We start from the raw sequence: 115,343 nt of genomic DNA on the forward strand, positions 1-115,343 counted from the left end.
TCGACGGCGTTAGTTTGAAACCCATCATCGAAGGCGGATCGATTGATGAACGTCCACTTTACTGGCACTATCCACACTACGGAAATCAAGGCGGAGAACCCAACGCGATCATACAGCTTCAGCGTTGGAAACTGATTCACTACTTCGAAGACGGTCGGAACGAGCTTTACGATTTGGACAACGACGCCGGCGAAACAAGTGATCTATCCCTGTCCAATCCTGCCAAGACCCAACAGTTGTGGCAGCAGCTGGATCAATGGCTTACCGAAGTCGGTGCTAAACGCCCTGAACCCGATCCTCGATACGATCCAAAACAAACGCAAGAATATTATCGACGCATACAAACTGCCAATAAACAAAGGCTTGAGGACTTCCACCAACGGATTTTGAAGGCGAATTGGCAACCAAACGCGGAATGGTGGGGTAGTTTTCAAACAGTCGACTGATCTTTAAGTATCATGCAGTTGGTCTTGACAGCTGGTTGAATGAATCGATAGCTGTCGTGAGATAACAAAGTGAGTGCCGACTGATACACACGCGAAACGATTTTTCATGGCGTTGATGTGTCCTCGGCAGCCCGTTGTTCTTCCGGAGGCTTTGCCGATGACGTCAACTGGGGACGCAAATCCAGACAACACGGATCGGGATGAAGATTCTCGACCAAGTTCGTCAACCATCGAAAGATTCTTTCGTGGTGTTAGCGAGTTTATCTTTCATACGAAACTAGGTGTGGTCGACGTTCAGTTGGTCGACTACGTCAGTGACTTGATGCTTCGGTTCGTCAGGGCCGATTCTCTTTATTCGCTCCGTCAAAACGATGGGATGCGAACAAAACATTTGCTTCAGATGGTTTCCCAAGCGGAACGTCGAATCGGACTCGCAAAGCGTGAGGTTTACCGTCATGTCGGTGATTTCACTTTGTTTTGGTCCGGCATGTATCCCGAGAGTCTGCAGGGAGCCAAGAATCATGACGATGTTCGTGATCGGTTTCTGGACTACTGTCGACAAGGGAAGCGAGCCTACGCGATAGCAGCGCAGATCGAAGGCGGCGTCGATCGCCCGCCCTGTGAAGTTATTCACCGGATGAGCGAACACTTCGAGATGTGTGCGTACGGGCTTCGCGAAATCCGCCGTCACTGGGAAGAGGACTGTGATGGTCCAGGTGGCCTGCTGACCTGGTAGGCGTTTAGCGGGCTATCGCCTTTAGGATTAGCCGTATGGCGTTAGCCACGGTTTGAGTGCAATAACCGGGGCTAACGCCCGTCGGCTGATGACCCGAACCCGCTCGATTTTAGGATTAGCCGTATGGCGTTCGCCACGGTTTCAGTGCAATAACCGGGGCTAACGTGCGTCGGCTAGTGACCCGAACCCGTATTTTCATACGGAACGAAGCACTAGCCAACCACGTACCACAGGATCGTCAGGAAGTGTGCCATAGCGGCTGACATTACGATCAGGTGCCAGACCGAATGCATGTATCGCACTCGGTGGTCTTGCAGAAGCACCGCTACGCCAATGCTGTAGAGAACACCTCCGATCATCATCCCATAGCCAACTTCGGTAGGCACATGGGAGTACAACGGAATCGCAGGTAGCCAGCCGAGAAGCAGGTAGCCAATCGTCGCAACGTTGTTGATTCGATGACGCGCGAAAAGCTTTGTTGTGATGCCGGTAAAAGCCGCAACCCAAATCGCGATCAACAGTGGCGTTGAGGTTTCTGGCGGTGCATGGCGAAAAATGATCGGCGTGTAGGTTCCTGAAATCATCGCGTAAATCATTGCCTGATCCCAAGCACGCAATCGATCCAAAAGCGGTTGGCGAAAGATCACGTGTGACAACGTTGATGACGTAAACGTGGCGACAACAGAGGCCGTGTAGGCGGCGCATGCGATCGCCAATCCGGTTGATTGTGCAGATGCTTTCCAGACCAAAAGGGTTCCCAATACGCATGCACCCAACGCGGCCAGGCCGTGTGTTAACGCGTTCGCCCATTCTTCGCCGTGGCGGATGGGGGCGTCTCCGTGTTGTGACGCGTTTTCTGCCAACCTGTTTACTATCTGTGTCGCGCATCAAGGATATCCACCCTGGGCAACTTATCCACAGATTAAGGTGGTCATCTGGTACGTCGCTAAGATACCATCGACCGCATTTTTAGGAAGGCGCCGTCACAAGCTGGACCGATCGTTCTGGTGAATCTATCCGCACATCAACTTGGGTGGCACCAAGACCAATCAAGTCAGCTACAGACGCAGTAGTTCAGCAGCAAGCTTATTGGCAGAGAAGTCAATCAATCGCGAAGGCGAGCGCAGCAGACTTTCTGCGGAGTGCTCATAGGGATCGAATGTGCTAAGGAACTGCTTTCTGGTCGGTGTGTGTCCCAAGTCATGATGCCGCGACGCCGAAGCGAGCGCGATCGACTGGTGGGTGCTTACCATCAAGAATCGTAATTCCAGCTTCATGGGACGGTAGGAATCAATGTTCGCGATTTCACAGTAGATCACCGTGTCGGCGGAATAGCGAGTTCCCATTTCGACCAATTGGCGTTCATCAAATCGACCGGTCTGCATCGGAGAATGTTGCAGGCACATACGGTGGTCTGATTCGACAACTTCGACGGTGGATTGACGTCGCAGATGGGTCGCCAATTGGTGCATCAGTTCGGTCTGCTCGCGAAGGCGATCTTGTCGGTCCAGGCAGGTAACGATCAACACCCGGTTCGGACGCAATTGCCCCAACAGCGAAGACCGTCTCGTTGGAGTCGGTGCATTTGGAACTGGCGATTTAGTTTGGCAGGCTCCGGTGGGACAGTTCGTCGGTCGCCCACACTTTTCACATGCGATTGCGCTAGCGACTGAGATTAGCAATGAAAACAAGAGGCCCATCAATGGGCGTAATCGTCCTTCCATGACTCGCCTTTCGAGGTTGCCTACTGTTTGTCGGTGGAAAGTTCACGAACCAGAACTTCGTCCAGTTCCTCACGAATCGATTCCAGCATGCGATCGGTTTCACGAAGATAGCGATTGTATTTCGATTCAGCTTCGGCGAGTTTTCGTTCGAGCTGGCGATTTTCATGCGTCAGTCGATCCATCTCATCCTGAGCGGACGCGACCGCTTCGGTCGAGTTTTGCAGTAGCGACTGTGTCGAAGTGAGTTTTTCACGAAGGCGTTCGCCTTCTGCGAGGCTGGTCGCGAGCTTGGCTTTCAGATCACCGTTTTCTTCGATCAAACGTAACGCATGCTGGGTCGCCGTCAGTGGTTCTTCACCAAGGATGGTTCCCCGGGCCGTTGGGGTTCGCGGATTGCCCACCATCATGGCGCCGGTAATCGGCTGGGTGCGGATCGGTGGTGGGACCGGAAGCGTGTTGTTCGGGTAGGCGCTATTGCGATCGTTCGACGAAGACGTCATTCCATAGGGGCCGATGCCGTCTGATGATAGAGCGTCCTGTTGGTACTGAACCGCAGTGGCCGGAGTTTCCTTTAGGTAAGGCTCCATCGAAGCGGTTTGAACTTTGCTCGAATCATCGCCCGAGATGATCGCCTGAGCCGTCTCATTCGAACGTCGATGGCTGATAGAACGACTAAGCCCACCGGGTTCGGGTTTCATGTATTGTGAATACGCAGACGTCGATTCACGGTAAACAGGTGGTTCGTCGCTTAGCCCGGGAACCGGTGCGACGTGCACGTCGCTTTGCAGCGGCAACGCGCTAGCGTCCCAGGGCTCTTGGGCTTGTGACTGTGTCGAAACATAGTCACCACCGGTTTGTGCAACTGAATCGTGCGGGCCTTGTGCATCGAGAGGCAGCGGAGCTTGCTTTTCATCGCTGCCGAATGCCGATTTGATTTTGTCTTTGACGCTTTGTTGAAAACGTTCCAGTCGCGCCAATGCGCTCGCACGAGTACGGGGAGCATGATCGCGTTCTTGCGCACTCGCGGACGAACCGATTGTGATCGCGCTAGCGATGATAAGCAGCTGCAGAAGGCGTCGCTTTGTGTTCAAACGCAATTCGGATACAGGATTCAACTGCATCGGCGTGCGGCGATGATGTAGTTTTCTTGTATTCACGATCACTCTGATTGGTCATAGCCACAGATCACTGTAATCTCTTCACCACAGGTGCAGGAGATCACGATGGATTCGATTCGGTCACCTTGTTTGATGACACGAACTTCGGGTTCACGGCGACATGCTTCGGGGGCGTGTTTGGCAACAGGTGGATTGCTAACGCTGTCGATGCGTGTGTTGGGAACACCGGCGCGTGCCATTGGGCCGACCGGTCGAACACGCCGTGGTTGTTCATTGACAGCTAACTTGTCTTCCACCGAATCGCCTCCCTTAATTTAAACTTGCCCGAAGCGAGCAAGCGTGAGACGCGAGACTCACTCAAACCCATCGCCGCTCCGATCTCTGCCAGGTTCAATTCTTCACTGAAATACAGAGTCAGGACCAAGCGTTCTTTGTCTGGCAATTGTTCAATCAAATCACCGATCAACTCTGCTAGTTCTTCTCTTTCGGCCAGATCTTCCGCAGAATCGATTTTGGTCCGCCAAGTTTTGTGAACAACATCTGACAGATCCTCCCAGTTATCTGGCTTGACGAAACGCATCGCTTCTAAGCATTCCACCACTTCGCTGACCGTTAGCCCTGATCGCTTCGAAATCTCTTCAGGACTGATCGGTGGCTCCATGGTTTCGCAGATGCGTTTAACCACATTAACCATGCGCATGACGCGCGGCGACAGCGGATTCAGTTTGCGCATCTCGTCAACGATCGCACCGCGGATGCGTGGGTAAGCGAACGTTCGAAAGGCAACACCTTGTGAGCTATCGAAGCTGTTGGCCGCTTGAACCAATCCCAAAACACCCGCCGAGTGAAGATTCTCTCGGTGGTCACGATCGCGCACGACGAAAGTCATGGTGCTTAGGATGCGACCGACATAGTCGATGTTATCCAGCACCAATTGATCGCGTGCGGATTGCGATGAGCGTTTATAGGTTGAATCAAGGGTGGCTTTCATCACTATCCACGATCAGTTTTGTAGCCGGAATCGGCTAAGCGGATGACACCGACGCCGAGCGAAACGACCGTCCCGAGTATTAACGAGGAAACGGTAGCACGCGTCAGGATGGTGAAGGCTTCCAATCGCAGGAAGACTCCGATCAGCGTGACGGCAATGGCCGTCAACAGTCCAGCTAACATGCCGAACGGAAACGCTTGTTGTTGCCGCATTTCCTTTCGCCGTGTCATACGACGGTTACTCATCAATTACCCTCCGTGCCGGAATCGGCGCCATTCATTCCAAGAATTTGCGGTTCACCCGAACCGCGGCCACCGATGATGTCTTCGTAGCGGATCATCCCTTCAGACTCGATTCGAAGGTCTTGAGGGATTTCGCTATAGGCGATGATGCTGACTTCGGCCAACGATCGAAAGATGGTCCGATGCAGTGGATATCGGATTGAGGAATCGACGAGAACTGCCGCGGTCTGATTCTTCAATCGCGAGGCTTCCCATTTCGATTGAATGTCCATGATCAGCCGCTCCAATTGGTCTGGTCGCAGTAAGATCGACTCCGCATTCGCGCTCTCGCGGAAGTGATGTTCTAGGCGTGGTTCAAGGATGATGACTCGAACGTTTCCGTTGGCATCGCGAAAGCGATCACAGATGATGTGTCCGATGTTCCCGCGGATCTTTTCTGTCAATTGAACGGGATCCTTAATTTGATGGCCAAACTGGACCGCCGACTCGACAATCTTTTCCAATGCCGTGATCGAGATTCGCTCCCGCAGCAGATGGATGAGCACTTGATGTAGGGTTGCCGGTCGGACCGTATCGGGCTTAATTTCGTCGACCGTTGTCGGTGCGATTTCCTTAAGCTTCTCTAGCATGGATTGCAGGTCTTGGCGACTTAAAAGCTCGTGCGCATGTTTGCGAAGGCACTCGCTTAGATGAGTGATCAATACCGTCGGGGCATCGACGACGGTGAACCCTAGGACTTCAGCACGTCGTCGCGACGTTTCGGAAATCCATTTCGCGGGCAAGTCAAACGCAGGGTCTCGGATCGGTTCGCCTTCTAATTCGGCATTAATGTTTCCCGGATTGATCGCTAGGAAATCGTTGACGTGCAACTTTCCGCGAGCGATTTCACGCCCGCAAATTAGGAATCGATACTCGTTCACGCCGATCTGGAGGTTGTCCCTAATGCGAGCTGCCGGAACCCAGAAGCCGTGTTCCATCGCGACGTCTTCTCGCAAAGTCGAAATCCGTTCGGCGATCCCTTTGCCGTGCTTGGGCTCTGCCAGGGAAATCAATCCGGCACCGATTTCGATAATCACCCTTTCAGGCTGAATGAACTTTTGAAGCCCACGTTCCTCTGGCGGTGGCGGTGCTTCGGTTGGACCGGTATCCGGTTTGGATTCAGCTTCCTGCCGCTCGGCCTTTTGTTTTGCGAGATACACAAACGCAAAGATGACGATCGCCAAAAAGATAAACGGCAGCTTGGGAAAGCCCGGTGTGATCGCGATGCATAGCAAGATCACCGGGCCCAGATATAGTGAGCGATATGCCCCGGAAACCTGTTGGTTGATTTCGTCACCGAGACTGGACTCCGACGCGCTTTTGGTCACCAGAATACCGGCGCTGGTGGCGATGATCAGTGCAGGGATCTGCGAAACCAAGCCGTCACCGATCGTTAAGATCGAATAGACTTGCAACGCATCCGTGATCGCCTGGCCATTGCTGACGCCAAGCACCACGCCGCCTAGGATGTTGACGACCATGATGATCAGGCCGGCGATCGCATCTCCGCGGACGTACTTACTGGCACCATCCATCGCCCCGTAAAACTCGGCCTCTTGTGTCAGGCCTTTACGACGGGTTCGAGCTTCGTTCTCGTCGATCGCGCCACTGTTCAGCTCGGCATCGATCGCCATTTGCTTACCGGGCATCGCGTCCAACGTGAATCTCGCGTTGACTTCGGAGATCCGCGTCGCACCTTTGGTGATCACGATGAACTGAATCGTGACCAGGATCAGGAAGATCACGATCCCGACGACAAGGTTCCCGCCGACGACAAAGTCACCAAAGGTTAGAACGATCTTTCCGGCGTTGCCATCAAGCAGAATCAAGCGGGTGGTTGCGACGTTCAGTGACAAACGCAACAGCGTTAGCAGCAACAACAAAGACGGAAACGATGCAAGGTCCAGCGGCTTCTTTGCGCCCAAGGTGACCAGCAGGAGCAATACCGCCGAAGCGATGTTGCACGCCAAGAACATGTCCAACAAGAACGTTGGCAGAGGGATGATCAATACGACCAGCATTAGCAAGAATGAGGCCGAGAGCCACAACTCACTTCGCTGCAAGAATCCGAAATTGGAGTCCGTGTCTTTCATCTATCCCTAGTTGTTATTCATCGTTGAACCGTCGGGCGGTAAACGAAACCTGCCGTTAGATTGTTGGGTGCTGCGGGAGGCCGTCAGGCAAAGCTCGCTACGAGGGCTCGTGAGATCAATTGCCATCCGTCAACAAGGACAAACAGAAGCAGCTTGCAAGGCGTCGAAACGACGACCGGAGGCATCATCATCATTCCAAGTGCCATCAAGATGGTGGAGATCACCAAATCGATCAGCAGGAACGGAATGTAGATGCAGAAGCCCATGATGAAGGCCGTTTTCAGTTCGCTGATGATGAATGCCGGCACGGCGACTTTCATCGGTGTGTCGATACGTTGCGAGGGTGGCGGTGTATCAGAGAGTTCAAAGAACAACGCCAAGTCACTTGTGCGAGTGTTCGTCATCATGAATTCTTTCAACGGCTCTGACGCAGCCTGCCAAGCATCGATGTAACCGAACGTTGGCGGTTCGCCTTCTTCTTGATTCGCTTGCGCTTCCATCAAGGGGATGACCGCGTCCTGATGGATTTTCTCGAAAGTCGGTGCCATGACGAAAAGCGTCAAGAACAAGCTCAGTCCCATCATGACTTGGTTCGGCGGAATTTCTTGAGTCGAAAGAGCACGACGAACGAATGACAGGACGATGATGATTCGAGTGAATGCGGTCACGCTGACAAGCATCGCGACGGCAAAGCTGAGCATACCCAGCAACGCCGCGACTTGTAGCGGTGGTGCAAGATCGGAAAACATCTCCGGTGATCCGGCGATCGGTTCCGCGGCGGCTTGGGATAGTAGAAGGAAATCCATTTCCATGCTCGATACGATCAGGCGGCGCTGCTTCCTTTGGCCAACAGCATCTTAATTAGGTTTTCGTCGATCTCTTTACTTGATGTCTGATCGAGCGTGGGGGCTGCGGCTTGTTTGCGGCGTTCGGCGCGGCTGAGTTTGATCGTTGGTTGTGCGATGGGTTCTTCGATTTCGTTGGCGACATCATAGGCGTCCGTTTCATCCATCGCGTCTTCGAAACTTCCGGGCAGGACATTGACCGATTTAATTCCGCTCGGATCGACAGCCACTAGGACGCGGCTATTCATGCCGTCAACAAGATAGAGGTTCACGCCTCGTGAGACTTCGAGAACCTGATGGATCTTTAGCTTGCCTTGGCTTCGCAGTTGGTCGACCGGGTTTGCGAATTTTCCTTTCTGGATCAGGCGATAGACCAAGATCCCTGCGATCGCCAATGCCAAGACGAAGCAAAGGTTGATCGCGATCTTCTTGATCATTTCCGTCGCGTTGGCGTTCGCCGTTGATGATCCCGCTGCCTGCTTTTCGCGCTCGATAAAAGAATCGTAGTGAGACTGGGTGTTTCGCTGCGCAAGTTCTCGATTTGCCTGCAGGGGCTCTGTCACAACTTGCGAGGGAGTGACGTCTTCGTAGCTTGCCCGGCGAACCGTCATCGGACGTGGGCGTAGTGTGACCGCCTGTTCCCTCTCATCGCGTAGTGGTCCGCCGTATGAAGACTGATTCGACAAGACGCTTTCGCGGCCGGACATCCGGTCATCATCGATCGGACGCAGACCGTTGGTCGCAAGACCTCGGTTGTTTGGCGAGGCACTTTGCGAAGGATTGAAGCTGCGACCCAAATCTTCACGCGATTGCGACGAACGGGTCGTGTTCGGGTCGGTGGAAAGCTGGTCGATGATCCCTTCAAACCGACGCGTTTGCGATTGGCGAGTTTGATATTCCTGAGACCGAAGGTTCGACGAGCTATAACCTTGCTGTGCGTATGCCGATCCGGCAGTCTGAATACCGGTTGCGGTAACAGCGCAAAACAGCAGTGTTTTAAACACGCGTCTTCGATGTTCGGTCCAAGTTGAAGGCATCTTTCCATCCATGATTATGCCGCAGGTTGCTTTTCTTAATTCGAATAGATCTGCTTGATCCGAATTGCAAATTGGTCGTCGACTACGACGACTTCGCCGTTTCCCATTGGCACTCCCTGAGCAACAATTTCGACCGGCGCGCTGATGGCCCGGTTTAGTTCAATCACCGATCCTTCCGCCAGGGCGATTAGTTCTTCGATCGTTAATTGTGTCCGTCCGAGTTCAGCCGTCAGCGTCACGTGAACGCTACCAAATCGTGATAGGTCCAGGTTCCCATTTCCTTTGGGAGGATTGGGTTCTAGCTGCTGAAACTCGGGAATATCATCTTCGGTAGCGGTTGCCGTTGCCGCGTCGCCTTCTTCAGCAGCGGCTTGTGCTTCGTCGTCCACATCGTCGTTTGGCTGTTCTCCCTCACTCATCCTTTGTCTCCTTCCTTGTGTTTAACCATTCTTGGTTTGCGAGACTTGAACCGCTTGCATATTGCCCAAGCGGCCTGGCCAGCATTCGAACGATGGTGCACCATCGACCGTGGAGGTCATCGGTGCGTCAATCCTTTGATCAAGGACAATCAGTTGTCCAGGTTTGATGTCTTTTAGGTCCTTCATCGAAATCTTTGCCGATCCCAGAAGCGTGATGACTTCGACGGGCATCTGCGCGATCATTTCCTTAGAAGGCGATTTTGGTGGCGCCTTTCGTCGGTTGTCGACGGTGTCTTCGAACAGCTTCGAGATCTTTTGTTTTGGAAGCAGCCAATGGACATCAGCGACGACCGATTTGCATTCGATCTTCAGCGTGACCTTCGTCATTAGGTCCTTTGCGCGATAGAGGCGAAGCTTACGAGGGTCCTTTTCGAGATGGCTCGTTTGGACCGTCATGTCTTCATTGCCCATCCATCCTTGGCCCAGGCAAGCCGCCATGGTGTCGAGGAACCATTGAACGAGGTCTGCTTCGATTGCGCCAAGTTCGACAGGCTCCTCTGGTTCTGACTGCTCGCCCTCGGTTTCTTCCGGAGGGTCGATGCAGATCAGTTCGCCGACAAGCTTTCGGAACTGCGCACCGCTGGAGTACCAGAGTGTTGGCAGGTCTTCACGCAAGTAGGCGACGCTACACCAATCCGTTCTTGGCGTTGCATCCAAGATCGACTCGAACGAATCGGTCGAGACTGGGCCGAGCCCGAGCTTTGCCCCAAAGCCCGTAGCTTGAACCCACTCGTCCGAAAAGAACGATGTCGACTTGGATAGCCAAGTTCGGATCGCGGTAGCTGTGTCATCCAGGCCCGCGATTTCGCGAAAGTCGAAAGCGCGGAGGGTCATTGAACCTTGAAATCTTGAAAGAGAACGTCCTGGATTCTTTCAATGCCATCGGTGAACAGCATTTCGTTAAATTTGTCGTGGATCTCGCGGCGCAGTAAGTTGTGCCCCAGCTTTCCACGAACGTCTTCCAGCTTCTTGTCGCGTAGGTGCGCAATCAGCCAGTTCTTTAGGACAACGTTGTTGTCTTCGACAAGTTTGTCGATCGCGTCTTTTTGCGATGCGGCAACTTGAAGTGAGAACGTGCACGTGAGGTATCGCGAGTAGCGACTGTCGTTCAAGTTCACCACGACTTCGTCGAAGTCCACGAATCCCAATTTGTCATCGGGTTCGGGGATATCCATGCGGTTTTCATCCGGCGCCGGCTGGCTGGCGGTGGATTGGTTGGAAGGGAGGACAAACAAGGGAACGGCGATGCCGGTCCCGGCACCCATCACGAAGATGAGTCCCCAGACGATGATCTTGCCTAGCCCGCCTTTTTTCTTCTCGTCTGCACCTGAGTCGTTTTCGTCTGCCATGGATCAATTGTTGGATTGGGAGGTCGATCGGCATTCTTGCTGGAAAGTATTGGTTGCGGAGGGGCCGCGTGCAGGTTGACGTGACCGACTTATCTTTCCAGATCGTTAAAGGTTATCGACGCCGCACAACGTTCAATCCAATTCGGAGCGATCAAAGGCGGGCCATTGAGGGCGAACCCTTACCGGCATGGGCATCAGTTATCAGACCGGCGGTGGGAACTTCAATGCGTTAAACACACCCACCGGCAAAAGGCAGCTGCCAGTCGCCGCGCAGGTGGGCTCAACACAGCAAAAACTTGGCCTTCTCGGCAACCTCTGCCGGGCGAAGTTCCCGCCGATGTCCGTTAACCCTCCGTCGTTCTTGCTCAACCGGACCCGATAAACTCACCGTTGGAAGCGGAATATTCGACACAGTTTATGACAGCGGTCAGGTTCTCAGCGGCTGGGGCAGCAGCCGTTTGAGTTCCCTTTGCCGGATTCAACGTTTACCACGGAAGGTTCAATGATCAACGGTCTCTATAGCGGCGCCGCGGCGATGCAGATGCTCGCAAAGCATCAAGAGCTGATCAGCAGCAACCTGATGCACGTCAACAGCAGCGGCCACCGTCGGGTACAGCCCGCAGTTCGCCAGCGGTTCGGTGACGGATCGCCCGAGCTGACGATCGACCGCGGCCCCGAGGTCGACAAAGTCACCACGGATTTTCGACCAGGTCGGCTCGTCGATACCAATCGCCCCCTGGACATCGCAATTTCTGGAAATGGGTTCTTCTCGTTCCAAAATGGCGATCAAGAAATCTTGACTCGAAATGGCCGTCTGTTTCGTGACGCCGAAAGCGGTGAGCTGGTCAACGAAGATGGCTATCCCATCCAGGGAGAGAACGGCGCAATTGTCGTTGACCCAAACATTGCCGAACAGAGCATCGGTATCGCTAGCGACGGAACCGTTTCCGCCAACGGAAATGTGCTTGGGAAGATCCAAGCGGTCGCATTTGATAACAACGAAACGTTGATCCCTTTCGGCGCGATCGCGTTCACGCGAGGCGTTGATACCGTGGAGAGCGAGGCTCCGGCGAAGATCGTTCAGAACCGACATGAGCTGTCCAACGTTCAGCCGGTTTTCGAATTGATCTCGCTGATCGTCAACACCCGCCAGCATGAAGCCGTTCAGAAGGCAACCAGTTCGCTGGCTGATTCACTTCAAGAATACATTCGTTCATAGGCAGGCCGGATCCGTTTGACGGTCGCCCTCCCGCTTCGAACGAATCCGATTCTGTCTTATTCGCATTTGTCCTTTACCCGTAGCAACCCAGGCCAATGTTAAAAGCTTTTTACTCCAGCGCGACTGGTATGCGCGCCCAAGAGGTGATGATTGACAACACGGCCAATAACTTGGCGAATGTCAATACAACCGGGTTTAAGCGTAAGCACATCAATTTCGCCGATTTGATCTACGACACAAACAGCCCACCCGGGGCGGCCGGTGCGAACGGAATCATCAAGCCGATCGGTTTGCAAATCGGTAGCGGTGTTCGTGCCGTGGGCACAACAACGATGTTTTCGCAGGGGACGCCGCAGGAAACCGGGATCGATACGCACATGGCGATCGAAGGCGAAGGGTTCTTCAAAGTAACACAGGGTGCAAATATCGCTTACACGCGTGACGGATCATTCGTTCGTGATGACCAAGGGCAGTTGGTCACCGCGGACGGATACATTCTGGATCCTGCGGTGACGATCCCACCTGAAGCGACGCAGTTGTCGATCTCGGCTGGAGGCGTTGTTAGCTATCAGGTCAACGGAGTTTCCACCACCGGGCCGACGATTCAGTTGGCTCGTTTTCCCAATCCCGCCGGCCTTCAGAACATCGGAAACAACCTTTACACCGAGACCCCCGCGAGCGGTGCCGAGGTCCTTGGGTTGCCAGGCGTCACCGGCAATGGATTGGTGCGACAGAACTACGTTGAAGGTTCAAACGTCGAAGTTGTCTCGGAACTCGTGTCCTTGATCACAGCCCAACGCGCCTACGAAATCAACTCGCGTGCCATTCGAGCCGGTGACGAGATGCTCTCCTCGGCAAGTGACCTCGTTCGATAGGTTTCTATAGTTCAATGAATGAACGAATCTCCAATTCGAAAATCCCATCAGCTATCAAGCGGATGTTTCGGCAAATACGTTTGCCGATACTCGCTTCGGTGGTCGTTGCGATGGGGATGGCCATGATGGTCACCAACGTCCAGGCGGAACGGGTAACCCTGCGAGTCAAAGAGGGACAAAGCGGCGTGACCGATCGGACGGTGCACATCGGTGACATCGCGACGCTCGAAGGTGGCTCGACAACGGATCGCCGTTTGATGTCGCAATTGGATCTCGATTCGGTCGTCGACGGACAACCCTGTTTGATTTCACAGCGACAGATCAATACACGGTTATTGCTCGCTGGCTTTTCACGGCAGGATTTTCAGATCATTGGGCCGGCTGTGGCTCAGGCGATTTCGACTTCGCCGGATCATCAATCCAAGATGATCACGAATATCCTTGCGGCCCAATTGGGCAGTCAGTTTGGGATTGATGCCAAGCGAATCAGCATTCGACTGGACAATGCCACACAGGTCGATTCGTTTATCAACCAATTCGATATTTCCAGTGACGCGATCAAGTTGGCACCACGCAACGACTTTCCGATCGGGCGTACCCGTTTGCAGATGCAGTGCGCTCAGAAGAGCTCCACACAAAGTCGACTTCCGCACCAAGTCTGGCTGGACGTGACTGTCGGTTTGTCGATGCGTGTGGCGGTTGCCAGCGAACCTGTAACACGTGGCGCGACGATCACCGATCAAATGATTCAGGTGGTCGAGCGCACCATCAGCTCACGCGCTGATTATGTCGACGCGGATTCCGTCGCCGGAAAGACGGCCAGTCGCTACGTTCCGCCGGGGACAATTCTGCTGGCAAGTCATTTGATCGCATCCCGGCAAAGTTCAACGCCGGTTGTCAAACGCAATGATGTGATCGATGTCGTCATTCGCGCCGGAGCGGGAGAGATCCGTCTTAAGAACGCCCGTGCGATGGAACCGGGGCACCCCGGGGATACGATCGAAATCCTCAACCCCAAATCCGGAAAACGATTCAATGCGGAAGTGGTCAGTGCAAACTTGGCCACGATCGCCCCGACCGGGCAAAGGAGGCTAGTTCGATGATCCAGATTCGATTGACAATATTTACTTGGGTTTTGACATGGATGGTGGCGACCGTTCTGTGGTGCCAACATTCACCCGCACAAAGCCTGTTTGAAAGACGAAGTGCGAACCAGATAGACCAATACCGAGACTACGTCGCGAGACAACGCGGCGACACCTTGACGGTCATGGTGGCCGAAAGCACCGATGTCGAAAACCGCGACGAACGCGTCATGGACAAGCAGGGGCAATCAAGTTCGTCGCAAGGATTTGATTACGCGTTCGGAGGCGATGTCGGTACCAGTACCGGTGACGCGTTCTTGGGAACGAACTCCGCAAACCAACGGGGCTTCAGTGGTGACGCGGAGTTCCGAAGTGCGCGAGCGATCAGTGATCAATTCGGTGTCACCGTTGTCGACGTACTACCCAACGGCAACCTCGTCCTCGAAGGCTTTCGATCGGTCAGCGTGCAGGGTGATGTGCGTCGTATGAGATTGACCGGTGTGGTTCGTCAATACGACATTCTGCCAGGCAATATGGTTCCCTCGAACAAGGTTGCCGACCTGCGGTTGACGCTTGATGCCGAAGGCGCCGAGCAAGCATTCACAAGCCAGGGATGGCTGAGCTCTCGCATCAATCGCTTGTGGCCATTCTAAGGAGCATTCAAGCCGTGACTTTTCCACGCACGGGGTTTGGAACCGACGTGACATTGCACAATCGTCCGACACGAGTCGTCTTGTTGTGGCTTGCGCTGCTAGCGTTAGTGCTGGGACAATGCTCGACATTGTATGCGCAAGGATTGCCGGCACTTCCGCCAGGCGCGGGCGCCGTACAGCCGTTGCCTGGGCCTGCAGCTAATCCACCTGTTGGGATGCAACCGGATCCGGCATCGGCTTTGCCGCCTTTGCCACCCGCTTCGCCGCGTTTTGATCCCTCGGTGCGAATCAAGGATATCACGTTTATCGAAGGCGACCGTGTAAACCATCTCTCTGGCGAGGGTTTGGTTTTCGGGCTCAGCGGTACGGGAGGCAAGTCGCTACAAACGCGTCAAATGGCGACGAACTTCTATCTGCGAAAGGGACTTCGTGTTAACACCGTTGATACGAAAAACATGTCTGCGGTGGTGGTGTCTGGAAAGGTCCCCGCGTTCGCGCGGAAGGGCGAGACAATCTTGGTCACCGTTTCGGTGGGTGACGACGCATCAAGTTTGCGTGGTGGGACGTTGAACCAAACCGCGCTGCGTGGGATCGATGACGAGATCTACGCGATCGCGCAAGGCCCCATCATCGGTGGCGGTATCAGTGCGCAAGGCGCGGCGGCTTCGGTTCAAGTCAACCATCCGACCGTCGGTGTTTGCGAAGCGATCGTTGAACGCGAAATCCCCTGCACCAGCATCGTCAACAACGGTCAGATTCGAATCGTCCTTCGGAATAAGTCCTATTCGACCGCGACAGAGATCACCAATGCGCTCAATCGTGTCTTTCCCGGCTATGCACGTGCAACCGATAGTGGAACGGTCGATGTATTCATTCCGCCATCGTTCAGTGATTCAGTCACGCAGTTCGTTTCGATCATCGGCAATCTACGCGTGACCCCGGATACGCCCGCGCGAGTTGTCATCAATCAAAAGACCGGTTCGGTGGTGTTTGGACATCACGTCAAGATCGCACCGGTCTTGTTCGCGAGTGAAAATATCGTCATCGCGACGAATGAAACGGCTGTCGCGTCACAGCCGAATCCCTTGGCCGGTGGAGATACCACTGTGTTGCCGAGAACCGGAATCGACGTCTTTGAAAGCGGCGGACGCTACAACGTTTTGCCAGCGGGTATGACGGTGGGTGATCTTGCGACGGCGCTAAACACGCTGGCTGTCTCTCCAACGACGTTAATCAACATCATGACTTCGCTACGGAATCATGGTGCGTTAAAAGCTGAACTGGTCATCGAATAGCTCTGGAAGGGAAAACCAATGGATGGGATTTCATCAAGCATGGCGATGTCGGCTCCGACCGGAATGTCTGCGATTGGAAACGGCGTGACCGCTTCGGCAGAAAACATCCAGGAGATCGGCCAGGAATTCGAAAGCGTGTTCGTTTCGATGCTGCTGAAAGAGATGAGAAACTCGCTTGACGAAGGATTCTTTGGCGGCGAGGCGAGCGACTCATTCGGAGGGATGTTCGACATGTTCATTGGCCAACACCTATCAAAGTCCAATGCTTTGGGTGTCGGGCAGATGTTGGCCGAACAATACAACAGCCAACAGGACGGCAAACCCTTAGTTGGGGAAAGCCTGTCAAAGGTTTCCTAACTTATCAGTCGTATATTTACTAACAACGAGGGTCCGGTTTTGGACTCAGCCCATACCCGACGGAATCACAATGAGGCTGCAAACGGAAAACTACGACGCGTTGCTTGAGTCACACCTCGAGCTGGAAGAACGTATCGCAGACACGCTCGAAACGTTGAACGAGGCGATGGCGTCCATGATCGACGGTACGGGTGTCCATGGTCCATCGACCGATGGTCTCGATCGCGTCGCCCCGTTGATCGAACAACTGAAGGAACGGTCCGAACTAAGCCGGCAGTCCCGCGAACAGTTGCTCGACGGACTCGCAGATGAAGTCGTAGGTGAACAGAAGCGAAAAATCGGTTTGCGTCAACTAATCCGACACGCGTCGGAAACCAAAGCTGCTCAACTGGACGAACGACGGAAAGTAGTCAGCGACCGAATCGTCGAAGCACGCCATAGTTTGACTGCGACGCAAGCCGTCATCTTTTACTCGATGGATTTTCACCGTCGATATTTGATGGGTGTGCTGCAATGTGGTGATGACCAGCAAGGTTATCAAGCGGATGGGCAATCGATGAAACTGCCAACCGAAAAGATCTTCGGAAGGAATTGCTAAGCATGCCAAATTTCAACATCGGTTTATCGGCTCTCCGTAGCAGCCAGTTCGCACTGCAGGTGGTGTCCAACAATGTCGGCAATGCGAACACCGAAGGCTACCACCGCCGCCGCGTCGAGATGGCGACCGTTCCGCCAAACTTGATTGCCGGTCACCGAATCGGCAATGGCGTTGATATCTCTTACATCCGTCGTATCGAAGACAAGGTTACCGAGACAACGTTGACGAATGTGATTTCGGATGTCACCTTCGTCGATGAGTCTTTGGTCATCGAGCGTAAAATTGAATCGTCGTTGCTTTCGGGCGATAGCGAACTTGGGCAGGTTTTGGACGTCTTTCTTTCCGAGTTCAAAAATCTATCGTCCAGTCCCAACGAGCCGACACAGCGTGAAGTTGTTCTCAAGTCGGCGCAACAATTTGCACAGGCGATTGCCAGCACGAAGGAAGAGCTGAACAGCTTAAGGCAAACCGTTCGTTTGCAGGTGACACACGAAGCGGAAAACATCAATCGTGAATTTGAGCATCTTAGCGATGTCAGCCTCGCGATCGCTGGATTCAAAGCCCGTGGGATTGAACACAACAATGAACTTGATGACCGTGACGCTCTGTTGAACCGTCTCGCTGCCGCCATCGGTGTTGAACGACGAGAGCAAAGCGACGGGACGTTGAACCTAGTCATCGGTCGTCACTCGATTCAGCAAGGGAACTTTGCCAATGAGCTGACCGTTGGCGATTCCGTCGATCCACTTGAAGTTTACTTGGACGGACGTGAAACGCCGTTGACGGTCGAAAATGGGCGATTGGGTGCGCTGTTGAATGCGTACAACGAAACGATTCCCGCAGTTGAAGAAAAGCTGGATCAGCTGGCCAATCAATTGATCAACACGATCAACCAAATTCATGCTACCGGTGTCGGGCCTGCCGGCGGGTTTCAGAACCTCGTCGGAAACACGCGAATCGATTCTGCCTCCGATCCGCTCTCTGGCGAGATCAACTATGCGGACATTCGTTCCGGAGACCTGACGATCGCCTTGACGGATGCGAACGGAAATCGTGAGCTGCAAACAATCAGCATCGATCCTAGTGTCGATAGTTTGGACGATGTCGCGGCAAGAATCTCTGGTTTGACCGGACTGAACGCTTCGGTCAACACCTCGACAAATCAAATCCAGATCACCAGCGCATCCGGATTCAAATTTGATTTTGCAGGCGGCATTGATACTCAGCCCGATTTGTCGTTGGTCACCGGGACTAGTACGGCCGAATTGTCTGGCACCTATACCGGCGATACGAACGAAACCTATACGTTTCGCATCGAAGGTACCGGAACGGTCGGGCAAACGAGCGGACTGTTCGTCAACGTTTTCGATTCGGGCGGCGGTTTGGTCGAAAAGTACAACGTTGGCGAAGGTTACGAAGCGGGCTCCGAAATCGAATTGCCCAACGGTGCGAGAGTGACGTTTGAGGCCGGCACGTTGAACAACGCTGATGAGTTTTCGTCAACATTCATCGGTGAGCCAGATCAAACGAATTTCCTCTCCGCGATGCAGCTCAATTCGTTCTTCTTCGGGTTTGATGGGAACACGATGAAGGTCGATGATCAGCTGTTGCTTGACCCTCGGCGTTTGGCATCAGGTAAAACGGGCGAGCCATCGGACACTTCCAATCTGCCTAATTTCATCGCGGTGCATGGCGCACCGCTAATGCCCGGCGATCGGACCTTTTCCGAATTTACAGACGAAATCGCTACCGAGCTTGGATTCGATATCCAAACCAACGAGAAGCTGTCCGACAGTTTGGGAGCGTACAAGCTGCGTCTTGAGCAAGAACGTGACTCCAAATCAGCTGTCGACCTCAACGAAGAACTGGTCTATCTGCAGCAATATCAAAAGTCCTACGAAGCCGCGGTGAGAATCATTCAAGCGACTGACAATATTCTCAACGAGCTCTTTTCGATCCTAAGGTAAGTCGATGAATAGTCGTGTCACCACAGCAGCCTTCACCCGGAACGCGATTCATTTTTCGTCGTTGCACAATTCGCGGCTGCTGTCATCTCAAAAGCAAATTACGTCAGGGCTTCGATTTCAGAATGCGTCGGAAGAACCGATTGACTATCGTCGCATCCGTGCATTCAAAACCGAATATGTCAAACTGCAAACGGATAAGCAGTCTATCGAACTGGCAACTTCGACTTTGAACGCCTCTGTTGCCCAATTGCAAGATGCGGGTGAGCTGGTTAGCTATGCCAAAACGCTTGTGCAACGTGGGATCCAGGCACTTGATGACGACGAAAAGCTTTCTTTGTCGACCGAGATCGACGCTTTACTGGAACAAGCGAAAGCGATTGGCTTGACGAAGTTCAACGGGAACTACCTGTATGGCGGGACCCGTTCGGTCGATCCTCCTTTCCAATTTGACAAGCCGATCTATGAAAATGGCTTGCCTCAATCGACATACAACGGGACGTCTCAGCGCAGCCAAACCTTCATTGGTGAATCGATTTCGATCGACACGTTCTATTCGGGAAAGGAAATCTTTGGCGCTTCCGGTCGACAATCCACGCTGTTGGTGGGGACAACTGGCGCCACACTTGGTGGCGGAACGGATACCGTCGTCGGTCGTGCGACTTTAGAAGTCCGCCACACCAGTACGAGTTACTTCGGTTTATCCGGGATCGCGACGGGTGTCAGTTCCGCGACGGGCGATACTGTCATCGGGAATATTGGTGTTCACGAAGTCACGGTCGATGACACAAGCGGTACCGGCGCATTCGGCACCATCTCGCTCAATGGCGGTGATCCGATCCCGTTTACCAATGCGGATACCAATTTGGAAGTCAAAGGTCGTGATGGCCAAGTCATCTATGTCGACACCACCAATATCACCGCGGGCTTTTCTGGTACCGTCAATTTACAAGGGACCGGCACGCTTAGCATTGATGAAGGTGCGACGACGGTTCCGGTCGGTTTTGCCAGTCAACAAGTGTTGACGGACTCCGCGACAGGACGAACGGTCACGATCGATTCGACGTCGATCAGTTCAGCCGGGGACGACAGTCTGGAGTTCCCTGGAACGTCGGACCTGTTTCAAATTCTAAGTGCGACCGCGGATGACCTTCGCAACGAGCGTGGGCTATCCAACGCCGCTGCTTCGGCCGCCCTAGACCGGCGTTGGACCGAACTGGATCTTGCGGCCAGTCAAATCTATGACGCGATGGGCCAGCAAAGTACCTCGCTGAAAACCATGCAGACAATGGAGTCACGGGTCGATGATTTGATGCTTTCGACCGAGACATCGATCGCCGAAGTCCAAGGCACGGACTTTCCCGATGCCGTTATCAAAATGCAAAACGCGCAAACGTTACTTCAATACACGTATGCCGTGACAGCGAATATTTCATCGCTGGGGCTGCTTGAGTTCTTGGGCTAATGACTGGTTAGCTTCGCACCGATGAAGGTCGGTCCGACGAGATAAGCAAAGGCTCTGATGATTTTGTGTATGATGGTTCTATCGCAAATTCGCAATGGAACCGATCCACGAAAGGCATCATCCAATGGTCAAGTCGATTGAAGGTCCGGAATTGAACCGGCGAAAGGCCATCGGGCTTGTTGGCAGTGCGATTGCCAAGGGCGCTGCCGCTAGCGGCGTCATTGCTGGATTGGATTTCGCAAGCGGAGTCCGTGTGCTATCGGCAGACGATAAGGTCACTAGCAAGTCGGCTGCACGTTCCGTCAATGCCAGCACTTTCAACGCCAGTATTGTAAATCCGCTTGGACGTGTCCCTTTGTCGTTCATCATCGATGATTCGACGTGCTTGGTGAACATGGGACATTTCTGTATGCCTCAGTTTGCCGAAGCTTGGCCTGATCGGCAAATCTATCATCAGCAGTGGCAGCAATGGCCTCGGGAAATCCCGGACTCTTTCGTTCGCCAGTTCGGTGAATGGTGTGCCGAACATTCTGTAAAAGGCAAGTACAGCATCGTGCCTTACCCAGCATGCGTCGGTTGGGTCGACCGTTTCATTCCCGGTTGGTCGAAAAAGCAATTGGATGATTCGGTCAAGCTTGTTCGCGAATTGATGATGCCCAACTGGGACATCCACCCAGAAATGATCACGCACACTCGAGTGATCGATCTTGCGACCGGTCGCCCGATGGAGTCCGCGAATTCGGCAACGATGGAAAACAGTTATCCACAAACCGATGTCAGCGTCGACTACTTGGCATCGTACTTGGCTTATGCATTGCGAATTTTGAAGCGCTGTGGATTGTCGTGCGAAGGCATCACAACGCCTGGTGGTTTCGGCAATCGAGTCAAAGCCAAGTTGCCGATCGCGGTTCACCAAGCGGTACGTGACGTTTTCGGATCCGAGTTGCCACACTATTTTAAGTATGTCCGCGAAGGCGACGAGTCCACGATTCCGTCACTTGAGTACGCTGACGACACCCAGTCTGTTGATCGATTAACCGTGAATGTTCCAGCTGGCACAGGCGATTGGTTTGGCAGCTGGGAAGGTAATAAGAAAAGTGATCCTGACCGTTATTGTAATGAAGATGCGACGAGCGGCAGGATGGTCGAATTGATCAAGCGTGGTGAACCCGCTGTGATGCTTTGCCACTGGCCGGGCATGTATTGCAACGGAGATCTATCCGGATTTCACGCATTTCAGCGGGTCGTCGAATCGATTCACCGCCGCTTTGCTGATCAAACACTTTGGATGAAGTGTAGTGAGATTGGACGCTACTATGCCGCAAAAGAACTCGCAACATTACGTCTCGTCGATGAGACGACTTTACAGATCGATTCGCCGTTGGCATGCCCTGCGTTAACGATCGAACTTAACAGCTCGCAACAGCCAATCCCGACGACATTTGAAGGAGCAGGCAAGACGATCAAGCTGACTTCCTGCTCAAAACGAAGTCAGCTTCAACCGGGAAGCTTCCATCGTGATGCCAACAAGACGTTGATCTGTCTGGATATACCCAAGGGCACCAGCGAAGTGAGATTTATATCTAACGAGTAGTCGCCTGCGTGCTCGTCTCAATCATCAGGCGGCTGACGATGTATCCCATTAACAGTCCTCGGAAAGTCCAAAGTACCGTTCTGATCCAGTTGCTGCTGACAAGCCGGTTGTAGTCACCTTCGCTGTATTGCGACGACAGCCGTTCGTGACACGGCACTTGAATTAGAAACGTTGACAGCCAAATACCGAACACAGCTGCCAGACCAACTGCCAAAACCCAGCGAGGAATCCCTGTGGGTGTGAAATAAACCAGCAGGCAAGCTGTTACCAATTCGACCAACATCGGAGGAATAACGATCGGCGACATGCCGCGGCAATGTGCTTGTTCGTATTGAATAAATTGATCCGATCCGACTTGGTTAAACAGTTTGTAGTGCACTAGCTGAACCATCCAGATCAGGCCGACCATGTACCAAGTCGCAAGCAGATTCAGCAGCAGAATCAAACTTGTCTTCATCGATCGGACTCCATTCGATCAACTCCCAGGCAATACCGCAGTGCATCGTCAGCATGTTCGAAGCGGAACCGGTACCCGGACTCGATAAGTTTTTTGGGAATCGCTTTGGTGCTCGATAGCAGAAGTGCGTCTGCCATCTCACCTAAGGCTAATCGCAACACAAAGGCTGGGGCGGGAACCAATGCGGGACGAGAAATCACTTGCCCTAAGGTCTTTGCGAACTCACGATTGCGAAGTGGATGTGGCGTCGAAAAATTGATCGATCCAGCAAGGCTTTCGGTACAGATGGCGTGGTAGATACCGCCGACGACATCATCAAGTGATATCCAGCTCCACCACTGCTGGCCGCTTCCCAAATGGCCGCCCATCATTTTCGCAGGCAGCAACATCTGTTGCAGTGCACCACCACGTGGGTCGAGCACAATTCCCAGCCTGGTGTTGCAGACTCGGATCCCGGCATCGGCGGCAGGTTGGCAAGCGGCTTCCCACTCCCTCGCAACGGAAGCCAGGAAGTCTTCGCCGGCAACACTTGATTCGGTTAACGTTTCTTCGTCGCGATCTCCATAGAAACCTGTGGCCGACGCGCAAACGAGTACTTTCGGCGGTGAACTTAGTTGGGCCAATAGATTGGCCAGCTGTGTTGTTAGTTCCACACGGCTATCGCGAATCTCTTGCTTTACTTTTTCGTTCCAGTGTCCCGACGCGATTGACTTGCCGGCCAGATGCACAACCGCATCAAAACCATTGAGCTTCTCTGCTTCGCTACCTTGGCCCCAGGGGGCGATCGCATCAGGGGATCCTTGTGCTTTTTCAGCGGTCCGTTCCAAACGGACGACGTCGTGTCCGATCAGTCTTAGGAAATTGCTGAGTCGCTTTCCGACCAGACCCGACGCACCGGAGATCGCGATTTTCATTTTCGGGACATCATGTCGCCGGGCCAATTCAAGGTCATCAATTGTGACGCGGTGACGATAGGCGAACATCGATTCGAGTTGGTGCTTGGCGAACGAAGCACCGAAGGTCTGCCCCGCTTTCCCAAACGGCAACTCGTACTGTACCTTGTCTCGAAGGGTGCAGTGATTGTCCGTCAAGTGATCAAATTCATGGCGATGCTCCCAGGCAGCGAAAGGCCCCGACTGCTGCACATCGACAAAAAGCCTTGGCGGTTCATAGGTGGTGTGTTGAGCGATCCAACGAATCGACTTGGGGCCGATCTTCGTTTTCAAAACCACAATGCTTCCGGGAGTCAGACTTCCGTCGCTACTTTCAACTTTCACATCCTGCCACGGAGGAATCAAGTGCTCCAAAGCCCCCTTCCGTTCATGGTAAGCGAACGCATCCGAAGCACTGACGGGTAACGATGATGAAGCGACGAAGTGTTGCACGGACGAGTCTTGTAAGCTTGAAAGGTGATGCATCTGATTCGGCACGGAAGTGCGATTTGGCAACGGGATTCTACCCTTTGGCCAACGGCATCCCGAATGTCTGCCGAAAAACGCCTGTAAACAGGGCACGTCATCGTGCCAAGACGGAACAGAAAGCGTCGCCCACTCAACCATGAAATCGTTGGATGGATAACAAAATCCCGACAGCTTTCTAAACCGCATCAGGTGCTTGTGAGATCACATCGGGCCATGATGAATTCGGGCCTTGAAGAAAGGGAGCAATTTCACGACCTTGGTATTGAGTCGTCCAACAATGGTGTGGTCGACAAGGCAGTAGAGGACCGAGGATGTCCCGCGTGTCAGTTTTGCACTGCGCTGGAATGCAGTCCACAGAATCGCAGCAATGAATCGCTTGGGTGCATGAGCGTTAGCGGTCAGCCCAACCGCTACGACAACAAAGATCGATCCACTTGCGATCGATCAGTAAGGCAGCTCTCGATCGAGTTGTAGTTGCGATCCATCGGGTCCGATTCAGAATCACTGCGGTTCCAATTCGGCCAAGTTTGACTTGCCAGCCATTGCACGCAGTTTTTCCATGGCACGCCGTTCCAATTGACGAACGCGTTCCTTGGAAACTCCAAGACGGTTTGCAAGAGACTGCAACGTGTGAACCTTGCGATGGGCACCAAGTGAAAATCTCGCACGGATAATCAGCTTTTCACGGCGATCGAGATCGTCCAGCATGACCGAGAGGCGGCTGCGTAGTTCGTGCCAGCGTTTCTCGCTAATCGCGGACTCACGTCCCTCATCGGTAAGATCAAGATCAAGGTCTTGAAGCCCACCGACTGTCTTCTGACGCTCTTGCTGCTTCACAACGACGGTTCTGTATGAGTTTCGCCGAATAACCTGCGTCGCGTAGGTGCTGAATCGAAAGCCTCTGTCAAAGTCAAACTTTTCGACCGCACGGATCAAGGCAACAATGCCGTCGCTCAGAAGATCGTCAAAGTTGTTGTTGGGATTTACAAACTTCTTCACGATCGAGAACACCAGCCGTAGATTGGCTTCAACGATTCGGTCGCGATGCCATTCGGCGAGAGCGATCAGGCGGTCGATTAGCTCCATTCGCACTCGCGATGGACGCTGTGGATTGAGGTGACTGCGATGTACCTCAGCCTGCTGCAACAGATAGTTCATCCGTTGGAACAGCATGCGTTCTTGTTCGGGGTTCAACAGCGGTGCCTCACAAAGTCGCCCGAGGTGGATCGGCATATCGATACCACTGCGGCGGACCGCTGCTATTCCCAGTTCTGCTTTGCGAGGGGCCAAATCTATCGGGCTGTCAAAAACGTCTTTGCCCAGAAGCGGATCGCTGAACTCAGGATTGGAGATAAACCCGAGTTCCTCTCGCAGCCGCTTTTTAATCGCGGACTTCAGTTGTTCGGGCGATAGATCTGCGTACGAACGCAGCAGCGGTTCGACTTCGCGGTTCGCCTGCTCCAGCTCGCTACAGCGAATCCAGGCGGGCTCGCGTGCACGCAGTTTTTTCGATGCGGACTTGCTCGGAGCGGCTTGTTGGTCTGGGCAGAGAGTTGAATTCGGGGACATCAGGGATCCTTAAGCTCGTTCCGGAAGACGATCAATTCGTTCAAAACGTTCATAACGGTATATGCGTCTGACCGTTCTTGGACAATGGGCGGCAACCGCATTTATTGATAAATTTCTCTTCCGTGGATCGATCCGCCGCGATGCCAGCGGAAATATCGTGTCTATACTGTTTTTTTCCGATTCATCCGCAGATCGTTCACCCGAGCAGGCTGCACTGATGAACCGGTCACTTGGTTTTTAGGTCGATCAGGATTTTGCCGGCTAATGTGGTTGAAAGGACCGTTAATCGCAGTGTTCAGGGGGTGGGGCCAAATTTTTGGCGATTTGTAACTTGGCGGTATGAACGTTTTCGCTAGTATCTGACGGGGCAATGAACGATTCGGACACAAAACGTTCATTCGTCCTATCGTTCCGCTTTTGTCATCACTCCGCTACGAAGTTTGCCTCTGCCGTGGGCTCCAATCGCGTTCAATTTTCGCCGAAGGAAGTTGCTCAGTCCCTTCGTGTCAGCGAATCATCCGTCAAACGATGGTGTGATAAGGGAGCGATCCCGACGATGCGGACTGTCGGCGGACACCGCCGCATTACACTGACTGCACTACGCGAATTTTTGCGTTCAACCAGCCGGACGCTCGTCGACCCTGACGTTCTTGGGATCGACGAAACGGAGTTGACACTCGCATCCCCGCCCGCTGCCCGCCGGCCTTCGATTCCAGGTGAGGGTCGGGAGCCGACGCAGCAGGAATTTCGGGCTGCCCTTGCGTGTGGCGACGAGACAAAGTGTATGCAGCTTCTTGCCAATCGCATTTCGCAAGGCTGGGGGCGAGCCGAAGCCGCGGAGGATTTGATTACCGATGCGATGCGTGGGATTGGGGACGCTTGGAATTGCGGCGATATTTCGATCTACCAAGAGAGACGCAGCTGCACCATTTGCCATCGACTGATCCAGCGTTTGCGTGAAGGCCTGCCGGAGGTCACCTCCGATGCTTGCGTCGCGATCGGTGCCTCGCCGGCATCAGATCCCTACCAGTTACCGACCGCGATGGTCGAGTTAGCACTGCTCGAAAACGGCTGGAACGCAGTTAATCTGGGCAACAATTTACCTTCGGATGCATTGATCCAAGCGGTTCAGGATTACCAACCTACATTGGTTTGGTTGAGCGTCACGTCGGTGAATGATTCCGTCGAGTTTGTTCGTGAAGAAAATCAATTGGCGAACGCTTTGGGTGACAACACATCGCTAATTGTCGGCGGTCGAGCTTTGGACGACGAGCTTCGCCCCAAATTGCGTTACACTGCGTATTGCGACAGTCTTCGACATCTTGTCGAACTGGCATCGGTTCTTCGCCGCTAGCAGCTGTTATTAGCTGCTAGGAGAATGGCGATCTAGCTGTCCCGTTCCTGCGCACCACCATTCTGGACGATCGTCCTGCTCCATCGATGATCCGCATTACAAGGTGCGGCGTGCGCGGCAGCGATCTTATTCGAAGAGCCGTCTGTGTTCGTTGTATCTTTACGGCACGAAGATGCTAGCACGTGTTGCCTGGTGTCGTGCATTCGAGGCCGTCATTCTGGTGAAATCGGAGTCGATAGATTTAAGGGGATGCTATCACCCATAGCTTCGAACAATTCAAAACTCTTCTTGCTGGAAAGTTAAAGTTTGTCCTACGATTGGCCGGACGTGACGGATGTCCGCTGACAAAAAGCTCGTTTCGATTGCCAGAAACTGCCTTCAGCGTTGACATTCAAACGCCGGTCACCCTACGTTTGTAGGCAAGCCACTTCGGTGGTTGGAACTTCCTTCTCTAGATAAAATCCGGTCTGCGATGAACCGTTTTGATGCATCCGTACTTGGGGGCGCCAATGACCAGGATTTCGCGGAGGGTCAGGCTTCGCTGGATGAGTTTGGCTTTGCCGATCAGATAGCAGGCGATTGTGAACTCGGCGGCCAGAGCGGTCAGTGTGACGAAACTGGCAAAGCTTGGGTAAGTCCACCACAATCACAAACATTCTTTGTACCGCTTCACTATGAAGCGAACTACCAGTACCCGTTGATCGTTTGGTTGCACAGTGACGGATTCAATGAGAATCAGGTCAGTCATGTGATGCCCCACATCAGCACACGAAACTATTTGGCGACTGGAATTCGAGCTCCTCGCGCTGAAGACGCGTCGGGACATCGTTTCGCTTGGGGATCCAGTGATGCGGTTGTCGAACAGGTGCGGCACAGTGTCATTGCCGCAGTCACTCAAGCACGCAAGAAGTACAACGTGCACGCCGGACGAATCGTGCTTGCCGGTTATCGCGAAGGCGGCACCATGGCGACGCGAATGGCGCTTAGCTATCCAAGTTTATTTGCGGCAGCTATTTCGCTAGGTGGTCAGTTTGAGCTACCCGATTGCACCAAGGCAGAGTTTCAACATCTAAAAAAACAGCGAGTTGCAATGCTTTGGCAACACGCGGTGCAAAGAAGCGAGTATTGTCACGATCAAATGGCGAAGCAAATTCATGCCGCCGCGTCGATCGATGCCCAACTCGAGGTGCGTCAGTATGTCGACGATGACGAAATGAACACAGCCGTTTTGTCTGATTTGGACCGATGGGTCATGGACCATGTGGTTTGCTCCTCGCCGATCGGTAAAATAAACCACTGGGATACGAGTCCGGTTTCATTCTCGGACAACTAAACAACCAGACACAGCCCCTGTGACACCTGATGGCCGAAGAAGAAGCTTTGCAATCTGTTGAAAACGCCAGCAAGACGGCCAAGATCTTAATTGTCGATGATGATGTCGAGATCATCGAAAGTGTGCGGTACGCGCTCGAGCACGAAGGCTACCAAGTCGTCGTTGCTCGTGATGGCAATCAAGGGCTCGCGCTCGCCGAAAAGGAATCGCCTGACTTGATTATCTTGGACATGATGATGCCCAAGCGAAGCGGGTTCCTTGTTCTTGAAAAGCTTCGACGGATGAACGAAGCGATGGTCCCGGTCATCATGATTACCGGAAACGAAGGCAGTCGCCACAAAGCTTATGCAGAGCTGCTAGGCGTGAGCGACTACATTCGCAAGCCCTTCCAGATGGATAAGCTGTTGCGTGCGGTCGATACGCAGCTGACATCATCATGAATCGCGGGATCTTATTGACGGCTGCCGTGACCGGTGCGTTGGGAGTCATCATTGGTGCTTTCGGGGCACACGGACTCGAAGACTTTATTGCGGGGTATTCCCAAGAGCCCGAGCACATTGCAAAACGCCTTGCGCAGTTTGATACCGGTGCTCGCTACCACTTGGTTCATGCCGTCGCACTGGTCGCACTCGCTTCGCTCCCTGTCGCTCGCGCCACACGTGTCGCCGCGGTGCTTTTCGTCGCAGGCGTCATCCTGTTCAGTGGTAGTCTTTACGTGCTCGTGTTAACGGATACCAGCTGGCTCGGAGCGATCACACCACTCGGCGGATTGGCTTGGATTTTTGCCTGGGCGAGTTTGATGTTCATCAAGCCAGTCGCGCAGGCTTCTTCGAAAGGTTGACAGTCGGTTCGCGGCACTGTCTCGGAATCAGTCAACGGAAACTTCGATACGGTCCCCGTTTTTTCGAACCGGAAAGGTTCGTTGCAGTGGTTGCCGGTTGACCGTTTGGATGCCTGTTTCCAATTCGTACTGCCAGCCATGCCAGGGGCAAGTGACACAGGGCTTGCCTTGATCTGTCAGCGAGCATTCGCCTTTGGCGATCGGACCGCCTTGGTGAGCGCAAAGTCCGTCGAGTGCAAAGTATCGGTCGTCGACTTGGAATATTGCGATCACGTTCGGGCCAACGATGACCTCCTTGGCTTTTCCGGGAGCGATTTCGTCGATCGAGGCAACATCGATCCAACTTGATTCGTCGTTATCATTCATTGGCGAAGCAGGGGCAGCGGATTAATCGAATGGTTTCGCAGTCGTATTAGGAAACCGATTCGGTACAGGTTCCGGGATGGCACGTGATTCATCGGACGGTCTGAATCCTACCGAACGCAATCCTTGAGAATGCAGTGATCGGTGGTCCTTCGAAAGATTACCTGGCGATTGCCAGCCTGGGTAGCAAGTGCGACGTTCGATACAATGAAGGTCAGTTTAAACTGTCTCCCTTTTTCGCTTGACCGTCATGCTGGGGCTGCAACGTTGCCAGCGACCTGTATTGTGTTGCCTGGCTGTATTGCGGTTTCGTCACGTTTTTACCGTGACGTCATCAATACAGTTTGGGGCTGGCATCATCAGGATTTGCGTCAGATGTAATTTTTCTGACGCAAGATCTTTTCCAGCTGTGGGGCCTAGCTTGAACGGGGCCGATGAATACTAGATGGAGTTTGAAAGTGAAGTGTCACGTCCGAAATAGAGTCTTCCCGCTCGTCTTCCTTGGCTGTCTGTTTATGACGCCGCTTCTGGGACAAGACGAGAGCACCACCTCATCAACGCCGGTTGCCAAAAGCGACACGGCCGACCAATCGCTAATGAAAGTCACTGAAATCGAAGGCATTTCGGAATACAAGTTGGACAACGGTGTCCGCGTCTTGCTCTTTCCCGATGACAGTAAAGAAGTCGTCACGGTAAACATGACCGTCTTTGTCGGCTCACGTCATGAAGGATACGGCGAAGCCGGTATGGCTCACCTGTTGGAGCACATGCTTTTCAAAGGCACGCCTGACAATCCGAACATTCCCAAGGTGCTGCAAGATCGTGGGGCTCGGTTCAACGGCACGACATGGGTCGACCGCACGAATTACTACGAAACGTTGCCCGCTTCGGAAGACAACTTAAAGTTTGCGTTGCAGCTTGAAGCGGATCGACTGCTCAATAGCTTCATTCGTGGCGAAGACCTCGAGAGCGAAATGACAGTCGTTCGCAACGAATTTGAGCGCGGCGAAAACTCTCCGTTTCGAATCCTAATGCAGCGGATGCAGTCGGTTTCTTTCGATTGGCACAACTATGGCAAGTCAACGATCGGCAACCGAAGCGACATTGAACGCGTGCCTGTTGTCAACTTGAGGAACTTTTATCGCAAGTATTATCGCCCCGACAACATCCTGCTGATTGTTGCCGGCAAATTTGATACCGCGTCAGCGACGGAACTGATCACCGAAACGTTTGGCAAGTTGGAGTCTCCTGAAACGCCGATCGATCCGACCTACACCACCGAACCGGCTCAGGACGGTGAACGAACTGTCGTTCTGCGCCGTGTAGGCGATATCCAGCTCGTCGGGACCGCTTACCACATTCCTTCGGGTAGTCACCCGGAATTCGCCGCCGCCAAGGCATTGTCAATCGTGTTGGGGGATGAACCGAGCGGACGTCTCTATCAGGGGTTGGTAGAAACGGACATTGCCAGCAGCGTATACGCATTAGCGTATGCGTTTGCCGAACCCGGTGTTTTGATGACGCTAACCGAAGTCCCACCGGAAGATTCGATCGAAGCAGCCCGCTCAAAGCTGATCTCGATTTTGGAAGAAGAGTTCGCGCAAAACCCGATCACCGAACAGGAAGTGGAACGAGCGAAGCAACAGATTCTCAAGCAACGAGAGTTGGAAGCGGCCGATACAGACCGTTTGGCGATCTCGCTTAGCGAGTGGGCGGCACAAGGCGATTGGCGATTGTATTTCTTGTTCCGTGACTTGGTCGAAGAGCTGACCGCAGAGCAAGTTCAACAGTTCACCCAGAAGTACCTGGTTCGCAACAATCGCACCGTTGGGCTATTTATTCCGAGCGAAAAGTCGGATCGTGTTTTGATCCCCGAGTCACCCAACTTGGTCGCCCGACTCGAAGGCTACAAAGGCCGTGAAGTCATTCAACAAGGCGAGCAGTTCGATCCGTCTCCTGAAAACATCGAGCAACGGACGCAGCGTGGAAAGCTGGACAATGGCATCGACTACGCTTTATTGCCAAAGCAAACACGTGGTGGCGCTGTTAATGTCGTTTTGACATTGCGATTTGGCACGGCCGATAAAATGATCGACCGAATCGGCGCGATCGAGCTGATGGGAATCATGATGGCTCGCGGGACCGACAAGCTCGATTACCAGGCGCTACAAGATGAGCTGACGCGTTTGCGAGCCGAGCTTTCGATCAACACTGTTCCAGGCCTGTTGAAAGTTACCCTGAAAACGAAACGCGAGTTTTTGCCAGAGGTGATCGATCTGATGGGGAATATCCTGCGATCGCCTCGCTTTGACGGAAACGAATTGGAAGTGCTACGCCGTCAGCTGATCACTAATCTTCAGCAAAGTAGCACGATGCCCGAGTCGATCGCACCACGCGACGTCCGACGCCGGCTTTCGCCTTACGAAAAAAGCGATATTCGCTACGTTCAAACGATCGAAGAAGAGATTTCGATGTATGAGAACGTTTCAATCGACGAGATCAAAACCGCATACCAGGAATTGATCGGTGGTAGTCGTGGTGAGCTAGCTGCTGTTGGCGACTTCGATGTTGATCAACTAAAAGACCAGGTCACCGGCATCTTGAACGATTGGCAATCCGAGGTTCCCTATGTTCGTATCGACCGTCCGGCAAATGTCGATGCCGATGGTGGCTTGGATAGTTTTAACACGCCCGACAAAGCCAACGCGTTCTTCTTTTCGCAGGCACAATTGGAGCTGGCCGACAGCTCGCCAGATTATGCCAACTTGGTCTTAGGGAATTACATCCTCGGCGGAGGAGGCTTGAGCAGTCGTCTTGCCGATCGAGTCCGGCAGCAAGAAGGTCTGTCGTATGGCGTACGAAGCGGACTGACGTCTCGTCCCAAAGACGAGCGTGTCGATTTCACGATCTACGCGATCACCAACCCTGAAAACAAAGATCGTTTGATCGAGGTTATTCAAGAAGAGGTCGATCGGCTTCGAAAAGAAGGCGTCACTGCTGATGAGCTGGAAAAGGCCAAGCAAGCCTATTTGCAAGCTGCTCGGGTACGTCGAACGAATGACGGTGCGTTGATTGGTGAGTTGCTCGAAACGATGTTCATGGACCGAACCATGCAATATGCCGCTCAACACGCCGAGCAAATCGAAGCGGCAACGGTTGATTCTGTCAATGCGGCCCTGCAAAAGTATGTCCACTGGGACCGCTTGGTACGGGCCATCGCCGGCGAGTTTGAAAAGGTTGCTCAATAGTCAGTGCATCAATCGCAACGTCTGTTGAGCGACTAAGACGGTAGCTGATGTCCATGCAGTGTCATCCTCCCGGCCACGGGAGGATGACTGGCTCGGCAAACTTTTGGCCGACTAGATCAAAAGCGTCGCTAACAAGAAAGCGGCCAAGCCGATCGGATAGACGATCCCAACGTTTGCCATGTTGGAACCTGTCAAATTATCCAAGGCTTCTTGCGTATCATCTAGTTTGTGCAGCGTCCCTTCGCGTTTCGCTGTCGCATAGACGGCGAAGAACGTGACCATTTCTGGAATGCTGGTCACGAAGCCAAGGACCCAGCCGGCAACGATCGGGTGAATCCCCAATTCACGAACAACCTGTGCGGTGGCATCACCAAGGAACATTCCCGCGATCCCGATCGCGATCAGCGCGGTGCAGGCGATGATGATTCCGAGAGGTAAATTGCCGACCGCTTCTTCGCTGGGAAGGTCATCCTTGCTGGGCGGATTGATCTTGCGGTCAACGAATTGATAAACCGCAAAGAAGCAGAACAAAATCGGTACCAAGTACCATTGCGTGTCCAAGCCCAATTGCATCAGCACGATCGGGACCGCAATCGCCAACGCGGCGAACGCGATTTCGTCAATGAAGCGTCGATTTGCTAGATCGCCAAATTGCCGATAGGTCGCTACCGCAGCAAACATTAACACGCAATTGATGATGTTCGAGCTGGCGATATTCCAAAGTCCCGCCTCCCAGACACCGGAAAGGCCAGCGGCAACCAAGCACACCATTTCGGGGACAGACGTCGCGAAACCGGTTAGCTTTCCGCGCGCCTTGACACTCCAGTGCATCGCACTGGCGACATGGTCGATGCCGCGCAGCAAACCATATTTAACAAACAGAATGATCGCAGCCGCAGATGCGATCATAATCAGGGCGTGCATTGTTTTGTCCCAGTATTCCGGCATGGTGATTCGGGTGATACTTAGCGGTTGGTCCTCTAGGTCAGCCTAGTACACCATCAACCTTTGTCGCCCCTGACTCCGTGAAGCTAGCGTTCTTTCCAAAGGGGATTGCGAAGCAGAAAGCGACTTCTTGAGAGATCGAACCTAAATATCAACACGTCGCTAGCTAGTTCGACGTTGAGTCGGCAACCGCGATCGAACGCAGACGCATTGGGCGATCGAGTTCTTCAGTCGGCGCCGAGACCAGGACCGAGATTGTGGCTTGATCGGAAATCTCAGTCGCATCGACAAAGCCGCTGTGAAATTGATTGTCGATTTGGAGCATCCAGTGAAGGCGATTGTGATCCTCTGTGTCTCGTCCCACCGTCAATAAAACGTCGTCGCTCTCTGTTTTTAACTTCGAAACGGACGAGGGTTTGGCATCCTGCTCGCGGTCTTTGGCAAAGACTTCGATGCCATCGCTATAGGGACGGATTCCGATTTCCACTCCATCGATCGCTAAGCCAAACGAACAACGGTTCTTTGACCCCGATGGTAACGACGATTCAATAATGACGGATTGACCGAGCGCAAGCTTTTGTCGTTGATCAACTAGTACGACTTTCTTTTTGTCAGCCTGAGATTTAATCACCAACGACTGATCAGCGACCTCAAAGACACCATCGTTGTTTTCAAATTCGAATCGCTTTTCCAAAGCTGTCGGAAACTCATCGACTGGAACTGCGTTCTGAGGCCAAGTTTCCGAGTCGGCATTGTTGTCTACTTTGCTGATTTGGATTCCGCCAAGTGGACGAAAGCCATCAGGCGAAGCCTTCATTTGGCTGGCGGCTTCTGAGGACTGAGCTTCAATATCGTTTAGGATATCGCCGAACTTGCTGCCAAGCCCCGAACCCAAGCCGCTTCCTTGCTCGCGTCGAGCCACGATCGGGCTTTTGCGATTTCGTGGCGCAGCGGACGATGAGGGGGCCGCCATCGCAGGGGCCTTTCGCCGAACGTTTGATTCGTTTGGCGATTCGGTGCTTTCACTTTCGGATGGTTCCGCCGCACTGGGTTCGGTAGCGATCGAATCGTTTTTCGCAGAATCGACTTGTCGGACATCGGCAGCGCGACGTCCTCCAGGGTCACGGTTAACCCAGTAGATGATTCCGACGATCGCCAACAACAGCGACGCGCTGATCGCATGGATGTGCCATTGGCTTTGTTTTCGTCTGCGGTAAACCGTTGTTGCGCTCGGTTCAGGACTGGAGTTGTGCTCGGCGGCAGGTTCGCTGGATGTTGGCTGTGATGCGGGCTGAGACGCAGCCGCTTTTAATTGGTCATCGTACGCGGTTCGCTGATCTTCGGATAACAATGTCCGTTTTGCGACCGCAACTTGGCTGAGCAATTGCTGAACTGTTTTTCTTTCCGGTCCTGCGGCGAGTTGGTGCAGATACGCACCTCGCTCTTTCGCGGCAGCTTCGATGCGCTCGGGATCACTTTCGAAGTCGTCGATACCTAACAGGGCGTAGTGATTAGGCGGAAGTCGATCGGACGGGATGTCGAGCCATTCTTGGTAGTAGCGTTGAAGATCCGTAGGACTGGACATGCGAAGAGCGTCAAGCGAGAAAAGGAAATCAGTTCAGGGTGAAGCCGTCAACAGCCGCCTAATCAATTCATGCGTCGTCGGTCACTGGGGAACTAGTTATAGCACCGCTCGGGATTGATTGTTCGGTCACGGTGGTGATTTGGCGTCAAACATCGCCCTGTAGAGTGGTGCGTGTGCAGGCCCTGCGGCGTGATTGGATTAGTCAATCGCAAGCCGCAGTTGGCGATGCAGTGTTGGAGCCGAAGGAAACTCGAGCGAGGCTCCCGCCAGCCGCAGCGGACTAGAAGACACGAAACCGTGGCTAGCGCCAAAACGGCTCAGGTGTGATGAACTGAGCCGTGTTCGCGCTAGCGACGGTTTTGTGATCGTTTAGCTTGTTCAGCCGGCAGAGACGCACACACGTAACCGCACGCTGGCGCGTGGCGGCTGATGGATCAATTGAATTGAGCCGTATTCGCGCTAGCGACGGTTATGTGATTGTTTAACCTTTTCAGCGGGCAGAGACGCACACACCTAACCGCACGCTGGCGCGTGGCGGCTGATGGATCAATTGAACTGAGCCGCGATCGCGCTAGCGACGGTTATGTGATCATCTTCTACGGGCAGAGCCCGTGAGACATTGCATGCGAGGCGGGAGTCTCGCACGAGCCTAACCGCACGCTATCTCTATCTCTACTGATCCTATTTTCCCTTTGGACGGAACGCTTGGATTCGGTTTGGATCCGTTTCCAATCGCGGGCCGTCCATTAGGTCGATGCAATAAGGGATTGCCGGAAACACTGCATCCAAACACTCCGCGATCGCTTTGGGTTTTCCAGGTAGATTCACGATCAAGCTGCTTCCCAGCAATCCGGCGGTCTGCCGCGAAAGGATCGCGGTGGGGACTTTCTCCAAAGACACCTTGCGCATCAATTCGCCGAAGCCTGGCATCATCCGATCGCACACCGATTCTGTCGCTTCAGGGGTGACATCACGCGCCGATGGGCCGGTGCCTCCGGTGGTCACAACCAAACAGCATCCTTGTTCGATACAGAGATCTCGTAGCGTCGTTTCGATTGCAGTTCGGTCGTCAGCGATCACACGTGCGACTGGCTCGAAGGGACTGGTCAGGACTTCATCGAGGTATTGCCGGATCGCGGGTCCGCCAAGATCCTCGTATTCGCCTCGGCTCGCACGGTCACTGACAGTGACGATTCCGATTCGCGCAATTTCGCTATCGCTCATGCCCAGTCCAAACCTTCGTGCAAGCGATTCAAGTTTTCGGGCTGGCCTGGGCGAACCACCAACATGTCTTCGACTCGAACGCCACCTTCAAGTCGTCCGTAAAGGCCCGGCTCGATCGTGAACACTTCGCGTTCGAGTAACTCGCCGCCGCCGTGATCGAGCAGAATCGGCTCATGGACTTCGAGTCCGATCCCATGCCCGGTGCCGTGCTGGATCGAAGGCTCGTCAGTAATGGTTCCGCGCGAGGTTTTGTAACCGGCCGCCATCAACGCTCTGTCGGTGGCTTTGTGAACGGCATCGCCGGAGCTACCCGGAACCAGAGCCGCGGTTGCGGCCGCTTTGGCAGCGACAACGGCGGCATGCATGCGTTTAACTGTCTCGCTTGGCTGGCCGTTGACGACCGTTCGTGTGCAGTCACCGCAGTAACGCGTTTGATTGTTCGTGGGGAACAGATCGACGATGATTGGGGTATTGGTCTTCAGCGCTCCGCTACCGGCATGGTGGCAATCGGCCACTTGCGGGGCCATCGCAATGATCGCGCCGTGTGACATCGAATACCCGCGCTGCATGAATTCGCGAGCGGCCATCGATCGAACCACTTCACTGGTCAGCGATTCGCCTTGCGAAGCCAAGGTGCCGTCGCCGAGCACGTCTGCCGAAGCGATCGTTTCGCAAATCTGCCGCATCACCGATTCAGTAACACTTTGGGCTTCTGCGAGCCAATGAATTTCCTGTTCTGTCTTTTGACGCCGATCGACAACGCCAAGATCTTTGTCGTAGTCGACATTGATGCCTTGTTGGCTTAAATGCCATGCGAAGATGAAGGGAAATGTCCGGTCGACGGTGACGGACTGAAGTCCTTCCTTGACGCAGAACTGTGCCAGTGCCTGCGCGGTTGCGGTTTCGCGATCCGCGTCGAGGCCATTTGCAGGTGCGAAGTCGGCGGGACAGAACACCTGTGCGGCGTCACTATTTTCGCGAACGCGATGCATCTCCAAGTCACGGACGATGGCGAACTGCTGAGACGGCATTTCGATCCAAGCGGCAGGATCACCCAGGCCAACTCGAAGGCGTCGGAACAGGGTCGGGTTTTTCTCGGCGATGCCGGCAAAGAGCTTTGCGTTTTGACTCACGGCGACGGTTTTTTACAGTTGGGTGTTGGCAGAGGTTGACACAAAATCGTTGCTACGATCGCGTCGGTTTTATTGATCGCTCGAGTGTTCCGCTTCGGCAACCCGCAAGCTTTCGACCAGCGTCTTGATTTGCTCAACGGAAAGCTGTTCGGCGCGTGAGTCTTCGTTGTGTCCAAGCTGTTGCAGGATTTCGTCAATCACGGACTTATCCAGTCTTCCTTTCATCGCGCTGATAACGTTGCTACGTAGAAATTTGCGACGGTGAAAGAACAGCGCGCGAACGGTTTCGTGAAAGTACTTCAGATCGGGAATGGTGTCGCGTTTGGCTCGATCAAGGTCCATCCGTAAAACTGCGGAGTCGACTTTGGGGCGTGGCCAGAAGACTTTGGGACCGAGCACGCGAACGATTTCGGCGTTGCAGTTTGATTGGATCCAGATACTCAGAGCGCTGTAGTCCTTCGTGGACGGCTGGGCAACGATCCGTTCGGCGAGTTCCTTTTGGATCGTCACGACCATCGAATCAGGCGCGGGGGTTTGGTGCAGCAAATTCGAAATGATGGGTGTCGCGACGTTGTAAGGAAGGTTGGCGACGAGCAGGAATCTCGCTTCGTCCCCGATCCGCTGCATCGCCTCGCGGATCGATTCCATCACATCGTCACGCAGTGAATTTTTGTTTCGCAGCGCGTCGCCTTGAATCAGTTTGACATTCGGGCGATGCGCCAATTCTTCGCTTGCAAGCTGATGAAGGTTCTTGTCAATCTCGACGGTCAGGACCGCGGCGGCTTTATCAGCGAGTTGACTGGTCAGCGATCCGACACCGGTCCCGACTTCGAGCACGACGTCGTTGGGTTGTATTTCTGCCGAGTCGGCGATCAAGTTGACGAGGTTTAGATCGATCAGGAAGTTCTGTCCGTATTTCGAAACCGGTCGTAAGCCGGCTTCGCTAAGGCGACGGGACAGATAGCTGGCGGTTTGGCGTGGTTGATTCAAAACGTATGTGCCTGTCTTTGTTGACCCAGATGTTTGTTGCCCCAATGTCCGCGGGTGGCGGTTGGTCTAGCTGGGAGCATTGAAGGACTGAATTTGTTCGTCTGAAAGGAGTCCGAGCGATCGTTGGACGTATTTTGCCAACAGGTCTGTTTCCAAATTGACTTTGTCGCCGACGTTCCGTTGGCCAAGCGTGGTAACGCTCAGGGTGTGCGGAATCAGCGCGACCGTAAAACTGTCTGCGTCGGCATCGACGACCGTCAAGCTGATTCCGTCGATCGCAATACTGCCTTTACCCACGACCTGTGAAGCGTACTGTGTTGGCAGCCGAAATCGAAGGGTTGCCCATGGGGGATCCTCGGTCCTTTCGATCAATTCGCCCAGCGTGTCGACGTGACCGCTGACATAATGGCCCCCCATTCTTGCCCCGACCGCTAGCGATCGTTCCAAGTTGACTTGGCTATTTTTTTCCAGTGAACCCAAGTTGGTGCGTGACAGCGTTTCCTCACCGGCTTCGAAATCAAGCACGTCCGAATCGATCGCGACAACTGTCAAGCAGCATCCGTTGACACAGATACTGTCGCCGAGACTGGCATCAGAAGCGATCAATTCGGATTGAATTCGAAGACGTTTTCCGGGTGGTGCATCGATCAGATCGACGACCGTTCCCATCGTTTCTACGAGACCAGTGAACATTGTGGACGAACCAAGGGTGTAAATTGTCGCCAAAGCGGTCGGCGGGTAGTCACTTGAGCCTGCATTGGACAGAATGCCGCCCGAACCGACAAGCGTTGGCTTTAGGCATTCCCCCCTTAACACACCCCCAACCGAACCAATTTGCAAGAGGAATTCCGATGTCCCTGATCCAAGCGATCCACGCACGCCAGATTCTCGACAGCCGCGGAAACCCCACGATTGAATGCGAGGTCCTGTTGGAGGACGGTGCGCATGGTCGTGCGGCGGTCCCCAGCGGTGCCAGCACTGGCGCCCACGAAGCTTGGGAACTGCGTGACGGCGATAAGTCTGTCTTCCTCGGCAAAGGCGTTCTGACCGCGGTCAACAACGTCAACGAAAAGATCGCTAGCGAACTGCAAGGCATGGACGCTCTGGACCAAGCCGAAATCGACGCCGCGATGATCAACCTGGACGGCACGGACAACAAGAGCAACCTCGGTGCTAACGCCATCTTGGGCGTTTCTTTGGCAACCGCACACGCCGCCGCCGCTTCGACCGGCCAACCTCTGTATCGCTACCTCGGTGGCGTCGGAGCACGTTTGCTGCCCGCACCGATGATGAACATCATCAACGGTGGTGAGCACGCGGATAACTCAGTCGACATCCAAGAGTTCATGGTGATGCCGCTGGGCTTCGAACGTTTCAGTGACGCACTGCGTTGCGGAACCGAAATCTTCCACAACCTGAAAAAGGTTCTCAGCAGCAAAGGTTACAACACCGCTGTCGGTGACGAAGGCGGTTTCGCTCCTGACTTGAAGAGCAACCAAGAAGCTCTAGACGTCATCATGCAAGCGATCGACCAAGCTGGTTACAAAGCCGGCGAACAAGTCTGGATCGCTCTGGATGCCGCATCGACCGAATTCTACGACCGCGACAAGCAAAAGTACTCGATCGACGGCAAGGAACTGTCGGGCGACGAAATGGTCGACTTCTTGGCCGACTGGTGCGAAAAGTACCCCATCTGCAGCATCGAAGACGGTTGCGACGAAGACGATTGGGCCACCTGGAAGAAGCTGACCGAGCGAGTTGGCGACAAGGTTCAACTGGTTGGCGATGACTTGTTCGTTACCAACGTTCAACGTCTGCAAAAAGGTATCGACGAAGGAATCGCGAACAGCATCCTGATCAAAGTCAACCAAATCGGTTCGCTGACCGAAACCATCGACTCGATCCAACTGGCCGCTCGCCACGGTTACACCGCCGTCACGAGCCACCGCAGTGGTGAAACCGAAGACAGCACCATCGCTGACTTGGCAGTTGCATTGTGCACCGGCCAGATCAAGACCGGTTCGGCTAGCCGAAGCGATCGTATGGCAAAGTACAACCAACTGCTCCGCATCGAAGAAATGTTGGGCGACGCAGCTCTTTACGGCGGACCACACTTCGCTGCCAAGCTGAAGTAGTCTCTGCCAAATTGATTGACGCCTTTTAGGCTTGTCAGACAAAACTATCGAAAGGGTTCCGGCAAATGTCGGAACCCTTCTTTAATGGGTATGAGTCGATGCCGCGCTGGTGTGCGAGCGAAGAAGACTCTTTGGCCGCCAGCTTATTTAAGCCGAAACGCGCCAGCTTGTTTCTGACAGAGCCATTGCTGGCCGAGTCGTCGCCTACTGAAATACTTCCACTGGCAGGGTGAAGACTTTGCCATCACCGATTCGGCCTGTCCGTGCCGCCGCGACGACCTTTTCGAGAATCTCTTCGTAGCGAGATTCGTCGACCCACATCACGATTTCCACCTTCGGTAGAAACGCTTCGGAGAACTCGGTTTCTTGGTACTCGTCCAAGTAGCTTTTCTGACGCCCGTAGCCCTTCACCTCGCTAACCGAGATGGCTTCCAGCGGCGCACGCTTAAGTGATTCGAGAACTTGTTCGGCCAAGTGCGGACGAACGACCGCAATAATCTGTCTCACTGCATCCCCCACAGTCGTTTCTTTTCGGCGATGTATTCTGTCAGTTTACCTGCTTCGATCGCAGCTCGCGCCCCAGCCATCACACGTTGGTAGTAGTGCAGGTTGTGCAGGGAAAGCAAACTCGGTCCAAGCATTTCTCCGGCGATGAAGAGGTGACGCAGATAGCCGCGGCTATGTCGCGTGCATGTAAAACAGTCACAGGTCGGATCGAGGGGGGAAGTATCCGTTTTGTGAACTGCGTTTCTGATCTTAACGTGTCCGTGTTCGGTAAAGGCGAATCCGTTTCGCCCATTTCGGGTTGGCATGACGCAGTCGAATAAGTCGATGCCGCGTTGAATGCTCTCGAGCAAGTCGATCGGCCGACCGACTCCCATTAGATAGCGAGGTTTGTTGGTGGGAAGTTCCGGCGTCGTCGCTTCGGTGATTCGGTACATCTCGTCGGGAGTCTCGCCGACGCTTAGTCCTCCCACGGCGAAGCCTTCGAAATCCATCGTGGCCATCTCGCGGGCGCACTGTTGGCGAAGCTCGACATCGAGACCGCCCTGCACGATCGCGAACTTTGCTTGGTCGTCACGGCTGGCGTGCTCTAGGCAGCGGCGTGCCCAACGGATCGATCGCTCCATCGCGTCCTGGACTTCGCCTTTTTCGGCTGGCAGGGCGACGACGTGGTCAAGCACCATCGCGACGTCGCTGCCCAGGGCTTCTTGGATCTCGATTGAGTATTCCGGTGTCAGGTTGACGATGGCTCCGTCGATGTGGCTACGGAAGATCACGCTTTGTTCGCTGATCTTGCTGATGTCTTTGAGTGAAAAGACTTGGAAGCCGCCACTGTCGGTCAGGATCGGGCCATCCCAAGAGAACATCGCGTGCAGTCCGCCGAGTGCGCGAACGATTTCAGGACCGGGACGCAGTCCCAGATGGTATGTGTTGCCCAGGATCATATGGGCGCCGGTCGATTTGACCTGATCGATCGTGAGGCCTTTGACCGTCCCTTGAGTCCCTACGGGCATGAAGCCCGGCGTTTGAACCGGTCCATGTGGCGTTTGAAAAGTGCCGCGTCGCGCACCGGTTTGAGGGTCGGTCTGGTGCAGGTCGAAGCGGAAAGTCATCAAACGGAACGGTGCAATTCGGAATGCTCGGCAGCCCATCGGGTGGGCATCATAAAAACAAAGGCCGGATCCGCAGTTGGTGTCGGATCCGACCCGTCGTTTGGTCGTTGGCGATTTGCCAGAACATCACTGGAGGATGATGTTCAGTGCAATACGGCAGCTTTCTCAGTCACCACGAAGCTTCAAACCGAGGTCGGTCAGCTTTTCGCGAACTTCGGTCAAGCTAGTCACACCAAAGTTCTTGCACTCAAGAAGCTCGTCACCGGTTTTACGAAGCAATTCGCCGATCGTGTTCAGTTGCAAACGAGCCATACATTTGCGTGCACGAACGGAGAGGTTCAGATCCGAAATCGGACGCTCCAGCATCGCCTGCTCGTCGGGAGACAGGTGGCTGGTGTCGACCGGTGGGTCGGCAGTTTTCTTTTCGTGTGCGAACTGACCGAGCTTGAGGCCCTTGGAGGTCAGCATTTCGCGAATTTCGATCAAGCTGGTTTCGCCAAAGTTTTTGCTCGACAGCAGCTCGGATTCGGTCGTGCGAGTCAGATCGCCGATCGATTCGATGCCCATCTTCGACAAGCAGTTGCGGCTTCGAACACTGAGTTCAAAGTTCGCGACCGGCATTGCCAAGGTTTGAGTCAGGCGATCATTGCGACGCTGCATTTCTTCGTCGTACAGCATGTTGCCGTTTGCCGAAGCGTCTTTGACGTACAGGCGAGTACGCGGATCGTGTGGATGTGAATCCAGGATTCGCTTGTAGCAAGCTTGCGCCTTATCGAATTCGTTGCGGTCTTCGTAGATCAGCCCAAGGTTGATCAGTGCACCGACTCCGGTTGGGAACGCTTTCGCAGCCCGCTCGTAAAGCTTGATTGCTTCTTCGTCGTTGCCCATTCGATCGTTTTCCCATGCCAAGCCAAACAAAGCTCCCGCATGGTTTTCGTCGGTTTGGACAGCACGCTGGTAAAGCGTGATTGCTTCTTCGCGACGACCGCCGAGGTAAGCAACCGTCGAAGCACGTTGGTACATGTATTCGGCAGTCTGCTCGGCAGGGCCAAAGATGTCGTCGAGCAACATCATGGCCTTTTCGATTCGGCCTGCATATCGATTTGATTCCGCGATGAAGATCTTGCATTGATCTTCGTTGTATCCCGCGGTCTGTGCTTTTTCGTAGGTTTGAATGGCATCATCGTAACGCTTCAGCTCGAACATACTTCGAGCGGCGTAGAACAATGCCGTCGCGCTGCCGTCAGCAGCTTGCAGAGTTCCAAGTGACTCCGAGAAACGGCCCAACAGGAATTGGCAAACACCCATTTTGGTTTTGCCAGCCGGTGTGATGTTCTCGTCGTGTTCCATTTCGGACACGGCATCGCGAAGTTCGGCAAAATGACCGTAGTTCTCCGCGATCATCTGACGAATCTCCACTACGTCATTCGGGCCGAACGAATTGTTCGACAGAATGAGTTCTTTCAAGTCGACGACGTCCAGTTCGACTTCATTCATCAGGTCCAGTTTCTCCTGCCCGATCGGCGATGGGCTGTTGAAGGACATAGTGGCTTTCGGTGGTCTCAACGGTCGAGACACGCCGAAGCTGGGGCTAAACGCGTGGGGAATCTCCCCAGGATTGGAATATTTACCGAAAAAAAAGTTTTTTGTCGAGTCGTGGCACGCGGATCGCTCAGATTCGGGCACAAAACCCGCCAATTTTTGTCCAGATAGTTGGCTTCGGTACGCCTTTGCGTCGATTTTGAGCGTTTTTGGAAGATTCCGGCCCTGAGAATTTTATCCGTGCGAACACTGACGGTCGGGCAATGCTCTCTTCTTTTCGCACGCGTGGTGCATGACATCGCTTGCCCCTCCAGTGCTGGGTTCGTTGGCAAAGCTGATGTGAGTTTGCTTTTGTTTTCCACCCACGCCTGAATTCGCTGGCGCTCGACAACTGATTTAAGTAATTCCTGCCAACGTGAAAAACACATCGAAAGCACCCTGGTCGAGACAGGAATCGTTTTGTAATTTGCTGGACATCGATCACTTCGGCGTCCGATATAGTTCGGCACAAGTGAGCATGCCGACGTAGCTCAGCTGGTAGAGCGTCGCATTCGTAATGCGCAGGTCGCCGGTTCAAATCCGGCCGTCGGCTCTTTGGCATCCTCAAAGCGAAATCACATTGCCTTTCTAAGGCTGTTGCTTTTTAAGATTTCGCAGCCCACGGACCCAGATCATTCGGACCGCCGGTTCGCTCTTCTGTTCCGGTCCTATCAGTGCTTCCTGTCAAACAGTGAAGCACGTCTGATTGTACCTTGGTCGATTAACACAGCGAAGACATGTGGTTTTTCGCTTGAACCGGTTTAGCGATGGGTAACCAGCAAGTATGCGTGTGAGTTTGTCCTGTCGACGAACGCAACCAAACAGCGTCATCTGTGCTGAAATCGCCACTTGCGATTTTGGTTGGACAGCAGGCTGATTTGTGCTGTCGCGTGGAACTTTGAGAGGCGAGGTCGGTGTTTCCTCGCTGTGTTGAGACTATCTTGGATGCTCGCTGTTTGCAGTGATCGCTGTAACTTCGGCTAAGCCCTTCCTGCTATGGAGCTCAGCCTTTTATAATCAAGTTCGCGGATCAATATGTGCTCGTTTGACGGACAATCTTCTCGGCATCTGGAGAAAGAAATGGACCCACAATCCGATGAATTCACATACAAGCAGGGCCAATATCTCGCATTTATCGATGCGTATGTCAAATTGAATCGGCGTGCACCAGCAGAGTCAGATTTCCAACGCTACTTTCGCGTATCACCGCCAACGGTTCACAACATGAGCAAGACGCTCACAGCAAGGCAACTGATTGAGCGGAAACCCGGAGTCGCACGAAGCATCACATTGCGAATTGACAGCGATAGGATCCCGCCGCTTGATGAGGCATGACACGATGATCGGGCCGTAGCAACATCTTTTACTGACGCGACACGTAGAAAATCAGCGAACCGAGATGTGAAAGGCAGCCGCTGAAAACACCGGTTGCGAAATCCTGGTTTCCCGGCGGCGGCTCCATTGCCGCCGCCGTTCAAGTGGCTAGCTAGATGCGGAGCATCGTTGCCGTTTGATTTAGGTTGGCCATCGTTGCTGATTGTTCTTCGACGGCAGCGGCAATCGAGTGCATGCTTTCGGTGACGATTCGAATGCGTTCATTCAAACTGGATGAAGCTTGGACATTCGACGCGATCAGGGTGCGAATGTCGTCGACCGTTTCGCCAATGCTGTCGGTCGCACTCGCTGTCTGTTTGGCAAGTTCCTTTACCTCGTTGGCAACCACCGCGAATCCCTTGCCGGCTTCACCGGCACGAGCGGACTCGATCGTGGCGTTAAGGGCCAGCAAGTTTGTTTGTTCGGCCAAGCCACGGATCGTTTCGACTACGTCGACAATCAATTGGCTACTCTGTTCGAGTCGGGTAACGGATTGAACGTTTGACGAAATCTCTTCTTCCGTCTTGGTAACTTGGTGAGCCGTTTGGGTCAGTTGTGAAGAGATTTCGTTGATCGTTTCGACCATCTGTTCGATGCTCGTTGCGACCGCTTCGCCGACCTGGACATTGGATGTCTCTTTCTCGACCGCGTTTGTGATCTCTTTCGCAAATTTCAGAATCTTGAAGGGCTTCCCGTACTGGTCCAGCAGCGGGTAGTAGCTTGCGTCGAGCCAGATTTGAGTGCCGTCACTTCGAATGCGACGGAATCTTCCCGAGTGCGGTTCACCGCTGCGGAGCACTCGCCAAAACTGCTCGTAAGCAGCGCTTCCGGCTTCATGCGGATCCATGAAAATGCGGTGGTGCATGCCGACGATTTCATCCTCTGATCGATATCGCATCGCTTGCAGGAAGTTGTCGTTTGCCTCAATGATTGTCCCGTCCATGTTGAACTCGATCACCGCCTGGACGTTACTGATCGCGTCGAGTTTAGACTTGGAGTCCCACAACTCGTCTAGTTTTTCCTCGTCCTCGACAGCCGTGCTTGAATTCCAAAGCCATCCCATTCGAAGCCCTCTTGTGCGACGTTGCGCCGTCTAGATTCCAGCATGATTTGAAAGCCTCCCCACGTTGACCGTTGGAGGTTGGCCTAACGAAGCTAAGTGTTGGAGCGCGGGGGGCTGAGTAGCGATCTCAATCGATACTTTTCGTTTGATTGACGGCGAACATTCCGGCGACGTCAGCTTTGTGTGACGGTGGAGCGTCGCTTTTGTCCGGCGTCTTGAGATGGTCCAACGGTTTACTCGGATATTAACGGTCGTTTTCACGATTGGCAGCTTTCTACAGTGCTGTCCCGCACTTCAATTCGACTTCCCTGTTAGTGACCGCCCTCTTGATCCTTCTGATTTTCCCTCACCAACTGTTCGATCCTCATCCAGGAATTGACCTACAGCCAGATGAAGTGCTGTTTATCGAAGACAGCCTGTTCTTCGGGGATACGCAGTATCCGGCAAAGTTTCATCTGCAAAAGCTTTGGTTGCATCGCGCATCGATGCGACGCTACGCGGACAGGTTGTCGGATCAGGAAATGCAGCTGCACTATCTTGCCTACGAGCCAGGCGAAGTGCTGAAGCATCAGTTAAAACGGCACTTCGATGGTCAAGCATCGACCGATGGCGATTGGGCTGTGGTTGATCCCGTGGACTTCATTCTCGAAAAGCGACTACGCGCCGCTGCCAAGCAATTCGGTGCCAAGCTGGAGGTGCTGCAAACGCCAGGGTTCATTAACACCCCTGAAGAAAACCATTCGTATCGAAGTGAAAAGTCGCGATGGTACATGGCAGACTTTTACAAGTGGCAGCGTAGACGGATGAACGTCTTGATCGATTCTGAAGGCGAGCCGCAAGGCGGACAATGGAGTTTCGATGAGGACAATCGCAAGAAGGTCCCCAAGAAGCTGCTCAAGGACTTACCAACGCTGACATCCTTCCGCAGAAACGAGATTGATAAGGAGGCGTGTGAATCGGTTGCTGAGCAGTTTGCTGACAACCCAGGGTCTTTGGACGAACTTTATTATCCAACCACACACAGCCAGGCCGAACGTTGGCTTGAAGACTTTGTTGCGCAGCGGTTGGAGAACTTCGGACCCTATGAAGACGCGATCGAAGAAGGCCAATCATGGCTTTGGCATAGCGTTTTGACCCCGGCGTTAAACATCGGCTTGCTTACACCCCAACAAGTCATCGATGAAGCATTGGCCTATGCTGACAAAAATGATACTCCGATCAACTCGATCGAAGGCTTCGTCAGGCAAGTGATCGGATGGCGCGAGTTCATGCGGGCGACCTATCAGGATCTCGGCGTCAAAATGCGGACGACCAATCACTGGAAGCATCATCGCGCGTTGCCGTCGTGCTTCTACGATGGTTCCACCGGGATTGACCCAATCGATGATACCATTCGCCGATTGCTTGAAACTGGATATTGTCACCACATCGAAAGGCTGATGGTCTTGGGCGGATTCATGTTCCTCTGTGAGATCGATCCGGATGACATTTATCGCTGGTTCATGGAGATGTTCATCGACAGCTATGACTGGGTGATGGTTCCCAATGTTTACGCGATGAGTCAAAACGCTGATGGCGGACAGATCACAACGAAGCCGTACTTTTCCGGTTCGTCCTATGTCCGCAAGATGAGCCACTATGCGAAGGGCCCATGGTGCGATGTTTGGGACGGTCTGTATTGGCGATGGATATGGATTCACCGAGATGAGCTTTCTCAGAATCCACGCTGGGCGATGATGTGCAGTATGGCTGAGAAGATGGACGACGCCAAAATGAAAGCCCACCTAGAGAACGCCGAGAATTTCTTAAAGCAAATCTCGCGTTGATCAAACGCACGACGCCTTCAACTTAGGCCGTGCGTCTAAAGGAAACTCACGCAGCCATAGCCCCGCTTATTTAAGCGAACGAGCGTCCTTTTCGGCGATTTGCACATCAGCCGATTCCGTGCCTGGAATGTTGGGCGATTGCTTGGCGTCGATTGCCGCGATCCAAGTTTTTGGATCGTTGCCAAGGTCTTGGTCCATCACGTCACGCAAGCTGTCCATCGCCAAGTAAACGGTCGCCGGATCTTGCTCTTCCAGAATTACACGAAGGGCATTGGTCGGCATCGCACCTTTGTGGTTTTTCAAGGCTGCGATCGCGGAATGTTTGACGTCGATTTCGGTCGTCGATCCCAGCGTTTGTGCGAGCATCTGGACCGCTTCAGGCTCTTTGCGAACGCCTAGCGACTGACAGCAAGCGGTTTGAACCTTGATGCTTTCGTCGCCAAGCCCTTTTTCGATCAGGTTCAAGGACTTCTGCGATGATTTGAGCCCTGAAGCCGCATGGACGGCGTGGAAACGCATTTCGGGACTTGGGTCGGTATCGATGATTCGCTCAAGGTGATCGGCCCAAAAGTCCTGCTCTTTCTCGGGCATCTCTGCGATTTGGCCCGATAGTGAGCGAATTTGGCTAAGCCGTTCATGGTCTGTTACACCCAGGGCTTCATCCTTTTTCCACGCCCACATGGTGTAGTAAGGATTCATCGTTTTCAGTCCGTACATAGGGCCGTCGTGGCACCCGCCTAGTACGGTGCAAGTCATCGCGATCAGCAGCAATCGCAGCGCAACAAGACTGTATTTCTGGTTCATCGTTGATTGCGTTTGCATCTCAATCCTATCGCGAAAAACGCTTGTTCCCGGCCAGGTTCGAACGCGAATGGACGCTTTGCTGGCGTCACGCATCTGCCAAAATCCATTTTGGCAACTCACTTTTCGATCTCTAGCCGTACCGGTCAATCCTTGGCCACACTCACCCAGCCCGTGATGGCCAGAGCGGCATTTGCCTGCGGAGCACAACAGCTAACCATTCGTCGAAATGTCAGCCGTCTACACCGCAGCACCTCAACTAGCAAATGCATTCTGTGGCTGCCAAGCCCACTTCCGCTGCAAACGGGTTTCCCCGGGATTACCCCCCAGAGTTTCTCCACTGGCGGTCGAAATCAAAGCATTCGAAGTACCGATTCAGCCGAGGTTTAGCCGCTCTATTCACGCGTTGGCTTTTGGGCTGGTCGCCTATCGATCAGTCGGCTGTTCGCCGGCGTGAAATTAGGCCACTAGACGGTTTTGGTCCAAAACTTGCGATCGGCGGACTCGGCATTTGCTGTCTATCACCGCGATCTTTCGCGTCCAAACCCTTCAACATGCAGAACGTTATGTCGACAACCCAACTGCCGCCCGAAAAGGACGCTGTCAAATCTTCGAAGTCGTCATCATCTTCCAAGCAGTCGTCCGACGAGAAGGCGATTGCCGGGATGGGGGCAATCGTGCACCCGAACGGTGTCGCTTTTCGCGTCTGGGCACCGAACGCCGATCGCGTCGCCGTGATGGGAACATTCAATCAATGGCAGCCGGACCAGCACCCCATGCGATCCGAAGGGAATGGGTACTGGTATTTGAATATTGATCAAGCGAAGCCTGGGGATGAATACAAATATCGCATCGTCAATGGAAATCAGGAGCTGGACCGGATCGACCCATACGCCAAAGAGGTCACCAACAGCGTTGGCAATGCGATCGTCTACGAAGACCGTTTTAATTGGCAGGACGATCGATTTGTTCCACCGACTCATGATGAGCTGGTTATCTACGAGTTGCACATCGGAACGTTTCACCGAACTCAGGAAGACCATCCGGGAACGTTTGCCGCGGCAATCGAAAAGCTACCGCACTTGGAAAAGCTAGGCGTCAACGCAATCCAGATCATGCCGGTTGGCGAGTTTGCCGGCGACTGGTCATGGGGATACAACCCCGCGCATCCTTTCGCCGTTGAGCAAGCCTATGGAGGACCTGACGAACTGAAACGGTTGATCAAGGCTGCACACGGCCACGGTTTGGCGGTCATCATTGACGTCGTTTACAACCATTTCGGTCCCAGTGATTTGGATCTATGGCAGTTCGACGGATGGAGTGAAAACGGCAAAGGCGGGATCTATTTTTACAACGATGACCGCTCTTCAACCCCTTGGGGCGAGACCCGGCCTGACTACGGTCGGGGTGAAGTCCGGCAGTACATTTACGACAATGCGATGATGTGGATGCGTGAGTTCCATGCCGATGGCTTGCGCTACGACATGACTGCTTATATCCGAACGATCTCTGGGATCGGCAACGATGATATTGCCGAGGGATGGGGACTGATGCAGTGGATCAATCGGGACATCCGATCCGAGTTTCCAAATTGCATTCTGGTTGCAGAAGACCTGCAGAAAAACAACTGGCTAACCAAAGGTCCCGACCATGGCGGCGCCGGATTCACGACTCAATGGGATGCAGGCTTTGTGCATCCGATTCGCCAAGTGGTTCAAGAAATGGACGATGCCCATCGTGATATGTGGGCCGTTCGTGATGCGTTGTGCAACCGGTACAACGGCGACGCATTTCAGCGAGTCATCTACAGCGAATCACATGATGAAGTAGCCAACGGTAAAGCACGGGTCCCGACCGAAATCGACAGCGAAGATGCCGAAGGACGATTCGCGCAAAAGCGAACGGTGCTGGCTGCCGCGATGGCGCTGACTGCTCCAGGGATTCCGATGCTCTTCCAAGGACAGGAAATGTTGGAAGACGATTGGTTTGACGATGGTGATCCGCTGCAATGGGATCGTGTCAAAAGGTTTAAAGGAATCAATCGCCTATTCAAAGACTTGATCAACCTGCGGCTCAACCGTGGTGGCAAAACCGGCGGTCTCAAAGGTCAATTCATCGACATGCATCATGTTAACGAAGCCGACAAATTGGTCGCTTTCGTCCGGCGTGATGACGATCCCCAAAACGACGTGGTTGTTGTCGCAAATTTTGCAAACCGGTCTTGGGCAAGCTACGAAATCGGATTCCCAGATTCGGGCCCCTGGCGATTACGTTTCAATTCCGATTGGACTGGCTACAGTGACGAATTCGATGATTTCCCAGTCGAAAATGTCGATGCGATCGATCAAGCGCGTGACGGTTTAAAATCTTCGTCGGGCGTTTCGATCGGACCTTATGCCGTGCTGATCTATTCGAAAGAAACGTCAGAAGATTGATCTAAATCGACAGGTTCATCGATGGGGCGTCTCACCAGGCCAGGTTTGCACCGAATGTGATGCCGTGTGCGATGAACTCGTTTGTCACGTCAGAGAACGCTGGACGGGCTGATCCGGAAAGCGTTCCGGGTGAAATCTGAGTCGGGTTGACGCGTCGGTCGATTTGCTCGGCAGCACGACCGACATCACTCCAACCGTAAACGGAATAGCCCAGAGTGGCTGTCAGGTTTCGGCTGAACGTCTTGGTCAGCCGAAGTGACAAGTCATGCAGCGTTCCGAATGAATCGCTCTCATGCGTGCCGATATTTGTCGACTGCGCAAGTAGTCCGCCGGTCGTGGTTGCAGATTGCCCCAGTCCATTCTGAGTCACCGATTGCCCTGCGATGACGGTACGACGGTTGGTTTGTCCAACGCCGATTGACCCGTCAATTCCGAGCACAACTCCATCGATCAGGGGAAGGTAAATTATCGGCATGTCGTTTGAGAGGCCGACGCGAACACCATGAAACTCATTTTCCGTTCGGAATGAGTCTGTCGAAGTTAGCGAAATCCCTTGAGTCGCCCCAGTCAGCGAATTTGAGACATCAACAACTTGAACGCTCTCGTCTAAGTTCGCCGAGCGATATCCGAGAGAGAGGTATACGGGGGCGGACTGATAGTTCGAAATCGATCGGCGGATCGACAGGTCGAACATTTGAAAGCTGCTGTCCGCATTGATTTGGATATTGCCTGAAACTTCGCTTGGAAACGCAAGTAAACGTGCGTCTTCAAATCCCGTATCGACGTTGACAAACGGACGAGCCAGTATGCTTTGGCTATTGCTGTTGGCGGCAAAAGAAACGTTTTGGTCACCCAAGTTTGTATACGTAAACTCCAGCCCGAGGTCATGGCTGTGGTCCCACCAAAAGCCGATGGAGTACCTTCCGCCGGATTCTTGCTCGCCCAAGTAGTCGGTGCCGCCGAATACGGTTGTTGAAAAGCTACCCAAAACGCCCGCGTCAGCCCGATCTGTTCCGCTATCGCTGGTTGTTACCAGAACCGGAAACTCCGCACCGGTACGGTCCCAATAGAGATATTCAGCCCGAGCCCAAAAACCGCCAGTAGGTCCAGTGGCCAAGCGTTGTCGCATCACCGTTGGACGTGTGATCGGGATCGCGTCACAAGCTCCGTCGAAGATGGGTTCTGAATAAGTGACGGGGACGACGTTCGACGACGTTCCGCGTCTTTGAGCAGCCGAGACGATTCCGGAGCAGTTGGCTAATACCAAACAAAGTCCCAAAACCCATGCGGCGCCACGTGGATACGAATTGGTTCCGGCTCGAATCGATCGTCGCGCTAGGGAGATAGACTTCAAAGAGGTGGCCATTTCGCAGTCAGTTGATAAACGAAAAAGTGGTCAGATAGATTTCCTGATCACTACATCGGGAAAAATCACCCTAGTCGTTAAACTTTCACTGCCGCCGCGACGCGGAATTCAGGATTGGTTGCGTCGCCTGGATTTGCGTAGGCCACCTAAATCACCAAAGCTAACATTGCCAAGCGGTTCACCGTGTGGTCTGCCAACAGTCCTGCGGGCCGAGCAGGCTGTGTGTTGCGTCTTCCAGTTGAAGACGAACCGAGGGCCGAAGAAGATGGCACGATTGCCCGATTATTGGTCTGAGCAATCGTGCTAAAAAGCCATCGGAAACCGATTATGGAATCGCCATGTATTCTTTCATTCGATCGACGTAGCCGCTATGACTGAAGCCACACTTTTGCATTGATGCGCGATAGGGTTCAATGTCATCGCCGATCCAATCGACCACATTGAAGATTTTCAGCGATGCATAAGAGTCCTGCTCCAACAGCGAGTTCCAGCAGGACTGTGCAGCAGCCTTGTCGCCAGCCCGATAGAGGATCCAGGCCGCCATCACGCGGACGTGGTGCGAGTCATCTTCCATGACCGAACGGACCTGATCCAAATCTAATTCGGATGTAGGTTGTTGGTTGAACAGTCCGACGACACCCCAGTACCGAACACCGGGGTCATCGCTTCGCAAGTTCTTGTACAGCTGATCGAGAACGGCTGGGTCTCGCGATAGCGAAACCCCGGCTGCTTTTTGTAGGGTTTCGACATCGTATAGCGACGAATCGCGAACCATTTCATAGATGGTTTTCCCTGATAGTTCGCTGCGCCGAACCACTTCGCTTTCCGGCAACAGCCCGGCATCATGGATGTCCCGCTGCCATTTATCCAAGGCCGCATTTAAACGCTGGACGTCTTCGGCGTATTGTGGATCATCGATTAAATTGTGAACGTTGTCAGGGTCTTTGGCAGTGTCATACAGTTCGACTGGTGGCTTCGTGCCGAAGAAACGTCCCGTGATCGCATCGGTTTTTCCAGCTCGATGGTGTGCTTCCCAAGCTTGGGTGGCTTCCATATTCCAAAGATAGTTGAGGTGTTGTCCCCAAGGTGCGTAAGGCATGTAGTTGCGAATGAGCAACAGGTTGCCGTCACGAACCGCGCGAACGTTGTCGCATCGTTCATCCATCCGTGTTCGAAAGCTGACGTGGAAATCTCGTTTTTGCTGATTGGGGCCGAGGAAGACTTTGCCTTGCATGTAGCCGGGAGGATCAACCCCACAAACGTCGAGCCATGTTTTCGGCATATCGACGAAGCTGACCAAATCGTGCACTTTCGAGCCCGGTTCACCGGGACGAAGTGATTTGAACTTTTCGGGAATCCGAATAATCAGTGGGCAATGAGTTCCGCTATTGAACAGGAAACGCTTGCTTCGCGCGATGACTCCGCCGTGGTCAGAGTTGTGAATGACGATGGTGTTCTCTGCGAGTCCGGCTTCTTCCAATTTTTTAAGTGCCGCGCCGATCTCGTCATCCATCTTCTTCACGGCATCGTGATAGTGAGCGTAGTTCTTGCGGATGACAGGAATGTCTGGATGGTATTTCGCCAACCGTACATTCTGTGGGTCTCGCTTGGTCTGGTTCACATCGCCGAACGCTTTCGATTCATGGGATTGCGTACTGTTGATAACCATGAAGAACGGCTGGTTCTTTTTTAGAGCGTTCCAGTCTGTTTTCTTGGTGTCCCACGCACTGCCGTCCTCACGACCGCCGATGTTGTAATCCGTTTTACGGTCGTTACCGACGAAGTAGCCAGCTTGCTTGAGAAGATCGGGATAGTATTTGATTTGGTCGTGGGGGATCGGATAACGGCTGCGCATCGGATGGGTGCCCATCGAGATGGCATGCACACCGGTAATCCAAGTGCTTCGCTGAGGAGCACAAACGGGAGCATTGGCATAGCAATGCATGTACTGAAAGCCTTCTTTGGCTAAGGCGTCAATGTTGGGAGTATCTGCATGGGGATTGCCGTAGCAACCGACCCAGTTGACGTTGTTGTCTTCACACGTCAACCAAAGGATGTTAGGACGATCCTCGGCGCGAGATTGATCGCAATGTTTTATCGCGACAATGAAGAGACACAAAAGGGCAAGCGTTGAACAACGATTCATCGAATTCAGATCCTTGACGGCATCCGCTGCAAGCGTTTTGGAGGAAGAAGAAGTCGTAGGTGGGATCAACCGTTCGGACATCGAGACGGTTTGCCAAGAAATCTTGGCGAGCCAAACTGAATGTTCCGCAGGTTGATTTTCCCGTGGGGGAAACCGCTAACATACCACTGCCAGCGAGACGCTGCAGCATTTAGACAGAGCCACGAGATTTAGGCCACGACAAGCCCTTCACACCAAGTCACGACACATCACGTGGCAGTGAACACAAATCACAGTGAAATCAAGGCACAGTGAAATCAAGGCACAGTGAAACCGAGTCACATCGAAATCGCTCAATCAGCGCCAGCCACGGCAACTGCGGTTGGTCAGAATTAGATGCCGCTGCGGAGAAGGTGAGAATCTGGATTGGCAGAAAGATCCTTGTGGTGGCGTATTTCAGCCGATGTTCAGCTGCTGTTTGAATACCGCGGCTGCTTCACCACCACCAAGACATCGATGCGCGTCCCATCCTCGTGCCCGAGCGGCATCGACGTTCACTTGCTTGTCATCGATAAAAAAGATCGATTCGGGAGCGACGCCTGCAGCCTGCTCAGCCGCAAGGTAGATCGCCTCAACAGGTTTCATCGCGCCGACGCGGCAACTAAGAATCTCGACGTCGAATTGCAAAGATGCGATTTCCCACGATTGACGTTTTATCCAATCCCAGTGTGCTTCGCATGTGTTCGAAAGGATTCCAACCTTGCCGATGGCGTTTCGCGTCTTTTCCACCAGGGTGGCCATGGATTTGATCGGCGTGAACATGTCGCTGATCGCATCGAGGATTGATTGGTCAGTAATCGTACTGTCTTGGATGGCCAAGGCCTTTCGCAACTGATCGGCGAATTCCTGAGAAGAAATCTCCCCGTGCTCGAATCGATCTTCGAGCCCACTTTGGTACAGGATTTCCCATGCGACCGATGGCGACGTCCCTGCAAGCTTTGCCAAATTGTTGCTCGCCAACTTGGGATCGAAGGCGACGAAGATATTTCCGAGGTCAAAATAGACGAACTGTATCTTTGTCATACCCGATCAATGGATTTGCGATTGGCTATCGACTGGTCAATGCAGCCGGAACGATTAAGTCTTGCCGACTGGGGCCACCAAAGGCAACAAACAACTCGATCGCGATATGTCCCAGTTGACGTTCTTGGCGATGCAATTGGAAGTACTGGTCAACAAGTTGACGTTGTTGTTTGGCAACTGTGGCGGAACTTGCAGTGCCCGCTTCGAAGTTGATAACCGCTTGACGCAACGCATCGAGTTGTGCAGCAAGTTGTTCGCGAAGTTGTCGTGTAGCGGCTACCTTGCGGTGGTAGTCGCTCAACAAATCTTCGACTTCCGTCGCGGCATGCGAGACGACTTGATGATAGCTGACAAGAGAGTTCTGGTAAGGTGATTGCGAAGACGTTCCCGACACGATTGGGGCAAACGACTCATTTGAAAACGAACTTTCCGGTAGTGTGTCCAGCGGGATGCCGGGAATATTTGGCGAATAGCCTGGCAGGCTTGAAGGCTCATTGCGGCGTGCGTGGATGTATCCGCGCAGTGCCAGCAATGGATAGTACTGTGCTTCGCTGATGCCTGCCTGAGTCCCGCGTGATCGAAGCTCACGTGTCGCCTGATCAACATCCGTTCGACCACGAAGGTTTTCTGCCGGCACTTTGTCGACAAGCCCGGGAATGGTTAACTGAGGCTGATCTCCAATCGAATCGATTAGCGCGTGAGTCAACTCTTGACCCGCGAGGACATTCAGCTGCTTAGCAAAATTGTTGATCGCTTCTCGCTCGGCATCTTGCATCTCGGCGGTGATGTTCGCTTCATCGGCAAGAACGTCGACATCGGATCCTTTACCAGATCCGATTTGGGCGCGAAGCCGTGCGGCGTCCATCACGTCTTCCTGTTCATCAAGTTCACGTATCAGCGTTTGTAAACAGTGATGATGGAATCTCATATCGACAACTAAGTGCGCCAGCGACTCGGCCATTTTTTGACGGGCACTGGCGAAGTCAGCTGTCTTCAATGGCGGGAAACCGATCGCTTGCAAGCGTTCATCGACCTGCGAAGATTGATCGATGTTGCTCAGGCTGATTCGTTGGACCCAATGTAGACGTGGATCGTTGAAACGGTCCCAAGCATTCAGCAATTGTTCATCTGTCAGCTCGGTCGCGCTGACTTGTCGAATCGTTTGTGAACTCCACTGGGATGTCCCCGCAGGTAGCTCTCTGCCAGCGCTCAAACCCTGGTGTGAGTAAACAGGTGGTTGAACTTGATGAGCTGGGGGAATCGGACGATTGGCGACATGCTCACTAACATGACTTGGGCCATTGCATCCGAAAACGGCCGCCAATGCGAGGGTTCCAACTGACAGTGTTCCTGTGAGTGCCGTTCGCTTCGACCCCGCACTGGTTTTGAAAGCAACCTCCATGCTTCGGTTCAGCCACGAACGACGGAGTCGCCAACGACCTGAATTCGTTAGGTTGTCTTGGTTCATGAAGTCGAGGTTGCTAAAGGGGGCCGTCAAGCGTGGACGTGCGGCGTGTGGAATTGGTCGGTCTAGACCACCCAAAGATTCGGGCACTTGGACTGGTCAATTGGACAGGGGCTGCCGCCTGAATTTCACCGGTTGTGGTACCACTTTGTGATTTCGATTGCCCGGTCTTTCGGCCGGGACAGCTTATAGATCGACGGTTCAAGATCGCTGCAACAGTTGCGGTCGTCAGTTCCGCGATAGCTTCGTCAGCCGCCAAAGTTTGCCATGGAGACGATTCCGACCTTCTGTTGGTGCTCGCGATTGGTTCGTCTACAGATTGAATTGGGGGCTTTTCGTACTGTTTGGCAAAATGGGAGGTTTCAGGCAACTTGTTCGAATTAGCTATAAAAGATCTAGCCAGGGTTGGGGGAAACCGATCACACATCAATACACCGCGCTAGGTGTAACGCAGGGATGGCGTTACGCGCGGTGAAAGCGAAGCACAATCAAGGTGACGGTTTAGGCGAGGCTTTGCCGTTTCGGGGTTGCTGCTGTGCCGCCAACCATTGGGAATAGGGATGTTCCACTTCAGGTCATCGGTCTTCGGGATCGCCGCTGCGTTGGCTGTTTGCTGCGCCAATCAAGCAGCGCAAGCTGAGGATAACAACGACGCATCAGCAGAACCGGAATTTCGGTTCTTGGCGATCGCTGAAGCACTTGCGAACGACGAAGTGTTGCCGGTTCAGTTCGAAGAACTAAATCCCTTCGCCCCTGCGCTCTCCGAATCGGTCAATGAACAGGCCATTCAGCCAATCGATGTCGGTGGAGAGGCTAACTTTGCAGATCCGAGCTTGCCAGATAACTTTGGTTTTGCCGACTGGAGCCTGATTAGCAAGGCGGGGTTCGATAGTAACACATCATCTCTTGTCGATTCGGCTAGCTTTGTCGAACAGCTCGAAGATGTTCAGGGTACAAGCGAGATCGCATTGACCGAATCGCCGGCAGTTGAAATCGTTCCCGCTGGGACTTTCAATTTGACCCAAACGCCCGACATCGGTGAAACACTGGTGGAGTCGGCCGCGACTCAGACGGTCAAAGCGAGACGACGAAGTTCTTTGGGTTTTGACCCGAAGATCCGCGGCTACTACAACGGCCAGGTTTATACCAGCCAAGATGGATCGTATCTGTTTCCTGCTCGAAGTGACTTGGACGGCGTCTTTTCAAAAATCGATCCGTTCCTGATCGGTAACGTTCAGGTCTATAGCGGTCCATACACTGTGCGGTACGGCAGTGGATTCGCCTTCTTGAACATCGATACCATCGCCACACCTCGGTACGAATGTGGATCAGAACACCATTTGCGTCTAGGCACCAACCTGCGAACCAACGGTGGCCAAACATACAATTCGGCGACGTTCTTTGGCGGCGGCGAAAATATGGGTTACTACGCAAACCTCGGGTACCGAAAAGGTAGCGACTATGCGGCTGGAGATGGCCTTCTAGTGCCGTCCAGCTATGACGCGTTCAACTTGTTTTCAGGGATCGGCTTTGACCTCGACGATCAAACGCGTAGTGAGTTCCGCTACACGCACGTCACCGAATCGGGAACCGAATACGCGGGCCAATTCTTTGACGTTGACGCACTAAATAGCGACGGAATCACCAACAGCGTAATTCATCGCAATAAGCGAACGGGGTTTTCCTATCGCGTTGACTCGTGGATTAGCAACACTGAATTCAACGGCGACACCGCAGCGGCAAGTAAACGCCGAAGTGATTTTCCTGTCTTGCAGCGTGTTGACGAAGCACTGACAAACGTGCAACGCAGTCAGCAGACCGGACCGGGGCCACTGCTGTTTCCACCCGATCCCACGCGACCATTCTTCGGAACCGTCGATGGTGAATTGCTAAGTGCCGGTGTCCGCGCCGGGATGACGCAGGAAATTGACCGGGATCGAACGATCGGATTCGGTGCGGATGTTCGCTACGTCAAACAGCAAGTCGAAGAGTTCTACGACCTAAACGGATTTCGGGACATCTCAGGGAACCCGCTGGGGACGATCACGACAGGTTTGCCAAAATCGGAATTTGTTGAGCCAGGTTTCTACACCGAGTATTCGTTCTCGATGATCGACTTCATCGAATCGGCGACCGGGTTTCGCGTCGCGTTCGCACATACCCAGGCCGACCCTGACGATGTCAACGCGGTCTCGAATTTCCGCGATCCGGCACTTCCACCAGCTTTGGGACCAATCAACGAAGACTTGGATGTCTCGGATGTCTTGCTTTCCTACTTCCTCACCAACGATATCGATCTCGCACCGTCCTGGTCTTTGCGTGTCGGTGGCGGGTACGCAGAGCGATTGCCAACGCTGGAACAGCGATATAGCGATGGGCTATTCCTGGCTATCATTCAAAGCGGATTTAGCCGGTTGATCGGTGATCCATCGCTTAGCAAAGAACGTAACTGGCAAGCCGACATTCGGCTCGACTGGGATTACGAATACGTGCGTGGACGCATCGGCGGATTTCATAGTTGGATCGTGGATTACGTGACCTACAACGCGAACTTGATCAACGATCCGCAAGGGTCTCGATTGCTTCGCGCGGTCAATACTGAGTATGCGACATTGACCGGGTTTGAATACTACGGCGAAGCCGACTTGGTTGATGGGGTCCAGTTGTTTTCAAGCTTGAACTATCTCGATGGCCGCGACCGTGAAATCGATCAGCCGCTTGCGGGCATCTTTCCGCTGGAAGGTCGTTTAGGGATTCGCTTGACTGATGATAGCCGCCAAGACCGCTGGGGTCTGGAATGGGGGCTTCGAATGGTGGACAACCAAGACCGCTTGGGAACGCTCAGTTCGTCGCCCGGTGCTGGTCAAACACGATCCGATGTCGCAGTCGTGACGCTGGAAACCCCAACCCCCGGTTTTACCACCAGCTACCTACGAGGCTATCTACGGCCGCGAAGCAACGTCAACGTGACGTTTGGTGCTGAAAACCTGTTCGACAACAACTACTACGAGCACCTTAACTTGCGGATTCCTCCACAAGGAAGTTTCGGAAATACGGTTGTGTTGTCACCCGGTTTGACCCCGTACTTTGGTGTTGAAGTCGACTATTAACGGTCTATCCAACTGAGCCGCAATCGCGCTAGCGACGGTTGAGTGATTGCAAACAACATGGTCAGCAACCGCGGCTAGCGCCGAAGCGGCTCATATGCAAACAAACTGAGCCGTGATTGCGCTAGCGACGGTTGAGTGAATTCAGACCTTCCAACAATCAGCGGCTATCGATGTCAATTTCGACATCGCCTTCGGCGTAAAGCGTGCTCTCGTCTTGGAGTTCGGTGCGATCGATCACGCTGATTTGCACGTCTGATGCGGGATCGTCGTAGTAAAACTCTCGCACGACCACTCGCATCTGATCATAGATCGCTGTCGAGGCTTCTTGCGGAAGCGGCTTTGGCAATAGCCGTATCGAAGCTAGTTCGCGAGTTTCTTCGTAGCTCTCGGTCACCGTGACGACCAAACGGCCCGAGTCATCGATCTTCTTCTCAGTACGAAAGCTGACACCGGGAACCGAGTCAATTTTGACGGCGTTGGAGTTAGACAGTGATAATGCGGTGCCTTCTTGCGGTTGGTCACCAAAACGGAACCACGCTTTGACGTCGACCTTATCAAACTGCTGTGGGAAGTTGTCGATACGACACATCAAAATGGGGATCGGTTGATCCGGCTTAAATTCGGGAATCCCAAACAGATAGCTTTGTTTTCGGCCTCTTTGGTTGCGACGGCTATCGATGCCTTCGAGTTCAACCCAGATGTCCGATGGACGTGGTGTGAACTTTCCGTTGGGCTGTTGTGATTGGGCGCTTTCGATTGCCAGTTGCAGCACCAACTGGCGATTAAATCGTTTGCCAAGTGGTCCGGCATGAACCACAAAACGACTTGCATCGCTCTTCTCGGTCCGCAGTTGGTCTCGAATCAAAGTCCCTTGGTACTCGAACGGTTTGTGCGTCAAGCTAGCGTTTTCAAGCTCCAATTCGAAACGTTCGCCGCCCTGTACACGAACTTGTGTCGAGGTGTCGACGGGGTTGGCTGACTGGGGCATACGGGCACGGATCGAAAAGCTAGCTGCCGGCGAAACCGGTTGCCCTTGTTTCGTTTCGGAGCGTTCGGGAGGCCATGTGGCTAGTGGAATCAGGTTTCCGAAAGAACCTTCCCGGCTAACCGCACCGATTCGGTTTTGCCATTGAACGACCGGTTTGACGCTGACGTCTTGCAGGTATCGCAAGAGCGACTGCCCATCAGCAGCATCGAGCACTTTCGCGTCTCGAAAGTTCTGTCCCAGTTCGGTGTCACTGTCGAGATACTTAACAATCGTGAGCTTGATGTCTCCACGAGAGCGAGCGACCGCCCTCGCGGCGTCTTGATGGTTGTCCAGAGTGATATCGGGCGTCGAGATGACTTTGGGTTTGCCGTCGGTCAAAACAATGATGTGTCCGGAGTCACGGCCGAGTGCTTCGTAGGCTTTTTCGATGGCTAAATAGGTGGGCGTGACGCCGATTGCTCCCAACTGACGGATCTCCGATTTCAAAGCATCAAGGTGTTGCTTCTCCAGCGGGCTGGTCTTTCGAATCAGTCGTACGTCAAAGTTTGGGTTGTAACGGACCGTTTCATTGGCAGCGATCAGTCCGACAGGGCGTCGTTTGCCGTTAGTCAGTTCTTCTACCGGTAGTTTCTGTTGCCCGTTGTCGATTTCCGGAAGGATGCGACCTTCCTTTTCGACAAATCCGTATTGGCTTCCGAAAACGATCAGTCCGACTTCGACGTTGGGATCGAGTCCGTTTAAGAATTGGATCACCGCGTTGCGTGCGATATCCAGTCGAGACGAGCCGTTGTTACTGGTCGTGGTTGCCATTGATCCAGAACAATCGATGACCAACATCAGTCGTTCGGGTTGCTGTTGCTTGCGGGTCACCCTGGCGACCGGTGGCCCATAGTTGGGTAGTTTAAAAACGAGTTGTCGGCCGCCGACTAGATCCTTCACTTCGATGCTGCCACCGCGCCGCAGGCCTCGGAAAAAGACATCGGCGCTAAAATGATTCGTTTGATCGGGAAGCCGTTTGGGAAAATGCATTGTTACGGCAAGCGATTGATTATTCGCGTCACTTATCAGCGCCGTCTTGCTTTCTTCGCTTTCGGGAGAACCGATCGCGACATTGCCAAGCGGCAGCGGATCGGGGACCGATAGATTGAAGCGAACGTCTTGATCGGCAACGAATTTCAGCAGTGTGCCGTCACGGAGGTCGTCACTGGGTTCCGGTCGCAACGTATCGCCAGCCGAGATCACGTCCCGACAAAGTGATAACTTTTCTTGAAGGTCTTGATTCGCAATTTTCGGTGGCAGCACCCCGATAAACAGGCCGCTGTTCCGACTGGCGAGCAGCTGTTCGGCAGCCGAAACACAGAATGGCGAATCGCCAATTTTGGCAGCACACCAAAACTCTTCCAAGGTTCGCCTTGCGTGATCGATCAAGAATAGCTGTTGATCGAGTTCAAATCTGGCTCTGCCAAGATCCGCAATTTCCCGTGGTGCATGGCTCAGAAGGATCGTTTGACCGCGTAACATTGTGTCCCAATGGACCAGCAAACGTCGGGCGAGTTCGATGTCGGCCCCGTCGGCAAGTCTTGTTGCCGGATCCTGCTTGACTGCATCAACATGCAGATTGGAGGTCAACTGCCCCGCGGCCAGCAATGCGGTGCGGTTTCGGAATTCGCTACCTCGATCACTAAATCGCCGCATTAAATCAAGTGATTCGCGCTCGGTCACTTCGGTCGCCTGTTCGCTCGCGTCGGAGATTGCGGCGTCGGCTCCGACCGCTTGCATCCAGTAATCCCAGAAATGAATGCCGCCGATCGACATCCAATCGAGGACTTGGGTTTGGCTGGATGCTTCACGAGTTAGCTTTAGATCCACGCGAACTTGGCCGATCGATGATTGCTGGGAATCGAGCAAATTGCACAACCGGTTGTGGATCCGTTGACGATCCACCGCGTCGTTGACGCCGCTTCCACATAGCAACGCGTACAATTGCCGCAATCCGCGAGCGTCGCCGGCTTTGAGGTCGACGGCGCGAGCAATGCGATACTTCAATCGGTCGACAACCGCGTTCATCGCGTTCTGAGCCTTCGCGTTTGCCGAACCGATTTGCTGCACGGACTGTTGTAGCGATCGGGCTTCGGAGCGTTTGGCCAGCTGAAGCGAATTCAAAAGTTCTTTCAGGGCCTCCGTTGCGACTTTCAGCTTCAGGCGGCTCTGATCATCCGGCAGTAACTCTTCTTGCGAGAATGCGTCGATATCCGCGAGAAGGGTTTCGCCGATTCGGGGCAGACGGTGCAATGACTGATCACGTTGGGCAATGGCTGCAGAGATTTGGTCGGCTTGATCAGTCAACGTCGCGAAGCTTTCACGGATCGAGCTTTGCAAACGTGCGGAGCCGGCCGCGCGTTCATCGTTGCTTTGCGAGAAGACTTGATCGACGCTTCGAAGACGATCTGCGTTTAGTCGGTCAAATTCTTCGCGGATCCAAAAGTTGACACGAAGGTCTCCTTTATAGAGAGCTTTACGGCTATCGAGATGCGATGCGAATATCAGACTTCGGTCGGCGGAGCTGAGATGAGTCAAATCGCTTGCGTCGAGCAATCGCATGAAGTGAGATTCGACATACTGGGCCGGCATCGATCCTGTCGCCAGTTGACGTGATTCCAGTAGTTCTGCGGCAAGCTCGTTAGCTTTGGAATCGAACTTCGATTCGGTGATCCAATCGGAAAGAAATCGCGTCGCATTGGTCGATGTGAGTGGGACTTGGACGGCAGCGATCTCGGCTTTCTTTTTCCAAGCTGCGACAGTCTCTTCAAATTCAGCCGTGTTTGACTCACGCGGAAGGAAGTAGTCACGCAGCCCCAGTTCGCTTAATGATGATTCTTTGGGCAGCGTCGGCGAGCCGTTTTCAAATTCGGTTAGTGTTGTCGCACATTGTGAAAACAGTGCATTGAATTCGTCGCGATACTTGGGGCCCGCGAGCACCAATTGGTCGAGCCGCGAGAGATGTTTTTCCAGTGCAGACCATCCGAGCGGATCAAACGCCAGCGGCGGATGGGTACGACGGCCTAATGCATTGTGTCGCATCCAAAGCTGGTCCACGCTGTCGAAGGCTGCGCGAAGTTGAGCGACATCGACGCGCGGTTTTGACGGAATCGAGCGTTTGGCAGGCTGATTCAACAGAGGCCATGCTTTGGCTTGTTGGTTAAGTAGAGTTGGGGTTTGTAACGCGTCCCAAATGCTGCCCGCGTAAGCTTGTGTTTGCGAGGAAACATGATCGGCAACTTCACCAACGGTCACGACACCATCGTTGTCTCGATCTGCAAAGCCTGTTAACGCTTCGACCACCGTGGTTGTGAATATGCCTTGGCCCTGTCTGGGATCACACCAACTGCGTTGACCCTTATCTGCCGACAAGATCACAGCGATCTGTTCAGGGCTGCGATTGGAAACCGATTGACACGCGTCGGCGAATGATTCGGTGAATTGACCCCAGTCCCATTGAGGAGCGACCCTGGCGGCATCGACGAAAAGCACCAGTTTCAGATCACGAGATGACTTTTCATGATCGGATAGCGTTTGTCGGATTTGACCATACAGTTCATCAAAGGAGACCCAGGTGTCCCGTTGGTCGGCTCGACTTTCACCGGTCGCAAGAAATGGTTTTCCACCATCGGCGAATCCATGGGCACTGAGGTAGACCATCAACATATCGCCGTTTGGCCCACCGGGTGTCGCGTTGGCAAGCGACGCGGTGATTTGATCGATCAGTTTTCCGCCACCCATAACGCCGGAATAGTTACTGGGATTTCCGACCAGTTTGACGTTTTCGTCGGGCGAATTCGGACCGCCTTGAAACCACGCCTGTAGTAATTCGACGTCTTCTTCGGCGAAAGGGTTGGGAGCGGTAAATAGCGGGCTATCGCTAGCCATGTACTCCGAAGCGGAAACGAATGAGGCAACGAGGGGGACTTTCAAGCTGGGTTTGCGAAGCAGGACAAACATCAAAACGATCGCCAACGCGACCGCGAAAGTCGTCAACATGCTGACGCGGAAAAGCAGCTTTCTGCGTTCGCGACCTCGGCTACCGAATTCCGTCTCTTGACGAATCGGTCCGGTTTTGGATCGTCGCCAACCGGCGCGTTGACTGGCCTTTGCCATAGCAAATACTGTTTCTATCGAATCAATAGGTGTCGTTTCCCTTCAATCACTACAGTCTATCGAAATGTAGTTGACGGATCGATTGCAGGTGCGTCGCGAAATCTTGCCTCTGGCGGAGGGCATTGTGGTGGTGATTTACACGCCGATTCGGTTTTCCACGATCGGGTCATATTGTTCTGATCGGTACGGCTCGGTTCGACATTGGGAGCTGGTCTTGCAATTGAGTCCTTTTAGCGACTGTTCTACGATAGCCGTCCACTGATAGTCCCTATCACGGTGCCGTTATCGTTCCCAGTGATGAACCGTTGCGGGTAATTGGCTGTCGATTTTCCAAATGGTCCTTGGAATTCTCTTCTGTGACTCAATCGAATCCCTACCGAGCTCCCAACGATTCCGCTGAAGCGACGGGCAGCGATACCGTCCAGGACGGGCGTCAGCGATCAGTCAGCACGCAGGCCTTCAACGAGCAGGGTGTCGTTTGGTGGGCAACTTGCTGGTTCTTTTTCACTTTGCTGAGCTACAGCATCGTTCGCCCGGTTCGCGAAACCATGGGGGCGATTGGCGGTACCAAGCAGCTGCAGGGGCTGATGTTGGTGACCTTTGCGGTCATGCTGGTCGCGGTTCCGGCCTATTCTGCGTTGGTGAATCGGCTGTCGCGACGATGGTTGGTGCGGATCGTGGTTCACTTTTTCACCGTCAGCCTGATCGGATTCAGCTTTGCCCAACGTTCCGGATTTGAACCCCTACAGGTTTGGTCGGCCCGAGCGTTTTTCGTGTGGGTGAATGTTTTCGCGTTGGTCGGGACCAGCATGTTCTGGTCGGTGCTGGCGGATCTGTTTAGCAGTGATCAGGCAAAGCGTCTTTTCGGAAGGATCGCCGCGGGGGGAACCGTCGGAGCCATCGCGGGATCGTTTTTGACCAGTCAAATCGCGACGAAGTTATCGACGCCGAATCTATTGCTTATTCCCGCGGTCACACTGCAATGTGGACTTTGGTTCGCATGGCGATTGGAACGGGCAGTGAGAAAGAGCCAGCAACTGATCGCGACTGATTCTGAGGACCCGGCTCACGTCGCCCGAACTGCCAAGAATGTCGATGAAGAATCGGCAGAAGACAACCTGCCCGTCGGAGGACTTTGGCAGGGCATCACACAGGTATTTAGTTCGGTCTACCTGTTGTCAATTTGCCTGTTCTTGTTCTTTGGGCAAGCTGCCGGAACCCAGTTGTATTTTCAGCAAGCCGATATCGTTGCAAAATCGGTGGTTGATGACCAAGAAAAGATTCAGATCTTCGCTTACATCGACTTTTCAACTCAGTTGCTGACGCTATTCGCACAAGTCATTTTGTCCGGATTTGTACTGAAACGCTTTGGCGTTTCCATCGCACTGATGGTGCTGCCAGCGATTTACATGATTTCATTCACGGCGTTGTCTTGGAACGCGAGTCTGGCGGTCGTGGCGACAGCGATGGTTATTTCCAGGGCGACAGCCTATGGAATCACGGTGCCTTCGCGTGAGGTTCTATTCACCGTTGTCAGTCGGGAACAGAAATACAAATCCAAGAACTTTATCGATACCGTGGTACTTCGCGGTGGTGATGCGACCGCCGGCCAGATTCTTGGTTCGCTAAAGAATTTTGCCGGAATGACCTTCGCCACGGTCAACCTTTATTCACTGCCAATTCTGGGCGTCTGGCTTTTCGCGGCCTATAGGTTGGGGCAACGGCAACAGAAACGGGCGGCCGAATCAGATTCGGCCAGTTCAAATTTGGCTGGTTCCGGTTCAGACAGACGTGATTTGTCCGATCGCAATCAATGACTTCTCCGGAAGGTGCCAAGTGTATAAAGCTACCTTCGGTTGCTAGTCGTCGGTTACGAACTGGCTTGGCCCGTCGGGAATTCGGTTTTCTCCACACGATAAACCGCTGCCACTAGGAAGATGGCGACCATCACGCCAAGAATCATGATGTGCGTCGAACTCGGTTCGCTGCCGAATATGTTCCCTGCATTATTTTGGGCATCTTTCCAGTCCATCCAATTGGTCAGTAAGCCACGGAGGCGGTAGTTAATCGTAAATTCGTTCACCACCGCCGGAATGAAGGAGGCGACGACTTCGACAACCATGGTGTAAATGACGGCTGCCACCATCGTTCGCCGATAACAAACGCTGCCGATCAGGATATATAGTGCAGCGTGGGAAAAACACGATAAGACAGATAGCTTGGCGATCGTCCACCAGAGCTCATTCGCGATTTCAGGACCAACGATCAAACAACTGATCGTCAAGGCGGTCAAGGTTGATGCGAGAGTCCAGACGACTGCGGTCAGGTACTTGCCGACAAGCACCGCCCATCGACCGTTGGTCCGAACGGTGAGGTAGATCCACGTCTGACCTTCGATTTCGGTGCTAATCGCGGGGGCTGCCCATAACAACAGACCAAGCAAACAGGATACTTCTGGGATCAGGAAATACATCGCCATCCCAAATGGTTCGATCATTTCCTGTGCGTTGTACCGGTCGCCCATTTCCATTTTGGCGATCATCAACATGGCAGTGATGATTGCCGTGGGAAAAGCGACCAAGACAACCCAGATGCTGATTCGTCCCCAGGTGATTGATCGACGAAGTTCGAAAGTCATCACGTCGAGTGGAGCTAACAAAGAGTTCATTAGGCTTCTCCCCGATGATGTCGCAGCAACGAATCAAATAACGCGTCTAATTCACCTTCGGATGATCGGACCTGTTCGATCTGAATCTGATCTTCGGTAATCCAGCGTGGAAGCTGTTCATATAGCTGCGCGGGATCTCGAACGGAAAGCTTCAATTCGTGGCGTTCCTGTGAAAGCGATAATGAATCGATCCAAGGGGCATCTGCAAGACGATGCAACAGCAAGGCCACGTTGGGACCTCGGAGTCGGACCTGCTGGCTGGTGCCTTCAAGGATCGATTCGATATCCGACGCGCTGCCAGCAGCCAATAAACGTCCGCCGTGGATTAACAAAAAGGAAGACGTGACGGCTTCGATTTCATGGAGAACGTGGCTTGCGAATAGCAAGCCGTGACCCTGTGCCGTCCACTCTTTCAGAATCCTCGTCATCGCTGCCCGACCGATGGGGTCCAACCCGTTGTAAGGTTCGTCCAGAATCAGTAGCTTCGGATTGTGCGCGATCGCTTGCGCCAGTTTGGCTCGCTGTCGCATTCCGAGTGAGTAGGTTCCCATGTGACGATGCATCGCGGCGGTCATGCCAACCATCTCGAGTGCCTGTTCAGCCATCTGCCGTGACTGGGAATGACTATAGCCGTGCAATCGCACTTGAAACTTCACCCATTCAAAGGCGGAGACGTTCGGATACAAAACGTCCGAAGCGGGGCACAGGCCGATGTCACGCAGAATGTTACGGTTGCTTGTTGGTGTCTCTCCGAAGACTTTGACTGATCCGAGCGTCGGGCGAAAGTGTCCGATCAAAATGTTGATCAGCGTGGTTTTTCCCGACCCATTTGGACCGATCAACCCATACGCACCCGCGGGAAGGTCAGCAACCAAATCGTTTACACCAATCACGTTGCCATATAGCTTTGTGACATGGCTTAGACTGATCATTGAATCAGACACTCAGTCGCCCCTTGATACGTCGGTGAATAACAAATAGTCCGACCCCAGTAATGAGCGACAGCACGACGACGGATGGCATGATGCTTCCCGGTGTCGAATCGATCCCAAAGATCCAAGACTCGACTTTGCCAAGCATGTGAAACGGGGATAGTGGTCGCCAACGATCCAGATCGACTCCCATCGCTTCCCAGTCCATCGGGCCGCGTTGTCTGCGTCGAGGACGGTGAGCGGCCCGCATACTCGAGAACGTTAAAAACTGGTAAGCGACAAAACCCATCACCCATGTCGCGAACCACGCGAATGTCGCGTATCGGCTTTCCGCGGTCAGCGACGAATAAAGGACTGCTAGCATCGTTGTTGGGATCACCAAAACAACGGATGCCGCAAGAACCCGCAAAGGTATATCGTATGTCTCACCAATGACCGAGAAATCTGGCGACAGTAATATTCCTAGCAAGTACAACAGCAACGCAGGCACAGTGATGATCACCGCTAGGAAGTACCAGATGACCGCCGATTTGCCGAGCACATATTGCAGCGGTGTCAGTGGCCGCGAAAAGTACATCAAGTAAGCTTTCGTGCGGATGTCATAGGACACCAGAAGCGGTGCGATCATTCCCGTCAACGCAACCATCGCAAAGAGTTGCGGGATCCGAAAGTAGGTCAAAATCAAAAGCGCCCAAACATCATGCCGGGCCTGTTCGGGGTTTGATTGAATCAAGTCGCCCAATTCGGGATGCCCTAAAGGCAAGCTGACGAATCGTACGATGCTTCGCTGCAAACCGGGTTCGGTCGACGCGTATTCAAACGCGAAGATACCAAAGGCCGGCACCAGGACTGGAATCCAAGCGACCAACAACAGCAGTCGTAACCATTTGCGTTTTAGGACCAGTGATATGCCGCCTCGGGCGACAACGAATGGACGCAGCAGTTGTTGGGTCCGTTGTCGATTCCACGGGCGATATCCGAGATTATTGATTGCCACGTTCATCCTCCGATAAACGAGCGCTGCCAGCCGGGATCGCATTGTCATTCGACCCATGCTTTTTCGCTGCGGCCACGTCGATAAAGATTTGTTCCAGCGAATTCACTGCTGGCTCGATCGCCCGGATCGCGGTTCCCGTTTCCGCCGCCCAGTTCCAGATGGTCATTGTTTCGGTTGATTCAATTCCGAAGACATCCAAGGTCCGTTTGTCTTGATTCCACGCGGATTGAAACCCCGCCTCAGACGCACGATTCTGAAAAGGTTGGTGGTCACCCAAAATCGATAGGTGCATGGTCGGCTCGATGGGACGACTAAGGTTGGCCATCGAATCAGCCATTCGGACCTGTCCGTTGACCAGAATGATCACATGATCGCAGACCGTGCGAACGTCAGACAGGATGTGCGTTGACAAGATGATCGACTTGCCATGCGAAGTAGCGAGATTTCGAATTCGTTTGAGCATGGCGAGGCGTTGATCGGGATCTAGTCCGGTCGTCGGCTCATCAAGAATCAGCAAAGGTGGGTCGTGAACGAGAGCTTGTGCGAACTTAAGCTTTTGCCGCATACCCGTCGAATACGATTCGACTTCACGATAACGCTCTTCACCAAAGCCGCAAAAGTCCATCATTTCATGGCTTCGACGCAACGCTTCTTTGCCCCGTAGACCTGACAATTCAGACATCAGACGGACCGATTCGATGCCGTCGAGACCAGCGATATAGCAGTCATCTTCGGGAAGATAACCGATCGAATCACGAATCTGTTGCGCGTCGCGTGGCCACTTATAATCGAGGATACGTCCATTGCCTGCTTGGGTGCTTAGCAAACCCAGCAACGCCTTGATTAGGGTGCTTTTCCCTGACCCGTTTGGCCCGAGTAGCCCCGTGACTCCCGGAGGAAACTGCAACGAGATATCTTGCAGTGCTTCGATGTCACCGTATCGCTTGGTGACGTGGTCGATTTCGATGATGTTTTCCAGCGTTGCGATTTCCGGGGCGAGTCTTACGGTGCGGGCATGATCATGATGTGACACCGTGCTTCGATTTGCGACGACGGAAAAGAACAGATGACCTTTCAATCGTTCGGCCTGAGAACACGATCGCGTCCATTTTACGGCAATGAATGCACTCGGGTTCGCTGCGACCGTCCAAGTCTTGGCGAGAGAAAGCAGGAAAACTCGAAAATTTGGAAATCGATCGTTCATGCCACCGCCGTGCCAACAACGGTAGCCGCTCGACATCACCGTTCAGCCGACTCGGTCTCTGGTCGTCATTTCAATCGTTTCGCTAGAAAACCGTTGGTTTGCATCGCGTTTGTGTTGCGATGCCGACGTCTGGCGTGGTGACCACACTGCTAAAAACTAGAGCCTATCCACAACAGTATCCGTGCAAACGAGACGCTTTGCATCGATGACGGCCCCGCCTTCTGGCTGACGCTGATCTGACAAAAGGACTGGCCGTGAATCAGATCAGGGCGTGAAGCTTGGGGACTGTAGCGGGTGAGAGTTCAGAACGTTTCAGTCTCGGAAAGGTCGTCGAGATTGAAGCGTGTCTCGGGGCATGATAGGAGCGACTACTTAAGCGTCGGCGTTAGGTAGAGTCCTTTGGCCCGGAGTTCGTCTAAGTAGTTACAACCTTTCCAAGTAAGAACCAGGGGACCACGGTTCGTTAGGGTTTCTTCACCGAGTTCGATAAACCCTGCGTCGGCAAGCAAGAACACGTGCGTGACAACGCCTTCACGCTCGTATCCTTCGATGGGAATGGATCCTTTAAATAAACGCGTTCCCTTCTCTTCAACAAACTCCAACAACTTGCGAACAAGGTACATGTCTCGCTTCATGGATCGAAACCGCTGGCCGGACTAATGCTTCAAGGAATCGGTGGCATTTGTTTCCACCGAATGACGGATGTCGCGTTTGTTAAGGGCAAACACTTGAATGTCTCTTCGGCAGGCAGCTAGGTTTTGTCCGTTCCATTTTCCCGAACGAACTCGGATCTTTTTAGCTGACCCGTCCAACCGAACCATGACGTCCAACCGGAATGATCGGACAGCCAAGCGGGGTGGGTATCCGAGTCGTCGAAAGTCCGGCGACCATTCCACAAAAGACGATCCGCGGTCTCCTGGAAACGATGGGCTAATCCGCACGATCGTTATCGCGGCCTCTCCACAACGCTTTCGAACACATCCCCCGCATGAAGCGTTCAAACAATGTCTGCTGAGCGACGATGATCCTTCGATACAGGGCGAGCGAACGCTCTGCAATGAACGTTAAGTTGTCGGTCAAACTGATTGTCAGTTTGATCCTAACGACTTGCGATCGAATCGATGTCAAGACACCTGTTGGACCAAGGACGGTCGGATGGATGATTGTTTTCCACTGAAAGAACTCTCGCGTATCGCAGAATCCGCGAAGGGGGAGTTTGACCGTCGGACATTTCATCAGTCAGCACTTGCCGCTGGGATGTTTCCATTTTCTCTCTTAGGTAAAAACGAGCAGAAATGTCCTTTGGCCGACATCAAGGAAAAGCGTTTTCCAACCTTGGTCGCAATCCTTTCCGCTCAGATTGATGCCCTCTGGTGCGGTCGCCAAGGAGACAATGCTGCTGCGGTCGCATGTGACGTATTGAAATACGCAGCGCATTTGCCTTGGCGAGTGCAACAAGGGATGAATGTTGCGCTGCTATGGCTGGAGTTCTATAGCTTTAAACACACCGGAAGGAAATTGTCTGATCATCCACCCGCGATGGTCCGGCAAGTTCTAAACCAAGGTGAAACGCGGCGCTCGAGCCATTCGCCGCCATTGATTTGCTGGGACGAAGACCATCTCTTGCACATGGCAGCCGCCGGTCTGGCCATGGTGGGTCGGTTAGTGATTCATTCTCGTGAGCCGGCGCGAACACTTATTGGGTTGGGATGGAGTGAAGAGTGTCAGGATGCTGAGAATCTGGTTTCGATTCCGCCACCGCCACTGGCAGACCTCAACCAACACTACGACGTCGTAATCATCGGAAGCGGGGCCGGCGGTGCAACTTGTGCTGCGAGGCTAACCGCTGAAGGGTTGAACGTGTTGATCATCGACTACGGAGACTACGTCAGTCCTGACGCTCTGATCCAACGGCAACAACAACCAGACGGAACGATCAAGCTTTCTCCACCACGCAGTGATGAAGTTCTCTATCGATTGTATAAAGACGCCGGGGCACAAATCAGCGGTGGTCTTGGAAACGTCAACAGTAAATTAGATCTCGCACTTCCCAATCGTCGCAAAAAGATTCCTGCGCGACAGACCATCAATATTTGCCAAGCTAAAGTGTTTGGCGGTGGACCTTACGTTAACAACGCTATCCACCTTCCGATCAAACGAGAAGTTTACGAAACGAAGTGGGCCGGACGGCAACCGGTCGGTGTCGACTACGACGTCCTCTCTGCCATCATGCAAGGCATCAATGCGGAACTGGGTGTTAATACCGATGTGACCGACATGCACATCAGCGATCGGAGTATGCGATTTGCAGAAGGCTGCCGTATCGTAGGTGAAGATCCGCAACCATTGCCAGTATCGATACGCAAGGACTGCAGCGGCTGTGGTAGCGACAATTCCGTTGATAGCTTTGGACACCATGTTGGCGGGGTTCACCCGTACAAGGCTGACAAGCCAAATAGCTATCTCGTTCAAGCGATGCACAACGCTAAACCCGCGAATGTTTCCTACCGAACCGAAGCAACGCATCTGCGGATCCGACGTAGCGAATCGGGGCGGCCGACTGTAACCGGAATCGATGTCAAACGAACAGACGACAACGGATGTCGAACTTCAGCGACTGTGACGGCTGATCAATACGTTGTCGCATCAGGATTTGGGCCGACAACGAAACTGCTTTCGCAAGGGCTTCGCAATGCCGGTCTGCGAAACGAGCACATCGGCAAACGATTTTCGGCAAATGTTGGAACAGCCGTCTATGCCATGTTTGAAAAGCCGATTTGGCCCGCGAGTTCAGCTCGGCCGGAACCCGGTGTGACGCAGTGCTTTATCGTTGAAGGCCGACACGTCGAAGAAAATGGAAAAGTCGTCGAAGAGCCTGCGTTGGAGAATTGGTTTCATTTCCCAGGCACGGTCGCGTTAGCGCTAACCGGCTGGTTCCAACATTTTGCCTGTGCGATGCGGAAATTCAATCACTTGTCGATGGCTGGAATTGTCGTGCCGACGCAAGTGCGCGATTGCAACTATATCGATTCCTGTGGCAAGGTTCATTTGTCGCTCAACTGCGAAGAGTTTGAACTCCTACTCAACGGGATGAAACGCATCGCAAGGATCTACTTTGCGGCCGCAACAGAGGATGATCCTGTCACGCTGTACCTTCCAACCAAGGCGATGTTGTTGCGGCACGGACGACCGGCAGCGATCCGCAATATGGATGATATGGAATGGGCGCTGTGTGAAATTCGCAAACGGGGGCCTGCCTTTGTCAACTTGTTAACAACCCACGGACAAGGCGGCACCGCGATTGGTGATGTGATCGATCCCGAATCGTTTTTGGTTAAAACCGATTGCGATCAACAGGTTGATAACTTGACGGTCGCGGATGCCTCATTGTTCCCAGCCGGTTGCGAGATCAATCCGCAACTGACGCTGAAAGCTCTGTCAAAGATCGCCACCGAAAAAGTGCTTGAAAGGACGTTGGCCGCGGGATAATTGAAATTCCAATTGATCTTGAGCACGCGATCTTTGCCTCGCGATCAATTAGTAACTATGTGAATCCAATTTGACTTTGCCGCGAAAGATCCAGTAGATCGTTACTGTATAGGAAAGGACGCAAGGCAATCCGATCGCCGCTACAGCGAGCATGATTCCGAGCGTTCGATGGCTACTGCGAGCGTTTTCGAGCGTGACGCTTAATGATGGATCGATCGTGGAAAGCATCAAATTCGGACATACAGCGACGCTAAACAACGATGCGAGTGCCAGAATCACCATCGAAGAGCTGAAAAACGCATACAGCGGCAATCGAAGATGCATGGCTCTGGGAATATTCAGGACGGCCAGCAAGTTTAAAACTGGGACAGCCCATAGAATCGGGTACTTGCTGATGTTCTCCGTCGAATGTGGCACATGAGCCCAGGTAGCGACCGTGACTAATAAGTACAGCGAGGCGAAAACGAAAAACAATGGCGTGATCCATTGTCTTACCCGCTCTTGAAGTGCATCTTCGGTTTTAAGGTACAAGTAGATTGCCCCATGCATCGCAAATAGCGATGCAGTCAACAGGCCCACGAGCAATGGGTACCAGTAAAGTTGACCAAGTAGTGATCCTTGGTAGCGGTAGCCAGGCCCCAGTTCCATGCCTGCCAAAATATTGCCACCCGCGATCCCTAGCAGCATTGCGGCACATAGCGACGAAGCGAAAAAGCCAACATCCCAAACGCGTCGCCACGATTTGGAATGGACTTTCGAGCGAAATTCTAAACTGACAGCCCGCCCAATGAGACAGGTCAAAAGTAGGTTAAATGCCGTGTAAAAACTGCTGAACACGGTCGCGTATGCCACCGGGAACGCGGCGAAAAGTGCACCCCCAAATGTCACTAGCCAGACTTCGTTGCCATCCCATAACGGACCGATGGAATTCATCACAAGGCGTCGTTCGTCATCCGACTTTGCAATGAAAAGATGAAGGATGCCCACACCCAGATCGAATCCATCCAGGATCGTGTATCCACAGAGCAGGACGCCCAGCAGAAAGAACCAAATCCAAGTCAGTGTGTCGTAGTCAATTGCGATCACTGTCATCCTCCATCAGATCGCCACCAAGTGCGCGGCCTTGTTTTTCGAATAGCTCCTGCATTCCACGGTTTGCATGACTCGCTTTGATCTTGGCCAACTGTTCGAGGGTTTCGGGGCCGTGCTGAATTTTATGGTTGAGCACGAAAATCCAAACCGCGAAAAGCATCGAGTAGATCATCCCAAACAGGACGATTGACGCGAGCACTTGATCGGCAGTGACCGATTCACTTAGGCCATCCGAGGTGCGGAGCCCCATCATTTCGACGCCGTCTTGGACGGACGGATACACGATCCAGGGCTGACGCCCCACTTCGGCAGTGACCCATCCGGCATGATTGGCGGTCATCGCGGCGATGGGCATGAAGATGATCACCCAAAGCAGCCAACGACTGTTCTCTAGCGTTCGGCGGTACCAATGAAAGCATCCCAGTGCAGCGACAAAAATCATCAGCGTGCCCAATCCGACCATCAGGTGAAACGTTTGAAACGGTAACCAGATTGGAGGCTGGTCTTCGATCGGAATCTTGTCCATCCCGGGCACGGGAGTTTTGAAATCGTTGTAAACTAAGAAGCTTAAAAGTCGTGGAAGCTTGAGGCCAAAATGGACCGTTTTCGATTCAGCATCGGGCCATCCGAATAGGTAAAGGCCGGTCGGATCTTCGCTTGTTTCGAAATGAGCTTCCATGGCGGCCAATTTGGCCGGTTGCGTCTCAACCAGCCTCTGTGCCGCGTCATGTCCGGTCATTGCCGCGGTGATGGTGAACAACAAAGCGGTCGGCAAGGCGATCGAAAGGCAACGACGTGCGACGTCCAGATGCTTGCCTTTGAGCACATAGTAAGAACACACCGAAGCGACAAAAAAAGCGCCGAGCACCAGGGCACCGATAATGGTGTGGGATAGGCGGTCAACCGACGACGGATTGAAAACCATTGCCCAGAAGTCCGTGATTTCGGCTCTTGGCATTGGAGTCCCCTGCACATCATGCCAGACGATGTGATATCCGGCAGGCGTTTGTTGCCAACTGTTGGCAATGACTATCCATACGGCGCTGAATACCGATCCCAGGAAAACCATCAGAGTGCTAAACAAGTGCAGCGGTGGTTTCACCCGATCCCAACCGAACACAAGGATGGCCAGAAAGCCACTCTCAAGAAAAAACGCAAAGATGCCTTCCGCCGCCAATGCGGAGCCAAAGACGTCACCGACGAATCGAGAATAAGCTGCCCAATTTGTTCCGAATTCGAACTCCATCACGATGCCGGTCGATACGCCCATCGCGAAGTTGACCGCAAAAACGCGAGTCCAAAACCTCGCAGCGATTTCCCATTCGGGTTTCCGTGTTCGGAAATAAGCAAGCTCGCACAAAAATAATTGAAGCCCCAAGCCGATTGACAATGGCGGAAACAGATAATGAAACATTATCGTTCCGGCGAATTGCAGTCGGCTGAGTATTTCGACGTCCATGACCAACCATCCAGAAGTAGTGCCAAGTCAGTGTTACGTCATTGTGGGGACATAAGTCCGACCGCCTACCTTCAAATTTGTCGCATGGGAAGAACTTGTGTTTGACTAGTCTGGGGGAGAACTGCACGCTGGCGCGCCAGCGACTGATTAGACGCGACTCCATCAGCCGCCACGCGCCAGCGTGCGGTTCCCAGCATCCACCACCAACGCCATTTCACCATACCCATTAACCGCGAGCTAATGCTCGGCGGCTGATTTCGACTGACCAACCCATCAGCCGCCACGCGCCAGCGTGCGGTTCCCAACCTCTGCTGCCACCGCTTTTCACCAAGCCCTTTAACCGTGAGCTAACGCTCGGCGGCTGATTTGGATTGACCATCGCATCAGCCGCAACGCGCCAGCGTGCGGTTCCCAACCTCTGCCACCACCGCTCTTCGCCACGCCCATTAACCGTGAGCTAACGCTCAGCGGCTGATTTCGACCGACCAATACATCAGCCGCAACGCGCCAGCGTGCGGTTCCCAACCTCTACCACCACCGCTTTTCACAAGACCCACTAACCGTGAGCTAACGCTCAGCGGCTGATTTCGACCGACCATTACATCTGCCGCAACGCGCCAGCGTGCGGTTATCGGCATCTGCCACCACCGCTCTTCGCCACGCCCTTTAACCGTGGGCTAACGCTCTGCGGCTGATGTGGACTGACCAACACATCTGCCGCAGGCCCGTTGGCGTGCGGTTCTCAGCAGCACAACGGATTAACCAAAACCCATCCTTCTCTCACCAACTCACGGTCTCAATCAGACTCTCCATCTCGCTTGTCGTAAAACCGCTTTCGGGGATGATTTCATCTTCTCATACCAAACGCTCACGAGACTTCCGTCATCCAATTCAACCGTGCTGGGATAGCCGAGATCTCCGCTGGTTCCTTGATCCCAGATTGGCAACGAATCGCTCCACGTTGTTCCTTCGTCATCACTGATTCTGACTTGGATTCCCAACGGATCGCGCCGATGGCCATAGCTCATCAACAATCGACCATCCTTCAATCGCAGCAGATGCGATGGTAGCCCCCAAATCCCGATCGAATGCGGAACCGTCCAGGTTTCTCCTCCATCGGTGGATTCCGTTTGCAGCGTTTCCCGATTGTTCTTGGGATTATGATTTCGAATGTGGACAACCAGTTTTCCGCTTTGACATTCGACGCCATGCAGTTCGTGATAATCGGTAGCCTTGTCTCCATCACGAGTGGGGATTTCCGCAAGCCACTGCCATGATTGGCCGTCGTCTGTTGAGACCGATGCGCCAATCCGCTTTTGGGTGGTCCACAGTTCTTTACCGGGATACAGCAATCGACCGTCGCTTAGTTGTATTGGGCCGTGCGGGCTATTGACGATCGTCGGGATACGGTTGCTCCAGGTTCGTCCCTCGTCGGTGGAACGAATTGCCCACTGCCCCAGTTCCGAATCGCGTTCATTATCAGACATCCGGTTGTGAACAGCACTCCACCTGGCGAGCTGATCTTCGGGCCAAGCATTTTTGTCGCCGCGTTTTTGCCGAGCAATCTGGTCCTTATAGATTGATTCGTAGGCGAGCGAAGTAAACGTGGTGACGATCAATGTTCCTTGATCCGTTTCGAGAGCACCTGCATCGCGATCGTCGCTTGCCCCATCGAGAATCGTTCTTGGCCAAGTCCACGTTTCCCCTTGGTCATCAGAACGCATCATGTCGACACGGCCAAATGGGCAAACGTGGCTTTCACGCCCGCCGGACCAAACCAGCATCAGCTGCCCGTTGCGCCGTAAAATCAACGTTGGCCATCCGCAATAGATGTTCGGTGTTGGGCTAATCGTCTTGACATCAAGCACCGATAACTGGGCGTTCACGCAGTGGGCGAATTTGCCAAGTGCAAGCGTCCCTAGCGACGCAGCCAAAACCGTGCGTCGGTCGAGATTGCTAGAGATATCTTTGTTTGATCGCATCTTCATCGAACCGCCTTCGTGTCATTTGTGGAAATCAAGTTTAGATTCTACGCGATCGATTTACATCGCTGTGCAGTTGTTGTCTCCTGTCGCGATGTTGCTGTTCGGTTGGGATGGGTGTATTTGGGGCTGTGAGATGAAGGTTTCGAATTGTACCCATCACGGTCCCCGTGATGCCGGGCGTTGGTTTGGTGGGATGGGACACGGGTGCGTCACGGCGGAGCGTGACGGGTACTTTTGGGATGCTCAAACTGTACCCATCACGGTCCCCGTCATGCCGGGCGTTGGTTTGGTGGGATGAGACACTGGAGCGTCACGGCGGAGCGTGACAGGGACTTTGGGGATGCTCAAATTGTATCCATCACGGTCCCCGTGATGCCGGGCGTTGGTTTGGTGGGATGGGACACTGGTGCGTCACGGCGGAGCGTGACGGGTACTTTTGGGATGCTCAAACTGTACGCATCACGGTCCCCGTGATGCCAAGCGTTGGTTTTGTGGGATGGGACACGGGTGCGTCACGACGGAGCGTGACGGGTACTATTCGATGCTGGTCAGTGTCATGGCGGATTGCGATTGAGTGCTTTGGGAGTTTATCAATGCTTGAACTGATTTTGTTGCTGACAGTCGCCTTGCCGATTGCCTGGCTCTATTCCGAATATCACGGTGAACGAAATGTGCGAATCGGTTTTGGAGTCGCGTCATTGATGATGAGTTTTGGAGTCGCTTGGTGTGTTGGCAAGCTTGATCGATTGCAGTCGAACATCTATTTCTCAGAAGCGACCAAAGATCTGATCCAGAACACCATCGTCGAATTAGAAGCAGGCAAAGCCAATGAAGTTTTGGAAGGACTGAAATCGCTGCGGAAAGAGTTCAGGCCAACTTATGAAACACGCGATGACTATGATCTGTTGGTTGACACTTATATTCACAAAATCTCAGAAGACCCTATCGAACATCAAAACGGCACTCCGTTTTGGAGCCATGAAACGCTGGAAAGTTACTCTAGCGAAATCAATTCATCGCAAGCACCCGATCAACCAAAAACATCCCGCGACAGTGAGCACGATCGTGACGAGGAAGAGAGTAGTTTGGAGCCATAGCGATTCTGGTTCCGACGTTTAGCCGCTTGATAATTCAGCTAAGCTAAGATGATGCGTTTGCTGGGGTTCTCGCCTGCAATGAATGATGTTTTAAAGTTGCTCTTAATACTCCAAAGAAAGGACTTAACGCTTGAAGTTTCTACCGATTGTCGCGTTGTTTGTATGTCTAATTGGGTGTTCAAAATCTGAAACCAATCCGTCAACATTTGAAGGTGCAGGCGAAGATGGACGAGTGCAAAAAGATTGGGGCCAATGGGGAGGTTTAGAGCTTGCCTATTCCGGCGTGGATCTTGCCAGTGCGGATCAGATCGTTGTGCTGCTGCATGGTTATGGCACAACCAATCAAGACTTGATTCCGCTTGGGGGCATTATCGGTGGAGACCGCCGCGCTTTTGTGTATCCCAATGGACCGGTGGAAATGTCGCCAGGAAGTTTGGCTTGGGCGACAACCGAAGCCGAGTTTGTTGATTCGAAAGATCGTGTATTGAAGTTGATCCGAGAGTTGGCTGAGAAGTACCCGCAGGCTCGCATTTCTCTGGGCGGCTTTTCTCAAGGTGCCACATTGTCAGCGATGGCGCTCACCGAGCAAAACCATTTGCTGGAGCATTTGTTTCTGTATTCACCCGCTCTTGCGATTACTCAAACGCAAATTGCGCAGGACAGCAAGACGCAAGTATTGTTGTCGCACGGACGGGATGATTCCGTCTTGCCGTTTGCAGATTCGCAGAAGTTGAATCAATGGTTGCGAAGCCGCTCGATCCAGGTCAACTGGATTCCGTTTGAAGACGGACACACGATTCCAGAAGCAGTGTTGGAAGCGACAAGGCAGCAACTGGATCGATAGTCGTTTTGATTTCAGTGGGATTGGCAAGTGACAACCGCGATTAGCGCCGAAGCGGCTCATGTGAAATCAGACTGATCCGTGATCGCGCTCGCGATGGTTTGGTGATTGCAAACAAGATGGCCAGCAACCGCGGCTAGCGCCGAAGCGGATCATGTGAAATCAGACTGAGCCGTGATCGCGCTAGCGACGGTTGAGTGATTACAAAGAACATGGCCAGTAACCGCGGCTAGCGCCAAAGCGGCTCATGTGAAATCAGACTGAGCCGTGATCGCGCTAGCGACGGTTATGTAATTACAAACAACATGGCCAGCAACCGCGGCTAGTGCCGAAGCGGATCAAGTGAAATCGGACTGTGCCGTACTCGCGCTCGCGATGGTTTTTGCTTCTATCACACAACTGCTGCTAGCGAATGTCTATTGGTATTGAAACCGAACTTCGCCTTCGACCAGCGTTTTACAAACTCGGCCGATCAACTCCATTCCCTCGAAAGGCGTGCTGATGCAAGTCGATCGGAATTGAGACGGATCGACTTTCCATCCTGCATTGGGATCGATGATGACGATGTCGGCATTGCTGCCAACTTTCAGTGTGCCAGCATCAATGCCCGCGATTTGAGCCGGCCGTGTCGACATTCGATCGATCAGTTCAACCCAATCCAAAATCCCCGAACGCACCAGTGCGGTCGCGGCGGTTGCGAACGATGTTTCGAGCGATGACATTCCAAACGGTGACTCATCCAAATCGTTCATCATCTTTTCGCGGCTACGCGGCATATGTCCCGATTGGATCGCGTCAATCGTCTTGTCTTTGACCGCCTGGCATAGCGTCGAAACATGGTTGGGGCTACGAAGCGGCGGGTGGACTTTGTACCGCGATTCGTAGGTGCGCATGACTTCGTCGCATTGCATCAAGTTGTGAGGACAAACCGATGCGGTGACTGCGACGCCACGCGATTTGACTCGACGCAACAGATCGACCGCACCCATCGTGCTAACCGGGCCGACATGCAATCGGCCGTCGGTCGCTTCTGCCAAACGCACGTCTCGAGCGACGGCCAAGTCCTCCGCCTCGGTAGGCAATCCCTTTAGCCCCAGCACCAATGAAACCTTGCCGTCGTGCATCACGCCACCGGCGGCCATTTCGGGGATCTCGGGCCGATCAAAAATGGGACGGTTGAGCATCCGACAATATTCAAGCGCCCTCTTTAGCAACGCATCGCTACGAATGGCCCGCGGTGCGTCACTGAAAGCGACCGCGCCCGCTTCGGCGAGCAATCCAAGCTCAGCCATCTGCTCACCCTTTTGACCTTTGCTAAGGCAGCCGATCACATGAACACGCGCGGCTTTGGCTTGCGCGGATTTTTGCCGGACAAATTCCACCGAACCGTGTGAGTCGATGACGGGATAAGTGCTGGCGGTCGCAAGGATCGAGGTATATCCGCCGGCAAGTGCGGCTTGGCTGCCACTTTCAATCGTCTCGTCTTCTTCGAATCCCGGTTCACGCAATTCGACACCCAGGTCAACCAGTCCTGGCGCGACCAAGCAGGAACTGGCATCGATGGTTTGGACGCCGTCGGGAATATCTTTATCGGCGGGGTCGATCGCCGCGACGCGACCGTCGATGACGAGCAGCCGACCGGAACGGTTCAGGTTTTGGCTGGGATCGACCAATGTCCCGCCGGAAATCAATACTGGTTTATTCATCGAATAGGTGGATCGTTTTTAAACGCCGGCGGAAAGTTGATTGCGGTAGCGATCGTCGGCAACCGACAGCAGGTACAGCGCGGACATGCGAACGGCAATTCCATTGGTCACTTGTTCCAGGATGACCGAGTGTGGACCGTCGGCGACTTCGGGAGTGATTTCGACGCCGCGATTGATCGGACCAGGGGCCATGATCAAGATGTCGTCGCTGGCCAATTGCATTCGCTTGGCGTTCATCGCGTACAACGCCGCATACTCGTGAACACTTGGGAACGGTCTCGCGTGTTGACGTTCGAACTGAATACGCAACAGGTTCAGCACGTCGCACCGCGGCAAGATTTCATCCAAGTGGTGTGCGACTTCGAAGCCCAGTTCTTGCCAGCGGGGACTAACCAAAGTCGGCGGCCCGCAAATAATCACGTGGGCGCCAAGCTTTTTTAGGCCCCAGATATTGCTTCGCGCCGTTCGGCTATGGGCGATGTCACCGACCAACGCAACCGTTAGGCCTTCGATCGAACCACGGTGCTGGCGGATGGTTAACAAGTCCAGCAGACCTTGCGTCGGGTGTTCGTGAGGCCCGTCGCCAGCGTTCATCACACAGCAGGTTAGCTCGCGAGCTAATAGGTTGGGTGTGCCAGGGGTGGAATGGCGGGTCACCACCCAGTCCACTCCCATCGCCTCAATCGTTTTCGCCGTGTCCGCGAAAGTCTCGCCCTTGGCGGTACTTGAACCGCTGGAACCGAATTCGACCGTGTCCGCACCGAGGCGTTTAGCCGCTAGCGAAAAACTGTTTCGCGTTCGGGTACTGTTTTCGAAAAACAAGTTCGCGCATGTCTTGCCAGACAGCAACGGCAGCTTACGACGACAACCTTCTGTCGCGTCTTTTAACGCCTGAGCGACGTCCAGCAATGTGCGAATCTCGTCAGCCGAAAGAGATTCAAGATCCAGCAGATGGCGACGATGCCATGTGTCTGTGTAGCCGGTTAATTCCGGCAATGTATGGTCCAATGCCATCATCCACGTCCGAGTAAAGCGCTCCGAAAGACATACCTGTCTGTTCTCTACTGGGACCGTAGCCTAATGCATGCAATGCAATCGTGCGACCGGTCCATTTCAACAATCTGAACGCAGGTCGGTGACGCTGTGTTTGTTGAGTCTAGCGTTTGAGAAACCGACTTTTGAGCTTCAACGCTGTACGAATTCATCGCCGTCTTCGCCGCTCCGGCTGAAATTGCTCCGGGGCAATGGTGTCAGGTCCGTTGCATCGGAAACCAAGGTATCGCGAAGCTTGCGATTCAGAATTCGGTTGGTCTTAGGATAAGGGGCTAGGCATGGAAGTCCGGAATCCGGCACGCGCATTTAGGCGGCCAAGCCGGTCGGTTTGGCTCGGTCTTTGCATAGGAGAGGGAAAATCGCAGGTCGTGAATAAAAAGAATGGTTGACACCTCGCGAGGTGACGATATATTTAGGCAGAGACATTCACGTGCAACGGGCGACGAGCCGGTTGGAGTGTTTAGCGTGGTGGGCAAGGCTCCAAGAAATGAGCGTGGGCCGACACAAACAAAGGGGACGATTCGATGCAAACCATTGATGTTCAAGAACTAGCTGAAAAACGAAAGAACGAAGAGATTGAATTGGTCGACGTGCGGACTCCGGTCGAATATCGGACCGTGCATGTCGAAGGCGCCAAGAACGTGCCTCTCGATTCGCTCAGTCCCGCAGAGTACATGCAGTCCCGAAACGGTTCTTCTGGCAAGCCGCTGTACGTGATCTGCCAAAGTGGTGGCCGTTCAGCCAAGGGTGTCAAAAAGTTTGCAGACGCGGGGTATGACGATGTCGTCAGTGTCGATGGCGGAACAAAGGCTTGGGAGCAAGCAGGTCTACCGGTCGTCCGCGGCAAAAAGATGATGTCGCTGGAGCGTCAGGTCCGAATCGCAGCTGGCTTTCTGGTACTGGTCGGCGTCATCCTGGCTCTCACCGTGCACGAATACTTCATCGGGCTGTCCGCATTTGTCGGTGCAGGATTGATGTTTGCTGGGATCACGGATACTTGTGCGATGGGAATGATGATCGCCAAGATGCCATGGAACCAGTGCTCTACCGGTGAATGCAAGGCTTAGGCTGATGCGAGTCGTTGATGTAGCGCTGGGGCAGATGCACCGCCATATGCTGTGCGATGTTTATGGGGCAGTTCGCCTATCGGCGTTTTGCGTTCCGTCTTTCGAAGAGTAGCCGATGGGTCGGAAGCAAATTGTGCTGCTCGGCATCGGTCACACCAACGCTCATGTTGTCAAGCAATGGGAATCCGAGCCGATCCCCAGCTGCGATTTGATCTGCGTGAGCAATTTTCCTGAAGCGACATATTCTGGGATGCTGCCCGGGACTTTGGGAAAGCAGTTCGATCGTGATGCGATGCGTATCGAGTTGCAGCGGTTGGTCGAAAAGGCTGGCGCGGAATTGATTCTCGGCGAAACCGAGACGCTCGACCTCGAATCTCGTCAAATACGCGTTGCCGGTCATGGCGACGTTCCCTTCGATCTGATGTCGATTGGTGTCGGTTCTGTGCCGGCAGGATACGAAGACTATCGAGATGATTCGCAGGTTGTTGCGATCAAGCCGATGCAAACTTTCATAAAGCGTTTGCAGGCTGCCATGCTGAATGCTGAATCGGTAATTCGAAGCGAGGAAAACTCATCGCCTCGTCCGATGCAGATTGTGATTGTCGGAGGCGGGGTAGCAGGTGTCGAAATCGCTTTTTGTCTTTCTCAGCGACTTCAGCTCGACGAAAGATCTGCCTCCATAGTGATGGTCAGCAGTAGCGAGCGTATCGCGGGCAGTCTGAACGACCGCAGCGTTTCGCGTCTCGAATCGATGCTGGATCAAAGAGGTATTCAGGTACATCGTTCTGAACGCGTTGTTGACGCCACGTCTGGGTATGTGTTGACCGAAACCCAAAAGCGGATTGATGCTGATGTTGTCATCTGGGCAACGGGTGCAGCGGCACCCTCGGTGATTTCTTTATTGGGGCTTGAGACTGACGCGAGTGGTTTCATTGCGACTCATCCGACTCTGCAAACGCTGTCCGATCCTAGAATCTTCGCAGTCGGGGACTCGGGGACGATCCTTCAATCGCCTTGTCCCAAGGCGGGGGTCTACGCGGTTCGTCAGGCACCAATCTTGTGGCACAATTTGCAAGCTTCCGTTCGAGAACAGCCTCTAAAACGATTCCAGCCACAGGGGCAGTTTCTGAAGCTGCTCAACACTGGCGACCAAAAAGCTTTACTAGACTATCACTGGTTCAGTTTCCACTCGCGGTGGTGTTTGAAGCTGAAAAACCATATCGATCATGGCTTCATACGCCAGTACCAGTCCGAATGATGGATTGAAACTCGAAATATCCTGCCCACCCAAGCTAGAACTATGAAACGCTCCCTTCGCAGATTCCACTCGCTATTCCTTGCATGTTTTGCGTGCTCGTTCATGTCCGCCTTGGCGACGACCGCAACCGGGCAAGAGGTGGTTGCTGAATCCAGTAGCGTCCCCGAAGGCATCAACAACAACTTCAAATCAGACGACCTGAATGTTGATGAGTGGATTGAAAAGTTCGAGGTCGAAAGTCGCGAGGTCTATTCGGCACGGGACGCGATCCTAGAAGCCTGTCAGATCAAACCGGGAGATCGGATCGCGGATGTCGGCGCGGGAACTGGATTTTACAGCCGGTTGTTCGCAAAACGCACCGGGTGGGGAGGTTGGGTCTATAGCGTTGATATCTCGCCCAAGTTTTTGCAGCACATCGCAAAGCGCTCGAGCGATGAAGGGATCGAGAACATCACGACGGTTTTGGGGACCGATACTTCGATCCGATTGCCGCCCGAATCGGTCGATTTGGTGTTCATCTGCGATACCTACCACCACTTCGAATCTCCACAGCAGTCACTGGCCTCGATCGTTCGTGCATTGCGTCCGGGTGGTCGGTTAGTTTTGATCGACTTTGATCGGATTCCCGGGCAGTCGCGTGATTGGCTGCTGACTCACGTGCGGGCCGGCAAAGAAACCTTCAAAAAAGAGGTGAACGAGTCCGGTTTGAAGTTTGTCGATGAGGTGAAGGTGGATGGTTTAAAAGAAAACTATCTGCTGCGATTCGAAAAATGACCTCGATCGCTCAGCAACCCTTGGCAACGCGGTCTTTGGGAAGCCATTTGGGATCTTTGCGGACCTATGGTTCCGCCATTGGGGGAGATGAAGCGACGGAAGGTTCCGGCGTGGGAAGTGATTTGACCATTTGGCACAAATGCGAGCCGCTGGGCCCTCGCCGAGATCGCTCGATCGCGGTATCCTTCTCCGGTGACAATCAACTCAAGCTTGCTATACAGACTATATGAGCGTCACGGCAAAACTCGCACTCGAAGACGGTTCGATCTACACCGGTGAAGGTTTCGGTGCAGACGGTGAAATCAGCGGTGAGGTGGTCTTCAACACCTCCATGACGGGCTACCAAGAAATCCTGACGGACCCGAGTTATCGCGGTCAGATCGTCACGATGACTTATCCCGAAATTGGCAATTACGGCGTCAATTCGATCGACGTCGAGCATGAAAAACCCTCTTTGGCCGGGTTTATCGTTCGCGAAGACAGTCGTGTCTTCAGTAACTACCGAGCTGAAGGTTCTCTTTCGAGTTACCTCAAAGAGAACAACATCATTGCCCTTTCTGGGATTGATACTCGAGCACTGGTTCGACGAATCCGCGAGAAAGGTGCGATGCGAGGCATTCTTTCGACAACGGATCTTGATGACGCTTCGCTCGTCGAAAAGGCGAAGAATAGCGAAGGTTTAGTTGGCCGCGACTTGGTTCGCGAAGTGATGCCAAAGTCGGCTGTGAAATGGGATACGCAGCTTGATGACTGGACCGCGGCAGAGGTCAGTCGCCTGCGAGGCGATAAAGCGCAAGATGCTGGTGGAGCTCATGTCGTGTGCATGGACTTCGGTATGAAGTGGAACATCCCTCGCCACTTTGCCTCGCGTGGAAACCAAGTCACGGTTGTGCCAGGTGACACCAGCGCAGAAGACATTTTGAAGTTGAATCCCGACGGGATTTTTCTGTCTAACGGCCCTGGCGATCCGGAGCCATTGACTTACGCACAGAAAACCATTGCCGCACTGGTTGGTCAAAAACCGGTTTTCGGAATTTGCTTGGGACACCAACTGTTGTCACTCGCCCTTGGTGCGAAAACGTTCAAGTTGAAGTTCGGTCACCGCGGTGCCAACCAACCCGTACTGGACTTGGAAACTGGCAAAGTCGAAATCACGACTCAGAACCACGGTTTCGCAGTCGAAGAGGATTCGCTTCCAGATTGCTTGGAAGTCACTCACCGTAATTTGAACGATAACACCGTTGCCGGTGTACGTCACAAAGAAGCGATCGCGTTTGGTGTGCAGCACCACCCCGAGGCATCATCTGGTCCGCACGACAGCCATTATTTGTTCGAGCGATTCCAAGACGTTTTGTCGAAGTAAATCGTCGCGTGAATAGCGTTTGAGATAGTCTTCAACCGCGGCCAGCGCCGACGTGGTTCAGTGTGTTTTGCCCTGAGCCGTGATCGCGCTAGCGACGGTTTCTTGCCCTCGTGCGAGGCTCCCGCCTCGCATGCGATGTCTTGCAGGCTCCCGCCTGCCCATTGGCTTGCAGCTCACTCAACCGCGGCTAGCGCCAAAGCGGCTCAGTCAGTTTTTCCCTGCGCCACGCTCGCAATGGTGTCTTCTCCTCGCCTCATCACCACTCAAACTTTGGCTCGACGCTCAACGTTCCATATTCAAAACCAAGTACAATAGCGGTCCCCTCCCCATTCCCTCCTGGACTGCGTCATGAAAACTTTTGCTTGGTTGATGGCACTTCTGGCATCCGTCTTAACAACCGCCGCCAATGCGGCTGACAAGCCGAATATCTTGCTGATCTGTGTTGACGACTTGAAACCTGCGATCGGTTGCTACGGCGACGCCATCGCGAAAACACCCAACATTGATGCGTTGGCCGCCAAAGGTGTCCAGTTCAATGCGGCATACTGCAATCAAGCCGTTTGCGCCCCTTCACGCAACGCGTTGATGACCGGACTGCGACCGCAATCAATCGGTGTGTATGACTTGGCAACCAATTTCCGCAAAGGGGCTCCCGATGCGATCACGATGGGGCAGCACTTTCAAGCTGCGGGTTATCGTGCCGAAAGCATGGGGAAAATCTATCACCGGGGGCACGGCAATTCCGATGACGCGGCAACTTGGTCGGTGAAGCACTGGAATCCACCGGGACCGGCATATCAATTGGAAGAGTCACGCGCCAATCCGCAAAAGGCTGGCGGCAAAACGCGATATGCCGCGACGGAGCGAGCTGAAGTTTCAGACGATGCTTATCCGGATGGGAAGACTGCGGACGAAGCGGTAAAGCGAATCGCGGCAGCAGCCAAACGCAAAGACACTCCGTTCTTTATCGCGGTTGGATTTGTCAAGCCGCACCTTCCATTCAATGCGCCTGAAAAATACTGGGAGCTCTATGACGATGTCGAACTCCCGATGCCTACGGTAACGACACCTCCGGAAGGGGCACCCAAGTATGCGCCGACGAACTGGGGTGAGCTGCGAAACTACAGCGACATTCCGAACAAAGGTGACTTATCCGAAGCAACCGATCAGCGTTTGATTCACGGCTACTATGCCGCGACGAGTTACATGGACGCACAAGTCGGGCGAGTTTTAGATGAACTGGATCGTCAAAAGCTTCGCGACAATACCATCGTGGTTTTGTGGGGCGATCATGGTTGGCATCTCGGTGATCACGGAATGTGGTGCAAGCACACAAACTATGAACAGGCGGCGCGCATCCCGCTAATTATTTCGGCCCCGAGTCGACTTGGAGGTCAAGTACAGCAAAGCAAAGCGTTGATCGAGTCGGTGGATCTGTATCCGACGCTGTCGGCCCTTGCCGGTCTTGAGCCACCGGCCAAAGTTGATGGAGTTGACCAGTCGGACGTGGTCTTGGGCAAGGTCAATTCGGTTCGCGACCATGTCATCCATGTCTATCCGCGATCCAATCGAATCGGTCGCGCGATCCGAACCGATCGGTATCGGTTGGTCGCTTGGGAATCCAATAAGCGTCAGGACCCTGACCCGACCGATTATGAACTCTATGACTATAAAGCTGATCCTTTGGAAACGAAAAACCTCGCCGCATCGCAGCCAGAGGCGGTTGCTTCACTAAAGCTCTTGCTGGAGCAACATCCTCAGCCCAAGCGATCAATCGCTGGTAAAAAATAGGCTGGAGACTCGGAAGTCAAATCCGCCGAAAGTTGTTCAATCGCTTGGTAACAGGGTTTACCAAGCTTTAGACCAGCTTGCGATCACAGCGTAATCGGTTTCCAACTGAATTCCGTCAAGATCTTGAGCGATCGTTGGAACGAATTCAAAGTTGAAGTAATGGCCGTTTTTCATGAATTGGGTTCCCAGTCCCAGGTTGTACCAATAGCCGCCGCGGAAGCTCTCGACATTGGTTTCGATCAGCATGTTTGGCGTTGCGGGATCTTCGCCATCGTATGCGGTACGCCACAAGTGTTCTCCTCGTAGCGAGACAGACCAATGGTCTGTTAGCAAGACGCTGGTCCAGCTATTGAATCGATATTCGTCGCCAACGCTATAGCCGCGATAGTTGCGTCCGATGGGCAGGTCTGTTTGGAACTGATAGCCCACAGACCACCATGATCCAAATCGTTTATAGGTTAGGCCTGGCTTGGCGTTGAATGTTCCGCTGCCCAGACGCATGGGGTATGGCAATGGCTGTGAAACCAATCCGCCGGTCGGTTCAGTTGACTCGCGATAGATGTCGCCAGTCGGAACGCTGCATCCCAGGTTCGCGATCCAGTCTTGGCAATCGTCGCTGTAAAGTCGCAACAACGCGCCGAAAGATGTGTCTCCAAAGCCACTGTTGTGTGTCGTGAAGGAACTGCCGCGGCCTGCGGGATTCATATCGCCACGGATGTGATCCATCGTCAAACTCGGCAGCATCAACATCGTGTAGAGCGTGACATTCTCGCTCGCTCCATACATGACGTGCAGCATGTGCATTTCCATGGTCATGTCGGTTGGTGCAGCACCGGCATTGGTCATGATCCCGTTGACGTTGATGCCAGCTGGCATGCCTGCGGGACCGATTGCGTCGGCATCGGAAACTTTGTCTTTGACGATTTGGTTGTCTTCCATCGACATGGACATGAACTTGTATTCGACCATCCATTCACCTTGATCGTGAAGGTGGTCGCCCATGATTCCCGCAGGGGCATGCTTGTCGGCCAACGATTTGCGGCCTTCACCCGCGGACGCGAATGAGGCCGAAGCCAGGGCTAGAGCTAAGGTGATTCGTCGAATCATCATGGGGGATCCGCCTTGTTCGGTTTAGTGCCCGAGTCTGCCTGTTGAGAATTGGATTGCCTTAAGCTCTCATCGGCAGAGTTTCGCCATGTAGTGTGGAAGCCGAAGTGCGACATCGGGACTTCGTGCGGAAAGCCTTGGGACAACCCGAAGATTCGGCAAGGTTTTACAGCGGCGGTGTTCGAGTAGGACGGGAAGGGAGTCGTACTCGTACTTCAGGGCTCTGCCCGGTACTCGTTATCGTTGCTCGAATCCGGTTCTCGATCGCGGTTGGGGCCAGCTAGTGGTTGCGTCGGTGCAGATTGATTCGCTGTTTTGGTGGGGTGGGGAGTTTCGAGTACGAGTACCGCTTCGCTGAGTACGAGTAAGATGGGAAAGGGCTGGAGCGGAGTTGCGGAACAGCTTCGGGAAAGGTCTTCGTAGGATCGCTCAAGCTTAGTTTGTCGATTGCTCGCAAAGCTGGCTGCTGAGTTCTTCGTCGGTGTGACGCTGCAGCGCACCGATTGATCATTGCCTAGAATGACTCGGTCGAGTGAGCGGATTCGGAACCATTGCCTGGTTAGGCGGTTTAACTGGGTGTGTCCGTCGGCACGCTTTCTCTCAAATTGTTTTACCGCTAGTCACAAATTGCCACTCATGGGGTCCGCCAAATGAGATTGCTGCCCGCAATTGCTCTGCTTTTGATTCTTCCGTCGATCACATTTGCCGCCGACCTGACACAAGGCTGGCCCCAGTGGCGTGGTCCCGAGTTTTCAGGCGTGGCGGAGAATTCAAATCCTCCGACCACTTGGAGTGAATCAGAAAACATCCGTTGGAAGATTGAAGTTCCCGGCGCCGGCAGTTCGACCCCGATCATTTTGGGGGATCGGGTTTATGTCGCGACCGCGATTGAGACCGATCGGTCAAAGGAGGGAGCACCTGCGGAGGAGGCTCAGGCTGACACGTCAAATGATCAGGGTGAACAAGAACGCGGCAGGCGTCGTGGTGGACGACGTGGTTTCGGCGGTGGGCCGTCACCGACGAAATACTATCAGTTCGCTGTTGTTGCCTATGATCGCGCGAATGGAACTGAAGTTTGGCGATCGGTTTTAACTGAGCAGGTGCCTCACGAAGCGGGCCACAACACGAATACGTTTGCCTCTTCGTCTCCCTTGACCGACGGCGATCGCCTTTATGTTTCCTTCGGTTCACGCGGGGTCTTCGCTATCGACTTCGAAGGGAAAAAGCTTTGGGAGAAGAATCTTGGCACGATGCAAACCCGTGCACAGTTTGGCGAAGGAAGTTCACCTGCGCTTGCCAACGGCACATTGGTCGTTCCCTTTGATCACGAAGGTGAATCGTTCATCGTGGCGCTCAATGCCAAGACTGGGGACGAACAGTGGCGTCAAAAGCGTGATGAGCCAACGACCTGGGCGACCCCATTGATCACCGAGTACAACGGTGCCTATCAAGTGATCACGAACGGTACCAACAAGGTCCGAAGCTATGATCTGGCTTCGGGCGAAATTGTTTGGGAGTGCGGTGGCCAGGCCCAAAACCCGATTCCGTCACCGGTCCGCTACAAGGACGACGTGATCGTGATGACGGGCTATCGAGGCTACGCGATCTACTCGATACCGCTATCGTCCAAAGGCGACGTTACGGATTCGGATAACATCACTTGGATTGGGGAAGACGCGGCACCCTATGTGCCTTCGCCGTTGCTTTATAAGGGCCAGTTGTACTTTGTGAAAAGCAACAACGGGATTATCGTCTCCCGGGACGCGGCAACTGGCGACGTAATCATCGATGAGACACGTCTGGACGGTATCCGCAGCATTTATGCCAGTCCGGTTGCGGCAAATGATCACATCTATATTACGGGACGCGATGGCGAGACGGTCGTGATTCGGCACGGCAAATCGCTGGAAGTCGTCGCTTCGAATAAGCTTGCCGCCGAAATCGATGCGTCCGCCGCGATTGTGGGAGATGAGATTTACCTGCGTGGGAAGCACCACCTTTACTGCATCGCCAAGTAGTCGATTAAAATCGCGTTAAAACACCAAGTACCGCGGCGGCAATTCATTTTGTCGTCGCGGTACTTTGTTTTGTGCGGCTATCCCAATTCCGGCGCCATCGATAAACTTGGAAGCCGATTGAGACACCTTTCTGCTTGGATAATGATCATGACGGACTATCGAACTGAACACGACTCGATGGGGAACGTGCAGGTTCCCTCCACGGCTTACTACGGTGCCCAAACGCAGCGAGCGGTTGAAAACTTCCCGATCAGCGGCTGGCGCCTACCCGATGCGATGATCCGAGCGATGGGGATGGTCAAGCACGCCTGTGGTGTTGCCAATCGTGATCTAGGTAAGTTGACCGGCAGCGGGAAAAATCCTCTGACCGACGCTCAGGTTGACGCGATGTTGGCTGCTGCCGAAGAAGTCGTTGAAGGCAAGCTTTCCGATCACTTCCCGATCGACGTCTTCCAGACGGGCAGTGGCACTAGCAGCAACATGAACGTCAACGAGGTGATCAGCAACCGTGCGATCGAGATCGACGGTGGCGACTGGACGAAAACCGAAAAGTCCATTCACCCCAACGACCACGTGAACATGGGACAGAGTACCAATGATACTTTCCCAACCGCGATTCACGTCGCGACCGCCGTTCAGATCGAAACCGCACTGATCCCGTCGCTAAAAAAACTGCACGCGGTCTTGGAAGCCAAGGCAGCTGCATGGGACAAGGTTATGAAGATCGGTCGAACTCACTTAATGGACGCGACGCCGCTGCGTCTCGGTCAAGAGTTCGGCGGGTTCGCACGACAGGTCGAGTTGTCGATTAAGCGTGCCGAAATCGCACGCGATGCGGTGCTGGAATTGCCTGTCGGCGGCACGGCGGTGGGTAGCGGAATCAACACCCATCCAGAGTTTGGCGCCCGCGTCGCAAAGGCTCTTCAAGAACGCACCGGGATCTCATTCATCGAAGCGGTGAACCATTTCGAAGCCAACGCACAACGGGACGCATTGGTGCAGTCTCATGGCGAACTGAAGTGCATCGCTCAGACGATGTTCAACCTGTCCAACAATATTCGTTGGCTTGGCAGTGGACCACGTTGCGGGTTTTATGAAGTCAAGTTGCCATCGCGTCAGCCCGGCAGTTCCATCATGCCGGGGAAAGTCAATCCGGTGATGTGCGAATCGATGATGCAGTTGACCGCACGCGTGATCGGCAATGATTCCGTGATCACGGTCAGTGGTGCCGCCGGAGGAAACTTTCAGCTAAACATCATGATGCCCGTGATGGCGCACACGGTGTTGGAGTCGATTTTGTTGTTGGCGCAAGGTGTCGACGCATTCATCGAATTCTGTGTCGAAGAGATGGAAGCGAATGAGGAATCGTGCAATGCCGCTGTGGAACAGAGCTTGTCGATGTGCACCAGCTTGAATCCGTTGATCGGGTACGAGATGGCAGCGAAGTTGGCCAAAGAGGCGTTTGCGAGCGGTCAAACCATTCGCGAGCTGTGCTTGGAAAAGAACATCTTGCCAGAAGCGGAACTGACCGAAGCGTTGGACCCTTGGAAGATGACCGAGCCACAAGAATAGTCGCAGAGTTTTTGCTCTTGAGCCGCATCGCGTTTGCGACGGTTGCTTGAGTTCATTCTGTAGCGCAGGCGGAGCCTGGAAGACATGGCATGCGAGGCAGGAGCCTCGCACGAGGCTGTCATCGATGGTCAGCCACAATCAATCGTCGCAAGGATCTGGCATAGCGATGTGCTGGACGCAGCCTAGGGCTGGCGAGAAGGACTTAACCGTGGCTAGCGCCAAAACGGCTCAGTTTTGTTGGTCACGTAACCGTGGCTAGCGCCATTGCGGCTCAGTTTTTTGGGTAACCGATCGCGGGTGGTTTTCCTGCTCCTGAGCCGCATCGCGCTAGCGACGGTTGCTTGAGTTCATTCTGTAGCGCAGGCGGAGCCTGCAAGACATGGTATGCGAGGCGGGAGCCTCGCACGAGGCTGTCATTGATGGTCAGCCACGATCACTCGTCGCAAGGGTCTGGCATTGCGATGTGCTAGGTGCAGCCTCGGGCTGGAGAGAAGCACTTAACCGTGGCTAGCGCCATTACGGCTCAGTTTTATGGGCAAGCGATCGCGGCTGGTTTTCTTACTCCTGAGCCGCATCGCGTTAGCGACGGTTGCTTGAGGGTGCATCCAGTTCGCAAATGACTTGCCTATTGCAAGTCGACTGCCGCTCGCGATCCCCTACCGAAGTTCATGTCCGGATTGTAACAACGCAATACGCTGTGCTTCACGAGATCGGTCATACAGCATTCGTTGCTGCTCCTCTGCAAACGCTTTGGAGACTTCCGTCTGTTCGATTGTCAACAACAGTGAATAGGCGCTAGATGCTTGGTAAAAGCATCGCGATGCTAAGTCTGCCGATTCAGCCCGTTCGGCCAGAGATCTCCACGATTCTCCCAGCCACGTCAAATCGTGTTGCGTTAATTCGCGATGACGTGGTCGAAGCGATTCGATCGCATTGGCGAAGCGTTGGAGTGATGCTCGATCAAGCCGCTGAGGTTTGCGAAGCTCGATCGCAATTTGCTGAACCGGTCGAAGGAATTCCGATAGCTGGTCTTGGGGATCGATCGATTCAGGTTCGACCGCTCGGTTGCTGCTCGCCGCGACGTCGATTGCTTGATCGCTTTCCGCCGACGCGAGGTTCACATTCGGTGTGTTCGCTGCCTCCATGGCGATTGCCGGTGGCGTTACCAATGGCTGAAGCTGGTCTGCTGAAGCGATTTCTGGTTGCTCGACCAATGTCGGAAGTGGAGCGGTCGAGCCTTGGCTGCGGAATGCATTTTGTAAGGTTTGCCAAGACAACGTGGTGGGATTTTGCTGGGCCACAAACCAATACAACAACGTTGCGATCGGGATGACGGCCAGCGTCGATGCGGCGTATCGCATCAGCAACGAAGTTGTCGACATGCGATCGATCGAGCGACTGCGTTGGCGTTCGATCTCGGCTGGTTCAACCTTGGGACTGATCAATGGATCCGTCGCGTTTTTGCGAGCCGCCATCTCAGGCGATGTGGAGTCCTCTGCTGCCGTCGCGCGGTGACCGGTGCGATCAGCAACCAAGGGTGGAAAGGGGACGAGATCGAATGCAAGAGCGTCATCGATCGCATCGACATTGTCTTTGATTTGAAATACGAAGCCGCATTCGCATTCGGCGGATTCGCCGATCGCATCACGCGGCATCGGGTAGGTTGCTTTGCATCCTGGGCAAGCAAGCTCAAAATGATCGTCGGCCAGTTTCGCTGTCGCAGCAAGTTGTTCTTCGGCTACCGAATGTTCCGTGGCGGCTGGTTCCGTTTGCGGCGGCTGCGAATCGGTAGCCGTGACTTGAGGCAAGTCAACAAGTGAGATTTGATAAACCGTTGGAACGGCAGTGATGGGAAGTTCGATCGATTGAGCAGTCGTTGATGTGACATCGGCGGTAGCGTCATTAACCTCACTGACGACGCTCTCTGCATTAAATTCGATCTGGAACAGCTCTGGAGACCGAACGACGGGGAGCACCAAGTTGTCGACTGCCAAGTCGTTGTCTTCGAAATCCTCGGTCGGTTCGTCAACAGTCTCGACCACTTCGATCGAATACAGTTCCGGTGCGGCGATAATCGGAAGCTGTTGCGTATAGGCTGGAATTGGGCGTGGGACTGGCGTTTCAATTTGAAACAGCTCTGGAGCCGCGACGATAGGAAGCGGTTTTATTGACCTTTGTTCGGTTGATCTCTGTTCGGTCGGTTCCTCAGGCGAAAGCTCTATCTCATGGAGCGTTGGTGCGGCAACGATGGGGAGCCGAACAACTGTTTCGTCTATTTGTCGGGGCAGCTCGTTCCATTGGATTTGATAAAGCTCGGGTGCCGCGACAATCGGAAGATCCAAGCATTTCGTTCTCGCATCACCGCGAGTCGGATGTTCAATGGAGAACAGCTCTGGCGAAGCGACGATCGGAAGACGAGCGGTATCGGCACGAAGCTCTAACGCGAGCGAGGCTGCCGTATCGGGCGGCTGGATTTGAAATAGCGGTCCGAATGTGGTGATCGGTAAACGAACCGAAGCTGCAGTGCGGGATGCTTGCGTTGATGTTTGTGATCGGCTGGGAAGTTCGAGTTGAATCAGTTCCAGCTTTGGAGCGATCGGAAGCGAAGCGTCAATGCGAAGGCAAGTGCTGCTCGATGGAGCTACGTCTTCGAGTGCATTGCATGAGTTACTTGTTTCGGCAACTGGATCTTTAGCAATCCTTTGGCTGACGCTCGCCGTCGTGATGGTAAAGAGCGTTGGCGAAGCAACGATCGGCAGCACTGGTTTTGGCGGCTGTTGACAAGCGAGCTCGGTCGAGTCGGTCTCGATAGGCTCGGGCGTCATGTCCTCGTCAGCGGCAGCGACCTCGGCAGAAGCCATGTCGTCGATATTTGATTCCGTGACCGTTTCGCGAATGGTCGCCGATGATTTTTCCGCCTCAGCAGCCAAAACTGGTTCGGGCGATCGGGCATCGTTGTCCACATCGGTGATCGCTGACGAACCAACATGGGCTGGTGTTGCTACCGGAGCCGAAGGCTGCCAGTCAACCAGACGCATGGTCGGGATAGTGATCAGCCCACCGCAGCGGCACGGCAGCTGTGCACCTGCGCCAGCGGAATTGACGACGTATTCGGTTCCGCAATCGGAACACAATGCTTCGATCTCACCGCCTTTCCATTCCGCAGCGATCAGCTTCATCCCGCAATCGCAGTGGATCGGCGAAGCTTGTGGCGACCCATTCTGCGCAGCATCGACCGACGCTTGATCAAGCTCAAGCGTCTTCCTGCATTCAGGACACTGGCCGGAGTGACTGCTCAAACCACGTTAGGGGTGTATTTGGCGCGCGGAAGTCAAGCGAACAGTCGGTCTTACGGAACTTGCCGCCGGCAAATTCCATCGCAACTGCTCGCATGGGTTTAAGGACCGCCGAGTCTAGCAATCTAGCGATGTTCACCCCAAGACAGTTTTCGCGTTCAGACGACATTCCGACCCTAGATTTCTCCGATAAAAAGCTGGTTTCACATCGGCGGTTTCACACAAGAGATCGTCCGAAATTGGGGCATTTCGATTTGCGTTCAAAATGCGAACAGAAGAACACTCTGCAAGTCGGTTTGCGTGATCAGTCAGCACGGGAGTTTCTGATAGCAAAGCGGCGATTCACTGACCACTTCGGTCAATAAATGTGCGACGGTGTCTCAGGTTGGTCCATTTTGAAATGCATGCAAAGCGAAGCATTTTCGCTGTGCGGTTTACTTTTCCAATGTCCGGCGAAATGTTTTAGGAAAAGCCTATCAGTTTGATAAGTTTGGAGGCTCGGGGCATGATTTTCGCATTCCATCCTTGTTCGATTCAAAGTGCTTTTTCAACGTTGATGCGTGCCACACCAAACGTTGGGTCGATTTGCTTCGTGGAGGTGTGTGCAAACAGGAGGTTTGGTAATGATCAGTTCAGGAGTTGACGTCGTTCGTCGCAAGCAGGTCGTGAGGCATGGCGGCGGTACATCCGGGGGTGTTACTTCGTCCGAAGAGCTACGGCGGCAGGGGACGCGAAGCAGTCACATCGTGGTGCCATCTTCGACAGATGATGTAGAGTCCGACGGTTCTGGCGAGAAGATTCGCTTATTCGAAGCGGCGGTTCATGAGGTCGGGCCAGCAGAGCTTCGTCGAGTTCGGGTTTCGATACACGACGGTTGTGTTCAGCTAGATGGGGTTGTTGCAAGCTATTATCAAAAGCAACTGGCGCAAGAAGCCGTCCGCCCACTAGCGATCGGCATGCAGATTTCGAATCGTTTGCAAGTCAAATAGCGGCTGGCAGCGTTTGGGCTACGCTAGGGCAGACTTCGGTTTTTACGTATCAACGCAGCGGTACGTCGGCGGTTGCCGTTTGTCCTTCTCGCCAATATTCGATTGTCACGCTTGCGCCCCGCGTGAAGCGATCAAGCGTCTTCAGCATTTCGTCCATGTTGCTAATATCGGAGCCGTTGATCGACGTGATGACGTCGCCGAGTTGAACCAGTTCTTGACGACCGACGATGGTACCACGCAAGCCTGCTTGGTCGGCCCCACCGCCTTCGATGATGTCCATGATCAGGACGCCGCTGACATCGAGCCGTCGCGTAATCGCGTCGCTAAATTCTTGATTGACTCTGATGCCTAGTTGTGGCGGTTCATATCGACCGGAGGCAATGATCTGTGGGACGACTCGGTTGACCGTGTCGATCGGGATGGCAAAGCCAACACCCGCGGACGCACCCGATGGGCTATAGATCGCGGTGTTGACACCGATCAATCGTCCGGCGCTGTCCATCAGAGGTCCGCCTGAATTGCCGGGATTGATCGCCGCATCAATTTGGATCACCTCATCAATCGAGCGTCCCGTCGGGCTTTGGATCGTGCGGCTTTTGGCTGAGACGATTCCTGTTGTCAGGGTTTGGCTGAGCCCAAACGGATTGCCGATCGCAAACACTGACTGCCCAACAAGTAGTTCGCCACTTTCGCCGATCAGCACTGGCTTTAGTTTTTCTTGTGGTGCATTGATTCGTAGCACCGCTAGATCATGGTCAGGTGATCCTCCGACCAGCGAGGCTTCGTAGGACGAGTGGTCCCACATCACAACGCGGGCCGATGATGCATCCTGGAGGACGTGAAAGTTGGTCACAATGTGCCCCAATTCGTCCCACATGAATCCGCTGCCCGAGCCGGCATCGACTTCGACCGCGCGTCGATAGAAAGGATCTGCGACACGTGATCGTGTTGTCAGGTAGACAACCGAGGGGCTGACGCGACTGAACAAGTCCGTTGTGGTCTTCTCCCAAGAGGCAAGTTCGCCACGCGGCGTTACCGGGCGAGGGTCACCCGCGGCTGCGTTCCAGCGGAACATCGAAACAAGTCTGGGGACGGCGATGAGGCCGACCACCAAAAGAAGCAGTAGCCACGTTAGTTTCAATTGACGCTGCAAACCGTCAGCTTCGTCGTACCGATTCACTTTAGATCTATTCCCGGGTGACAGCCCAAAACGGCCATGTTAAACATGCCCCATCGTATCACAGTGAACACCGTTTTCGGCATCGGTACCCCCACCTAGAAGTTTTGTCCCCATGCGTGCGATCTGCTTTCGTGAAGTCCAGTCCGTTGTCGTCGACGAAGTCGCAGACGCAAAAATTGAAAACGATCGCGATGTTGTCGTTCAAGTCGAGCTAGCGGGGCTTTGCGGAAGCGACTTGCATCCATATTTCGGACGCGAAGTTGGGTTGGACGTCGGCACAGTGATGGGTCACGAATTTGTCGGGAAAGTGATCGACAAAGGTGACCGTGTCACATCGGTTGACATCGGAGACCGTATTTGTGCGCCATTCACGAGCAGCTGTGGCGAATGTTACTACTGCAAGCACGGGTTGTCGGCACGCTGCTCTGAAGGGCAATTGTTCGGTTGGCGACAAGACGGCGCTGGGCTGCATGGCGGTCAAGCGGAATTGGTGCGTGTACCGTTAGCCGACGGGACGGTAGTCAAGGTTCCCGATTGGGTTTCGGCCAGCGATGCGTTGTTACTGGGGGACAATCTGAGCACGGCATTCTACGGCGCTTCGTTGTCGATCGACGAACAGCAAGGTGCTGATTGTGTTGTCGTCATTGGCTGTGGAACCGTGGGGTTACTTTCGATCGGATTCGCGTTTCAGCGCCAAGCAAGGAAGGTCGTCGCGATTGACTTGAACGCAAGCCGCGCCCGGCAGGCGGCCCAGCGAGGTGCCGATTCATTTACGGACGCAGACGAGGCAGCATCATTTGTGCGTGCACATACAAATGGCCGTGGCGCGGATGCCGTTTTGGAATTCGTCGGGTTGCCTCAGGCACAGCGTTTGGCATACGACTTGATTCGTCCGGGTGGAAAAATGTCGGTCATCGGCTGCCACACCGCACCTCATTTTGCCTTTTCACCGGCAGAGGCTTATGACAAAAATTTGGTGCTCGGAACCGGGCGATGTCCGGCAAGAAGCTTGATGGACGCGGTTGCGGACCAGATGAAGCATCAGCCGCTGGATCTATCTTGGTGTTTGACGCATCGATTCTCAATCGATCAAGGCGTCGAAGCCTACGACGTGTTCGCCAATCGAAAAGATGGGTGCGTCAAGGCGGCGATCGAATTTGACTTGATCGATTGACTGTCGGAGGCCACTGCTGTGGATTGAAGGTGGCCTTAGCTGCCGTGATTTTACGCGGCTTCGCAGACGGGTAGGCCAATTGTCATTCGCAGGCCTTCGGACAGTTCGTAAACCGCTTCGTCGCGAATGGATGATTGCCGATTGGCCCACCAGCGATTGACCCAGATTTCAATGCCTAGGTAATGCTCCGGCGAGAACTGTTCTCGCATTGATCCGAGCAGACCGTTGCGTGTTCCGCGAGCGGGATAGTTTCGTCGGACTCTTAAATTGCCAAAGTTGAAATAGACTTCGTCAATCCAGTCCATGCATAGGTCGGATTCGTATGACCGTGAGGGATCGTAAAGGAGTCCGACGTCGGTTCGGATGCGGCGTCCTTTCTTGATCGGTGCAAAGCTGCGTACCGATAGGTGCACAACGAAAGTGAACTGCTGCAGGATGCGTTCGATCGCATGCTGAACCGTTTGGTGGTAGTTTTGGTAAACGCTTTCCAAAAGGCGGTTGCGATCTTCGGTGTTCAGCGATTTTGCGAATCGACCGAATAGTTTTCGGTTGTCCAAAGGCCGCGAGACATCGATGCATCCGGCGTGGTAGGGATGCGACAGGCACGGGGCTTGAAGGATCGAGCTGATCTCGGTCGCAAGTTTAAGCCCGCAAAGGTCGGCGTCACGAAACGAAACAGCGGAACGATCTTTCGCGGGATCGTTCAGGATCGGCGGCATTCGGTAGCCGCCGGTTTCGCAGGTGACGAGGATCGACACTTGAAGATTTGCTTTTAGGGCGTTGCTTTGGAGGCCGGTTTTTAGGCGGCTAGCCGCTCTGCAGAAACCGAAGCGGCTTCTTGAGCGATGACTTCGTCCGCGAGGGCTCGGTAGTCAACAGCGCCGTTGCTGTCCGCAGAATACTCAAAGATCGATTGACCAAAGCTGGGGGCTTCGGCGAGACGAATATTGCGGCGGATTCGAGTGTCGAAGAACTTTGCACCACGGAAAAAGTCGCGACCGCCACCGGTGGCGCGGAAGAACTCGTCGATATCCGTGCTGACTTCGGCAGCCAAGCGAGTGTTGCTGTCGTACATGCACAGCATCACGCCCGAAAGGCGTAGTGCACTGTTGAGTCGACGTGAGACGACTTCGACGGTGCGAAGCAGTTTGCTCAGTCCGTGCAGAGCGAGGAAGTGAGGCTGTAGCGGCAGGAAGACTTCGTTGACCGCGACCAGTGCGTTGATTGTCAAAACGCCAAGGCTGGGCGGGCAATCGAGAATCAGGTAGTCGTATTCTTCGTTGTCGTCGGCAAGCCGGTCACGCAAGATCATTTCGCGTCCAACTTCGCATGCCAGTTCCAGTTCTGCGGCAGCGAGATCTAGATTGCTTGGAATCACCGAAAGGGTGTCGGAGACTTTGCAGCGTGCTTGTGCGATCGAGGCTTCGCCGCAGAGGATCTCGTACATGCTGGGCTGGTCGCCAACGGCTGTGATGCCGAAATGAAGCGATGCGTGAGCTTGTGGATCAAGATCCATGACGCAGACGCGTCGGCCGGACTGGGCGAGAGCAGCGGCGAGGTTGACCGAGCTGGTCGTTTTGCCCACACCACCTTTTTGATTGATTACTGCAATAGAACGCATCGTACAGTCCTTTGATTCCTGCTTCTGCCCTTTGAAATGCTGACTCATTCGACTGACATGACGCGTCAAATCGGCGATGCAGCTTCGTCCTTGATTCGATCCTTCGCCATTGCGATCGATCGGGACTTACAAAATGGCGGCGTGTTCAGTCAGCTAGGCTAGATAGTCAAGCTGGTGAAAACGGGAGCGTTCATCATCGGTGAATTACGCAGCGTCACGCCGATTTCGCAAGTTCTGGTAGGCCAATAGGACTTCGTGCAGGTCGGCGTCAATAACAACATTGTCGTCTTGAAAATCTTCCAACCAAGCACTGTTTCGTTCCTGGGCTTCGACCAGCAGTGGCACGAATACTTTTAGCGGAACGGAGCGAGTCTTTGCAGCAGCAATTCCGGAAATCCGGTCGAGTTCTCGCTCGGTCCTTGGGGAGTGCTGAGAACGCGTACCCGAATCAAGCGATTCGGCGTTTTCGGACGCCTCTAGGCTTGAGTCTGCTTTCGGCTCAGGGTTCCAGATCCGCAGACCTTTGGGCAGTTGCCGGTCAAATCTGTTCATTAATATTCTGATCGCTTTAGATCAACATCCATGTTGCCGCGGGCGTTCCGGCGACCGCGGTTGTGAAGGTATCGACTTTGCGGCTTAGGAAAGTAAAGCCGAATTGGGCGTTTTTACTGTGCGATTCTGTTTCACAGCGATGGCCTGAATTTGCTGGGTGGTTGGAGCATCAGCCGCAGAGCGCCAGCTCGCGGTCAGTATCCGATGTGTGTCACGCAACCGCGGCTAGCGCCATCGCGGCTCAGGCACGGATGGCTTTTAGGGCCGCAATTGTCGGGGGCAAATAAGCACGCAGGCGGCGCTTCAAGCCCTCGTTGCATCAGCCGCAGAGCGCCAGCTCGCGGTTAGCGTCCGGTGTGTGTCTCGCAACCGCGGCTAGCGCCATCGCGGCTCAGGCACGGATGGCTTTTAGGGCCGCAATTGTCGGGGGCAAATAAGCACGCAGGCGGCGCTTCAAGCCCTCGTTGCATCAGCCGCAGAGCGCCAGCTCGCGGTTAACATCCGGTGTGCGTCCCACAACCGCGGCTAGCGCCATCGCGGCTCAGGCACGGATGGTTTTTAGGGCCGCAATTGTCGCGGGCAAATAAGCACGCAGGCGGCGTTTCAATCCCTCTGTACATCAGCCGCAGAGCGCCAGCTCGCGGTTAGTATCCGGTGTGTGTCACGCAACCGCGGCTAGCGCCACCGCGGCTCAGGCACGGATGGTTTCTGGACCGCGATTGTCGGGGGCAAATGATTCACATTGGCGGCCCCTCAGTTGACAGCTAGGCCCCGCGGCGCTATTCTCGCGCTGCTAGCGTATTGAGCAGATCGCTCCGAAAGAAATCGGCGCGGACGCGATACGCTAGAATCTTACCGCTGCGGCATAGCAGTCTGGCTTTCGTACGGGCCGACGTGCGGTCGCGGCACTCAAACGAATCCAGGATCGCCATCAGTATTGATTTGGCGTCCGGCCCCATAACGAGACCGACTGATTATGGCTGTCGATCTAGAAGCGATCGCCCGACGTGGGCGTTGCGATGTATCGAGTCTTAAACTTGCTTTGCCACTTCTCGAGCAAGGTTATGAGGCTCCCTTCTTGGCTCGCTACCGACGTGACGAACTCGGTGGAATCGATGAGTCAACACTTTGGGCTCTAAAAGCTGCCGTCCAGCAAGACGAAGCGATCGCGGCTTTTCGAGATGAGCTCTTTGCGACTTGGGAAGCTTCGCCGCTAAAAGACCCTGCGATCGGTGATGCGATCCAGAAAAGTGGTTCCAATCGAACACTGGGGCGTCTCTCCAAACGGCTCCGGCAAGAAACCGCTTCGGGCGTCGATACGGACACCAATCGCTTGGCCGTCCGTTTGCTGAATCCTCAAAAAGGTGACAGCGAAGATGCCAAGGCCGTTGCCGAAGCGATGGAGTCGATCAGCGATGTCGACGCTGCCGTCGCAGGACTCGAAGCCTCATTCCCAAGTCGACTTGCCGGTGATCCTCGTGTGATCAGTGCCGCGGTCCGTTGGCTGAGCCGAAACGCCAAAATTCATATCTCTGATGTGCACGACCCGCACATCGGCGGCGAGCACGATGATGATCATCATGACCACTCCGATGATGATTCGGATGATGATCAGCCACAGTCGAAAAAAGACGATAGCGAGACGGCAGCACAATCGAGCGAAGCTGCTGATGTAAATCCGCAACCGGCTTCCGACGAAGCTCAAGCGGCGGACCAATCCGCCGATGCCGCATCCAGCGAAAACGATGCGGCGTCGACCGAGCCTTCGGCCGAAGCCACCACCGCATCGACTGAATCGTCGATGCCGGCTGCGTCTGGTGAAGGTGCTTCGGACTCCGAGGCAAGCTTGAAACCGGAAGCGGAATCACCCGCAACGGCCGAAGGTGAATCTGCAGAGAAGCCTGCTGCTGACACAGCGGACGACGGTTCGGATCTGCCAACCAGCTTCAAGTCTGAAGCGGAAGAGCATACGACGGTCAAAGAAGCGAAGAAGCCGCCAGCACCAAAGAAGAAAAAGAAAATCTCGCCACGTCAGCGACGTCGTCGTTGGTTGGTCAGCGTGCTCAAGCCACTTGAGGGCAAGCGTCTTCCGGCGAGTAAACTGAGCTCGTTCCAGATCGTGATGTTGGGTCGAGCCCTTCGTAGTCAAGTCGCAGTTTGCTCGTTTGAATACGATGCGGCGAAACTGGTTGCCGAAATCAAAAAATCGGTCGTTGGGCTTAATCGAAAGCTCGAAGCAACGCTTTCAGACTTGGTCATGCAACACGAAGCTGATATTCGTGAAGCGGCCGAAGCTGCGTGGTGGGATGAGCTGCACGAGCGTGCCTCGTCGCGTCTTGTTGGCGTTGTCACCGATCACTTGCGAAAGCATATCAACCGTGGCCCGCTTCAAGCCAAAGTCGTCATGTCGATCGACGCGGTCGGTCCGAAGACTGCAGCGACCGCGATCGTCAATTCGGACGGACGCGTGCTGCATGGTGAGGATTTGCCTTGCCAGTTGACCGGCAACGTTCGCAGCCAAGCGGTTGCCAAGATGGGCGAGTTGATTCATCAATACAACGTCGACTTGGTTATCGTCAGCAACGGCCCCGCGCGTCGAGCTTGCTTGATCGCCCTGGGTGACCTTATCGGGCAATCTCCCGACGGTTCGATCCAGTGGACGGTCGCCGATCGAACTGGGGCAGACACCTACGCCAGCAGCGATGTTGCGAATTCCGAGATGCGTTCGACGCCACGGCGATTCCGTGCTGCCGCATGGCTCGCATTTTCGGTGCTGCATCCTTCGCAAGCGTACGCAAAAGTCGATCCACTTCGATTGCGTTTGGCATCCTTCCAAAGTGAACTTGCAGACGACGCGCTGGAGATTTCGCTGGGCCACTTGATGGCCAGTGGAGCTTCACGGGGTGGTGTGGATGTCAATTCGGCTGCCATGCCTTGGTTGGAACAGTTGCCTGGGATGGACAAGTCCATCGCGGGGACACTGGTCAAGCGGCGAGAAAGCTCTTTGTTCGCTTCGCGAAACGAGCTGCTTGAAGTCGAAGGTTGGCAAACGGCGGTTAAGTCTCGTCAGGCCCTTCCCTTCCTGCGGGTCTTTGGAAGCGACGAGTCGCTGGATGGAACATTGATTCATCCGGACGATTACGCTTTGGCAAAGAAGCTTGCATCGGCATTGTCGATCGAATTGCCACCGGCTAGCCCACCGGGTTACGAAGCACCAACTTACGAGAAGCCAGCCGCGGAACCAAAACTGGTGGACGCGACGACTCCAGCGGAGCCAGCGCCGATCGAAGAGTTTGATAACGCTGGCGACAAGGCCAGCGAATTCAACCTGCCCGAAAATAGCGATGGCGAATCACCCGCCGAAGGGGCCAGCGAATTACAGGAACAAGCTGCTGAACCTGCAGCCGAGCAGCAATCGGAGCAGCCGGCCGAATCGAGCGAAGCGGCAGCCGCAGAAGAACCTGCTGCGGAAGCTTCCAGCGAAGCGGACCAACCAAACCAAACAGAGCAAGCCGGCGAAGACGCACCGGCCGCTGAAGCTGCGGCTTCAGAGGGTGACGCTTCGGCCGATGCGGCCGCTGAATCTTCCGAGCCTGTCCGTCGGCCTCGCCCAGAACAGGCAAAGATCGACAAGTGCATCAAGGAGTGGCAGATCGGTCGCTATCGAACAGCACAACTGGTCGATTGGCTTTGCGATCCATTTGGCGAATCGGCCAATACCGGGGATCCACCCGGTGTGCTCAATACCATGCCAACGTTAAAAACGCTAAAGCCTGGCGACCAAGTGATTGGTGTCGTGGTCGGCGTGATGAGTTTTGGCGTATTTGTTGAACTGGCACCCGATTGCAGCGGATTGATCCATGTCAGTCGCCTGAGCGATGGCTTTGTCGAAGATCTCAACGAGGCCATTCAAGTCGGCGATGTCGTTACCGCTTGGGTCACCGGGATCGATGAAAAACGTCGCCGCGTGGGACTCAGTGCGTTGTCGCCAGAGCGCGAAGCCGAGCTGGAGCAAGAGCGTCAGACTCGTGGTGCCGGACAGCGTCGCGGAGAAGCGGGCGGTCGTGGTGGTGCCGGCGGCGGTCGCGGAGGACGTGGTCAGGGCCAAGGCAATGCTGGTGGCGGTCAAGGTCGTGCGGGTGGTCAAGCTCGTTCCGGTGGACAGGCCCGATCTGGTGGTCAAGGACGCTCCGGCGGACAAGGCCGTTCAGGTGGAGGTCAAGGGAAGTCGGGTGGCGGACGCGACAACCAGCGTGGCGGACGCGGTCGATCCAACGATCGTGGCGGACGAAAGCAACATCGTTCGGAATCCTATCGCGTTGTTTCGAAGCCAGAAGTCAAGCCGATCACCGATGCGATGCAAAAAGGCGACGAGCCACTGCGTTCATTCGGCGATTTGATGCAGTTCTATTCGAAGCAAGAACCCGGCGACGAAGCACCTCCAGCAAAGAAAGAAAACAAGGCGAAACCGCCAAAAGCGGAAGAGCCAAAGCCAGCTGATGCTCCCGCTCCGGCGGAGCAAAAGCCTGCAGAATCTGATGCGGCACCGGCGCAAGATGGCGGTGAGGCAGCGGAGGGCCAGGCATGAGCGATGACTTTAAATCGCGTCTGCAATCGGCGATCGAGCGCGGTGAGAAACGTCGTGATCGATCGCAGTCGGAAGCGAAACGACAGGAGTTGACTGAGGAGGAGCTGAAGCGGCTTCACACATCCTTTCGTCTTTCGCTTTCAGAACGGATTGAAGGCAAGATTAAAGACATCATCGATGCGTTCCCCGGATTTCGTCAGGAAGCCCTCTTTGGCGAAGTCGGTTGGGGAACGGCATGCTACCGAGACGATTTGCTGATCCAAAGTGGTCGGCGAACCAGTCAATACAGTCGATTCGAAATGGTCATTCGGCCTTACAGCGATCTGCGTGTGCTGGATCTGAAAGGCAAAGCGACGATTCAGAATCGTGAATTCTTCAACCGGTCTCTATTTCGCAATATCGATGAAGTTGAGATCGAAGAGTTTGAAGAAGTGATCGACGCGTGGACTATCGAGTACGCCGAACAGTACGCTGCGAAAAACTAGCAGCCGTTGCGTCCTGCCGCTGCGACGCTTCGCGGCGGCGTGGCAATCGTGTGGGCCAGTTTTAAGTAGACGGTTCAAGTTGCCTGATTGCAGTATCGGCAACAAGAAACGCCAGCGACCACATTGGATGATCACTGGCGTCGATAAGCGAATTATGAATTCGGCGGAGCTGCGTTCGGCCTCTCGTTCAGATTACTCTTGCTCGGCAAGATAGCGTTCGGCATCGAGAGCAGCCATGCAGCCGGTTCCCGACGACGTAATCGCTTGGCGATAGTAATCGTCCGCCACGTCGCCAGCGGCAAAAACGCCTTCGACCGACGTGTTGGTTCGGAAAGGCTTTTTCCAGACGATGTATCCGCTGTCCTTCATTTCGACAGCACCGTCCAGGAACGCAGTGTTAGGCGTGTGACCGATCGCGACAAACAGGCCACCGACGTCCAGGTCTTTGATCGAACCGTCGGTCGTGCTTTTGATTTTCAGGCCGGTGACAACGTTACCGTCGCCAACGACTTCGTCCACACTGGTGTTCCAAAGGATTTCGATGTTCGGGTGCGACGTGGCTCGGTCCTGCATGACCTTGCTGGCACGCATTTCGTCACGGCGGATCAGCATGTAGATCGTTTTGGCGTCTTTCAAGTTGGCCAAATACACGGCTTCTTCGACTGCCGAGTCACCGCCCCCGACAACGGCCAATGGTTTTGCACGGAAGACTGGCAATGCCCCGTCGCAAACCGCACAGGCGCTGACGCCTTTGTTTTTGTAGGCTTCTTCGCTTTCGAGCCCGAGGTAGTTCGCACGAGCCCCGGTGGCGATGATCACCGTTTTGGCTTCGACGGTCTTGCCGCCGCTGGTGGTCAGCTTTTTTACATCGCCGGACAAGTCAACGCTAACGATGTCTTCGCCAACGACTCGGGTGCCGAAGTTCAACGCTTGCTGTTTCATCAGCTCCATCAACTCGATCCCTTGGACCGCGTAGTGTGGTGTGATGTCACTGAGGCTGAATCTGGATTTGCCTTTACCCTTGGAGTGCTCGGGTCCGGGGATCGCTGGCAGGTTGTAATGACGACCCGCATCAACGGCCGATTCGACAAACGCACGGATGTTCCCAGCTGGAAATCCCGGATAGTTTTCGACTTCGGTTGTGAACGCGAGTTGTCCAAGTGGGATCATTTCCGCTTTCACGGTGCCTTCGTAGACAACCGGATCCAGGTTTGCCCGGGCAGCATAAATTGCGGCTGACCAACCGGCGGGACCACTGCCAATGATGATGGTTTTTTCGATCGAGTCGCTCACCGTTTTACGGCTCCTTTTCTAATTGCAGATGCCCAGCAAATCTTTCACAGCCCAGACGGGCTCCGTACCAGCGGAGTCGGTGGGCTTCATGATGTTCGGATGATTCGGTACCGAACTGCCAAACAGGTTTCTTTAGGCGGAATTATAGGAGTCGACAAGTAGGCCGGGAACCATGAGCAAATCGTTCAATTCGACGAATTCGTCGCGGTTTACCAATCACATCGCCAAATCCGGCCTCAGCTGCAGTTTCAGGGCCCCAATCAACTAGCCCGCGTTTTTCGGCTAAACTGACGCCAGCGTTTTTGACCGACGGTTGTGTGTTCGTTCTAAGACCTGAACACCGACGGTTTGAGCGTTCTGCTCAAAAGTACAACCGGTCCAGTCACGAACTCTCTTCCACCACCCCCCGTTATCCTGCCTTTCCCCAATCCCAGAAGTTCCGGAATCGATCCGGCTAGATATGAGCACCTTGGTTGTCGCAGTTTTGTCGATGGTTGGGTTCATCGTTGCCTACAACACCTACGGACGATGGCTTGCCAAGCGATTGTTCGCACTGACAGACGATGCGACGATGCCCAGCGTCGAATGTCGTGATGATGTTGATTTTGTACCGACCCGAAAATCAATCGTCTTTGGCCACCATTTCACCAGCATCGCCGGAACCGGGCCGATTGTTGGGCCGGCGCTTGCCGTGTTCTGGGGATGGTTGCCGGCTCTGTTGTGGGTGATCTTTGGATCAATCTTGATCGGTGGGGTCCACGATTTGGCAGCCTTGGTCATTTCGATTCGAAACCGCGGCCAAACCATCGGTCAAGCGGCGGGGCGACTGATTTCGTCACGTGCCAAGATCTTGTTCTTGGTCGTCCTGGCATTGGCCCTTTCGATCGTGTTGGCAGTGTTCGGATTGGTGATCGCCAACATCTTCAATTTGTATCCCGAATCGGTCCTTAGCGTTTGGGTCGCGATGCCAATCGCAGTCGTGATCGGGTTGCGTTATCGACAAGGCGGCGGATTGGTCGTTCCGAGTCTGATCGGATTAGCGCTGCTTTATGTCGCCGTTTATGTGGGCGCATATTGGCTTCCGCTCGATTTGGCCAACATGTTGCCCGCCGAACATGCTTACTTGAACCCGGTGGTTGTGTGGACGTTCGCGTTACTCGCGTATGCTTTCGTCGCATCGGTTTTGCCCGTTTGGCTTTTGTTACAGCCACGCGACTATATCAACAGCCTGCAACTGTTCGTTGCATTGGCGCTTTTGGTTGGTGGCCTTGGTGTGGCATCCGTTACGGGGAAGGCGGACCTGATGGCATCTGCTCCCGCGATCGCGACCGAGGTTCCTGCTGACGCGCCGAGCATGTTCCCGTTCCTTTTCATTACGATTGCATGTGGTGCGTGTAGTGGTTTTCACTGTTTGGTCAGCAGCGGGACCACCAGCAAGCAGTTGGAAAAGGCGACAGATGCACAAGCGGTTGGCTACGGCAGTATGTTGCTCGAAGGCATGCTCGCGGTGCTCGTGATCCTGGCGTGTTCGGCGGGAGTCGGCATGGGATCACTGCAGCGGACGGTCGTCTCCGCTGATGATGCAACCGCTGATGCCCCTGTTGGTACGGTGCTGATCACCCGGGGTGCGGTCACAGGACAAGAGGCTTGGCGAGACTATTACCGGACCGGAGCCAACGGTGAAGAAGACGCCGGTTGGAACAAGCAGAACCTAGCGAAAAAGCTGCGAGCGTTTATCGATGGCGGTGGAAACTTTTTGACAACGTTGGGGATACCGCTACGTCTTGCGATCGCGACCATGGCGGTTTTGGTTGCCTGTTTTGCGGCGACGACATTGGATACGGCAACGCGACTGCAACGGTATGTGCTCAGTGAATTGGCGCTCAGTGCGAATGCAAAACCCCTGGCAAACAAGTATGTTTCCACCGGGATCGCGGTGGGAATCGGCTTGGCAATCGCAATCTTTGCCGGCGAAAAACCGGGTGCCGGTGGGATGACTTTATGGCCACTATTCGGAGCTACCAATCAACTGCTGGCAGGGTTGGCGCTGTTGGTCGCAGTCGTCTATCTGGCCCGCCGCAGCAAACCGGTGGCCGTGGTCCTAATCCCAATGTTCATGATGCTGCTAATGCCAGCTTGGGCGATCACGCTAGACCTGTACTATAAGTGGATTCCGCAGCAGAATATCGTTCTGAGCTTATTTGGGCTGAGTATTCTCGCACTTCAAGTATGGATGACCATCGAAGGCGTGATCGTATTCCGTCGCTGTCGCGGAGTTTTGGAGCCACCAATCGAGGTGGCGTCATCGGGGGTCGGAGCGTAATCTGGATTTCCGAAAAGGACGGTGTGACGAAATGATTCGCCGCATCGGGCTGCCCATCGCGGTGTTTTCCCGGGGGGGGCGTCTAGGAGTGGAACCTTTCTACAGTAAAAGCGTCTTTTCCGGTTGATATCATTGCAAAGCAGGAAACTCTAGCAGCTTGAATACGATAACCAGCAGCAGCCCCCATTTTCGGCGTAGCGAACGCCTCCCAATGTAAATCCGCTGGTTAGTCACCAACGACGTGAACGAATCATGGTCGCCTACCTCGCAGTCCAGAACGGCCCCGAAAAAGGCCGGCATTTCCTATTGGATCCCGATCGCCCGATGCATGTCGGGCGAGGCTCCACGTGCGAGATCATGTTGTCTGATCCGGTCGCGAGCCGCTTTCATGCCGTCGTTTACTTCGAAGAAGGCCTGTGGCAGGTGCGCGACACCGGCAGTCGCAATGGCACGTTAGTCAACGGTCAGAAAATCGACTCGGCCCAGATCATCGATCAAACGCTGGTCAAAATCGGCGGCACAGAGATTCTGTTTGTCAGCCCCGATGAAGACACCGAGGTTGAAGAGGCGTTTCAAACGATCGTTCAAGACATCTCCATGTCGGGGCAGGACGAATACGACGATCCGATGCGTGACATCGCGCACGCGGGGTATTTGTTTGACCTTTATCAGCTGAGCCTGTCGATGCTGCGATCGGGCAATCCGAATGACATCATCGATTCGGTGTTGGAACTGCTGCGTGATCGAGCCAACGCGGACGCGGTCGGCTTGTCGTTTGATATCGGTGACGGCCGCCAACGTCCCCATAAAGTAAGTCCCGCCGATCAGCTTGACCGAGTCAAAATCAGCAAAACAATTTTGCGGCGAGTCATTGGAAACGGCGAAGCCATTTGGGCAAATGACAAACGGTCCGATGACGCCGATGATTCGAAGGAATTGTCGAAGAAGCAAAAGTGGTCCGACGCGATTTACGTTCCGCTGGATACACATGAAGCGAACATCGGTGTGCTGCACCTGTATCGGGATGAGCCATCGTTCAATGAGATCGATTTCGAATTGGCTGTCGCGGCAGCACGCCTTTTGGCCATCGGTCTTCAGCGTGCGTTGGAGCATGACACTCTGAAAGTCGAAGCCAAGCAGATCGCTCAGCGCAACGCGGATACGGATGAGCTAATTGGCGAAAGTCAGGTGATGGTTCGGCTGAAAGAAAAGATCACACGTGTCGCAAAAGCCAACGGCTGTGTCCTTATCCGCGGCGAAAGTGGCTGCGGCAAAGAGCTTGTCGCGCGAGCCGTTCATCGCAGCAGCAAACGTTCTCGCCGTCCAATGCTGACCGTGAACTGCGCCGCGATACCTTCGGAGCTAATCGAAAGCCAACTGTTCGGACACAAAAAAGGCTCCTTTACGGGAGCGGATGCCGATCACGAAGGGTGGTTCCAGCAGGCACACACTGGGACGCTGTTTCTGGACGAAATTGGCGAGCTGACATTGGAAGGCCAAGCCAAGCTGCTGCGGATTCTGGAGGGACATCCCTTCCTGCCCGTCGGCGGAACACAGGAAGTCCACGTCGATGTGCGAGTCATCGCGGCAACCAACCGAGATCTTGCCGAATTCGTTCGTGAAAAACGCTTCCGCGAAGACCTGTTCTATCGGTTGAGTGTTTTCGAATTGCTAATACCGCCGCTTCGTGAACGGGAAGGCGATATCGACCTGCTCGTGGATCATTTCCTAAATCACTTTCGAGCTCAGCACGGTCGATCTAAATTAGAGCTATCCGATCAAGCACGAAAGCGAATGCAGGATTACATGTGGCCTGGCAATGTTCGCCAGCTTCGCAATGTGGTCGACAGCGCAGTCGTCATGGCAGACGGTACCGCGATTGAGCCTGATGATTTGGGTTTGCGTGATGCCGGTGTAAGTCGCTTAGATACGTTCCGGCTCGATGAGTGGGAAAAGCGTCTGATTACCAAAGCTCTGGAACGGACAGACGGCAATGTGCCCAATGCGGCAAAGCTGTTGGGAATCAGTCGCGCGACGGCCTATCGAAAGATTTCCGAATACGAAATCGATCGTTAGTCGATCCGCTTCACAAAGCACTCGCAATTCCGTGAATCTCGCCTGGATCACAACCGCCCCCCTATGAGTCGACTCGCGATCCTTTCGGCTCCCGGTTCACGCGGCGATGTCAATCCGATGATCGCCATCGGTGTCGAACTTCGGCGTCGTGGTTTCGACGTCGCGATCGCATTGGCAGAACCCTATGCACCGATCGCCGAGGCGGCCGGACTGCAACCGCATAGCTTGATCGATCAGCAGCAGTTCGATTCGATGTTGTCGGATGCGTCGACTTGGAAATTGTTGCGAGGGATGCGGCGGGTGATAAAAGGGATCGCATCGGATTTCTTAACACCGCATTTCGAGCTGATCCAAAGGCTCTATCGTCCCGGCAAGACCGTGCTGGTGTCGCACCCGCTTGATTTTGGCTCCCGTATTTTCCGCGAGGTCGAAGAGAGTGTCCCGTTGGTGGATATTCATTTGGCGCCAGTGATGCTTCGAGTCCCACACGCGCCGGCTCGTCT

At 53.9% G+C, this 115,343-nt stretch carries 90 protein-coding genes and 1 tRNA gene (2 of these 91 running past the window's edge); 42 read left to right on the top strand and 49 right to left on the bottom strand.

Going from position 1 to position 115,343, the window contains the following annotated elements; genetic code table 11:
• On the top strand, window positions 1-446 hold the 3' end of the coding sequence (locus LOC67_RS20485) for a sulfatase (RefSeq protein ID WP_230264664.1). It extends 1,141 nt beyond the left edge of the window; 446 of the gene's 1,587 nt are visible here — the last part of the coding sequence; its start codon lies off the left edge, out of view; its stop codon occupies window positions 444-446.
• Window positions 447-519: 73 nt separating this feature from the next.
• On the top strand, window positions 520-1,182 hold the full coding sequence (locus tag LOC67_RS20490) for a hypothetical protein (RefSeq protein WP_230264666.1): 663 nt from the start codon (window positions 520-522) through the stop codon (window positions 1,180-1,182).
• A gap of 212 nt (window positions 1,183-1,394) precedes the next feature.
• On the opposite strand, the gene trhA is transcribed toward LOC67_RS20490, so the two are convergent.
• From trhA to fliL, 12 genes are all read right to left on the bottom strand, one after another.
• Window positions 1,395-2,045 carry a PAQR family membrane homeostasis protein TrhA gene (trhA, locus tag LOC67_RS20495; protein WP_230264668.1) on the bottom strand — a complete coding sequence of 217 codons (651 nt, stop codon included), beginning with the start codon at window positions 2,043-2,045 and terminating at the stop codon, window positions 1,395-1,397.
• 195 nt (window positions 2,046-2,240) lie between these two features.
• Window positions 2,241-2,906: a hypothetical protein gene (locus LOC67_RS20500; RefSeq protein ID WP_230264670.1), complete on the bottom strand. Its 666-nt coding sequence runs from the start codon at window positions 2,904-2,906 to the stop codon at window positions 2,241-2,243.
• A 20-nt stretch (window positions 2,907-2,926) separates the two neighbouring features.
• A complete protein-coding gene (locus tag LOC67_RS20505; RefSeq protein ID WP_230264672.1) occupies window positions 2,927-4,063 on the bottom strand; it encodes a hypothetical protein in 1,137 nt (378 codons plus the stop codon).
• Between the two features lie 2 nt (window positions 4,064-4,065).
• Window positions 4,066-4,320, bottom strand: a complete 255-nt coding sequence (locus LOC67_RS20510) for a hypothetical protein (protein WP_230264673.1) — start codon at window positions 4,318-4,320, stop codon at window positions 4,066-4,068.
• On the bottom strand, window positions 4,305-5,015 hold the full coding sequence (locus LOC67_RS20515) for a sigma-70 family RNA polymerase sigma factor (protein ID WP_230264675.1): 711 nt from the start codon (window positions 5,013-5,015) through the stop codon (window positions 4,305-4,307). Before LOC67_RS20515 ends, LOC67_RS20510 begins: the two co-directional genes overlap by 16 nt.
• A gap of 2 nt (window positions 5,016-5,017) precedes the next feature.
• The gene (locus tag LOC67_RS20520; RefSeq protein WP_230264677.1) at window positions 5,018-5,260 is read right to left on the bottom strand and encodes a hypothetical protein; all 243 of its coding nucleotides are present in this window, start codon (window positions 5,258-5,260) and stop codon (window positions 5,018-5,020) included.
• Window positions 5,260-7,389 carry a flagellar biosynthesis protein FlhA gene (flhA, locus tag LOC67_RS20525; RefSeq protein ID WP_230264679.1) on the bottom strand — a complete coding sequence of 710 codons (2,130 nt, stop codon included), beginning with the start codon at window positions 7,387-7,389 and terminating at the stop codon, window positions 5,260-5,262. Before flhA ends, LOC67_RS20520 begins: the two co-directional genes overlap by 1 nt.
• 83 nt (window positions 7,390-7,472) lie before the next feature.
• On the bottom strand, window positions 7,473-8,195 hold the full coding sequence (gene fliP / locus LOC67_RS20530) for a flagellar type III secretion system pore protein FliP (protein ID WP_230264680.1): 723 nt from the start codon (window positions 8,193-8,195) through the stop codon (window positions 7,473-7,475).
• Window positions 8,196-8,212: 17 nt separating this feature from the next.
• A complete protein-coding gene (locus LOC67_RS20535; RefSeq protein WP_230264681.1) occupies window positions 8,213-9,271 on the bottom strand; it encodes a hypothetical protein in 1,059 nt (352 codons plus the stop codon).
• A gap of 35 nt (window positions 9,272-9,306) precedes the next feature.
• Window positions 9,307-9,690, bottom strand: coding sequence for a FliM/FliN family flagellar motor switch protein (locus LOC67_RS20540; protein WP_230264682.1), 384 nt, complete (start codon window positions 9,688-9,690; stop codon window positions 9,307-9,309).
• Between the two features lie 21 nt (window positions 9,691-9,711).
• Entirely contained in the window at window positions 9,712-10,584 is an 873-nt protein-coding gene (locus LOC67_RS20545) for a FliM/FliN family flagellar motor switch protein (RefSeq protein WP_230264683.1), read from the bottom strand.
• Entirely contained in the window at window positions 10,581-11,099 is a 519-nt protein-coding gene (gene fliL / locus LOC67_RS20550) for a flagellar basal body-associated protein FliL (RefSeq protein WP_230264684.1), read from the bottom strand. The genes LOC67_RS20545 and fliL overlap by 4 nt, the downstream gene beginning before the upstream one ends.
• Window positions 11,100-11,601: 502 nt before the next feature.
• On the opposite strand from fliL, the gene LOC67_RS20555 reads away from it, so the two are divergent.
• From LOC67_RS20555 to LOC67_RS20600, 10 genes are all read left to right on the top strand, one after another.
• Window positions 11,602-12,318, top strand: a complete 717-nt coding sequence (locus LOC67_RS20555) for a flagellar hook-basal body protein (protein WP_230264685.1) — start codon at window positions 11,602-11,604, stop codon at window positions 12,316-12,318.
• A gap of 95 nt (window positions 12,319-12,413) precedes the next feature.
• Window positions 12,414-13,193, top strand: coding sequence for a flagellar basal-body rod protein FlgG (gene flgG / locus LOC67_RS20560; RefSeq protein WP_230264686.1), 780 nt, complete (start codon window positions 12,414-12,416; stop codon window positions 13,191-13,193).
• 62 nt (window positions 13,194-13,255) lie between these two features.
• The gene (gene flgA / locus LOC67_RS20565; RefSeq protein WP_230264687.1) at window positions 13,256-14,296 is read left to right on the top strand and encodes a flagellar basal body P-ring formation chaperone FlgA; all 1,041 of its coding nucleotides are present in this window, start codon (window positions 13,256-13,258) and stop codon (window positions 14,294-14,296) included.
• Complete coding sequence (locus tag LOC67_RS20570; RefSeq protein ID WP_230264688.1) at window positions 14,293-14,931, top strand: flagellar basal body L-ring protein FlgH; 639 nt, start codon at window positions 14,293-14,295, stop codon at window positions 14,929-14,931. Before flgA ends, LOC67_RS20570 begins: the two co-directional genes overlap by 4 nt.
• Window positions 14,932-14,945: 14 nt before the next feature.
• Entirely contained in the window at window positions 14,946-16,226 is a 1,281-nt protein-coding gene (locus tag LOC67_RS20575; protein ID WP_230264689.1) for a flagellar basal body P-ring protein FlgI, read from the top strand.
• Between the two features lie 18 nt (window positions 16,227-16,244).
• Complete coding sequence (locus LOC67_RS20580) at window positions 16,245-16,583, top strand: rod-binding protein (RefSeq protein ID WP_230264690.1); 339 nt, start codon at window positions 16,245-16,247, stop codon at window positions 16,581-16,583.
• A 70-nt stretch (window positions 16,584-16,653) separates the two neighbouring features.
• Window positions 16,654-17,181: a hypothetical protein gene (locus tag LOC67_RS20585; RefSeq protein ID WP_230264691.1), complete on the top strand. Its 528-nt coding sequence runs from the start codon at window positions 16,654-16,656 to the stop codon at window positions 17,179-17,181.
• 2 nt (window positions 17,182-17,183) lie between these two features.
• On the top strand, window positions 17,184-19,148 hold the full coding sequence (gene flgK, locus LOC67_RS20590; RefSeq protein WP_230264692.1) for a flagellar hook-associated protein FlgK: 1,965 nt from the start codon (window positions 17,184-17,186) through the stop codon (window positions 19,146-19,148).
• Window positions 19,149-19,152: 4 nt separating this feature from the next.
• Entirely contained in the window at window positions 19,153-20,610 is a 1,458-nt protein-coding gene (locus LOC67_RS20595) for a hypothetical protein (protein WP_230264693.1), read from the top strand.
• A gap of 124 nt (window positions 20,611-20,734) precedes the next feature.
• Window positions 20,735-22,204, top strand: a complete 1,470-nt coding sequence (locus LOC67_RS20600) for a hypothetical protein (RefSeq protein WP_230264694.1) — start codon at window positions 20,735-20,737, stop codon at window positions 22,202-22,204.
• Here the strand turns inward: LOC67_RS20600 and LOC67_RS20605 are convergent.
• The 3 genes from LOC67_RS20605 to LOC67_RS20615 all read right to left on the bottom strand — a co-directional run bounded on the left by LOC67_RS20605 (window position 22,194) and on the right by LOC67_RS20615 (window position 25,651).
• Window positions 22,194-22,661, bottom strand: a complete 468-nt coding sequence (locus tag LOC67_RS20605; RefSeq protein WP_230264695.1) for a hypothetical protein — start codon at window positions 22,659-22,661, stop codon at window positions 22,194-22,196. The genes LOC67_RS20600 and LOC67_RS20605 overlap by 11 nt on opposite strands.
• Window positions 22,658-24,079 (bottom strand): TIGR01777 family oxidoreductase, encoded by a 1,422-nt coding sequence (locus LOC67_RS20610; RefSeq protein ID WP_230264696.1) that lies wholly within the window; start codon window positions 24,077-24,079, stop codon window positions 22,658-22,660. Before LOC67_RS20610 ends, LOC67_RS20605 begins: the two co-directional genes overlap by 4 nt.
• A 504-nt stretch (window positions 24,080-24,583) precedes the next feature.
• Window positions 24,584-25,651 carry a sigma-70 family RNA polymerase sigma factor gene (locus tag LOC67_RS20615; protein WP_230264697.1) on the bottom strand — a complete coding sequence of 356 codons (1,068 nt, stop codon included), beginning with the start codon at window positions 25,649-25,651 and terminating at the stop codon, window positions 24,584-24,586.
• Between the two features lie 61 nt (window positions 25,652-25,712).
• Here LOC67_RS20615 and LOC67_RS20620 point away from each other — a divergent pair, with 61 nt between their 5' ends.
• From LOC67_RS20620 to LOC67_RS20640, 5 genes are all read left to right on the top strand, one after another.
• The gene (locus tag LOC67_RS20620; RefSeq protein WP_230264698.1) at window positions 25,713-25,892 is read left to right on the top strand and encodes a hypothetical protein; all 180 of its coding nucleotides are present in this window, start codon (window positions 25,713-25,715) and stop codon (window positions 25,890-25,892) included.
• Window positions 25,893-26,021: 129 nt separating this feature from the next.
• A complete protein-coding gene (locus LOC67_RS20625) occupies window positions 26,022-27,005 on the top strand; it encodes a helix-turn-helix domain-containing protein (RefSeq protein ID WP_230264699.1) in 984 nt (327 codons plus the stop codon).
• Window positions 27,006-27,477: 472 nt separating this feature from the next.
• Window positions 27,478-28,338 carry an alpha/beta hydrolase gene (locus LOC67_RS20630; protein ID WP_230264700.1) on the top strand — a complete coding sequence of 287 codons (861 nt, stop codon included), beginning with the start codon at window positions 27,478-27,480 and terminating at the stop codon, window positions 28,336-28,338.
• 29 nt (window positions 28,339-28,367) lie between these two features.
• Entirely contained in the window at window positions 28,368-28,778 is a 411-nt protein-coding gene (locus tag LOC67_RS20635; RefSeq protein ID WP_230264701.1) for a response regulator transcription factor, read from the top strand.
• Complete coding sequence (locus tag LOC67_RS20640) at window positions 28,775-29,179, top strand: DUF423 domain-containing protein (protein WP_230264702.1); 405 nt, start codon at window positions 28,775-28,777, stop codon at window positions 29,177-29,179. The genes LOC67_RS20635 and LOC67_RS20640 overlap by 4 nt, the downstream gene beginning before the upstream one ends.
• Window positions 29,180-29,206: 27 nt before the next feature.
• Here the strand turns inward: LOC67_RS20640 and LOC67_RS20645 are convergent, their stop codons facing one another.
• Window positions 29,207-29,545 (bottom strand): Rieske (2Fe-2S) protein, encoded by a 339-nt coding sequence (locus LOC67_RS20645; protein ID WP_230264703.1) that lies wholly within the window; start codon window positions 29,543-29,545, stop codon window positions 29,207-29,209.
• 455 nt (window positions 29,546-30,000) lie between these two features.
• Between LOC67_RS20645 and LOC67_RS20650 the strand changes: the two genes are divergently transcribed.
• Window positions 30,001-32,790, top strand: coding sequence for a M16 family metallopeptidase (locus LOC67_RS20650; protein WP_230264704.1), 2,790 nt, complete (start codon window positions 30,001-30,003; stop codon window positions 32,788-32,790).
• Window positions 32,791-32,901: 111 nt separating this feature from the next.
• Here LOC67_RS20650 and LOC67_RS20655 read toward each other — a convergent pair whose 3' ends face one another.
• From LOC67_RS20655 to LOC67_RS20680, 6 genes are all read right to left on the bottom strand, one after another.
• Complete coding sequence (locus LOC67_RS20655) at window positions 32,902-33,714, bottom strand: hypothetical protein (protein ID WP_230264705.1); 813 nt, start codon at window positions 33,712-33,714, stop codon at window positions 32,902-32,904.
• 187 nt (window positions 33,715-33,901) lie between these two features.
• A complete protein-coding gene (locus LOC67_RS20660) occupies window positions 33,902-35,320 on the bottom strand; it encodes a hypothetical protein (protein WP_230264706.1) in 1,419 nt (472 codons plus the stop codon).
• A gap of 681 nt (window positions 35,321-36,001) precedes the next feature.
• Entirely contained in the window at window positions 36,002-36,544 is a 543-nt protein-coding gene (gene mog / locus LOC67_RS20665) for a molybdopterin adenylyltransferase (protein WP_230264707.1), read from the bottom strand.
• Window positions 36,541-37,677, bottom strand: coding sequence for a M24 family metallopeptidase (locus tag LOC67_RS20670; RefSeq protein ID WP_230264708.1), 1,137 nt, complete (start codon window positions 37,675-37,677; stop codon window positions 36,541-36,543). The genes mog and LOC67_RS20670 overlap by 4 nt, the downstream gene beginning before the upstream one ends.
• A gap of 69 nt (window positions 37,678-37,746) precedes the next feature.
• A complete protein-coding gene (gene rsmA / locus LOC67_RS20675) occupies window positions 37,747-38,667 on the bottom strand; it encodes a 16S rRNA (adenine(1518)-N(6)/adenine(1519)-N(6))-dimethyltransferase RsmA (protein ID WP_230264709.1) in 921 nt (306 codons plus the stop codon).
• A 66-nt stretch (window positions 38,668-38,733) separates the two neighbouring features.
• On the bottom strand, window positions 38,734-39,360 hold the full coding sequence (locus tag LOC67_RS20680) for a riboflavin synthase (protein ID WP_230264710.1): 627 nt from the start codon (window positions 39,358-39,360) through the stop codon (window positions 38,734-38,736).
• A 158-nt stretch (window positions 39,361-39,518) separates the two neighbouring features.
• Between LOC67_RS20680 and eno the strand changes: the two genes are divergently transcribed.
• Window positions 39,519-40,802, top strand: coding sequence for a phosphopyruvate hydratase (gene eno / locus LOC67_RS20685; RefSeq protein WP_230264711.1), 1,284 nt, complete (start codon window positions 39,519-39,521; stop codon window positions 40,800-40,802).
• 204 nt (window positions 40,803-41,006) lie between these two features.
• On the opposite strand, the gene LOC67_RS20690 is transcribed toward eno, so the two are convergent.
• From LOC67_RS20690 to LOC67_RS20700, 3 genes are all read right to left on the bottom strand, one after another.
• The gene (locus LOC67_RS20690) at window positions 41,007-41,309 is read right to left on the bottom strand and encodes a P-II family nitrogen regulator (RefSeq protein WP_230264712.1); all 303 of its coding nucleotides are present in this window, start codon (window positions 41,307-41,309) and stop codon (window positions 41,007-41,009) included.
• Entirely contained in the window at window positions 41,306-42,418 is a 1,113-nt protein-coding gene (tgt, locus tag LOC67_RS20695; RefSeq protein ID WP_230264713.1) for a tRNA guanosine(34) transglycosylase Tgt, read from the bottom strand. Before tgt ends, LOC67_RS20690 begins: the two co-directional genes overlap by 4 nt.
• Window positions 42,419-42,583: 165 nt before the next feature.
• Window positions 42,584-43,915, bottom strand: coding sequence for a tetratricopeptide repeat protein (locus LOC67_RS20700; protein WP_315861079.1), 1,332 nt, complete (start codon window positions 43,913-43,915; stop codon window positions 42,584-42,586).
• A 564-nt stretch (window positions 43,916-44,479) separates the two neighbouring features.
• Between LOC67_RS20700 and LOC67_RS20705 the strand changes: the two genes are divergently transcribed.
• Together LOC67_RS20705 and LOC67_RS20710 are read left to right on the top strand one after the other, a co-directional pair.
• Window positions 44,480-44,552 (top strand) — tRNA-Thr (locus LOC67_RS20705).
• A gap of 527 nt (window positions 44,553-45,079) precedes the next feature.
• Window positions 45,080-45,334, top strand: coding sequence for a MarR family transcriptional regulator (locus LOC67_RS20710; RefSeq protein ID WP_230264715.1), 255 nt, complete (start codon window positions 45,080-45,082; stop codon window positions 45,332-45,334).
• Window positions 45,335-45,485: 151 nt separating this feature from the next.
• Here LOC67_RS20710 and LOC67_RS27655 read toward each other — a convergent pair whose 3' ends face one another.
• Window positions 45,486-46,436 (bottom strand): PAS domain-containing methyl-accepting chemotaxis protein, encoded by a 951-nt coding sequence (locus LOC67_RS27655; RefSeq protein WP_315861075.1) that lies wholly within the window; start codon window positions 46,434-46,436, stop codon window positions 45,486-45,488.
• A 314-nt stretch (window positions 46,437-46,750) separates the two neighbouring features.
• Here LOC67_RS27655 and LOC67_RS20725 point away from each other — a divergent pair, with 314 nt between their 5' ends.
• The gene (locus tag LOC67_RS20725; protein ID WP_230264716.1) at window positions 46,751-48,262 is read left to right on the top strand and encodes a cryptochrome/photolyase family protein; all 1,512 of its coding nucleotides are present in this window, start codon (window positions 46,751-46,753) and stop codon (window positions 48,260-48,262) included.
• A gap of 66 nt (window positions 48,263-48,328) precedes the next feature.
• Here LOC67_RS20725 and LOC67_RS20730 read toward each other — a convergent pair whose 3' ends face one another.
• Window positions 48,329-49,159 carry a HEAT repeat domain-containing protein gene (locus LOC67_RS20730; protein WP_230264717.1) on the bottom strand — a complete coding sequence of 277 codons (831 nt, stop codon included), beginning with the start codon at window positions 49,157-49,159 and terminating at the stop codon, window positions 48,329-48,331.
• A 470-nt stretch (window positions 49,160-49,629) separates the two neighbouring features.
• Between LOC67_RS20730 and LOC67_RS20735 the strand changes: the two genes are divergently transcribed.
• Entirely contained in the window at window positions 49,630-51,498 is a 1,869-nt protein-coding gene (locus LOC67_RS20735; RefSeq protein ID WP_230264718.1) for an alpha-amylase family glycosyl hydrolase, read from the top strand.
• Window positions 51,499-51,529: 31 nt separating this feature from the next.
• Here the strand turns inward: LOC67_RS20735 and LOC67_RS20740 are convergent, their stop codons facing one another.
• The 4 genes from LOC67_RS20740 to LOC67_RS20755 form a co-directional block, all read right to left on the bottom strand.
• Entirely contained in the window at window positions 51,530-52,864 is a 1,335-nt protein-coding gene (locus LOC67_RS20740; RefSeq protein ID WP_230264719.1) for a BBP7 family outer membrane beta-barrel protein, read from the bottom strand.
• 325 nt (window positions 52,865-53,189) lie between these two features.
• Window positions 53,190-55,010, bottom strand: coding sequence for a sulfatase (locus LOC67_RS20745; RefSeq protein ID WP_230264720.1), 1,821 nt, complete (start codon window positions 55,008-55,010; stop codon window positions 53,190-53,192).
• Window positions 55,011-55,445: 435 nt separating this feature from the next.
• A complete protein-coding gene (locus tag LOC67_RS20750) occupies window positions 55,446-56,072 on the bottom strand; it encodes an HAD family hydrolase (protein WP_230264721.1) in 627 nt (208 codons plus the stop codon).
• 25 nt (window positions 56,073-56,097) lie between these two features.
• On the bottom strand, window positions 56,098-57,540 hold the full coding sequence (locus LOC67_RS20755) for a TolC family protein (protein ID WP_230264722.1): 1,443 nt from the start codon (window positions 57,538-57,540) through the stop codon (window positions 56,098-56,100).
• A gap of 557 nt (window positions 57,541-58,097) precedes the next feature.
• Between LOC67_RS20755 and LOC67_RS20760 the strand changes: the two genes are divergently transcribed.
• Complete coding sequence (locus tag LOC67_RS20760) at window positions 58,098-60,647, top strand: TonB-dependent receptor plug domain-containing protein (RefSeq protein ID WP_230264723.1); 2,550 nt, start codon at window positions 58,098-58,100, stop codon at window positions 60,645-60,647.
• Window positions 60,648-60,804: 157 nt separating this feature from the next.
• Here LOC67_RS20760 and LOC67_RS20765 read toward each other — a convergent pair whose 3' ends face one another.
• Window positions 60,805-65,790 (bottom strand): vWA domain-containing protein, encoded by a 4,986-nt coding sequence (locus LOC67_RS20765; protein ID WP_230264724.1) that lies wholly within the window; start codon window positions 65,788-65,790, stop codon window positions 60,805-60,807.
• A 356-nt stretch (window positions 65,791-66,146) separates the two neighbouring features.
• Between LOC67_RS20765 and LOC67_RS20770 the strand changes: the two genes are divergently transcribed.
• The gene (locus LOC67_RS20770; protein ID WP_230264725.1) at window positions 66,147-67,607 is read left to right on the top strand and encodes an NTP/NDP exchange transporter; all 1,461 of its coding nucleotides are present in this window, start codon (window positions 66,147-66,149) and stop codon (window positions 67,605-67,607) included.
• Between the two features lie 53 nt (window positions 67,608-67,660).
• Here LOC67_RS20770 and LOC67_RS20775 read toward each other — a convergent pair whose 3' ends face one another.
• From LOC67_RS20775 to LOC67_RS20795, 5 genes are all read right to left on the bottom strand, one after another.
• Entirely contained in the window at window positions 67,661-68,458 is a 798-nt protein-coding gene (locus tag LOC67_RS20775) for a hypothetical protein (RefSeq protein WP_230264726.1), read from the bottom strand.
• The gene (locus tag LOC67_RS20780; RefSeq protein WP_230264727.1) at window positions 68,458-69,402 is read right to left on the bottom strand and encodes an ABC transporter ATP-binding protein; all 945 of its coding nucleotides are present in this window, start codon (window positions 69,400-69,402) and stop codon (window positions 68,458-68,460) included. The genes LOC67_RS20775 and LOC67_RS20780 overlap by 1 nt, the downstream gene beginning before the upstream one ends.
• Window positions 69,395-70,387, bottom strand: coding sequence for a hypothetical protein (locus tag LOC67_RS20785; protein ID WP_230264728.1), 993 nt, complete (start codon window positions 70,385-70,387; stop codon window positions 69,395-69,397). The genes LOC67_RS20780 and LOC67_RS20785 overlap by 8 nt, the downstream gene beginning before the upstream one ends.
• Window positions 70,374-71,591, bottom strand: a complete 1,218-nt coding sequence (locus tag LOC67_RS20790) for an ABC transporter ATP-binding protein (RefSeq protein WP_230264729.1) — start codon at window positions 71,589-71,591, stop codon at window positions 70,374-70,376. The genes LOC67_RS20785 and LOC67_RS20790 overlap by 14 nt, the downstream gene beginning before the upstream one ends.
• Before the next feature lie 368 nt (window positions 71,592-71,959).
• A complete protein-coding gene (locus LOC67_RS20795) occupies window positions 71,960-72,226 on the bottom strand; it encodes a DUF2513 domain-containing protein (protein ID WP_230264730.1) in 267 nt (88 codons plus the stop codon).
• Between the two features lie 520 nt (window positions 72,227-72,746).
• Here LOC67_RS20795 and LOC67_RS20800 point away from each other — a divergent pair.
• Window positions 72,747-75,080, top strand: a complete 2,334-nt coding sequence (locus LOC67_RS20800; protein WP_230264731.1) for a GMC family oxidoreductase N-terminal domain-containing protein — start codon at window positions 72,747-72,749, stop codon at window positions 75,078-75,080.
• A gap of 48 nt (window positions 75,081-75,128) precedes the next feature.
• On the opposite strand, the gene cydB is transcribed toward LOC67_RS20800, so the two are convergent.
• The 3 genes from cydB to LOC67_RS20815 form a co-directional block, all read right to left on the bottom strand.
• Window positions 75,129-76,157 (bottom strand): cytochrome d ubiquinol oxidase subunit II, encoded by a 1,029-nt coding sequence (gene cydB / locus LOC67_RS20805; RefSeq protein WP_315861080.1) that lies wholly within the window; start codon window positions 76,155-76,157, stop codon window positions 75,129-75,131.
• Window positions 76,153-77,631 (bottom strand): cytochrome ubiquinol oxidase subunit I, encoded by a 1,479-nt coding sequence (locus LOC67_RS20810; protein WP_230264733.1) that lies wholly within the window; start codon window positions 77,629-77,631, stop codon window positions 76,153-76,155. Before LOC67_RS20810 ends, cydB begins: the two co-directional genes overlap by 5 nt.
• Window positions 77,632-78,431: 800 nt before the next feature.
• Window positions 78,432-79,613, bottom strand: coding sequence for a sialidase family protein (locus LOC67_RS20815; RefSeq protein WP_230264734.1), 1,182 nt, complete (start codon window positions 79,611-79,613; stop codon window positions 78,432-78,434).
• Window positions 79,614-80,209: 596 nt separating this feature from the next.
• Here LOC67_RS20815 and LOC67_RS20820 point away from each other — a divergent pair.
• Entirely contained in the window at window positions 80,210-80,713 is a 504-nt protein-coding gene (locus LOC67_RS20820; protein WP_230264735.1) for a hypothetical protein, read from the top strand.
• Window positions 80,714-80,945: 232 nt separating this feature from the next.
• Window positions 80,946-81,557, top strand: a complete 612-nt coding sequence (locus tag LOC67_RS20825; protein ID WP_230264736.1) for an alpha/beta hydrolase — start codon at window positions 80,946-80,948, stop codon at window positions 81,555-81,557.
• Window positions 81,558-81,970: 413 nt separating this feature from the next.
• On the opposite strand, the gene LOC67_RS20830 is transcribed toward LOC67_RS20825, so the two are convergent.
• Window positions 81,971-83,260 (bottom strand): dihydroorotase, encoded by a 1,290-nt coding sequence (locus LOC67_RS20830; RefSeq protein ID WP_230264737.1) that lies wholly within the window; start codon window positions 83,258-83,260, stop codon window positions 81,971-81,973.
• A gap of 18 nt (window positions 83,261-83,278) precedes the next feature.
• The gene (locus tag LOC67_RS20835; protein WP_230264738.1) at window positions 83,279-84,268 is read right to left on the bottom strand and encodes an aspartate carbamoyltransferase catalytic subunit; all 990 of its coding nucleotides are present in this window, start codon (window positions 84,266-84,268) and stop codon (window positions 83,279-83,281) included.
• 569 nt (window positions 84,269-84,837) lie between these two features.
• On the opposite strand from LOC67_RS20835, the gene LOC67_RS20840 reads away from it, so the two are divergent.
• From LOC67_RS20840 to LOC67_RS20860, 5 genes are all read left to right on the top strand, one after another.
• Window positions 84,838-85,380: a rhodanese-like domain-containing protein gene (locus LOC67_RS20840; protein WP_230264739.1), complete on the top strand. Its 543-nt coding sequence runs from the start codon at window positions 84,838-84,840 to the stop codon at window positions 85,378-85,380.
• Window positions 85,381-85,495: 115 nt separating this feature from the next.
• Window positions 85,496-86,638, top strand: coding sequence for an FAD-dependent oxidoreductase (locus LOC67_RS20845; protein WP_230264740.1), 1,143 nt, complete (start codon window positions 85,496-85,498; stop codon window positions 86,636-86,638).
• Window positions 86,639-86,680: 42 nt separating this feature from the next.
• Window positions 86,681-87,412: a class I SAM-dependent methyltransferase gene (locus tag LOC67_RS20850; RefSeq protein WP_230264741.1), complete on the top strand. Its 732-nt coding sequence runs from the start codon at window positions 86,681-86,683 to the stop codon at window positions 87,410-87,412.
• Between the two features lie 226 nt (window positions 87,413-87,638).
• On the top strand, window positions 87,639-88,775 hold the full coding sequence (gene carA / locus LOC67_RS20855) for a glutamine-hydrolyzing carbamoyl-phosphate synthase small subunit (RefSeq protein ID WP_230264742.1): 1,137 nt from the start codon (window positions 87,639-87,641) through the stop codon (window positions 88,773-88,775).
• A gap of 348 nt (window positions 88,776-89,123) precedes the next feature.
• On the top strand, window positions 89,124-90,566 hold the full coding sequence (locus LOC67_RS20860) for a sulfatase (RefSeq protein ID WP_230264743.1): 1,443 nt from the start codon (window positions 89,124-89,126) through the stop codon (window positions 90,564-90,566).
• A 57-nt stretch (window positions 90,567-90,623) separates the two neighbouring features.
• Here the strand turns inward: LOC67_RS20860 and LOC67_RS20865 are convergent, their stop codons facing one another.
• Window positions 90,624-91,676 carry a transporter gene (locus LOC67_RS20865; RefSeq protein ID WP_230264744.1) on the bottom strand — a complete coding sequence of 351 codons (1,053 nt, stop codon included), beginning with the start codon at window positions 91,674-91,676 and terminating at the stop codon, window positions 90,624-90,626.
• Window positions 91,677-92,323: 647 nt separating this feature from the next.
• Here LOC67_RS20865 and LOC67_RS20870 point away from each other — a divergent pair.
• Together LOC67_RS20870 and LOC67_RS20875 are read left to right on the top strand one after the other, a co-directional pair.
• Entirely contained in the window at window positions 92,324-93,691 is a 1,368-nt protein-coding gene (locus LOC67_RS20870; RefSeq protein ID WP_230264745.1) for a PQQ-binding-like beta-propeller repeat protein, read from the top strand.
• 147 nt (window positions 93,692-93,838) lie between these two features.
• The gene (locus LOC67_RS20875; protein WP_230264746.1) at window positions 93,839-95,263 is read left to right on the top strand and encodes a class II fumarate hydratase; all 1,425 of its coding nucleotides are present in this window, start codon (window positions 93,839-93,841) and stop codon (window positions 95,261-95,263) included.
• A gap of 656 nt (window positions 95,264-95,919) precedes the next feature.
• On the opposite strand, the gene LOC67_RS20880 is transcribed toward LOC67_RS20875, so the two are convergent.
• A complete protein-coding gene (locus LOC67_RS20880) occupies window positions 95,920-98,442 on the bottom strand; it encodes a hypothetical protein (RefSeq protein WP_230264747.1) in 2,523 nt (840 codons plus the stop codon).
• A gap of 740 nt (window positions 98,443-99,182) precedes the next feature.
• Here LOC67_RS20880 and LOC67_RS20885 point away from each other — a divergent pair.
• Entirely contained in the window at window positions 99,183-99,548 is a 366-nt protein-coding gene (locus LOC67_RS20885; RefSeq protein WP_230264748.1) for a BON domain-containing protein, read from the top strand.
• Window positions 99,549-99,597: 49 nt separating this feature from the next.
• Here LOC67_RS20885 and LOC67_RS20890 read toward each other — a convergent pair whose 3' ends face one another.
• The gene (locus LOC67_RS20890; protein ID WP_230264749.1) at window positions 99,598-100,728 is read right to left on the bottom strand and encodes a S1C family serine protease; all 1,131 of its coding nucleotides are present in this window, start codon (window positions 100,726-100,728) and stop codon (window positions 99,598-99,600) included.
• 112 nt (window positions 100,729-100,840) lie between these two features.
• On the opposite strand from LOC67_RS20890, the gene LOC67_RS20895 reads away from it, so the two are divergent.
• A complete protein-coding gene (locus LOC67_RS20895) occupies window positions 100,841-101,902 on the top strand; it encodes an alcohol dehydrogenase catalytic domain-containing protein (RefSeq protein ID WP_230264750.1) in 1,062 nt (353 codons plus the stop codon).
• Between the two features lie 50 nt (window positions 101,903-101,952).
• On the opposite strand, the gene LOC67_RS20900 is transcribed toward LOC67_RS20895, so the two are convergent.
• The 3 genes from LOC67_RS20900 to LOC67_RS20910 form a co-directional block, all read right to left on the bottom strand.
• Window positions 101,953-102,660, bottom strand: a complete 708-nt coding sequence (locus LOC67_RS20900; RefSeq protein WP_230264751.1) for an N-formylglutamate amidohydrolase — start codon at window positions 102,658-102,660, stop codon at window positions 101,953-101,955.
• Window positions 102,661-102,701: 41 nt separating this feature from the next.
• Window positions 102,702-103,523: a ParA family protein gene (locus tag LOC67_RS20905; protein ID WP_230264752.1), complete on the bottom strand. Its 822-nt coding sequence runs from the start codon at window positions 103,521-103,523 to the stop codon at window positions 102,702-102,704.
• 204 nt (window positions 103,524-103,727) lie between these two features.
• The gene (locus LOC67_RS20910) at window positions 103,728-104,075 is read right to left on the bottom strand and encodes a hypothetical protein (protein ID WP_230264753.1); all 348 of its coding nucleotides are present in this window, start codon (window positions 104,073-104,075) and stop codon (window positions 103,728-103,730) included.
• Window positions 104,076-105,051: 976 nt separating this feature from the next.
• Between LOC67_RS20910 and LOC67_RS20915 the strand changes: the two genes are divergently transcribed.
• Entirely contained in the window at window positions 105,052-108,663 is a 3,612-nt protein-coding gene (locus LOC67_RS20915) for a S1 RNA-binding domain-containing protein (RefSeq protein WP_230264754.1), read from the top strand.
• Window positions 108,660-109,148 carry a hypothetical protein gene (locus LOC67_RS20920; RefSeq protein WP_230264755.1) on the top strand — a complete coding sequence of 163 codons (489 nt, stop codon included), beginning with the start codon at window positions 108,660-108,662 and terminating at the stop codon, window positions 109,146-109,148. Before LOC67_RS20915 ends, LOC67_RS20920 begins: the two co-directional genes overlap by 4 nt.
• A 192-nt stretch (window positions 109,149-109,340) precedes the next feature.
• Here the strand turns inward: LOC67_RS20920 and LOC67_RS20925 are convergent, their stop codons facing one another.
• A complete protein-coding gene (locus LOC67_RS20925; RefSeq protein ID WP_230264756.1) occupies window positions 109,341-110,441 on the bottom strand; it encodes an NAD(P)/FAD-dependent oxidoreductase in 1,101 nt (366 codons plus the stop codon).
• Between the two features lie 460 nt (window positions 110,442-110,901).
• Here LOC67_RS20925 and LOC67_RS20930 point away from each other — a divergent pair, with 460 nt between their 5' ends.
• The 3 genes from LOC67_RS20930 to LOC67_RS20940 form a co-directional block, all read left to right on the top strand.
• Window positions 110,902-112,764, top strand: coding sequence for a carbon starvation protein A (locus tag LOC67_RS20930; protein WP_230264757.1), 1,863 nt, complete (start codon window positions 110,902-110,904; stop codon window positions 112,762-112,764).
• A 252-nt stretch (window positions 112,765-113,016) separates the two neighbouring features.
• On the top strand, window positions 113,017-114,840 hold the full coding sequence (locus LOC67_RS20935) for a sigma 54-interacting transcriptional regulator (protein ID WP_230264758.1): 1,824 nt from the start codon (window positions 113,017-113,019) through the stop codon (window positions 114,838-114,840).
• Window positions 114,841-114,903: 63 nt separating this feature from the next.
• Window positions 114,904-115,343: the start of a glycosyltransferase gene (locus LOC67_RS20940; RefSeq protein WP_230264759.1), read on the top strand. Its footprint extends 826 nt past the window's final position; the window shows 440 of its 1,266 coding nt (coding positions 1-440); the start codon lies at window positions 114,904-114,906; its stop codon lies off the right edge, out of view.

The sequence above is a fragment of the Stieleria sp. JC731 genome (genome assembly GCF_020966635.1).
Classification (GTDB): Bacteria; Planctomycetota; Planctomycetia; order Pirellulales; family Pirellulaceae; genus Stieleria.

What these genes read in the sequence shown, in the direction of transcription:
- LOC67_RS20795 (WP_230264730.1), bottom strand. Translation starts at nt 72,226, where the DNA reads ATGAAGCGAGACATGTACCTTGTTCGCAAGTTGTTGGAGTTTGTTGAA.
- flhA (WP_230264679.1), bottom strand. Translation starts at nt 7,389, where the DNA reads ATGAAAGACACGGACTCCAATTTCGGATTCTTGCAGCGAAGTGAGTTG.
- LOC67_RS20845 (WP_230264740.1), top strand. Translation starts at nt 85,496, where the DNA reads ATGGGTCGGAAGCAAATTGTGCTGCTCGGCATCGGTCACACCAACGCT.
- flgG (WP_230264686.1), top strand. Translation starts at nt 12,414, where the DNA reads ATGTTAAAAGCTTTTTACTCCAGCGCGACTGGTATGCGCGCCCAAGAG.
- LOC67_RS20935 (WP_230264758.1), top strand. Translation starts at nt 113,017, where the DNA reads ATGGTCGCCTACCTCGCAGTCCAGAACGGCCCCGAAAAAGGCCGGCAT.
- LOC67_RS20875 (WP_230264746.1), top strand. Translation starts at nt 93,839, where the DNA reads ATGACGGACTATCGAACTGAACACGACTCGATGGGGAACGTGCAGGTT.
- LOC67_RS20595 (WP_230264693.1), top strand. Translation starts at nt 19,153, where the DNA reads ATGAATAGTCGTGTCACCACAGCAGCCTTCACCCGGAACGCGATTCAT.
- LOC67_RS20730 (WP_230264717.1), bottom strand. Translation starts at nt 49,159, where the DNA reads ATGCGTGACGCCAGCAAAGCGTCCATTCGCGTTCGAACCTGGCCGGGA.
- LOC67_RS20850 (WP_230264741.1), top strand. Translation starts at nt 86,681, where the DNA reads ATGAAACGCTCCCTTCGCAGATTCCACTCGCTATTCCTTGCATGTTTT.
- LOC67_RS20540 (WP_230264682.1), bottom strand. Translation starts at nt 9,690, where the DNA reads ATGAGTGAGGGAGAACAGCCAAACGACGATGTGGACGACGAAGCACAA.
- LOC67_RS20605 (WP_230264695.1), bottom strand. Translation starts at nt 22,661, where the DNA reads ATGAAGACAAGTTTGATTCTGCTGCTGAATCTGCTTGCGACTTGGTAC.
- LOC67_RS20750 (WP_230264721.1), bottom strand. Translation starts at nt 56,072, where the DNA reads ATGACAAAGATACAGTTCGTCTATTTTGACCTCGGAAATATCTTCGTC.
- LOC67_RS20630 (WP_230264700.1), top strand. Translation starts at nt 27,478, where the DNA reads ATGAACCGTTTTGATGCATCCGTACTTGGGGGCGCCAATGACCAGGAT.
- LOC67_RS20810 (WP_230264733.1), bottom strand. Translation starts at nt 77,631, where the DNA reads ATGGACGTCGAAATACTCAGCCGACTGCAATTCGCCGGAACGATAATG.
- LOC67_RS20840 (WP_230264739.1), top strand. Translation starts at nt 84,838, where the DNA reads ATGCAAACCATTGATGTTCAAGAACTAGCTGAAAAACGAAAGAACGAA.
- LOC67_RS20915 (WP_230264754.1), top strand. Translation starts at nt 105,052, where the DNA reads ATGGCTGTCGATCTAGAAGCGATCGCCCGACGTGGGCGTTGCGATGTA.
- LOC67_RS20710 (WP_230264715.1), top strand. Translation starts at nt 45,080, where the DNA reads ATGGACCCACAATCCGATGAATTCACATACAAGCAGGGCCAATATCTC.
- LOC67_RS20740 (WP_230264719.1), bottom strand. Translation starts at nt 52,864, where the DNA reads ATGGCCACCTCTTTGAAGTCTATCTCCCTAGCGCGACGATCGATTCGA.
- LOC67_RS20585 (WP_230264691.1), top strand. Translation starts at nt 16,654, where the DNA reads ATGAGGCTGCAAACGGAAAACTACGACGCGTTGCTTGAGTCACACCTC.
- eno (WP_230264711.1), top strand. Translation starts at nt 39,519, where the DNA reads ATGTCCCTGATCCAAGCGATCCACGCACGCCAGATTCTCGACAGCCGC.
- LOC67_RS27655 (WP_315861075.1), bottom strand. Translation starts at nt 46,436, where the DNA reads ATGGGATGGCTTTGGAATTCAAGCACGGCTGTCGAGGACGAGGAAAAA.
- LOC67_RS20570 (WP_230264688.1), top strand. Translation starts at nt 14,293, where the DNA reads ATGATCCAGATTCGATTGACAATATTTACTTGGGTTTTGACATGGATG.
- LOC67_RS20905 (WP_230264752.1), bottom strand. Translation starts at nt 103,523, where the DNA reads ATGCGTTCTATTGCAGTAATCAATCAAAAAGGTGGTGTGGGCAAAACG.
- flgA (WP_230264687.1), top strand. Translation starts at nt 13,256, where the DNA reads ATGTTTCGGCAAATACGTTTGCCGATACTCGCTTCGGTGGTCGTTGCG.
- LOC67_RS20895 (WP_230264750.1), top strand. Translation starts at nt 100,841, where the DNA reads ATGCGTGCGATCTGCTTTCGTGAAGTCCAGTCCGTTGTCGTCGACGAA.
- LOC67_RS20860 (WP_230264743.1), top strand. Translation starts at nt 89,124, where the DNA reads ATGAAAACTTTTGCTTGGTTGATGGCACTTCTGGCATCCGTCTTAACA.
- LOC67_RS20775 (WP_230264726.1), bottom strand. Translation starts at nt 68,458, where the DNA reads ATGAACTCTTTGTTAGCTCCACTCGACGTGATGACTTTCGAACTTCGT.
- LOC67_RS20865 (WP_230264744.1), bottom strand. Translation starts at nt 91,676, where the DNA reads ATGATGATTCGACGAATCACCTTAGCTCTAGCCCTGGCTTCGGCCTCA.
- LOC67_RS20515 (WP_230264675.1), bottom strand. Translation starts at nt 5,015, where the DNA reads ATGAAAGCCACCCTTGATTCAACCTATAAACGCTCATCGCAATCCGCA.
- LOC67_RS20645 (WP_230264703.1), bottom strand. Translation starts at nt 29,545, where the DNA reads ATGAATGATAACGACGAATCAAGTTGGATCGATGTTGCCTCGATCGAC.
- LOC67_RS20660 (WP_230264706.1), bottom strand. Translation starts at nt 35,320, where the DNA reads ATGTCCAGTCCTACGGATCTTCAACGCTACTACCAAGAATGGCTCGAC.
- LOC67_RS20655 (WP_230264705.1), bottom strand. Translation starts at nt 33,714, where the DNA reads ATGCACGCCCTGATTATGATCGCATCTGCGGCTGCGATCATTCTGTTT.
- LOC67_RS20520 (WP_230264677.1), bottom strand. Translation starts at nt 5,260, where the DNA reads ATGAGTAACCGTCGTATGACACGGCGAAAGGAAATGCGGCAACAACAA.
- LOC67_RS20680 (WP_230264710.1), bottom strand. Translation starts at nt 39,360, where the DNA reads ATGTTCACTGGTCTCGTAGAAACGATGGGAACGGTCGTCGATCTGATC.
- LOC67_RS20620 (WP_230264698.1), top strand. Translation starts at nt 25,713, where the DNA reads ATGCGTCTGACCGTTCTTGGACAATGGGCGGCAACCGCATTTATTGAT.
- LOC67_RS20760 (WP_230264723.1), top strand. Translation starts at nt 58,098, where the DNA reads ATGTTCCACTTCAGGTCATCGGTCTTCGGGATCGCCGCTGCGTTGGCT.
- LOC67_RS20910 (WP_230264753.1), bottom strand. Translation starts at nt 104,075, where the DNA reads ATGAACAGATTTGACCGGCAACTGCCCAAAGGTCTGCGGATCTGGAAC.
- LOC67_RS20625 (WP_230264699.1), top strand. Translation starts at nt 26,022, where the DNA reads ATGAACGATTCGGACACAAAACGTTCATTCGTCCTATCGTTCCGCTTT.
- fliL (WP_230264684.1), bottom strand. Translation starts at nt 11,099, where the DNA reads ATGGCAGACGAAAACGACTCAGGTGCAGACGAGAAGAAAAAAGGCGGG.
- LOC67_RS20800 (WP_230264731.1), top strand. Translation starts at nt 72,747, where the DNA reads ATGGATGATTGTTTTCCACTGAAAGAACTCTCGCGTATCGCAGAATCC.
- LOC67_RS20870 (WP_230264745.1), top strand. Translation starts at nt 92,324, where the DNA reads ATGAGATTGCTGCCCGCAATTGCTCTGCTTTTGATTCTTCCGTCGATC.
- LOC67_RS20755 (WP_230264722.1), bottom strand. Translation starts at nt 57,540, where the DNA reads ATGAACCAAGACAACCTAACGAATTCAGGTCGTTGGCGACTCCGTCGT.
- LOC67_RS20600 (WP_230264694.1), top strand. Translation starts at nt 20,735, where the DNA reads ATGGTCAAGTCGATTGAAGGTCCGGAATTGAACCGGCGAAAGGCCATC.
- tgt (WP_230264713.1), bottom strand. Translation starts at nt 42,418, where the DNA reads ATGACTTTCCGCTTCGACCTGCACCAGACCGACCCTCAAACCGGTGCG.
- mog (WP_230264707.1), bottom strand. Translation starts at nt 36,544, where the DNA reads ATGAGCGATAGCGAAATTGCGCGAATCGGAATCGTCACTGTCAGTGAC.
- LOC67_RS20580 (WP_230264690.1), top strand. Translation starts at nt 16,245, where the DNA reads ATGGATGGGATTTCATCAAGCATGGCGATGTCGGCTCCGACCGGAATG.
- LOC67_RS20885 (WP_230264748.1), top strand. Translation starts at nt 99,183, where the DNA reads ATGATCAGTTCAGGAGTTGACGTCGTTCGTCGCAAGCAGGTCGTGAGG.
- LOC67_RS20700 (WP_315861079.1), bottom strand. Translation starts at nt 43,915, where the DNA reads ATGAATGAAGTCGAACTGGACGTCGTCGACTTGAAAGAACTCATTCTG.
- LOC67_RS20640 (WP_230264702.1), top strand. Translation starts at nt 28,775, where the DNA reads ATGAATCGCGGGATCTTATTGACGGCTGCCGTGACCGGTGCGTTGGGA.
- LOC67_RS20555 (WP_230264685.1), top strand. Translation starts at nt 11,602, where the DNA reads ATGATCAACGGTCTCTATAGCGGCGCCGCGGCGATGCAGATGCTCGCA.
- LOC67_RS20815 (WP_230264734.1), bottom strand. Translation starts at nt 79,613, where the DNA reads ATGCGATCAAACAAAGATATCTCTAGCAATCTCGACCGACGCACGGTT.
- LOC67_RS20765 (WP_230264724.1), bottom strand. Translation starts at nt 65,790, where the DNA reads ATGGCAAAGGCCAGTCAACGCGCCGGTTGGCGACGATCCAAAACCGGA.
- LOC67_RS20615 (WP_230264697.1), bottom strand. Translation starts at nt 25,651, where the DNA reads ATGTCCCCGAATTCAACTCTCTGCCCAGACCAACAAGCCGCTCCGAGC.
- LOC67_RS20920 (WP_230264755.1), top strand. Translation starts at nt 108,660, where the DNA reads ATGAGCGATGACTTTAAATCGCGTCTGCAATCGGCGATCGAGCGCGGT.
- LOC67_RS20830 (WP_230264737.1), bottom strand. Translation starts at nt 83,260, where the DNA reads ATGAATAAACCAGTATTGATTTCCGGCGGGACATTGGTCGATCCCAGC.
- LOC67_RS20745 (WP_230264720.1), bottom strand. Translation starts at nt 55,010, where the DNA reads ATGAATCGTTGTTCAACGCTTGCCCTTTTGTGTCTCTTCATTGTCGCG.
- LOC67_RS20610 (WP_230264696.1), bottom strand. Translation starts at nt 24,079, where the DNA reads ATGCATCACCTTTCAAGCTTACAAGACTCGTCCGTGCAACACTTCGTC.
- LOC67_RS20820 (WP_230264735.1), top strand. Translation starts at nt 80,210, where the DNA reads ATGCTTGAACTGATTTTGTTGCTGACAGTCGCCTTGCCGATTGCCTGG.
- LOC67_RS20930 (WP_230264757.1), top strand. Translation starts at nt 110,902, where the DNA reads ATGAGCACCTTGGTTGTCGCAGTTTTGTCGATGGTTGGGTTCATCGTT.
- LOC67_RS20535 (WP_230264681.1), bottom strand. Translation starts at nt 9,271, where the DNA reads ATGCCTTCAACTTGGACCGAACATCGAAGACGCGTGTTTAAAACACTG.
- carA (WP_230264742.1), top strand. Translation starts at nt 87,639, where the DNA reads ATGAGCGTCACGGCAAAACTCGCACTCGAAGACGGTTCGATCTACACC.
- LOC67_RS20735 (WP_230264718.1), top strand. Translation starts at nt 49,630, where the DNA reads ATGTCGACAACCCAACTGCCGCCCGAAAAGGACGCTGTCAAATCTTCG.
- LOC67_RS20500 (WP_230264670.1), bottom strand. Translation starts at nt 2,906, where the DNA reads ATGGAAGGACGATTACGCCCATTGATGGGCCTCTTGTTTTCATTGCTA.
- flgK (WP_230264692.1), top strand. Translation starts at nt 17,184, where the DNA reads ATGCCAAATTTCAACATCGGTTTATCGGCTCTCCGTAGCAGCCAGTTC.
- LOC67_RS20635 (WP_230264701.1), top strand. Translation starts at nt 28,368, where the DNA reads ATGGCCGAAGAAGAAGCTTTGCAATCTGTTGAAAACGCCAGCAAGACG.
- LOC67_RS20880 (WP_230264747.1), bottom strand. Translation starts at nt 98,442, where the DNA reads ATGAAGCTGATCGCTGCGGAATGGAAAGGCGGTGAGATCGAAGCATTG.
- fliP (WP_230264680.1), bottom strand. Translation starts at nt 8,195, where the DNA reads ATGGATTTCCTTCTACTATCCCAAGCCGCCGCGGAACCGATCGCCGGA.
- LOC67_RS20790 (WP_230264729.1), bottom strand. Translation starts at nt 71,591, where the DNA reads ATGAACGATCGATTTCCAAATTTTCGAGTTTTCCTGCTTTCTCTCGCC.
- LOC67_RS20545 (WP_230264683.1), bottom strand. Translation starts at nt 10,584, where the DNA reads ATGACCCTCCGCGCTTTCGACTTTCGCGAAATCGCGGGCCTGGATGAC.